Consider the following 115,343-nt stretch of genomic DNA (forward strand, 5'->3'; position numbering starts at 1 on the left):
GAGCAAAAAAAATATTTCCTACCCCAGTTGATGTTGGCCGCCGAAAGTATGAGAGATGGCTTTACGCTGGTAAAAACCCGTCTGAGCGGTGAAGCGGAAGAACATAAAGGGCTTATCGTTCTAGCCACGGTGGAAGGTGATATCCATGACATTGGTAAGAACATAGTAGCCATTTTACTGGAGAATTACGGCTTTAAGGTGTTGGATATGGGGAAAGATGTCAAGGCGGAAACGATATTGGATTTGGCCGAAAAGGAGAAAGCCGATATTGTTGCTTTAAGCGCCTTGATGACAACGACCATGCCACGAATGCAGGAGGTGATCCAGGGCGTAAAAGCCCGTGGAATGCCATGCAAAATAATGGTTGGAGGAGCCGTCTTGAATCAGGAATATGCAGATCATATCGGGGCCGATGCTTATTCTGAAGATGCGCGCCAGGCAGTTTTAACGGCCCAAAGGTTAATAGGGGGGAGATAAAATGACAGTGGAAAAAACTTATGAAGAAATAAACGCTCGAATAAAGCGAGGCGAGGCGGTAGTAGTGACCGCGGAGGAAGTTATCGATTATGTGGCGGAGAACGGCTATGAAAAGGCCGTGCAGGAAATTGATGTGGTAACCACCGGCACCTTTGGCCCCATGTGTTCATCCGGTGCTTTTCTTAATTTTGGTCATTCCCGGCCCCGGATAAAGATGAAAAAGGTTTGGTTAAACGGGGTAGAGGCTTATGGCGGCCTGGCAGCAGTGGATGCTTATATCGGCGCTGCCCAATTGCCGGATTTCGATCCGGAAAACAAAGTTTTCCCGGGAAGATTTACCTATGGTGGGGGGCATGTAATCCATGACCTGGTGGCAGGCAAGGAAATCCGCCTGGAGGCTATAGCCTATGGAACCGATTGTTACCCCAATAAAAAAGTAGATACCATAATTACCATCGATGATCTTAATGAGGCCTATATTTTTAACCCGCGCAATGCTTACCAGAATTACAACTGCGCGGTGAACCTGGGAGATAGAATCCTATATACCTATATGGGTATTCTTAAACCGCGGCTGGGCAATGCCAGCTATTCTACTTCCGGGCAATTAAGCCCTTTGCTTAACGACCCTTATTATAAGACCATTGGCATTGGAACCAGGATATTCCTGGGAGGGGGAACGGGCTATGTGGCCTGGAACGGAACCCAGCACCACCCCAATGTACTAAGAGGCGAAAACGGCGTGCCTCAGGTGCCGGCAGGTACTCTGGCCGTAATCGGGGATCTCAAGCAGATGACTCCCGACTGGCTGGTAGGCTTGAGTTTTATTGGCTATGGAGCAACCATGGCGGTGGGAATCGGTATTCCTATTCCAATCTTGAACGAAGAGATACTGCGCTATACCCTGGTCAAGGATGAAGATATATTTTGTCCCATAGTGGATTACAACGAAGGATATCCTTACTCCAAACCCATTGATCTGGGCTTCGCCAATTTTAAGGAATTGAAGAGTGGCCGGATAAAGATTAATGACAAAGAAGTAATTACTACTCCCCAGTCCAGTTATCCCCGGGCGCGGAAGATTGCTACCATACTAAAAGAATGGATACAAAGAGGAGAATTTGAATTGAGCAGGCCAGTTGCCATGCTTCCCTCGGCAGATGCGAACATTGAGTTTAAATCGATTCCTGAGCGCAGTCCCAGTGAAATCTTTTTAAATGGCAGGAACAGGAGGGGTTAAGATGAAAAACAGGGTAGTTTGTTATTTTTCCGCCATTCAGACGGAACAGCCGGTAGTCTACCGTCTTATAAAGAATTATGACTTGATAATTAATATATTGAAGGCGGATATCAACCCGCAGAAAGAGGGCTACCTGGTGGTTGAGATGGAAGGTGAAAAAGACAAATATGAGGGGGGCATAGCTTTCCTTAAGAATCTCGGAATAATCGTTGAGCCCCTCAGCGAAACGGTGCTCTGGCAGGAAGATATCTGCATACAATGCGGGGCCTGTGCTTCATTCTGCCCTACTGAATCGCTTTCCATCGATAGGGATAGCATGCTGGTCTCCTTTGAAAACTCCAAATGCGTAGTTTGCGGTATGTGCTTGGATTGCTGTCCCACCCGGGCAATAAAACTCCATTTTGAAGTCAAGGAGGCTGTTTAAAGCGGCTGATGAATAATGCAGCAAATAATGGTTATGGAGAACGCTATTATCGGGTTCTGCATGCGGCCAACGACCTCAAGTATTTCTCTGTAAAAATAAAGGAATCTGATCTGGCTATTGCTGTAGACCGGAAAAGCTACAGCGATAGCCTGCTGTCATTATGCCAACAAGAATTACATGGCGTAAGAAGGCAGTTGGAAGATTATATTAAGCGGCATCCTGAGTTTATGACCTCTTTTGTTCCCCTCCCGCTTATGCTTGGAGCACCGGAAATTGCCTGTCGTATGGCTGCCGCCGCCGAAAAGGCAGGAGTTGGTCCCATGGCCGCAGTTGCCGGTGCCATAGCCCAGAGCCTGGGGCAGGCTTTGGAGAATCAGGTTGAGGAAGTGATGGTGGAAAACGGAGGAGACATATATCTGCGCTCCAAGAGTGACCGGATCATAGCCATATTTGCCGGCAATTCCCCGTTCACTTACAAGATTGGCATTCGCGTGGAGCCTGGGGAAAGCCCCCTGGGGATTTGCACCTCTTCCGCTACGGTCGGCCCCAGTATTAGCCTGGGAAGAGCTGATGCTGCGGTGATTAAGGCTTATCCTGCTGAACTGGCCGATGCGGTTGCCACCCAGGCCGGGAATCTGGTGCAAAGCAAGGATGACCTGATAAAAGCGATTGATTATGCCAAAGCTATTCAAGGGGTAAGTGGAATATTGCTAATACAGGGCGACAGCATGGCCGCCTGGGGAAAGATTGAGATAATTCCGCTAAAAGGGAGGCAGAAAAATGAAGGTAGTAAATAATGTACTGGAACTAATCGGAGAGACTCCGGTAATCAAATTGAACCGAATGCATGGGGCTGATCAGGCCGAGGTTTATGTCAAGCTGGAAGGATTCAACCCCGGGGGAAGCATAAAAGACCGGCCTGGTCTTTATATGATTGAAAAGGCTGAAGCCCGGGGCCTATTAAAAAAGGACTCAATCATATTGGAAGCCACCAGCGGTAATACCGGCATTGGACTGGCCATGGCCGCCTCCATCAAAGGATACCGTATTTTGATTGTCATGCCGGAGAACATGAGTGAAGAGAGAAAAAAGATTTTAAGGGCTTACGGTGCAGAACTCCTGCTAACCCCAGCTGCAGAAGGCATGCCCGGAGCAGTGCGGCGTGCCCGGGAACTGGCCGCTAGTGAATCCAGCTATTTTTTGGTTCAACAATTTGAAAACCAGGATAATGCAGAAAGTCATGAAATGACAACGGCTCAAGAAATTTTGCGGCAGATGGAGCATAAACTGGATATCCTTATTTGTGGAGTAGGGAGCGGGGGAACCCTGAGTGGAACCGGCAAAGTCTTAAAATCGTCATTACCCGGCATAAAAATCGTTGCGGTTGAGCCGGCACAATCAGCAGTTTTAAGCGGAAAATCGGCTGGTGTTCACAAAATTCAAGGAATTGGGGCAGGATTTATTCCACCCGTGTTGAATATTGAAATGGTTGACCAGATAATTCCCGTTAGTGATGAAGATGCCATCGAAACCTGTCGGCAGATAGCAAAAAAGGAAGCTTTGTTACTGGGAATATCATCAGGTGCAGCAATATTTGCCGCTTTGAACCTGGCCCGGGATATGGACCCGAGCCAAAAAATTCTGGCTATTGCACCCGATGGAGCAGAGAAATATATGTCAACCGAATTGTTTGACTAGAGGAGGAGTTGGGGAGAATGAATCCCGAAGCCGTAGTGAATTATTTAGTAGAATGGTCTCGACAGAAAGTGAGGGATGCAGGTGCCCTGGGACTTGTTTTAGGGGTGAGCGGTGGAGTTGATTCGGCAGTTGCGGCTATTATTGCCAAGAAAGCATTCCCCGAGAATTGTATGACTTTGTTGTTACCCTGTGAAAGCGATGTTGTTGATCGTATGGATAGTCAAGCTTTAGTGGAAAAGTTTAATATCCCTTATAGAATTATCGATTTGGATAATGCTTATCATTTGCTATCCACCCAGTTTGAATCCTATCTAAAGTTTGAAGGCTTAAAGGGCAAACTGCTGCGGGGTAATATAAAGTCGCGGCTCAGAATGATGGCTCTTTATTATTCGGCTCAGGCCAGAAACTACCTGGTTTTGGGTACCAGTAACAAAAGTGAACTTTACGTAGGCTATTCAACCAAGTACGGAGATGCTGGGGTTGACCTCCAGTTGTTAGGGGATTTACTAAAAAGGGAAGTATACGAACTGGCACAGTTTTTGGATGTTCCAGAAAGCATAATTAATAAACCGCCCTCTGGTGGCTTATGGTCAGGACAGACGGATGAAGGGGAAATGGGCTTAACCTACGAAGAACTGGATAATTATCTGGCAAGCGGTGAAGGAAGCCTTGAAGTTATTAATAAAATCGAGGGCATGATGGCTGGCAGCCTGCATAAGCGTAATATGCCCCCGGTGGCTATTATCTTTCCTGAATTAAGAGATTAGGAATTAGTCGTCGGATATCAGACGTCAGACATCAGAAGGGAAAGTTAGCCATCAATCGTCATTCGTCAGACATCAGCTGGTGCCCCTTGGGACATGGGGGGTAGTTCAAAAGAGCAGGAGGAATTAAGATTTGAGTCCTCGCAAGCGTCAAGTAGCTATTCGTATGCTAATTTTCCTGGCGGTATTTTCCTACATCGGATACATCGCCAGTCAGCGATTGCCTTCCTTTGATTTTTGGGTCATAATGGGCTTCTTTGCCCTTTTTTTTACCTGGACGATAATTGAAACCATTATATACCGGGAACCACAGACCCGGGTAGTGGAAGACGATGATCAAAGGTCCTATCTTTACCTGCAGCTTTCTTCCATGCTGGTTTTATTCGTTGCTTTGCTAGATTTTCTGGAGTTTAAATGTACCAGAGTTACTTTATTGGAACCGGGAATAACGATATTGGGCTTTATCTTTTTTATAATATATATAACAGTCCGCTACCAGGCCATTATCCATTTGGGTTCGTATTATAATCCCCGGGTAGCACTCTATGAAGAACATAGTCTGGTTAAAGAGGGACCTTACCGAAAAATCAGGCATCCCTTTTACCTAAGCGCCTTGCTTAGTGTTTTATCCCTCTCTTGCATCTTCAATTCCGGAGCGGCTCTTTTATTAACTGTGCTTGCAGTTATTCCGGCCATAGTCTATCGTATTAATATAGAGGAAGAATTCCTCCTGGAGCATTTTGGTGAAGAATATAAGCAATATATGGAACAAAGCAGTAGGATAATTCCAGGAATATGGTAAATAAACAGATGTCCCCTTTGTTTAAGCAATCGAGAAGCTTATCAAGCACAGACCTTAAGAAGGGGGATTAGACCAATAGGGGGGAAAAGATAATGGCAGGACACTCCAAATGGGCTAATATCAAGCATAAAAAAGCCCGCTCGGATGAAAAAAGAGGAAAAGAGTTTACCAAGATAGCTAAAGAGATTACTATCGCAGTGCGTAGTGGTGGTAGCGGAGATCCTGAGGCCAATTCCAAATTGAAGCTGGCTATACAAAAAGCCAAGGCTATAAATATGCCTAATGAGAACATCAATCGCGCGGTTAAGAAAGGTACCGGAGAAATTGACAGCGAGACCATCGAAGAAATAATATATGAAGGCTATGCCCCCGGGGGAATAGCGGTAATGTTAGAAATTGCTACCGATAATCGCAACCGAACTGCTTCGGAAATCAGGCATCTTTTTTCCAAAAACAACGGGAATCTTGGTGAGAGTGGTTGTGTAGCCTGGATGTTCAAACGAGTAGGCTTAATTAGCATAAAAAAGGATAAGCTGAACCTGGATGAAGAAGAATTTATGCTAATGGTATTGGAGGCAGGTGCCGAGGACGTCAGGGAGGAAGATGAGGAATATGAAGTCTTGACTTTACCGGAAAGCTTTATGCAGGTAAAGGAAGCGATGGAAGAGGAAAATCTTCCCATAGAAGAGGCCGATATAGTAATGCTGCCGGAAAATACGGTTGATATCACTGATGTTGATATGGCGGGAAAAATCATCAAACTCATTGAGCTTTTGGAAGATCACGATGATGTACAAAATGTCTACACCAATATGTCTATTCCTGATGAAATAATTACCGCACTCTAGGTGTCAAGGGGGTCCTTTTGACACCCTCCCCGTCCCTTACTCTTTACTTTTCTTACTACCCTGCATGGCCGGGAGCCACAAGCACCGATGAAAGGTGAGTTAGCTTGTATAATAAACTGGGGTATGAAATAACCCCATTCCTCTCCCGATGCCTGACGACCCAACTTTTCTTACTATAACGAGTGAAATGTGTCCCCCGCTAAGCGGTCAGGTTCCTATTAAGAAAACAGGCAGCGGGCTCTAATCCCCTGCCTCGTTGCAGCGCTGTCTTGAAACTGCTCCGCAGTTTCTTCCGATGCTTAAATTTAGATAAAAGTCTACTAAAGCGGGAAACTTCCCGCTTTAGTTTTGTATAAAAAAGAGAAAAAATGGAAAACATAAGCTGCAGAGGTGATGGCAATGAAAAGAACTTTTACCGGAATCACTCTGCTGGGTATATTAATAATGGTTTTTCTGAGCGGTTATTTTATTGGCAGTCATAAAGTATTGGAAGTCAGGCAGAAACCAGTGCTGGGAATTGATGATAAAAGCAAGATTGAGGAGCAGCGGATAAATGAGAAAAGCCAGATAGTAATGGAGAAGGAATACAAGCGTTGCCAGCATGTGGTAATATCCGATTTTGAACCCAAAGAGCAGTTGCTGGGTAAGAGTTATTCGGAAATAAGCCGTATTTATTCACCACAAAATGGTTTTACAGTTAGTCTGCAAGACGACACCCTCTGTATTCATCAGATAATTGATGATTGGTGTCCGCTGGATAAGGAGAAATATCGGCTTAAGGAATACCAGGGTAAACTTGCCGTTTATCAGGGACCGGATGAAGATAATGAAGTGCTATTGAGAGTGACATCTATTAGCATGGAGACTTTGCCTGCAGAGATTCAAAGCGCAATAAGGGAAGGCAAGTATGAGTTTAATAATGAAGAACTGCTTAATGACGCCCTGGAAAACCTGGACGAGTATTAGTGTGCTGAAACCGCTCCGCAGTTTTAAATAAAGACTCTACTGCAAAAACCCTTCTTGTTGCATAAGGGTTGTATAAATATACAAAGCGAGCGTTGGTGAAGCGTGGATGCAGCACCCTGCGGGTACTCCTGGTGTTCCACCCTGCGGGTGTCACTATTAAGGTTGCCGACCAGGATGGGAGATTAGCGCGGTACCCCTTGAGCCGCGAGACAAGCCGCAGGTGTTTGCGAAGCGCCCTGTCGGGCACAACTGATGCTCCCTGCGGTCGCTATTAAGGACGCTGGAGCGGTATATTTATGCAAGACAATGCATATCTATAGCTTTTTGCAGTGACATCAAATAAGAATTAGTAAATGAAGTTAGGAGTAGGGTCCTTATACCCATGGGGGGTTAATTTAAAATCAGGTTTTAATTTTCTTGGAAGATAGGACAGTGAAAAGAGTCCTATCTTCTTTTTTATTTGAAAGAAAATTGAGGAGTAAGGGGAAGGTGTCAAAAGGACCGTCCCCTTGACACCCAGAGTTTATTCATGGAACTCAGGCTGATTTTAGAGTATTATAGTATTTAGTTTGTTGCTTTATGCAACAGTATCAAAAAGTCTGGAATGCAAAATAGCTGACGACTTTACAATATTTCGTTAGAGAGCTTAACATGGCAAAAGGCAAGGTGAAGCAATGAAGGTTCTGGGAATTGACCCCGGTACGGCCACGACAGGTTACGGACTCATTCGCTCGGAAGCGGGACGAGTTATGGCAATTACATATGGCACAATAGTTACCCCCGCTCAGCTGGAGATGCCTTTAAGGCTCAACCAGATTTATGAGGAACTACAAGATTTATTAATGGAATATAAACCTGATGCGGTAGCAGTGGAGGAAATATTCTATCACCGTAATTCCAAAACAGTTATTACTGTAGCTCAGAGCCGGGGAGTAATCCTGATGACGGCGGCGAATGCCGGTATGCCAGTCGCGGAATATACTCCTCTGCAGGTCAAGCAAGCGGTGGTGGGCTACGGTAAGGCGGAAAAGAAGCAGGTGCAACTTATGGTGCAAAAGATTTTGGGCCTGCAGCAATTGCCCCGACCGGATGATGCTGCTGATGCTCTAGCTGTTGCTATTTGTCATCTGCATTCCTATCGTTTGTCTTTTCTGACGGGGAGTTCAGCGACAAAGGCCGGAGAAAAAAGATAGCACTCTACGGCTGGTCAAAACCAGCCGATGAATCAAGTTTGAATTGACTAAAAAAAGCGTTGAAATAGAACTACAGGCGATCATGCCATTGCTAACAGTATTATCGTATCAACGATCCCACACTGCCTGCTACAGCTCATTTGTTGAAATGGAGGCCATATATGATTGCATTTCTTAAGGGTGCTGTTTCTGAACGGCGACCGGACAGTATAATAATTGATGTTAATGGGGTAGGTTATGAGGTGAATATTCACTCCCGGCTTTTCCCCCGTTTACCGCAAAGAGGCGAGCCCATACTTATCCACACCTTCCTGCAGGTACTGGAAAACGAGTTCAAACTATTTGGTTTTCTCGATCAGGACGAACTCAGGCTCTTTAAGACCTTACTCTCGGTTTCCGGGATAGGAAGCAAGGGAGCCCTGGCGGTGCTGTCAACTATGGAACCACTGGTCTTTTACCGGGCTATAGCCAGTCAGGATGAAAAGACCCTGCTTCGTATACCGGGTGTGGGTAAAAAGACCGCTCAGAGGATGATTTTCGAGCTGCAGGATAAAGTCCCGGAATTAAAGCTGGTTGAGGTGGAAAAGGAGCAGCGACCGCTGTTGGATGAGCTTATGGAAGCCCTGGAAATACTGGGGTACAGCCGCAGCGAAGTCCTGCCTGTCATTATGGATTTGAACAGGAATAAGCAATTAGGAACCAGTGTAGAGGAAAATATCAAGCTGGTTTTGAAGGCTAAGGCGCAGGAAATGAGACGCTAAAAAGGGGGGAGTATGCTGGAAGAGAGACTTATTTCTTCTCATCTACTGGACGAAGATGACAACAACGAAAATTCAATACGGCCCGGGCGCTTATCCGAATATATTGGACAGGAAAAGGTAAAGGAAAATGTAGAGGTATTTATCACAGCCGCGCGGGAGCGGAAGGAAAGCCTGGATCATGTCCTTCTCAGTGGTCCTCCGGGTCTGGGCAAGACCACTCTGGCCAGCATAATAGCCAACGAAATCGGCAAGCCCATCCGCAAGACCTCGGGACCAGCCATTGAGAGACCGGGAGACCTGGCGGCTATTCTTACCAATCTGGAACCGGGTGAAGTTTTGTTTATTGATGAAATTCATCGGCTGAACCGTAATGTGGAAGAGATAATGTACCCGGCCATGGAAGATTTCGTCATAGATATAATTATTGGCAAAGGCCCGGCAGCCCGCACTCTTCGCCTGGACCTGCCGCCATTTACCTTGATTGGAGCCACTACCCGTCCCGGGCTTTTAAGCTCGCCTTTGCGCGACCGTTTTGGCATAAACTGCCGGTTGGATTTCTATACACCGCTTGAACTTGGCGAGATAATCCTGCGGGCAGCCCGAATTCTGGAGATTAGTCTGGATAAGGAGGGAGCCGCGGAAATAGCCGGGCGTTCCCGGGGAACGCCGCGGGTGGCCAATCGTTTGTTGCGGAGGGTAAGAGACTACGCTCTGGTCAAAGGTAATGGAAATATTGATTTTTCTCTGGCCAAATGGGCCTTGGAGATGCTGGAAATAGATGAATGTGGATTGGATGTAATGGATAGAATGATTTTGGAAGCAATTATCATAAAGTTCAGCGGGGGACCGGTTGGCTTGGATACCCTGGCGGCTTCAGTTTCGGAAGAATCGGATACCATTAGCGATGTTTATGAACCCTATCTCTTAAAGTTAGGATTTATCCAGAAGACTCCCCGGGGGAGGATGGCTACCGAGCACGCCTACCATCACCTGGGCTATCCGCTGAAAGGGAATTTGCAGGGAAAAGGGCTGTTTTCGGATGAATAGGCGGTCTGCTTATTGGGGGTAAAGGCATGAGCAAAGTATTGTTGCATATTTGTTGTGGGCCTTGTGCCAGCTATCCCGTTCCGCGTTTGCGGGAGGAAGGCTTCGAGCTGATGGGCTATTTCTACAACCCCAACATCCATCCCTTTACGGAATACCAGAAAAGAAAAGAAGCCCTGGAGGATTATGCCCGGCAGGTTGAATTAAAGGTTATTTTCGAGCCTGATTACAAGCCGGTAGACTATTTTCAGAATATTACCTACCGGGAAAGCCGCCGCTGTTTATTGTGTTATCAAATGAGATTGGAACAGGCGGCCCAAATTGCCCGCAAAGGGAAATTCGATTATTTCACCACCACCTTGCTGGTGAGCAAGTACCAGAAACATGAATTAATCCGGGAAATAGGGGAAGCTATAGGGGAGAAGTATGAGCTGCCTTTCTTGTACCGGGATTTTAGAGAGGGTTTCCGTCAGACGGGGATTATAGCGCGGGAAATGGGTCTGTACCGCCAGCAATATTGCGGTTGCCTGTACAGTGAAATGGAGCGTTACCAGTCTTCCCGCAAGAAAGCTTGATAAAAGGTGAAAGTTAGATGGAAAATATGGCCCGCCTGGTATTGACCTTGATAATAAATATTTGGAGTCACAGATAAATGCTACATGACAAAAATGATGATATTTACCGGCTATCCACCTATCACTATGATTTACCCCCGGAGCTTATTGCCCAGTATCCGGCGGAATACCGGGACAGTTCCCGCTTGCTGGTTCTGGACCGAAAGAGCGGAGATTTAAAAGACCGGGTCTTTAAGGATATAGGCCAGTACCTGAAAAAGGGTGATGCTCTGGTATTGAATGAAACCCGGGTTATACCGGCGCGTTTTTTTGCTTATAAAGAAAGCGGGGCCAGGGTGGAAATACTACTTCTAAAGAAGCTTGGTGATGATTGGGAAGCTTTGGTAAAGCCGGCCCGGCGGTTGAAAGTCGGCAGCCGGGTTTTTCTTTCCCCGGATCAACCGCTGCTCATTGAAATAGTAGAAGAGTTAGAATTTGCCGGTGGACGCCGGGTCCGCTTTCTAAATGGTATTAATGAGGATACCTTGTTGCAGGAACAGGGGCATATCCCTCTGCCCCCCTATATCAACCGCCCTGATGAAGAACTGGACCGGGAAAGGTACCAGACGGTTTATGCCAGTAAAAGCGGTTCCGTGGCCGCACCTACAGCGGGCCTGCACTTTACCCCCGATTTGTTAAAAGATATTGCTCTTCAGGGGATTAATATTGTGCGGATAGTCTTACATGTGGGGATGGGAACTTTCCGACCGGTGAAGAACAAAGATATTCGCCAGCATACTATGCATCTTGAGTATTTCGAGGTAGCAGAAGAGGCGGCGGCCTTGCTTAACTTAACCCGGGAAAGCGGAGGACAAATAGTGGCGGTGGGAACAACGGTGGTAAGAACTCTGGAAAGCGTTTATAATGAAGATTGTGGTTTTGTGGCCGGGAAAGGTGAAACGAATAAGTATATTTTTCCGGGATACCAATTCCGGGCCATTGATAAATTGTTGACCAACTTTCATCTCCCCGCTTCTTCCTTGTTGATGCTGGTAGCGGCCTTTGCGGGAACTGAAAGCACATTGGCGGCTTACCGCCACGCGGTGGAGAATCGTTACCGTTTTTTTTCCTACGGAGATGCCATGCTGGTGATATAACGAGGTATTGAGGCTGAACTGGATGTTTAAATTTGAACTGCTGCAAGAGGATAAGACATCTGCGGCCCGGTTGGGCCGCTTAAGCACTGCTCATACTACTGTGGATACCCCAATATTTATGCCGGTGGGTACCCAGGCAACGGTCAAAACCCTCACCCCCGAGGATTTATATGAAATCGGAGCCGGTATTATTTTGGCCAATGCCTATCACCTGTACCTGCGTCCCGGTTGTGAACTGATACAACAGGCCGGCGGCCTGCATCGCTTCATGAACTGGAAGAAAGGTATTTTGACCGACAGTGGGGGATTTCAAGTCTTTAGCCTGAGCAAATTGCGTGATATTAACGATGATGGAGTCTGGTTTCATTCCCATATCGATGGTTCGCGCCATTTCCTCACTCCCGAAAAGGTAATGGAGATTGAAGCAAAACTCGGGGCGGATATAGCCATGTGCTTTGATGAGTGTGCTCCCTACCCTTGTAGCTATGAGGAAGCGGAAAAGGCGGTGAAGAGGACCAGTCTCTGGGCCGGGAGGTGTAAAAAGGCTCATAATAATGATAAGCAGGTGTTATTTGGGATTATACAAGGCAGTGTTTATCCCGAATTAAGGGAGAGGAGTGTGGGAGAGCTGGTTGCTCTGGATTTCCCCGGCTATGCAATAGGTGGTCTGAGTGTCGGCGAACCCAAGGAAATGCTCTATGCTACCCTGGAAGTAACCACCCGGATCTTGCCCCGGGAAAAGCCCCGTTACCTTATGGGAGTGGGTGCTCCCGAGGATTTGCTGGAAGGGGTCAGGCTAGGAGTGGATATGTTTGATTGTGTTTTACCGACCCGGCTGGCCCGGCATGGAACAGCCTATACTGCCGGGGGTAAGATAACAGTACGCAACGCTCTTTATGCGGCGGATTTCTCTCCCCTTGATGCGGGCTGTAGTTGTTATGTATGCCAAAATTATAGCCGGGCCTATATCAGGCATTTGATTAAGGCTGAGGAAATATTGGCTCAGCGATTGATTAGCTATCACAATCTATTTTTCCTGTTCCAATTAATGGCCGGTATTAGAGCGGCCTTAGCAAAAGGAGAATTCCCCAGCTTTTACCGGGAGTTTTTCCATAATTATATCAGCGTTTAGAAGGATTTAAGCATTGAGCGGCGAATATTATTAAAGTTTTACTAAATTTAAGGAGTGATAATTTGGCTGCACAGGGAAGTTCGGAATGGATGACAATAGCTATTTACTTTGGTTTGTTCCTGGCCATATTCTACTTTTTCCTCATCTTGCCCCGGAAAAAGCAGGAGAAGAAACATAAGATAATGGTAGAAGAATTGAAAAAAGGTGACCGGGTGGTTACCATAGGCGGCATTAGAGGAGAAATTGGCCGAGTCAAAGAGGACACAATTATGCTTAAAGTCGCTGATAATATGGAAATAGAAATGGTCAAAAAAGCGGTGGCTTACAAGGTTGAGGAGTAGTTTAATGGTAACTCTTAAAGATGTCAGATCCAGCCCCATAATCAACACTTTTATTCAAAAAGGTAATGAGCATTTGGGCGTGATGGGATACACCGACCATGGCCAGCTGCACCTTTCTCTGGTATCGGCTTTGAGCAAGGATATCATGATAAAGCTGGGCTACGATGAACGCCTGGCCGAACTGGCCGGGATTGCCGGCTATATGCATGATATAGGTAATGTAATTAACCGTATCGGCCACAGCCAGAGTGGGGCCTTGATGGCGATGGAGATACTCCGGCGGATGGGTATGGTGCCAGAGGAAGCAGCTATAATTACTGCGGCCATAGGCAATCACGATGAAGGCAGCGGTCATCCGGTAAACGAAGTGGCGGCGGCCTTGATACTGGCGGATAAATCCCACGTTCATCGCAACCGGGTCAGGAATCCGGATGTAGCTACTTTTGATATACATGACCGGGTTAATTATGCCGTGGAGCGCTCTACTTTGAATATTGATGAAAACGAGAAGGTTATTACTATGGAACTCGTAATTGACACCAGTATTTGCCCGGTAATGGAATACTTTGAGATTTTTATGAGCCGTATGCTTTTGTGCCGCCGGGCGGCCGGTTTTTTAGGTTGTGAATTTGAACTGGTGATAAACGGGGTGCAATTACTATAATTAAGGAGTTCTGAAAGGAGGATTTTTGAAGTTGCAAAAGAATTTCAGCGTTGCAGTAATTCTAGCTATTATTGTAGCCCTTGGTGCTTTGACCTATTTTGCTTACCATCCCATTTTGAAAAACTTGAATCTTGGATTGGATCTAAGGGGTGGGCTGCATGTGGTTCTGGAGGCCCAGGAAAAAGAGGGGCAGAAGATAAGCGCCGATACTATAAACAAGGCCGTAGGTATACTTAGAAACCGGGTGGACAAGCTCGGGGTCAGTGAACCGCTGATTTATCCCCAGGGTGAACGCCGGGTGGTGGTGGAACTGGCCGGGATAGATGATCCGGAAGAAGCGGTAAATATAATTAAAAACACGGCCCAGCTTGAGTTCTGGGATGAAAGCGGCAAGGTGCTGGTAACCGGAAAACACCTGAAGGAAGCGCAGGCCAGAGCCAGCGGTGAAGGCCAGGGTTTTGAAGTTGCCATTGACTTTGATAGAGAAGGGGCCAAGCTTTTTGCTGATGCTACCACCGCCAATGTCAATAAACCGCTGATGATAGTTATTGATGGCAAGGTCATCAGTGCTCCTACTGTATCCGGCCCGATAACCGATGGAAGTGCCAGGATAACTGGTAACTTTACCGCCAAGGAAGCAGAGAACCTGGCAGTATTACTGCGTTCCGGTGCTTTACCGGTTTCATTTAAGATACTGGAGAAGAGGACAGTTGGTCCTACCCTGGGAAGTGATTCCTTGAGTAAGAGTGTGAAAGCTGGAATCGCCGGTCTTATTGCTATTCTGATTTTTATGCTGGGGTATTATCGTTTGCCCGGGTTTATAGCCGATATTTCCATAGTTCTTTATTCGATTCTGGTTTTAGGTACTATGACCCTGTTTGGTGCTGTATTAACCTTGCCAGGGATAGCGGCCTTCGTATTATCTATCGGTATGGCGGTTGATGCCAATATCATTATTTACGAGAGAATCAAGGAAGAATTGCGCTGGGGCAAGACCCTGAAGGCTGCCATTGAAGCTGGATTTAATCGCGCCTTCTGGACCATATTCGATGCCAACCTGACCACCTTGATTGCCGCTTTCGTCCTGCTCTATTTCGGCAGCGGGCCAATCAAGGGGTTTGCCGTAACTCTTTCCATAGGTATTATTGCCAGTATGCTGGTAGTACTTACCTTTACCCGCTATTTGCTGGTATTATCCGCTGATTTGTCCAAGAATCATAAACTATATGGGGTATAAAAAGGAGGTGTAAAGAGTGCAGTTTATACAGAACAGAAAGTATTCTTTTATTTTTTCCACCATACTTATCATCCTGGGACTGATTTCCATATTCGTACAGGGGTTCAAACTGGGCATTGATTTCGAAGGAGGCTCTCTTTTACGCTTCAAGATGGATGCGGCGGTTTCTTCGGCTGAGGTTCGCTCAACTATTGAGGAGTTTAAGTTTATTGATCAGGCCTCTATTCAAAAAAGCGGCAATGAATTCCTAATCCGTACCCGGGAATTGAATCAGGAACAGACGGAGCAGATTAATAAAGCATTTGCGGCCAAATTTAAAAATGTGGAGTACCTTAGTGCCGAAAGCGTTGGAGCTACCATGGGCAGTGAATTGACCAGAAACGCCGTTCTCTCGGTACTAATAGCTATGCTATTGATGCTGGTATACATCAGTTTTCGCTTTGAGTGGACTTTTGGAGTTGCGGCTGTAGTGGCTTTATTCCATAATGTCTTGATAGTCCTGGGGATATTCTCCATCTTTCAATGGGAGCTTGATGGAGCATTTATTGCAGCCATACTTACCATAGTAGGTTATTCCATAAATGATACCATAGTTATATTTGACCGGATTAGAGAGAATCTGCGGCTAAAAACGAGGGATGACCTGACTACTTTGCTTAACAAGAGTATTATGCAGACTATGAACCGCTCGGTAAATACGGTTCTTACCGTATTATTTCCCCTGGTAACCTTATACCTTTTTGGCGGTTCAACTATTAAGATTTTTGTTTTAACTATGTTGATTGGCTTTGTTGTTGGAGCCTATTCATCCATATTTATTGCCAGTCCTTTATACTATGATATAAAGCAGAGGGCATAGGACGGAAGATGGAATGGTAGTGTTCCTTTACCCTGCATCCTGCACCCTGTCGGGTACTCCTGGTGCTCCACCCTTCGGGTGTCGCTATTAAGGTTGCACTCATGAGGGATTAGTTCAGCTTTCCTAAAGACTGTAATGAGGGACTTTAACCAGGTCTTAAAGGGATTTCATTAATGAAGTCCCTTTTTTACTCAGTGAAAATATCTGTGCGGACTGGGTCGTTGTAAAAGAAGCGGAAAGGGGACCGTATATGCGCGCGTATTTGTTTATTGCCCTGTTTATCGCTCTTATAACCGGAGTATTTATTTTCCAAAATACCGCTGTGGTGAAAGTACATTTTTTAAACTGGGTTTCACCGGAAATTTCCCTGGCCCTGGTTATATTACTGACTTTGTGTAGTGGGGCTTTGCTCACTTTTCTCCTGGATAGTGTACGCTATTTTCAGATTGCCAGTAAAATTAGGGAACTTACCGTCAGCAATAAGAAATTGCAGATGGAGATTGACAGATTAAAACTTCAGCAAAAAGATGAGGAGGGGAAAAAGGAGATGTAATGGCTGACAGCAGGGAATAGATAAAAAATACTTGTATAATGTATTCTTACCGCTTGCTGTTGACGCTCCCCAGGGTTGGATGATAAGATGACCACAATTTATTTGTGTTTGGAGAGGTGTGAAGGAGTTGTATTTGACGGGAACCATGAAGATAAATAGCCAGGGTCATTTGGAAATCGGCGGGATGGATACAGTGGATCTGGCCCGCGAATTTGGCACCCCCCTGTGGATCATAGATGAGGAGGGATTCCGGCGAAATTGCCGGAATATAAAGGACGCTTTCTCGCTCTATGGTGATTCCCAGGTGCTATATGCCAGTAAGACCCTTGCTACCATGGCCATTTATAGGATAGTGGAGCAAGAGGGCCTGGGCCTGGATGTGGTTTCCGGAGGCGAACTTTATACGGCGTTAAAAGCCGGTTTTCCCATGGAAAAAGTCTATTTCCACGGCAACAACAAGAGCCGGGAAGAATTGCGCATGGCTATCCGTGTCGGGGTAGCCCGGATAGTAGTGGATAACTTTTATGAATTGGAACTTTTAAACCAGCTTTGTACTGAGGAGAACTGTCAACAGGAGATACTCTTGCGGGTTACTCCCGGAGTTGAGGCCCATACCCATGAATATATCCAAACCGGGCAGATTGACTCCAAGTTTGGTTTTACTCTTACTGATGGGCAGGCGCTGGAAGGGGTCAAGAAGGCCTTATCCATGCCTGGAATTAAGCTGGTTGGCCTGCATTGTCATATTGGTTCACAGATATTTGCCATGCAATCCTTTCGATATACCAGTTCCGCAATGATGGATTTTTGGGCGGAAATAAAGAGAAGAAGTGGATGCCAGTTGGAGGAACTGAATTTGGGAGGGGGTTTGGGTATTTACTATGTTGCTGGAGATGAACCCCGTAAAGCGGAAGAATGGGCCAAGGCGGTTATGCCGGTAGTCCAGGAAAAAGCCCGGCAGCATGGACTAAAAGTACCCCGTATTATTGTTGAACCCGGGAGAGCTATTGCTGGCCCGGCTGGATTGACCCTTTATACGCTCGGCTCATGCAAAGAAGTTAAAGGTATACGCAAATATGTGGCCGTAGATGGGGGGATGACCGATAATCCCCGCCCGGCTCTTTATGCGGCCAAATACCAGGCCCTGCTGGCCAATAAAGCGGAAGAAAAACCCGTAGAAACGGTATCTATCGCCGGTAAATGCTGTGAATCAGGGGATATGCTAATTTGGGATATAAAGCTGCCCCGGGTGGAGGCAGGAGATATCCTGGCGGTTCTGGCTACCGGGGCCTACAACTATAGCATGTCCAGCAACTATAATCGCCTGCCCCGACCAGCTATGGTGCTGGTCAAGCAGGGTCAGGCGGAGTTGATTATAAAACGAGAAGACTATGAGGATTTACTGCGTAACGACCTTATCCCGGAAAGGCTTAAAGGAGCCTGCCAGGGGGACGTTTCGTTTGTCTTGTGAGCAACGACCTTATTCGTCCCCATGATACATATATTAATATCCATTAGCTTGTATAAATATGATTCCACTGCAAAAAGTAATAATTATGCATTAGCTTGCATAAATATTCCGCTCGCAGTCTATGCATGGGCAACACCAACGGCTTGTCTCGCGGCTCAAGGGGTACCGCGCCAATCTCCCGTCCATGGGAGGCAACCTTAATAGTGACACCCGTAGGGTGGAACACTAGGCGTACCCGAAGGGTGAGGCGCTCTCGCGACATCCTGTCGCTCGCCCCCTTTCGCCTGCTCGTCTTCGCCGGTGCAACCTTAATAGTGACATCCGAAGGATGGAACATCAGGAGTACCCGAAGGGTGAAGCATCCATGCTTCGCCAACGCTCGCTTTGCATATTTATGCAACCCCATGCAACAAAAAGGGTTTTTTGCAGTAGAGTCAATCCTTCTGCATCAAAAGGGGTTTTTGCAGTGAGTCATCCTTCCGTCATCCGCCTTCCGCCTTCTGTCATCTGCTCATACTATTTCTTGCTCCTGAAGGCTGTCTGGATTTCTTCCTGGGAGTTTTCGAAGACACCCGGCTGGGAAAAGAATATGCACTGATCCTGGTACATCCGTATCCAATCATTCCAACGCTGGGTATAATCCGCCGTTTCCACCCATTCCGGCTTGTCGCGGGAAGCGGCCTGCACCAGAGCTTTTACCGAGTTCATGACCAGCTCGCCCAGATGAACACAGCCTTCTTTCTCCATAATATTCTCTGTAACTATGCGGTTAAATCCGGGACCTACAGTGCTTCCTACAATACGGTCGATACTTTTTAACCCCTGTGGACAGATGGGAAAAGGAGTACTCTCAGCCCAGGCTTCAGCCTCAATAATTTTAAAGCTGTCAAAATCAAAAACCAGACGGCAATGAATATTATGCAGATCATCTTTCCATTGCCCCTTAACTTCAAAGCCGGTATTAAAAACCGCTTCAACGCTATACTTCTCTATTTTCTCATACACTTTCCCAGTAACCCCCTGCCGAAAAAAATGCTTGCCCATAATTATAGGAAAGTTGCGGATTAAAAACAATAGTTTTTCTGCTTCTGAGCGCATAACTCTGCAAGCTTATCCAGGTATGATATAATGCAGTTATCTTAAGCAGAGGAGTACTATTGTGGAAATAATAACATCACATAATGCCCTGGATTTTGATGGCCTGGCGGCCATGGTGGCTGCGGGTAAGCTTTATCCGGGCGCAGTAAAGGTATTTTCCGGAACACTTTCAAAAAACATACGGCAGTTTATGGCCCTGTACAAAGACCTTTTTTCTATAAAGTATCCCAAGGAAATAGATTTAAAACAGGTTAAAAGGATGATAGTGGTGGATACTGCCAGTGCTAATCGATTGGGCCATTTGAAAGAACTGGCTTCGCAGGAAGGTATAGATTTTTATGTCTATGACCACCACCCACCATCGCTTGATGATTTGCCAGCCAGTATTAGTGAAGTGGAGCAAGTGGGCGCTGTCACTACCCTTCTGGTAGAAAAGATTGCGGAGCGCAGTATTAAGCTGAGTGCCTTTGATGCCACTATTTTGGCTCTGGGTATCTACGAAGATACCGGTAGTCTTTTGTTCAACTCCACCACTCCCAGAGATATATCCGCAGCAGCTTATCTCTTAAGCCGGGGAGCAAATCTGTCGGTGGTGGCCAATTTTATGGATCAGCCGTTTTCCGGCGAACAAAGGGAGTTGTTGCATGTCTTGCTCAATTCCTCCCAGCACCATTTAATTAAAAATATTGATGTTGTAATAGCATTATGGGACAGCAACGAATTTATCCCTGGTTTGGATACGGTAACTTACCGCTTGCTCGAAATAGAAAACTGCGATGTAGCCTTTGCTGTGGCTCTAATGCAGGGTAAGGTAAATGTAGTCGGTCGCAGCCGAAGCAATAATGTAAAGGTTAACGAGGTTTTGAGAAAGCTTGGCGGCAGGGGACATGACCGGGCCGCGTCTGCAATTGTTAAGGGAAAAAGCCCGGATGAAGTGCGGGAGATTATCATGGCCGAGTTGGAGAAAGCCGTTCAGCCTGGTCTTTTAGCTCGTGATATAATGTCAACCCCGGTAAAAACTATTCCCCAAAACATAAGTATGGAGGAAGCTGGTCGTATCATGCTGCGCTACGGGCATACGGGAATGCCGGTTGTTGAAGGGGAAAAGATGATTGGTGTAATATCCCGCCGGGATGTGGACAAAGCCAAAATTCACGATCTGGGCCACGCCCCGATTAAAGGTTTTATGAGCAGCGGAGTTCTTTCCGTAGCTCCAGATACCCCGGTGGGTGAAATACAACGGATGATGGTAGAATATGATGTGGGCAGGCTGCCGGTTACTGATAATAATAGATTGATGGGAATAGTATCTCGTACAGACATATTGAGAACTCTGCATGGTGATGATTACCCCGAGGATCATGAAGTCCTCTATTCTTTCACCGGGGAGGAAAACCAGAACTGCCTGGCCATTATGCAGGAACGAATGCCTTCTAGGCTTATTGCTACCCTGCGCCTGGCCGGTGAAATGGCTGAATCTATTGGCAGCCGGGTATACTGTGTGGGAGGTTTTGTTCGTGACTTTTTCCTGCGTGTACCCAATTTTGACGTTGATCTGGTAGTAGAAGGAGATGGGGAAGAACTGGCCAGAAAAATGGCCCGGCATCTGGGGGGAAAAGCAAGAATCCACGAGCGCTTTCGTACGGCGGCACTTATATTGCCGGATGGTACAAAAATAGACATAGCGACTGCCCGAACGGAATACTACGAGTTTCCCGCTGCTCTGCCCAAGGTGGAAAAGGCCTCTATCAGGGAGGATATGTATCGCCGTGATTTTACTATTAACACCCTGGTCATAGCCTTAAATCCGGATAGCTTTGGAGACCTGATCGATTATTTTGGAGGACGAAAAGATCTGGAAAAGGGTCTTATCCGCATTCTATACAATTTGAGTTTTGTGGAAGATCCAACGCGAATAATAAGAGCCATCCGTTTTGAGCAACGTTATAAATTTACCATTGAGGATGATACCCTGCGCTTTGCCAAGGATGCCATAGAGCGGAGACTCCTGGGTAAACTTAGCTATAAGCGGATTATTCAGGAATTGATACTCTTGCTCAGCGAGATAGATCCCCTTCCTGCCCTGGATCGTATTATGGAAATCGGGGTATGGGAGTATATGATTCCGGAAATAGACCTTAATAAAGTAAGCCGGACCATGATTAAGAGAACCCCCATCATTATCACCTGGTGGGAGGAGCGTTATTATGGGAAAAATATTAAGGGTTGGCTGGTTTATTTAATGCTTTTGCTGGCAGGCTTGAATGAAGAACGGGTAATCCAAATCATTAAACGCTACCATTTGGACAATTATGCCCGTAAAGCCATACAGGAGTCGCGGCAAGTACCGCAGATAGTAGAATACCTGCGGGAAAATCGTGAAATTCTCCCAGGTGATATGAATCAAAGGCTAGATGGCTGGAGCCATGAAAGTATGGTTCTCTTGCTCCTATCCATCAAGGATGAACTGCTTTGGGAAAAGCTTGTTAACTACCTCGACCTCAAGGAGCAGGTAAAAGTAGAGATTAACGGCTTTGACCTTAAGAAGATGGGATTAAAAGAAGGGCCTGAATTCCGACTCATCTTTGATGAATTATACCAGAAGAAACTCAATGGAGAAATTAAGAACCGCGAGGAAGAACTCCAGATGGCGGAAAAATGGATAATGGAAGGGAAGTTTAATAATGATCCAGTCGCTGAGTGAAATGTTAATAGCATTACCGGCTATAATGATTGCCTTGACCTTTCATGAGTATGCTCATGGCAAGGTAGCCGATCTTTTGGGTGACAGCACCCCCTATTACCAGGGGAGACTGACCCTTAATCCTTTGCCGCACATTGATTGGATAGGGTTTTTTATGCTTTTCTTATTTCACTTTGGCTGGGCCAAACCGGTGCAGGTAAACCCCTATAATTTTAAAAATGTAAGCCCGAAACAAGGTATGATGCTGGTTTCACTGGCGGGGCCGGGCATGAATATTCTCTTAGCTTTTCTGGGAATGCTGGCTTACAAGTACCTGCTTCCGTTTCAAGAACAGGAATGGGCTATAATGACTATAAATCTAATTCACCCCTTGATTTATATTAACTTGATTCTGGCGGCTTTTAACTTGATACCCTTACCCCCTCTGGACGGCTCCAAGATAGTAGCCGGCTTATTGCCGGATTCCGGGGCGGAAATAGTCTATTCCCTGGAGCCTTATGGGCCATTGATACTCTTGTTGCTTATCATAACCGGAGCTGCAGCTTATATTTTCTTGCCTCTGGCCAGTTTCTTGAATACGCTTTTATATGCCATTGTGTTCTAAGGCTGCTCCGCTAAGCACGGTCAGGAGGAATATATGAATTATGTAGTAGATTTGGAATCCTTTCATGGACCCCTGGACTTGCTTCTTTATCTGCTTGAAGAGCAACAACTGGAAATATATGATATACCTATAGCCACCATAACCGACCAGTACATGGAATACCTGCGGCAAACAGGAGAATTTAACCTGGAGCAGATGGGCGATTTCCTGATAATGGCTACTTATCTCTTGAATCTGAAATCGCGGATGTTGCTGCCCAGCAGAGTGGAATTGAGCGAGGAAGAGGATTCTGATCCCCGGGCGGAGTTGGTGCAGCGCTTGTTGGACTACAAAAAGTATAAAAAGCTGGCTGAGTGTTTACTGTCATATCAAAATGGTGACTTTCCCCGGGTATTCTTTCGTGATAGCGAGGACGAAATCTCAGGGATTGAGGAACTGGTTGGGGATGCAGCTCAATTGTGGCGCTCTTTTCAGGTTCTGCTGAGGGATTTGCCTGAACAGGAAGAGAAATTCAGGCTTCCCCAGGGAGATGTGAATATCAGCGAAAAAATGGAGGAGATAGTGGAACGGCTGGAACAAGGAAAAGCCGGGCTGGTCTTACAAGATCTTTTTCAGGGAGTTATTAGTCTCAGGGAAGCCCTGGCCTTTTTTTTGGCTTTGCTTGAATTAATCCGCTTGCAAAGGGTGGAAGCTATTCAGGAACAAAGCTTTGGGGAAATAAAAATACGCTTACAGGTGGCGGTCTAAATGTTGATGCGGGATCAGATTAAAGCTGCGGTGGAAGCAGTTCTTTTCGTTCGCGCCGGTCGGGTGGGAATGGATGAACTGGTGGAAATACTGGATATCCCTCTGCTAGAATTAAAAGAAATATTACTGGAAATGATTCTGGAGTATAATAATAATATAAGAAGCGGGCTGCAGATAGTTGAGCTTAATGGCGGCTATTTGCTTTGTACGCGCCCGGCCTATTCAGACATACTTGCCCGCATGGAGAAACCGCAAAAAAAGCGTCTATCGGCTGCTGCTCTGGATACCCTGGCCATTGTGGCTTACCGCCAACCGGTAACCCGCTTGGAAATAGAGCAGATACGGGGAGTTAAGAGTGATAGAATAGTCAATACTTTATTGGAAAAAGGTCTGATTCAAGAAGCGGGGCATAAAGCGGTACTGGGGAAACCAATTCTCTATGCTACCACGGAGGAGTTCTTAAAGGTGTTTGGCCTGACCAGCCTCAAAGAATTGCCTGATTTAGAAGAATTGTAACTAATTCAAAAAGATTCTACTGCAAAAAGTTATTAATATCATTGGCTTGTATAAATATACCGCTCCAGCGTCCTTAATAGCGACCGAAGGGAGCATCAGTTGTGCCCGACAGGGCGCTTCGCATGGGCAACACCTACGGCTTGTCTCGCGGCTCAAGGGGTACCGCGCTAATCTCCCATCCTGGTCGGCAACCTTAATAGTGACACCCGCAGGGTGGAACACCAGGAGTACCCGCAGGGTGAAGCGCTCTCGCGACGTCCTGTCGCTCGCCCCCTTTCGCCGCTCGCCTTCGCCGGGTGTTGCATCCATGCTTCGCCAACGCTCGCTTTGTATATTTATGCAACCCTTATGCAAGAAAAGGGGTTTTTGCAGTGGAGTCAAAAAAGGAAAATAGTTAATGGGAAGGTAATGCTACCATACCGGGTTTTCAGTTTTAAAGGAGGATTAGCCGGTGGCGGAAAGGTCTATTGAGGAAGAGATAAAAATTAAGGCCCAACAGGGAAGAAAATTGGCCCGTTATATGAGCAGTACCCAGGATCTGGTGGAAAACCAGATTCGCAAAGCCCAGGAGCGTGGGGAATTCAACAACCTGGAAGGGAGTGGAAAGCCTATTTCTTTGGAGGAGAACCCTTTTGAGCCCCCGGAATTGCGTATGACCTTTAAAATTTTAAAAGATAATGATTTTGCTCCATATTGGATTGAACTGGGTAAAGAAATTGACCATGAAATAGATAAATTCCGGAAGGAAGTAGAATTTTTTAAGCGTTATACTGCCATATTCTATTCCCAGGGACATAGTTCGCCAGCGGAAAAGAGGTTTGATAGCAAGAAAGCCCTTTTCTATGCCGAAAGCCGCTTTACTCTGCAAAGGATTGATAAAAAGATCAGCGATTATAATTTACACTGTCCCTTTTTTCGCATGGGTCGACCCAATATGAAGATAGATGATGAGATATATAAGGTTATTTCCAGTGTAGAGAAGCTTATTGAGGAACTAAAACAAAATCCGAATAAACAGTAATGCATAAGGCCTTCAAGCTGGGGAATAATATGGAAAAACAGGAGACTTGAAGAAATGCTGGCCTTGTACATCTGTTTGTTTTTATTTGCTCTGGGACTGGCCTTGATTTTATTTATATATTTAAAGGTGGAAATAATTATTGAATTGCTACCTGCTGAAAACAAAAGCAATGATAAAAGCAAAAAACTGCTAATTCAATTAAAACCTCTTTTCCGGCCCTTTCGCCCAAGCCTTCACTACCGCTTTGATAGCCAGCTTAAGCCCTCTGTGGAAGATATCTGTAAAAAAGCTGCTCTCTTTATTTCTGACCTGCAACAATATGATGAATCAGGATATTTCTCTCGCATCGGTATATTTGATGTAGTTCTAGCCGGCCATAAAAAACTCCAGATTGAAAAACTGGAATGGAAAACTATCATTGGATTGGAAAATGCTATGGATACTGCTATTTGTACCGGTGGCTTATGGGCCATAAAAGGAAGTTTTATTGGCTTTATCAGCGCGCGCAGTCGTTTGGAGGAAATGAAAATTGAAGTGCAGCCGGATTTTTCGGAAATAAAGCTTGCCAGTCACCTGGACTGCATAGTAAAGATGCGAACAGTACATATTATGATTATAGTTGTCAGACTGCTGCTGCATAGTTTCATTAAGAATGATAGAGCAAAAAGAAAAAGAGCTTCTTTTAAAGGGCGCAGAGTCTTGGCATTTCTTAAATCAATGATGGGGGTATAAGCATGGAATTACAGGACAAAAAGCAGAACCACCCTATTGAAAGCCTTATGCAGACAGCCATGCAGAGTATCAAGGATATGGTGGATGTAAACACGGTGGTTGGAGATCCGGTAGAGACCAATGATGGTACGGTCATCATTCCCATCTCCCAGGTTGCCTGTGGTTTTGCCGCAGGTGGAGGCGAATACGAATTAACCGCTACATCAAAAAATACGGAATTGCCTTTCGCTGGTGGCAGTGGTGCGGGTGTATCAGTGCGGCCCATGGGCTTTTTGGTTGTAAGAATGAATGATGTACGGCTCTTATCGGTTACCGGCAATCACCTGGCGGAACGGGTTATAGACCTGGCTCCTCAGATTATAGATAAAATGGAAGGATTGTTTAAGAAAAAGAATAAATTTTCCGAGATTTAATCAGTTTTAGCAATTGCCCTGGGGACAGTAAGGGCAAGTTCTAATTTATTCAGCAAAATCATACTCTTCAAAAAGACCAGCAGTGTTTGAGGGGATGGTAGATTTGCTGAATATTGTTTGGTTTCTCTTGCTGGCTTCAGGAATCATAGTGGCTGCTCTTAACGGTAATATAGAAGTGGTAAGCGAAGCTGCTATTTCTGCGGCCCAGGGGGCGGTCAAAATATGTATCGACCTGGTGGGTATAATGGCTCTGTGGTTAGGCATTATGAAGATAGCTGAAAAGGGAGGATTGATACAGGCCCTGGCCCGCTTAATGAAACCTTTGATGTTGCGTTTATTTCCCGGCATTCCTCCGGAACACCCGGCTTTGGGGGCTATAATACTGAATTTGAGCGCTAATATTTTGGGTCTGGGCAATGCTGCTACTCCTTTTGGTATGCGGGCTATGCAGGAAATGCAAAAGCTTAATACTGATTCTTCGGAAGCCTCCACGGCTATGTGCACTTTTTTGGCTTTAAACACTTCATGTATAACCCTTATTCCGGCCACAATTATCGGAGTCAGGGTATCTTTGGGATCGACCAATCCTACAGAAATAGTGGGGGCTTGTATTTTTGCTACCAGTATTGCCATGCTTATGGCCGTTAGCCTGGATTATTGGTTCCGTACGCGCAGTCCCTGGGGGGGTAAAGGCTAAGTGCTTTTAAGCATTCTCACCCTGATATCCCAATGGGCCATCCCTTTTCTTCTTTTAGCCGTGCCCCTTTACGGCATGCTTAAAAAAGTTCCCGTTTATGAGAGCTTTGTAGAAGGTGCGGAACAGGGCTTTTATACGGCAGTTAAAATCATACCTTTTTTGGTGGGAATGATGGTGGCTATTTCTGTTTTTCGCGCTTCCGGAGCTATGGACTATCTCAGCCGGGCCGTTGCCCCTTTGACAGCCCTCATTGGCGCTCCTTCTGAAATCCTTCCTTTGGCCGTAATGCGTCCCCTTTCCGGCAGTGCTGTTCTGGGAATGTCTACGGAACTAATGAAAATATATGGTCCGGATTCCCATATTGGACGACTGGCTTCGGTTATGCAGGGAACTACCGATACCACTTTCTTTGTTTTAACGGTATACTTCGGTTCGGTAGGGATTAAGAAATACCGCTATGCTCTCCTGACCGGTCTAACCGCTGATATAAGCGGTTTTCTAGCTTCGGTGTATATATGCAACCTGCTCTTCCGCTAATTTTAAAAAAATTCAAGTCTTCAATCATAATCCTTAAAGCATATTTGCCCTGAGCGAAAAAATACTATAAAATTGTTTTTGGCAAGATTAATCAAAAAATATGGTAATGGGGGAAGTATTTGATGAAAACTGATGTGGAAATAGCCCAAAGCGCAAAAATGCAGCCTATTACGGAGATTGCTGCCAGGATTGGTATCGAGCCAAACGAACTGGAACTTTACGGGCCCTATAAGGCCAAAATTTCTCTGGATATCATGAAGAGAATAGAAGACAAGCCACAGGGGAAACTGGTGCTGGTTACCGCTATCAGCCCCACCCCGGCAGGGGAAGGCAAGACAACAACTACTATTGGCTTGGGACAGGCTCTTAATAAAATTGGGAAGAAAGCTATTGTAGCCCTGCGCGAGCCTTCTTTAGGTCCTGTTTTCGGAATCAAGGGCGGTGCTACCGGGGGTGGTTATGCCCAGGTGGTACCCATGGAAGATATCAATCTTCACTTTACGGGGGATATCCATGCCGTGACTACAGCCCACAACCTGCTGGCAGCCCTGATGGACAACCACTTGCACCAGGGTAATGAATTGGATATTGATTCTCGTCAAATAGTCTGGCGCCGGGTAATGGATTTAAATGAAAGGGTTCTCAGAAATGTTGTACTGGGCCTGGGAGGAAGAATCAACGGAGTTCCACGGGAATCAGGTTTTGACATCTCGGTGGCTTCCGAGGTAATGGCTGCCCTCTGCCTGGCTACCGATCTAATGGATTTGAAAGAACGCTTTGCCAAAATTGTTGTGGCCTATAGTCAGCAGGGGCAAGCTATCACGGCTGGCGATCTGAAGGCAGCAGGTTCCATGGCTCTTTTAATGAAAGACGCTATCAAGCCTAACCTGGTGCAAACCCTGGAAAACACCCCGGCTTTTATTCATGGGGGGCCTTTTGCCAATATCGCCCATGGAGCCAACAGTATAGTGGCTACCCGCCTGGGGGTTAAGCTGGCTGATTATATGGTGACTGAGGCCGGCTTCGGTGCTGACCTGGGAGCTGAAAAATTCTTTAATATTGTCTGCCGTTATGGCCAGCTGGTACCTGATGCTGTGGTACTGGTTGCCAGTATTAGAGCCTTAAAACATCATGGGGGAGTAAAAAAAGACAAACTGGGCGAAGAAAACTTGGAAGCACTGGCCCAGGGTATGGAGAACTTGAAAAAACACCTGGAGAACATCCAAAAATTTGGTGTTCCTGCAGTTGTGGCTCTAAACGAATTTCCCAGCGATACCAGTAAAGAAATTGACTATGTATTCTCACAGTGTGCGGCTATGCAAACCGCAGTGTCAATTTCCCGGGTGTGGGCTCAGGGAGGAGAAGGCGGCATTGACCTGGCCGAAAAATTGGTGTTGGCTACGGAGCAGGGGAGTCAATTCAAGTTCCTTTATGACTTAAACCAGCCCCTTAAGAACAAAATAGATACTATATGCCGGGAGATTTATGGTGCCGGCAGTGTAAAATACTCGGCGGAAGCCAATCGGATGCTGCAAAAATATGAAGAATCAGGTTTTGGGGACCTGCCGGTCTGCATAGCCAAAACCCAATATTCTCTTTCCGATAATGCCCAACTACTGGGAAGACCCACGGGTTTTGAGGTAAATATAAGACAAGTCAAGTTATCGGCGGGGGCAGGATTCGTGGTTGCCCTGGCGGGAGATATTATGACCATGCCGGGTCTCGGCAAAGTACCGGCAGCGGAGAATATTGATATAAAGCCTGACGGGGAGATAGTTGGCTTATTTTAATTCAAGATGCAAAGCAGATGTTATTGCAAAAAGTTATAAATATGCATTAGCGTGCATAAATATACCGCTCAGCTACATTAAAAGCGACCGAAGGGTGTGTAGGGAACGACCCCCGTGTCGTTCCGACTCAGGCTTGGTATATTTATGCAACCTTTATGCAACAAAAAGGGTTTTTGCAGTAGAGTCAAAGCAAGAATGAGCAAATGACACCGGGGAGAAGTCCCTGGTGTCATTTAGCTTTTCTGGTTAATAAGAGAGAAGACTTCAGCCCGGGTTTCAGGCCTGGTCTCAAAAATTCCACGGACGGCAGAGGTTACAGTTGAGGCTCCCGGCTTGCGCACACCTCTCATGGTCATGCACATGTGTTCCGCTTCGATTACTACTGCCACCCCGAAAGGCTTTAAGCTTTCATTTATACAGTCGGCTATTTGGGAAGTGAGTCTTTCCTGCAACTGGGGGCGCAGGGCATAGGCTTCTGCCACCCTGGTCAACTTGCTTATTCCCACCACTTTACCGCCGCGGGGGATGTAGGCTACATGAGCTTTGCCGTAAAAGGGAAGCAAGTGGTGTTCACACATCGAATACAAGGGAATATCCTTTACCAATACCAGTTCATCATGAAATTCCGTAAAGGAAACCTTTAGGAATTCCCTGGGGTTAGAATTCATACCGGCAAATATCTCGCTATACATGCGAGCTACCCTTTTCGGGGTGTTTTGCAAGCCTTCCCGTTCCGGGTCTTCCCCAATTGCTTCCAGTATCATGTGAACAGCTTCTTCAATTTTGGCTTCATCTATTACTTTTTTTTGCATCTCGCTCATCCTCCAAGTTGTCTAAAAAACAATTATCTGCTGATCTGCCCCATTCAAATATAATAACAGATAATCACTAATATTTTTACCGTTTAAACTTCTTCCATGCTGAGGAAATCAAAGTGAAGACTTAAATTAAGAAATACTGATGCTAGAAAAAAGAGCGTTTCCAATTCTTTTTTTGTTAAATCTGTCTTGCTGGGAAAAACTAAAACAAGCTGCACAAAATAATTAGTAAGCTAAAGGAGGCATGGTTGTGGCTAAAAATAAGAAAGAAAGCAGGAAAGACGAAAGTATTTATCCGGATGGGATTGAGCGCTTTCAGGCCCAAAAAGATGAAATGATTGGCGCACCGGTACGGAAGAAGAAAAAACAGGAGAAACAGTAGACTTAATTAAGGATAAAGGCGTCCATTGGGGACGCCTTTATCCTTTATATTAACGATGCAGGGGACCTGTCGGCCATGGTTACTCTCCGGTTAGAAAAGCTTGTCAAAAGAACCATATCCTTAACACATTAAGTAATTATCGGAAAATTGAAAGGATTAAGCACAAAGTTCGTAGAATATAGAGCCAAATATGATTTTCCCAAAGGAGAAGAATAGATTGAGATTGGCCAAATACCTGGCTGAATCTGGGATATCCTCCCGCAGGCAGGCGGAAAAGTTAATTACACAGGGCAAGGTTAAAGTAAACGGTAAAACCATAAGTGAACCGGCTTTTACTGTCAAACCTGGTGACCGGGTTGAATTTGCGGGAAAGATTATTGAGCAGACGGATAAGATATACCTATTATTGCATAAGCCTGCCGGTTATATATCCAGCCTTGCTGATCCGCAGGGAAGGCCCCGGGTTATTGATTTGCTTAGCGCTGTAAATACCCGGGTATTTCCCGTGGGCAGGTTGGATTATGATACTGAAGGCTTGCTGCTGCTAAGCAACGATGGTGAATTCAGCAACCTGATGACCCATCCCCGTTATTTAATTCCCAAAAAATATGAAGCATGGGTACAGGGTTTAGTTAAGCCCGATACTATAAGGCAATTGGAACAAGGGGTGGCTTTGGAGGATGGTATTACCGCTCCCTCGAGGGTAAGGTTGCTAAGCAGCAAGAAAGGACAAAGTTTGCTGGAATTAGAAATTCATGAAGGGAAGAAGAGGCAGATTAAAAGAATGTGTCTGGCAGTTGGACACCGGGTAATAAAACTAAAAAGGACAGCCCTGGCTTTCTTAACTCTGGAAGGAGTGCCCCAGGGTCATTTTCGCTTTTTAACTGCTTCGGAAGTAGAGAGACTGATAATGCTGGCCAGGCAGTCAGGGAAATAAGCCATGAATTCATTGCACTTGGGAAAGTTTGCTGTTTTAAATAATAAGATTGAACAATCATTGCCGCAAGGGATTAATGACTATGCAGTATTGATTTTTGCTGGAGACAATGGCGTAAGCCTGGAGAATTTCAGTTCCTATCCCCCGCTTACTTCTCGGGATATTGTCATAAGCCACCTTAAAGGTGAAAGCCCTACTGCGGCCTTGCTAAATCGCTTAAGAAAGCAAGAAATAATGGTGGATGTGGGTTTGTGCCATAAAGTAAATGACGATAAAATATTGCAGCGGAATATAGCCCGAGGTAGTAATAATTTCCTCTATAATGATGCTTTGGAAAAAGCTCAGGTGGAAAAAGGCATTGAAGTAGGACTATCTGCCTGGGAGGATGTTGCAGCGGAAAAATTTGATATAATAGGGGTAGGTGAAATTGGTATAGGCAATACCCTTTGTGCTGCAGGATTAGCGGCTATAATTACGGGATTAGAATTGGAATACCTGGTAGGCAGCGGTTCTGCCAGTGATAAAGTAATAAATAAAAAAATCGATATTCTTTCTAAAGCGATAAACTTGCGTTCTCTTGACCCCAATGATGTTATTGACTTGCTGGCTCGTTTTGGGGGTCTGGAATTGGCGGCATTAACCGGTTTTATTTTAGCTGCGGTAAAAAACAAGAAGATCATAATGTTGGATGGTTATGTTACCGCAGTGGCCGCACTTTTGGCCAGTCGGATAGATAGTGGAGTGCCCTCTTTTTTGATTGCTCCCAGTACTACCGGGGAACCTGGCCACGGGCCAGTTCTTGAGCAGCTGGGTTTAAAGCCGGTTTTTGATTTTGCTGTAAATTATGGAGAAGGCCTGGTGGCCGCCATTGCCTTGTTTTTGGCGGAAGTTTTATTTCAATAGAAAATTACTTTGATAAGCAGCTAATACGAATGGGGGAGCAGAATTGACCAAACTGCAGATGCGAGTCCGTTTTGATTTTATGGGGAAAAGTAAATCCGGTCGCTTGTTGTGGGGAAGTAAAAACCCGGAACAGTTAGCGGAAGAATTGCGACAGCATAAAGCCTCACTTATTCGCAATATTCCTGTACAGGGAATACATATTGATGATATTGACATGAGCCAGGATGTGTATTCCATATATGATGAAATCACCGGTAAACAGATCTGTTTTGCTCCAGTATTTATCACCTTTACTGCCAGTTCCATGGAAGATGCCATTAGATTCACCATGAAAGAAGAATTCAGGACAGTTGAATTGATTGAACCGGAGGAAATAACCCTTTCCCGATCGGAAATAGAAAAGTTATTATTGAGGATTTCCGAAGAGCTTATAGATTACCGGGATTACATTGAAAAAAGATTGGACAATTGGAAGTAAGCGAGAGGGAGGCTGACAGTTTGAATAAGATTACTTTGGATTCGATAGTGGAAGCCGTTAATGAACTACCGGCCTTGCCTCATATTGTAGTTAAAATAATGCAGCTTTCTGAGGATCCCGATTCAACTGTTCAGGATATAAGTAATGTGTTAAATCAGGATCAGGCTATGACAGCACGGGTTTTAAGGCTGGCTAATTCCGCTTTTTTTGGTTTTCCCCGTAGGATTTCCACGGTTACTGATGCTATTGTATTTCTGGGTTTTAAAACCATCCGCAGTATAGTTTTGGCAGTTTCCGTAAGTAATATTCTTGACCGGGAAATAGAGGGTTATGCTCTGGAGCATGGTGAATTATGGCGGCATTCGCAGTGTTCAGCCATTGCTGCCCGCATGATAGCCAGAAAATGCAAGTTTGGCAGCCTTGACCTGGCTTATACGGCAGCTCTTTTGCATGATATTGGCAAGGTAATCCTAAATGATCACATGAAAGAAGCCTATCATGAGGTGGTGGCCCGGGTGGACGAAAACAACATCTCCTTTATGGAAGCGGAAAATGAGGTTTTTGGATTTAATCATGCCCAGGTTGGAGCCCGCGTTGCTGAAAAATGGAATCTTCCCCCAGAGTTGGTGGAAAGTATTGCTTTGCACCACAGCCCCCAGGATGCGTTATTAAACCAGCGGCTTACTTCTATTGTTCACCTGGCTGATGCTATCTGCGTCAGTATGGGTATAGGAATCGGAATTGATGGGATGCTCTATCCTCTATCGGATGAAGCATTAAAACTTTTGGATTTTGATGAAATCGAGGTAGAAAAAACCATATCCGAGCTGGTGGATGTCTTTGCCGACCAGCAGAGTTTTTAATAGTATCAGGAAATCGAGCTATTACTGTAAGTGGCTGGCCTATATATTACCCGCCCCCTTATTATCTGCTTGCTTTACTACATCGCCTTTTCAATTCTAAAAACTATTTCTAAAATAATCATTTATAATTAAAAAATAAAACAAAAACCTGGAAATAACACTTTATGCTTGATTTTACGGGTATCCTGTATTATTATTACCCAATAAGAATTCGGTTTAAGGGGAAAGTTCTTGGGTAAGATTGCTGTATTCGCAGGTGGGCTCGGCAGCGGTAAAAGTGAATTAGCGATTAATTTCGCTTTAGAGGAAGCAAAAAGAGCTGCGGGGGTAGTACTGGCTGACCTGGACATGGTGAATCCGTTTTTTGCCTCCAGGGAAGTGGGACAAGTTTTAGAAAGAGCGGGAGTTAAACTTTTTGGTCCAGGCGGAGACTTGTCCTTCGGGGATGTGCCCAGTATTCCCGCAGAGATTATTGCCCTTATTCAACAGGAAAATTACTTGTTTATTGATCTTGGAGGGGATGAAGTCGGCTCTCTGGTTATGGGATACCTGAGCCGCTTTATAAAAAGGTGGGAGGAGATGGAAGTTTTTTTGGTCCTGAACCCCTACCGCCCTTTTTCCTCTGAGCTGGCCGGAGTAAGCAAAGTGAAACAGCTGATTGAGCTTGCTGCCCGGGTAAGAATCACCGGAATAATTAGCAATCCCAATCTAGTGGAAGAGACTAATCTGAAAACGATTATTGAGGGGCACAGGCAGGTGCAGGAATTTGCGGATTTTCTGCAACTACCGGTAAAATTCCTTTGCGTTGAGGAAAGGTTCTGGGATCAACTTCTTCCCCGTTATGGCAGTATTCTTAAAAAATTGACATTGCATTTGCGGCCTACCTGGTTGCAGGACACGTAGGGGGAGGAATGTAGTATGGCCAGGGGCAGAGTTATTTTTTTGGCTGAACGCTGTAAAGCCTGTGGGCTTTGTGTAGAGTTTTGCCCCAAAAATATACTGGTTTTTGACGATCATACCATCAATGTTTTGGGTTTTCATCCGGTAATGCTTTTGCAGCCGGATGAATGCACCGGTTGTGGGATTTGCGGCTTAATGTGCCCGGATCTCGTCATTCAGGTAGAAAGGGAGTGATGGTATGAAAAAGGTCTTGATGAAAGGAAATGAAGCACTGGCCGAAGGGGCATTAATTGCCGGTTGCCGTGGATTTTTTGGTTATCCCATCACCCCCTCCAGTGAAATTGCGGAGTATATGGCCAGGAAACTGCCTAAAATTGGAGGAGCTTTTATTCAGGCTGAGAGTGAACTGGCGGCCATTAACATGATTTATGGCGGTTCATCAACCGGCACCCGGGTTATGACGGCTTCATCGGGTCCGGGAATCAGCTTGAAACAAGAGGGCATTTCCTTTATCTCAGAAGCTGAACTACCTTGTTTAATTGTAAATGTTTCCCGGGGAGGCCCGGGCCTGGGTGGTATACAACCTTCCCAGGCGGATTATTTCCAGGCCACTCGCGGCGGAGGGCATGGAGATTATCGTATAATTGTTCTGGCCCCATCCAGCTCCCAGGAAATGATGGATCTGGCTATTTTGGCCTTTGAGTTGGCGGACAAGTATCGTACTCCGGTGATGATAATGGCGGAAGGAACCCTGGGCAACCTTATGGAACCGGTTATTGTACGGGAAGCGGTCACGGAATTTTTGGATAAACCCTGGGCCACTACCGGTTGTGTGGGGAGAAAGCCCAATGTAATCAATACCTTGCACCTGTCCCAGGAGGAATTGGAAGGAAGAAATCGCCATCTGACGGAAAAATATAAAATGATAAGCAAGAATGAAAAGAGAGCCGAGTCTTTTTTATTGGATGATGCGGAAATAGTGGTTGTAGCTTTTGGGCTTTTAGCACGGATAATTAAGAAATCGGTAATGGAAGCCAGAAAGAAGGGAGTCAAGGCAGGCTTGATCAGACCGGTAACGCTCTGGCCTTTCCCGGATGAGCATATACAGGCTGTTTCCAGGACAGCGCGGACTATTTTGTCGGTGGAGATTAATATGGGACAGATGGTAGAAGATATCCGCCTGGCGGCGGGGGGGAAAATCCCGGTTGAGTTTTACGGGCGCATAGGGTTCACTCCCAATCCGGAAGAGATTACCCGGCAGCTGCTGTTTATTGCGGAAAGGGAGGGATTGTTGTGAAAACCGTTTTTAAAAAACCGGAAAGCCTGACCGATGCCAAGTTTCATTATTGTCCGGGATGCTCCCATGGTATTATTCATCGTTTAATCGCTGAATGCCTGGATGAGTTGAAAATAAGAGAACAAACCATTGGGATTTGCCCGGTTGGTTGTTCGGTTCTGGCCTATGAATATTTCAATTGTGATATGCTGGAGGCAGCCCATGGGAGAGCGCCGGCTATTGCTACAGCTATGAAACGGCTTTTGCCTGACCGTTATTTGTTTACCTATCAGGGGGATGGTGACCTGGCTTCAATCGGCATGGGGGAAATCGTTCATGCTTCATTACGGGGAGAAAAAATCACCGTTATTTTTGTCAATAATACCCTATACGGCATGACTGGTGGACAGATGGCTCCCACTACACTGCTGGGGCAGGTAACCACTACTTCACCCTACGGACGGAGCAAGGATTGGGAAGGTTACCCGGCAAAAATGGCCGAACTTCTGGCTCAGAACGAAGGGTCCGCTTATATATGCCGGACGGCAGTCAATGATCCCCCGAATGTGGTTAAAACCAAAAGGGCGATAAAAAAAGCTTTGCAGACGCAGGCCAGGGGCCTGGGTTTTTCCATGGTCGAAGTGCTTTCCACCTGTCCTACCAACTGGGGGCTTAGCCCGGTGGAGGCTATGAAGTGGGTGGAGGAAAATATGATACCCTATTATCCCCTGGGAGAATTCAAGGTTAAGGAGGAGTAAATTATGGAAAGCGAGAAACAGATTCTCTTTGCCGGTTTTGGCGGGCAGGGGGTTTTATCCATGAGCAAGTTCCTGGCTTATGCAGCCATGGGTGCCGGGAAAAATGTTACCTGGGTTCCCTCTTATGGAGCGGAAATGCGCGGTGGAACCGCTAACTGCCTGGTAACCATAGCCAATGAGGAAATCAGCTCTCCCCTGACGGAGAATCCCTTGATGGCGGTAATTATGAACAAACCATCCCTGGAACGCTTTGAAAACAAGGTTCAGCCTGACGGTACTCTGTTTGTAAATTCCAGCATGGTGGACCGGAAATGCCGGCGGGATGATCTTACTGTTTTGGAAGTGCCGGTTAACCAACTGGCAGAAGAATTGGATAACCTGCGCGGGGCCAATATGATACTACTGGGAGCCTACCTGGAGAAAACCCGGGTGGTGGAAGTGGAAGATGCCCTGGAACATTTTGAACAGATTTTTTCCGGGAAAAGAAAGGAAATTATTCAAAAAAACCGTCAGGCTTTTTTGGCCGGAGTTGAATATGCCCGCAATAACTGGTAGCTAGCAGGGATAATCTTATTACCCGGGGCATAAGATAGAAAAAAATGTCCCGGAAGTGATAGCTTGAAACGATTTGTGGAAAAGGTGGAGAAATTCCTGATACGGGCGATTATCCTGACCGTATTGATAATAGTAGTGGTTCAAGGGGCCATGACTAAAGACACCTGGCGTTTTTATTTGAGCCTGGGGGAGAGATTGGAAGGGCAAACCATAGAATTCCCCGTAAACAATTTACCGGCTGACAGCCGGAAGAATTCTCTGAATCTTAATGGCCAGGCGCTGCAATCACCCCATGCAGAAATAACCCTGCAAGTAGAGAAATTCTCTTCTTTACCCCATGCAATAATCATGGTGAATGGGGAAGAAAGGGCAAAATTTGTCAATGGAGAAGTTGCCCTGCAACTAAATGCTGGTGATGTAGTTGAAATAGACGCCAGTTATTATAATTTCCCCCTTAGCTTCCTAGTTAAAGATTGCTCCCCGAACCTGGCCTATCCCGAAAAAGGAAAAACATTCACCAGCAACCAGAGCATAGCCATGATAGGTAAAATCATAGTAAAATAGTTTTAAAAGGATAAGCGATTTTCGATTACCCCTCTTATCAAGGGGAAAAATTGCTGTATCATTTATGCCCGGGTGGATTAGCAAATTAAAAAAAGGTGGGATGGCCGGTGGAAATAGGAAGCAAGATTGTATCAACCGCAGCTATTAAGATGGCTTTGTCTGCTTCCCGGCAGGAGGAGACCCGCTTAAAAAAAGAACTGCTGGAGAATTGGGAGGTCAAGGCCGTAGCGGTCGATTATGGAGGAGAATTCATAAGTTCGGTGGGCAAGATTGTTGAACGTGCGGTAGTGGCAGCCAAAAGAGAGGGAGTAATCAAAGATGCTCATGCTGATGAAGGAGCCGTTGCGGGTGCCGCCAGGGAAGCCATTGCCCAGATTATGCCCAAGGCTCTGGGCCTGAATGTCGGGGGTAAAATTGGGGTGGCTCGTCATAAAGATCATGTCAGTGTGGCTATTTTTTTGGGAATTGGCCTGTTGCACCTGGACGAAGTGGCTATCGGCTTGGGACACCGGGCCGTATCATGAGTTTAAGGGAAAGGGTTTGATTATGCAGCTGAGAGGCATAAGGGGAGCTACTACAGTAAACGAGGATCGTCCTGAGGAGATATTGCGGGCAACACGGGAATTGCTGCAGCAAATGCAGAAGGAAAATGCTTTTACGGTAGAAGAGGTAGCCAGCGCCTTGTTTACAGTAACCGCTGATATAAGATCCGCATTTCCGGCAGCGGCGGCACGCGCCATAGGTTGGGATAAAGTGCCGCTCCTATGCTTCCAGGAAATTGAGGTGCCGGATTCTTTACCCCGGTGCATAAGGGTACTCTTGCATGTCAACACCGTTAAAAGCCAGCAGGAAATAAAGCATATCTACCTCAAAGCAGCCCGTTCGCTTAGAAGAGACCTGAATCGCTAAGATTCCTTTCATTCACCCATAACCTTGATAATAACCCGTTTTTTGCGCTGCCCATCGAACTAGGCATAGAAGATATCCTGCCAGGAACCGAGATCCGGCTCTCCGTTGGTTACAGGTACAATAACCTGGTGGTGGAGCAGCAGTTAAACTATCCCGTTTCCTGGTGCTTTATAATCCAGCCGGTACAAATCCTTTCGCCGCTGCCGGAGAAGAGGCAGTTCCTGCCGCACTTGTTCCAAACGGGAAAAGTCCAGCCGGGCATGGATGATCTCTTCACCGCTCCCGGCTTCCTGAAGTATATCCCCCCAGGGGTCAACCACCAGGGAATGTCCCCAGGCCTGATAGCTGGCGGATGGGTTCCGGGCCGGAGAGGCGGCAGCAACGAATAGCTGGTTGTCTACCGCCCGGCAGCGCATCAAGAGTTGCCAGTGGGCTGGGCCGGTGGTAGTGTTGAAAGCCGCCGGAATCACCAGCAGCTCCGCTCCTTCCAGGGCCGCAGCCCGGGCCAATTCCGGGAAACGGCAATCATAGCAAATCATCAAAGCGAATAGATGGGATCTGTAGCGGACAATAGTAATATTCTCCCCCGCAGCAAGTGTGTCTGACTCATGAAAGGAAATCCGGCCCGGGATATTGATATCAAAAAGATGGGCTTTGCGATGTCGTCCGATGAGTTCTCCCCGCTCATCAAAAACAAAGCTGCTGTTATATATTTTACCCTGGCTATCCCTTTCGATTATGGTGCCTCCCACAACGCATAAGCCGTGCTTGTGAGCCGCCGCTGCCAAAAAATCCGTACTGGGGCCGGGAAATGATTCGGCATAACGGGGAAAAAGCTCCGCCTGGTAAGGTGAATTAAAAACCTCGGGTAATATCACCATTTCCGCTCCTTCCAAGGCCGCAGCGGCAATCATTTTCTCCGCTTTTTTCAAATTCGCATCCTTATCTTTTCCTGTTTTCATCTGGCAGATGGAAAGGGATAAAGTCTTATCCATCAGAACACCTCCGTTGGCAACTTGAGTAGTTGTGATTGCCCGTGTGCATCAATAATTAAGTTTAAGATAGCGAGTTCCTTGATTCAGAATGCTTAGTCTTAAGATTGCATAAATGATAGCATGTAGGGGTATTTATGGCTACGGCAGATATTTTGCTCTTACTCCATATGGTGCTCTTTTTAAATATTTTAACTCATTCCCAGCATAAATGAGATAAAGAATAGCGTTGTTGATATTCATAAAATGATAAACTATACTTAACCAAATAAAAATTATCAATCCGCTTGATTTTATTAGGATTCTGGAGGATGATTTTAGTGAAGACTGATACTGTTATTAGAAATGAAGGAATGAAGGTTTTAATAAAGCATCTTGGTAAGGTTGATGCTGAAAGGTTTATATCCCTTATATTAAGGGAACCTTTTGATTATACCAAATGGCAAAAGGACCTTTGGAAAGATAAAACGGTAAAAGAGATAAGCGAAGCAGCTATGGAATATAGAAGGACAGATTCTATTTAATTATTCGGCCCCCCTAGTCCTTTCTTCCTTAACAGCTTTTTACCCGCTTTAATCACGGCGCAGAGCTTCTATCGGGTCCAGGTTGGCTGCCTGATTGGCGGGCAGGAGGCCAAATATAATGCCAATGGCGGCGGAGAAGGCAAAAGCCAGTAAGACGGTAGCCCAGGAAACCAGTGGAGGCCATTGAGCCAGGGCGGATATGAGGAAGGCGCCCCCCACCCCCAGAGCCATACCGGTAATGCCTCCCAGCAGGCAGAGAACTATGGCTTCAATCAGAAACTGCAGCAAAATGTCCCGGCGGCGGGCGCCCAGGGCCATACGCAATCCAATTTCCCGGGTTCTTTCCGTTACCGATACCAGCATAATATTCATAACCCCAATTCCCCCTACCAGCAGGGAAAAGCCGGCAATTATTCCAATCACCAGGGTCATTACGCCGGTAACCTTGTTTACCGCCTGGATCTGTTGTTCCATATCCACGCCCTGGTATAGGTTCTCACTGCGGTGTCGTCTTTCCAATATCTTAATGCTGCTCTGCATGGCGGTCTTAACCTCTGCCGGGTTGCGGGTGCCTCCCTCAATATAGGAGATGCCGCCATCAGGGTAAATATCCAGCCAGACTCGGGTGGGGATATAAACAAATTTTATTCCCATGGCAAAAGGGGAACTCTCGGCCTTAAACAGTCCGCAAACCAGCAGAGCCTGATTCCCGACAAGTATTTTTTTCCCCAGGGCGCTGCTCCGGGGGAATAGTTCCCGGGCCAATTCCTCGTCGATTACCGCCACTCTTCTTCCACTTTGACAATCACTGTCGCTAAAAAAACGCCCGGTGCTTATTTCCAGGGGATGCAAGCAGGCATAGCCTGCTTCGGTACCTGAAATCTGAGCGCTTTTAGCCTTGTTGCCCGCTTTAACCTGGGAATAGGTGTCGGCACAGGGTAGCAGGTATTCCAGCTCCGGGACATTGGCCTTTATAATCTCAATATCCTGCATGGTAAATTCTGTGCCGCTGGGAAGCTCATCCCGCCGCCAGTCCAGCCTAATCTGAAACAGGTTGCTGCCGAATTTCTCCATTTCCTTCATGATTGATTGCTGCCCGCCCTGACCCACTGCGACTACGGCAATTACCGCCGTGATACCAATCATTATACCCAAAGTGGTAAGAATAGAACGCAGCAAGTTGGCCCTGATCGAGTCCAGAGCAACCCGTATGCTTTCACTCAGGCTCATATATCCTCACCGCCTTTGGGCAGAGGTGTCTTTTTAAGGTGCTGCGGGCTAAGTATTTCATCGGCGGTTAAGCGGCCGTCGCGAAAATGCAAAACTCGGCGGGCAAAAGCAGCTATCTCTGCTTCATGGGTAACCAGTATGATGGTGGTATTATTCCGGTGCAATGACTGGAAAATATGCATGATTTCCAGGCTGCTTGCACTGTCCAGGTTGCCGGTAGGCTCATCGGCCAGGATGATATCAGGACTGTTTACCAGAGCCCGGGCAATAGCTATGCGTTGGCACTGGCCTCCGGAAAGTTCCGCAGGGCGATGATGGATGCGATCCAGCATCCCCACCTGCTCAATACAATCAAGAGCCCGGGCCTGGCGTTTCTTGTTCTCCACTCCGGCATAAAGCATGGGCAATTCTACATTGCGCAGGGCAGTCATGCGGGGCAGCAGGTTGTAATTCTGGAAGACAAAACCGATTTTGCGGTTGCGAATACTTGCCAACTGGTCGCTGTTCATACTGCTGACTTCAATTCCCCCCAGCCAGTAAGTTCCTGAACTGGGGGTGTCCAGGCATCCCAATACATTCATCAAGGTAGATTTGCCGGAACCGGAAGGACCCATTACGGCGACAAAATCTCCCCCCTCAATATGCAGGCTTACTTCCTGCAGGGCATGAACCGGGTTGGACTGAGGACGATAAATCTTGTTTATCCGCTCCATTTTAATCATGTTTCTCATCCTTTGAGAAGGTGGCAGGCGTAGTTGTCCGCCGTACCTTATCCCCATTCTTAAGCTGTTTCGGCGGGTCTAAAATAAGCAAGTCGCCCGGCTTTAACCCTTTTGTTACCTCCAGCTGCAGCTCGCCTTCCACACCGATAGTTACTGTCTGCAACCGGGCTTTGCCATCATCATAAATCCATACCTGCTTCTTTCCCCGGTTTTCTTGTAAAGCCTCATAGGGAATTACCAGCCGTTTTTTAGCGGTTACGCTGATAATCTCCAAATCCACCGAATAACCAGGTTTCAAGCGTCCGGATTTATCCTCTACGCTGACCCCGACCGCTACTTCCACCTGGCGGGTATTGTTCACTTCTTTTGTCCGGGCCAGGCCGGCTACTTCGCTCACTTTTCCGGCAAATATCTTTTCTGGCAGAGCGGCGGCTTCTATAAGCACTTTTTGACCAGGTTTCACCCGGGCCGCATCGGCTTCACTTACGCCAACTTTAACCTGCAGGCGTTCAGGCTGTCCAATGCTTATAAATATGTCTCCGGCCTTAATCATGTCGCCGGGACGCTTTTCTATATTAAGTATTACTCCATTCATCTCAGCTTTTATTGTGTACCGGGCCAATTCTTCCTCGGCCGCCTGTACGGCGCTTTGTGCCTTGCTCAAATTAGCTTCGGCCGCCTGGCGTTCTGCTGCCCGGGGGCCGTGGCAGAGGATATCGTATCTTTTCTGAGCTTTAAGAAAAGCCGCTTCTTGGACCAGCAACTCCTGGCGGGCTGTCTCCATTTCCTGGGCACTGATAGCTCCCGCAGCGCAGAGAGCTTCTTTTCGCTCCCAAGTTTTCCGTTTATTATCACAGGTTATTTTCGCCTCTTCAAATTCTGCCTGGCCTATAGCCAAATCCTCTGCGGATGGATTTACCAGCTCTTTGTAGCGCAGTTCTTCCGAAGCCAGAGCGGCTAAAGCATCAGCCAGCGACCTTTCTTCCGCCGGGCAATCCAAAACCGCCAGTAGTTGTCCCGCCTTAACCCGTTCTCCGGTTTTTACATATAACTGCTTTAATATCCTGCTTTCCTGGGCAACTGCCTCCTGTTTTTCTTGTAGTTCTATTCTACCGCTGGCATATACTTTTTCTCCTAACACTTTTTCTTCCACTTTGGTGGTATGTACCAGCGTACCGGAATATTTATGATTGCGCCACAGGTTTAAACCGCTTATCAGAGCGACAGCTATTATAATAAGCGCAATTTTGAATATGGTTGTTTGGCAAATTGTTCTAATATTGAAGGCCGGCATTTGCAATTCACCCCTTGCTGTCAAGCATTGCTTTTAATACTAGCCGTATAAGTTGCTTATGGATGCTGCGCCGAAATAGCTGCTGGCCAGGGCATAGATTAGCCAGAGCAGGAAAATATAGCTGCCTACCTTCTTGACTTCGCTTTTCATCAGTATGGCTCCTCCCAGCGCTGCCAGGTACAGGCTCCACAAGATAAAGGGATTAATCTGGGCCGCCAGCAAGGCTGGAAAAGTATAGGTATCGGGAGGGAATAAGAGATAAAGGCTGATGGAAATGCTGCCGAAGTTTTCTGCCGGGGTCGTCAGCCCTAGGGCAAGACCTATCAGGGAAGATAAGAGCAGGGGCAGGTAGGCATAGACAGAGACCGAAAACAGCTTGCGGTACGGTACCTTATCCCCGGCCAAGGCGTTGAACAACTTGAGCAACAGGGCCACTATCAGAGCAAACAAAAGCGGTGTCAGCAAAGCCCCCGCTATACCGCCGATGATTGCAGCGTTAGCTGCCATATCAAGGGCTTCCGGACTGGAAAGAGCCGGGTTGTCCGGCATCTGCTGCATCTTTATGATGCCATATGCTTTATTTTGGAGAGCAGGGGCAGGGTCGCCGCCAAACTGACAAGTGAGATTACAAGCAGAGCCGCGAGCCAGGAATGATTACGTTCCAGCTCGGTAAAAACCCGGCTCGGGCTGGTAAAAATAAGGGAAAATTTCTGCCCCAGGGACAGGGTTCCGCTATCGCTTTCCAATTCCATAATAATCCTCCTCCTATATTTTTGCTTAAACCAACAGTTTTTTCACAGGTAAAACTATATTTGTTGCCCCCTACTTTTCCGACTGCTCCCGCAGTTTGGGCGAATTAAAGAATATTCCGCCTACCTGATGGGCTTCATTATCGTCAAAGATCATGGTTACCAGCACATCCTCGCTCTCATCAGTAAACTTGGCATTATAACGCACTACCAGGTATTTCTGCTCCTTCTGGGAAGTTTTGACCGCATCCTTGAACTTTTTGGAACCGGGGACATAATCGCCTATCTTCCCCCGGATCATTTCATTGCCTTCCTTCATTTTATCCTCGCTGACCACTGTTTTGAATTGACTGTTGGTATTGGCAATATACTCTTCATAATTATCCTCATTGTAGGCCAGCAGCATTTTTTCCGTTATCTCATCGGCATATTCTCTTACTGCTTTGCTGTCCACCTTATTCCCGCAAGCCGCCAAAGAACAAAGCATTATTACGCCCAGCACTAATAAAGCCAGTTTTCTCCAGGCCATTAACCATTCATCCTTCCTTATTCTTTTACTTGCCGTCTTCTCTTATCAAAACCCTTTACTTGATTTAAAACACCACCCCCAGGAAATTGGATTTTAAGCACTGTAAGAATATTAATAAAAGAGCAAAAGCTCCATAAGCGAACCCAGGAGAAAGAAGGCCGCAATTAGCGAGGCTATTAGTATATAGGCTTTTATGTTTCCATAATTCAAACCCCAGGCGATGCCGAAGCGTTTTTCCACAAACAAGGCCGGATCACGGGGATTGAAATAAAGCAGCCCTCCAATCCAGTCTTTATCATCATCCAGGGCCATGTCGATATCCTGGCAATAAGTGACTGACCCCGTATTAAGCCTGCTCCCGCCCTGACCGGTCCATACCGCCATAAAGAGGATATCCAGCAAAACAAGAATTATGAGCAGCGGTTGGACAAATAACAAGACCGGTACATTGACCGGGATAAGCTGCAGTACGAACAGGTTTAACAGGCTAATTACCAGTAAGATAAGAATATTCAAAAAGATAATGTTGGCACCCCAGCGAAAACGGAAAATGCGGTTTCTTTCCCGGGAATCTGCTGGATTAAGTGTACTAATTTGCAGCTTTGACCATCCCACCGCCTGATAGAGCAAAAACATGAATCCCGTAATAAAGATTTGCACCAGAGGAAAAAGGAAGACCAGTCCCCAGGTTTTAAACACCCCTCCATCAATTTCACCTTGAGCATTCCAATGGCTAGGTACCACTATAGGCAGTTCATCATAAGCCAGATAACCCGCCAGCAGGTTAAAGCCGATAATAAACAGCGGTATTATAAACCATGTTTTTGCGGGTAGGGGCCGCTTGCTTTTGTCGCTTCTGAAACTGGTATCCACCATTACTACTTGCTTCCTGTTCAGCATATGAGCTTCGTTGGCCTGCTTAAATTGCATAACCCTCTGGTGGCTCAGGTAGTATAGCCAGGCAGATAAAAGCAAAAAAACTATTAGCCCGCCCAATAATATAGCGTTGTTTGGAAATTTAGCCAGGATTACGCAGAACAAGAGGGTATAAAACCCGCAAAGCGATAAGTAATTTCTTAAATAGGCCTTTTTGAAATCATCCAGTCTTAAATCACCGAGCAGGTTTTCCGGCAAGCGGACGCCGAAAAAAATCTCCCGGCGTACAATCTGAGGCGTGACCAGTTTTATGATAAAAAGGATAAGGATAAATACTATCACTATGGCCCAGATTATCATTTCATAGTTCATCTTTCTGCTCCTTGAGAATAACTGCGATATATCTCGCCTATTTCCAACTGCAGCTCCTCTTCCGTCATGCCCTTGCAAAATGCCTGGGCTATCAGGGGATTAATCTCTTCCCGCAGCCTGAACTTGAAATCATCTTCCGCCATGTTTTCCAGGCTGTTTATTACCGCGCCTTTCCTTCTGTCCATGAGAATAAAGCCATCGTCCTTTAGAAGACTGTACGCTTTATTGACGGTATGCAGGTTGATTCCGATGTCTTGAGCCAGCTGGCGTACGGAGGGCAGTTCTTCCCCTTCTTTCAGCTCGCCCCTGGCAATGCCGGCAATAATCTGCTGCTTCAATTGGATATATATCGGGATATCGGATTGAAAATCAATAGCCAAGAACATTTTATCCTCCTGCTGCTGCCCTAGTATGTCATCTGTTATATAAAATCTATAACAACTATATTATGTTGTCAATATCCTGAGAGCAAAGCTATGCCAAATTTATTGGGCATTGCGCAAGGATAGCTATGGTATTTTAAAACCCGTTCTGAAAGACATTTAGAAATCCCTGGCTTCATACCAGCGCAGGGAGATAATAAGCGACAAGGCCAGCAGGAGCAGCAGCAGGCCAGCCCCTGCCGCCAGCAAGACTGCAGGTTGGGAAACTGCCGCATTAATCAGGAATTGGGCCCATTCGGCCTCGCACCTGTCCATAATAAAGCCTTTAATCCATACCGGAGCAAAGAACAGCAGCATGAAAACTATAACTATGCCTACTCGGGCCGCCTGGTTGCTGAATATCAGGTTCACCGGCATAACAATCGTCAGGGTTAATGCCGCCATCAGCAAAACGATAGCGGCATCCATCCCGCTCATTAGTCGTATGGATAGGGGCAGGGGCAGTAAGTTTATTATGAGTCCCAGGATAGCGGCCACAGCCAGAGCCAGCAAGGTCAGGATCAGGGCAGTCAAATATTTGGAAAGTATTATTTCATGCCGCTTGGCCGGCAAACTGTTCAAGAGTATGTCGGAATTATTTTTGAATTCCGCCATCAGCGCTCCCATGATCAGGATATAGGTAGCACCGTAACCAGCCATAATATATATGAATTTATCAAATGGCGGGGTCATGGAGAAAATAACGATAATGGCCAGCAGGTAGGTCATCGCCCAAATAATCGAACTTTTTAAAACCAGCAGATCCTTCAATAGCAGTTTAAACATGGTGATGCCCCCTTACATAAAAAACCATAATCTCGTCCAGACCCGGCGACTCCAGCAACACCCCATCGCCAAAAAACTGGCGTATACCCCGGGGATCGGCACTTAAACCCTCAAAGCCGTAGTGATTCTTGCGCAAGCCGATAAACATTTTTTCCGCCTCCGGGCTTAGCTGTTCTAAAGCCCCCTTTACCAGCACATGTCCCTGCAGCATTTCGTCCTTACTCTGGCAGAGCACGATTCGACCCTGGTTGATGAAACAGATATAATCCGCCACCCGTTCTAAATCAGTAGTGATATGGGTGGAGAACAGCACGCTTTTGTTTTCTTCTACCAGCAATTGCTGCAGGATATCCATCAATTCGCTGCGGAAAACCGGATCCAGCCCGGAAGTGGGTTCATCCATAAGCAGGAACTCTGCAGCATGGGAGAGGGCTATGGCCAGGCCGAATTTGGTGCGCATACCGCGGGAGAGGTTTTTCAACTTTTTGTGGGGCGGCAGGTCAAAGTCCCGTAAATGTTGTTGAAAGGCTTTTTCATCCCAATCCCGGTAAAAACGGGCTACTATACGGCGGTTGTCCAGCAGGCTCAGATTCTCATAATAATGGCTTTCGTCATATACAAAAGCAATGTGCTGTTTTATTTCCTTTTCATAGTGGCGGTTATCCAGGCCAAATACCCGAATATCCCCGCCATCACGGTGCATCAGGTTCATCAGCAGTTTGATGGTGGTGGTTTTTCCTGCTCCATTGGGACCGATAAAACCCATAATGTATCCGCGGGGTAGAGAGAAGCTGACCTTATCCAGGCGAAAGCTCCCCAGATTTTTGCTGAGTCCTTTAATTTCCAGAACATTTTCCATCTACAAACCCTCCTCGTACAACAACTCCACAATACGCTGCAGCTCCGGCAAGCTGAGTCCCAGACTACGGGCCTCTTGGATTATTGCCAGCAGTTTTTCCTCGACCAGGTTTACCCGTTTTTCCCGCAGCAATTCCGCATTCTGTGGGGCCACAAAAGAGCCTTTGCCGGCCACGGTTTCAATGTATCCGTCCCGCTCCAACTCATCATAGGCCCGCCTGGTGGTAATGACACTGACCTGCAGGTCGCGGGCCAGGCCGCGAATGGATGGCAGGGGTTCCCCGGCCTTCAGTTCTTCCCGCACAATAGCCCCCCGCAATTGCTGGTAAATTTGATGGTAAATCGGTTCCTCCGAGCGATTGGAAATTACGATGTTCAATTATAATCACTCCTGCAGTGCATACTGTATATAGCATACATATACAGTATAATCTTAATATCCTTTTGTCAAGAACAATTTGTATTCTGTTTAATGGACAAGTATTAAATGTTAGGAATTTTCCAAAACTGATTAAGCGTTTTTATCTTCTTTGTTGTACAATATAGCTGGAGATGATGCAATGAAACCGTTTAAACTGGCTTCATGGGACAAAAAAGGAAGCTATACCCATATTAAAATAGATAGTGGAGCAGAACCTTTGCTCATCGGTGAGGGCTATTGTACGATTATTGCCGGACCCTGTGCGGTGGAAAGCGAAGAAGGCTACCTGCAGATTGCCCGCTTTCTCCGGGAGGCAGGGGCTCATGCCTTGCGCGGCGGTTTGTTTAAACCCCGCACCTCACCGTATTCCTTTAAGGGCCTGGGCCGGCAAGGTCTGGAAATAATGCTGGAAGCCCGCCGTATTACGGGGCTGCCCTTGGTAACAGAGATAATGGATATCCGGGATTTGGAGCTTCTTGGTGATAATATTGATATTTTGCAGGTGGGGAGCAGAAACATGCAAAACTATTCCCTGCTGGAAGAACTGGGAAAATTGCATAAGCCCATCCTGCTCAAACGCGGATTGTCTGCAACTATAGAAGAGTGGCTCCTGGCGGCGGAATATGTTTTGGATGGGGGAAACCCCAATGTAATTTTGTGTGAACGGGGAATCAGAACCTTTGAAAGCTATTTGCGCAATACCGTTGACATAGGGGCGGTGGCCCTGCTCAAGGATCTTTCCCATTTGCCCGTGCTGGTGGATCCCAGTCATGCTACCGGGAAATGGAAAATGGTTACGCCCGTGGCCCGCGCGGCCATAGCCGCAGGGGCGGATGGCCTGATGGTAGAAGTGCACCCGGATCCAGACCGGGCTCTTTCCGATGGCAAACAGTCTTTGACCCCGGAAAATTTCCTGAAGATGTATGAACAGGTAAGCCAGATTTCCCGGCTGGTAAAGAATCTTTAAAATTTATTCGAAAGGACGGTTAATAAAGACGCATCACTTATAAATCATGTACTCATAGACTGCTGTATCCTGGTTTTTTACCCCCTGCACAAGTTTCAACCTCCGAGTATTCCATATATGCCTGGTGCTGTCCGGCAGGGATTCTTCCAGACTTTTGCCGGAACAAAGCATCTCATAGATTTCTTTGTTGGCGGCATAAAGCCCGGCGGCGTGCTGCACATGTATGGCATGAATGGCCGTTGCAAGGGAGCCGCCGGAGAAAAAACGCTGTTCACTACCATAAGGATAGGTGAGCTTGCTCAGGAATGTTTCCAGTTCGCCTTCAAACAGCACGTTTTTTCGGGAGCCACGCTTTTGCTCCGCGTCGCCCCTTGATATTCTTGTATATCCAAGTTTTTCAAGCACTTTCAAGGCTCTCTCCTGTGACTCAGGCCGCTCGTTAAATATAGTGTGGCTTGGCATGCTGGTACCTCCTTTAGACTGAAACTCGCACGATAACGGGAGAGCATGATATCATCTACTTGGCGTTCCGCTCCTGAACCAATCTCAACCATTTTGCCGACGTCGGCAAAATGGTCTTCTACAGTGTAACCACTATTCATACATGCTGATTTCGCACGTTCAATTGCTTCATGAAAACGGCGCCATTGGGCGTACTCTAAAACACCTTGTAACTCCCGCGCGAACCAAAACTCCTGCCCAAATTCATTGATATGCTTGATGCTTTCAAATGTCTGGTCGCTGTATTTTACAATACCGCTCATAAGCCCAGCTCCTTCAAATACTCATCCATTTTCTTTTCGGCCTCTGCAATTTCTGTTTTCAGTCGGGCGATGTTTGCGTTCACCTGATCAATATCCATAAGAGGCTCTTCCTCAAAGGTATCAACATAGCGCGGAATATTAAGGTTGTAGTCATTTTCTTTTATCTCATCCAAAGACGCGACATGGGCAAACTTTGGAGCATCCTGCCGGTTTTTATAAGCTGTCACAATATCCTGTGCTTTTCGGTCAGCTCATTTTGGTTGCTGCCTTTTACATAGCGGAAGTTGCCGTCCTCATCTTTCTTACTTGCATCAATAAACAGAACATCACTATTTTTGCGGTTCTTTTTGAACACTAAAATACATGCCGGAATGCTTGTGCCATAGAATATGTTTTCGGGTAGTCCAATTACCGCGTCTAGCAGGTTTTCTTCGATTACTCTTTTTCTAATCAAACCTTCCGATGCGCCCCGGAATAACACGCCATACGGAGCAATCGCCGCAATTCTGCCGCCTACAGCAAGACTGTGAATCATATGGAGCAAAAATGCCCAGTCGCCTTTGCTGGCAGGAGGTGCCGTTGCTTAGTGACCATATTTTTGCCGGATTACCAGAGGCGATGAGAAGTAGTGAAGATTTGATTCTTTTTTACTTATTTTTTAGGCTTGTTTAACGAAATATTAATACTTGCCCCTTAAACTTCAAGTAAGGGAAAAATTGAAAAATTGCTAAGTGTATCGGGGGTAAAGAGATTGCAATAAAACACTGGTTTTAAGAATAATTTTTATAAAATAATGTTTAAACCTGCCAAAAAAGCCCTGGTGGACAGGACTACCAAATTGCCTACCTTAATATCTGTTTTTCCCGAACTCGACCGCCTAATGACCAACATAGCGGTGGGGATGCTATATATAGACATAGCCGGTTTTAAAGAGATAGAGACCATTTATGGGCGTGGAATCTGTTCGAAAATACTATATAACTCTGCACTGCTACTGCAGAAAATACAGATTGATTTCTACGGGCAACGTAATATACTTGCAGCCTGCAGCATAGGCGGGGATGATTTTGCGGTATTTATTGAATCACCACATACCATGGATGCTTTTGAGGAAGCATACCTGATTTTAAAAAAGCAACTCGAAGATGGTATTAACGCAGCCAACCAGTCTTTAGGACTCAATCAGCCATTGCATTTGCACATGGGATATGTTGATCTTCAGCAAATTCCTGATTATCATATCGAATCTCTGGTTTATAAGGCTATTAAAGAAGCTACATATATGGCCAAACAATATGATCAAGCCTGTGAGCATGCCAGCTGGCATTCATTGAAAAAAATGCTGGAGCAGCGTTCGATTGAAGTTCTCTATCAACCCATAGTTTCCTTAAAAAGCGGTGATATTTTGGGATTCGAAGCCCTATCCCGAGGTCCGGGAGAAACCGCGTTGGAATCACCGACCATAATGTTTAAGGATGCCGAGCGTTTTCGCTGCCTTTTGGAACTTGAAACCCTTTGCCATGATAAAGCGGTTTATAATGCCGCAAATCATTTGGGGCAGCGCTATCTATTCATAAATACAAGCCCGGCCATATTAAGCACCGGTAATTATCATAAGGGACTAAGCAAGGGATTGCGCAGATTATATGGCATAAACTTTAGCAATGTGGTCTTAGAACTTACCGAACGCAATGGGATCGAGGATTACCAGCAATTCCGGGAGGTCTTGCTCTATTACCGCCGGCTGGGATTTATGATAGCTATTGACGATGCCGGCGCAGGATACTCGAGTCTGCAGGCCATTGCCGAGCTGCAGCCGGAGTTCGTCAAAATTGACATGTCTCTGGTTCAGGGAGTTGATAGGAATCCCACCAAAAAAGCCTTGCTGGAGACATTTGTTGATTTTTCCTATAAAATCGGAGCTCGTATAATTGGTGAAGGCATAGAAACGGAAGAAGAACTGGTAACCCTGGCTGCTATGGGTTGTGATTATGGCCAGGGTTTTTTATTGGCCCGGCCCGGCAGCTTGAAGCAGGAAATCCAGCCGCATATAAGGGAAAAAATATTGCTCAGCAGCAGAAATGGACACCAGTTTCAGAGTGAGCCCTCCAAAATTGCTGATATAGCCATGTTTAACAATTGTATTGCTCCGGATATGCCGGTTGAAGAAGTAATAGAAATCTTTAATAACAACAAGAGCATAAACGGTATAGTAATTTGCCAGGAGGACATTCCGAAGGGACTGATTATGCGAGACCGCCTCTTTGCCCGCCTGGGCAGCCGCTATGGTTATGATCTCTTTATCAGGCGCTCAGTGGAAGATCTTATGGATCGCCGTCCCCTGATCCTGCCATGGTTTACTGCTCTGGAAGAAGCCGCCCGTCAGGTTGCGGAACGTTTGGATCAGGGTATTACCGATTATATTGTAGTGACCCGAGAACAGCGCTATTTCGGGGTAGTATCAACCGCTAAAATGCTGGATACCATGGCCAAGCTGCAAATTGTTCAGGCCAAAGATGCTAATCCGCTTACGGGGCTGCCGGGAAACCGTTGCATAACCAGAACAATTTCGGATGCATTAAGATCAAGCAGAGACATTAGTGTTTTGTACTTTGACCTGGACAATTTTAAAGCATTTAACGACTACTATGGTTTTGCCCAGGGTGACCGGGCTTTGACAATGCTCAGCCAGTTGCTGGTGGAAACACTTAAGAGCTGGGGCAATAGTGATGATCTGGTTGGACATATCGGAGGCGATGATTTTGTGATTATAACCACCGGCGACAAAGCTGATTTAATTGCCGCCAATGTAATTGCCAGATTTGAGGAGCAGATTATTGAGCTCTATGATAAGTCTTCGCTGGAACAGGGTTATATTGTTGCCGCTGACCGGAGGGGGCAAATAAAGCATTATCCCATTATGAGTTTATCCGTAGCCGGGGTGAGAAACCATGCCAATCATAGCTATGCCAATCATTTGCAGCTTGGTGAAGCCGCTGCCGAATTAAAGAAAATCGCCAAAGCGCAACAAGGAAGTGCTTACATAAGCGACCAGCATATCTGTGATTAATAATGAGGCGAAAGTCTGAAGGAAATCTTTTCATTACGTTTTGTGCCTTGAGTAAAGGGAACGGACTGATTATAAATATGTCTCCCGCCTCGTTGCAGCAGTGTGTTGAAACTGCTCCGCAGTTTCTTCTGATGCTTAAACTTAAATTATTTTACGATAGCGTTAAATAGATTTAAGGAAATCAAGGTGGTAAATTTACACTTCAATGGTATAAATAAACTAGTGATATTAATTAATGAAAGGAAGGATTGTGTTGCGAAAAATTAGGAAAATGGTGGTGCTGGTTCTGGCTTTGTCGATGTTGCTGAGCGTGTCTATACCGGCAATGGGAGCAGATGCTATTGCTGTCAAAGTTGATGGCAAGAAGATTGAACTGGATGTCGCACCGGTGATCGAAAAGAGCAGGACACTGATTCCGATTCGGGCAGTTGTCGAGGAACTGGGAGGCAATGTAATTTTTAATGCATCTACCCAGGCCATCAGCATTAATACTGCTGACCAGGAGGTTAAGCTGACCCTTAATTCCAAGCAGGCTTTAGTCAACGGCGCGAGCCAGGAACTGGAAGTGCCGGCCAAGGCCGTTGACGGCCGAACCCTGGTACCTCTGCGTTTTGTGGGTGAAGCTCTGGGTGCTGATGTTGCCTACGATGCAGCAAGTAAAACCGTTAATGTAAAATATTTCAGCAATATGAGCGGAACTCTTAAGATCGGCGGATCAACTACAATTCAACCTTTGGCGCAAGCCGCTGCCGATAAGCTAATGGCTGGCAATCAAGGCCTTTCCATTACTATAGCAGGTGGAGGTTCCGGTGAAGGGATTAAAGGAGTCCATGCCGGTACTTTCAATATCGGCAATGTTTCACGCGATCTGGAGGCGGCTGATAATGTCAGTTATCCCGGCCTGATTAGCCACCGCATAGGAACCGATGGAATTGCCGTTATCGTTAATCCCAAAAACACAGTGGAGAATCTGACCAAACAACAGGTTATAGATATATTTACCGGTAAGATTAAGAATTGGAAGGAACTTGGCGGTAAGGATGCTGCTATATTTGTTCAAACCCGGGAAGCAGGCTCAGGAACTTTGACCGCTTTTGAAGAACTGGCTTTACTTAAGAAGTCTAAAGTGCTGGCAACCGCCACACCTCATACCTCCACCGGACTAATCAAAGAAGCCGTGGCCCGGAATGAAAATGCGATTGGTTTTATCTCTCTGGGTTATATGGACAATAGCGTGAAAGCACCTAAGGTTGAAGGAGTTAGTGCTCTAAAGTCCAAGGCTTTATCCAAAGAATGGCCTTATGTGCGCAGTTTAGTGATTGTAAGCAAGGGAACCCCCAGTGGTTTAACGGCCAAATATGTCAACTATCTGCTCAGTCCGATGGGACAGCAAATCGTGTCTCAGGATTATCTGCCGCTCAAGGTCGTGGATTAATCTAATAGTAGGGTTTGATGCAAATCGCTCCTTGGGCATAACGATGTGCTTATCAGGCCTCAATCATGAAATATATTTGTGTACAACGAACTCCTGAAAAGGAAAAAGAACTGCGGTGCTTTCGGGTTTGTTAAGCCGGAAGTACCGCTGGTGCATAGGCAATCTAAGCAAGCGCGGGGTGGTGAATAGATTTGCAATCATTTGAAACCAGCAGTCCGGAAGAAAAGCTTTTTGCAGTCAGAATAGAGACTAAAAATCGTTTAAACCTCATAAGTGTAAGGGATAGCATTAGTGAAAAGCTGGTTTTTTTATTAACTACGGCCAGTGCCATAGTAATAGTCTTCATATTTATTTTCATAGTTAAGGAAGCTGCTGCTGTATTACAGGTGAATTCCATTAATTTTGTGACCACGAGCGGTTTTGACCAGCAAATCATCAATGCCTACAATGCGCCTGCGGATAAACCAATCTGGCAATTCGGCGCCCTCGGTCTGCTGCTGGGCACCTTGACCACTACTCTGGGGGCGCTGTTATTGGCGGTTCCTATGGGTATGAGCACCGCCATAGTAATTACTGAATTAGCCCCTGTAAGGCTCAGATATATACTGCGAATAGTAATAAGGCTTCTAGCTTCCATACCTTCAGTTATTTACGGACTCATCGGGCTTATGGTGGTAGTGCCTTTTATTCAGGAACTGCTCATAAGCTCCGAACTGCAGATACGCTACATTGACCGCTTTCAGCTGGCCGGCAACAGCATGCTGGCCGGCATTGTAGTTCTGAGTATAATGATAGTTCCTATTATTACGGCTTTGGCAGTAGATGCCATTAATGCCGTACCCCATCATTATAAAGAAGCTGCCTTGGCTCTTGGAATTTCTCACTGGGGAACTATCCTCAGGGTAATACTGCCGGCTGCCAAATCCGGCATCCTGGCCGGTATCATACTATCGGTGGGAAGGGCTGTAGGTGAGGCGATAGCGCTTTCCATGGTCAGCGGCGGTATTGGCAATATACCTCAACCCGGTGATGGGATGGTGTTTTTCCTCACGCCGGTACTTACGCTGGCTTCGGCTATCGTAAATAAATCGGAAATAATGTCTGTGCCTACTATAGAGGCGGCACTTTTTGCCTGCGGGCTGGTATTGCTGGTCACCTGTGTCGGTTTGAGCCTGTGTGCCCGTCTGGTTGAATATCTGGTTAAAAGGGGGGAAGGGCGTGCTTGATTATCAAAAGCTGCGGGATGGAACCGGGCATGTCCTGGCCTGGCTTTTTTCCAGTCTGTCCATAGTTGCCTGTCTTAGTATTATTTTTTACCTTTTTATCAGAGGATTTGCGCAAATCAATCCTGATTTTATTCTTACTCCGCCCAATCCCACTTTAAATCAGGATATGAGCGGCGGTATAAGCACTCCCATCGCGGGTACCTTCTTGCTCACCTTAACCGGGATTTTGCTCGCTGCCCCCTGGGCATTGGCAACTGCCATATACCTGGCGGAATATGGCGGCAGTCAGGCCATGGTGCAGATATTCCGTCTGGCTATCGATGTGCTGGCAGGGGTTCCCACCATAGTAATAGCTATTTTTGGTCTGGCAATTTTTAGTCTTCCCCAATTGGGTTTTCTCAGTTCGATGGTGGAGGGAGTGGATGGGGTGGAGCGTTCTTTCGGCCGCTCGTTTCTAGTGGCGGGAATTACTATGGCTATTATGATACTGCCTTTTGTAATCAAGATCTGTGAAGAAGCCCTGAAAGCGGTACCCAATTATTACCGGGAAGCAGCTTTGTCTATGGGGGCCAGTAAATGGCAGAGCATTGTAACAGTAGTTCTGCCTTCAGCCCGTCAGGGTATACTGACCGGAATAATTCTCGGCATGGGAAGAATTATTGGAGATACCGCGATAGTATGGCTGACTCTGGGTGGAACCATACGTATGACCGGTATACAGCCCTGGTGGTATCCGGTCCACTGGTGGAGCACCCTCTGCAATACTGGTTCTACGCTGACCTCATATATTTATTTTGCCTCGCCCGCCGGCGAGGGCAATATGCCGGACAAAGCCTTTGGAGCCGCCTTGGTGTTAATTATCTTGATTATTGTGTTAAATATTTTTACCGATCTGCTGGAACGTTTCGGTGCTAATAAAATCAAGGGGAATTAGGTGTGGAAAAGGAAAGCTTTATTGACGGGGTGCTTGTTCATAGCCAGTCGTCCACCACTTTTAGTCTGGATAGTTCAATTATATCAATCCAGGATCTAAATGCCTGGTATGGTCAAACTCAGGCCCTTAAACAGGTTAATTTGAAAATTTACAAAAACCAGATTACCGCATTTATTGGTCCTTCTGGCTGTGGTAAAACCACATTATTGCGCTGTCTTAATCGTATGAATGATTTAATTCCGGGATTCGACTTGAAAGGCTCCATAGAGTTGCAGGGAGAAAACATATATGCTCCCGGTTATAGCGTAAACAAGCTGCGCAAGCAGGTGGGCATGGTTTTTCAGCAGGCCAATCCTTTCCCCCAGACCGTACTAAATAATCTAAAATTGCCGCTGGAAGAGAATTTTAGAAAATTGGGCAAAGCTCAGCTTAAACAAATAGCTATAGACAAGCTGAAAGACACGGGCTTGCTTGAAGAGGTTAAAGACCGTTTGCAGCAATCAGCCCTTAAACTATCCGGTGGGCAACAGCAGAGGCTATGCGTGGCCCGCGCTCTGGCGATAGACCCGGAAATACTGCTTCTTGATGAACCCTGTTCCGCACTGGATCCCATTTCGACATCAAAGATTGAAGCCTTGCTGATACGACTCAAGGAGCGATATAGCATTGTTATTGTAACTCATAACCTGCAACAGGCGGCTCGAATTGCTGACTACGTTGTATTTTTTTACCAGGGCGAAATCGTCGAGCAAGGCCTGCCGCAAGAGATTTTCATAACTCCCAGGATGAAGCTTACTTCGCAATATTTGCAGGGGATGTTCTGATTTTCTAAGCCGTAGGGGGACGAAATGCCGGGCTACCACCGCATAATTTAAAGACCGGTACTAAGAAAGTATTCCTGGGCATTGAACAAGGTTTTACCACGGCGGTTAACCCGAATATAATTACCATCGGGCAGCAACAGGCGAGCTTTTCAGTGTCTTTCAGGTAGGCCTGAAGTATATCCAGGATGCGCAAGCGCAGGCTGTTTTCCTCTATGGGAAAGATTATTTCCACGCGGCGGTCCAGGTTGCGCATAAGCCGGTTTTTCCCGTTGCTGCAAAACTCCGATCTGGCTGTAATCAGGCAGGTAGGGGTGCTGTTGCAGCTGGCCCGCAGCCTGGACCGATCCATGAGCGGCATTATTAATGATTTAAAAGTTGATATACGTGGTGATGATGTAATCATAAAACTATCAGTACAGATAATGCGGAGTTGGAGATTTATGATACCCTGCAGCATTTTGATGAGTTTAAGAAAATATTCAATAAGAATCTTTTTATTATGTAAGGGAAGCAGGGTAAGCGCTTTTAGTGTGTTTGAACCTTATACCGCGCATATATCCCGAGGACAGAGGAAAGAAGGGAATTACAGAAGGTAAAGTGTGCGGTTACTGCGCCTGTAATACCGGCTTAATTTGTTGCCTATGCCAGCTTAGATATTCGTCAATTTTACGGGAAGAAGAATTAAGAATTTGGCTGTTGCGGATACCTGCATCCAACGCCAGATCCATTGCTTTGGCATTTTCTCCGACATTGTAGCAAATGTGGGCATCACTGTTGATGCTTACCAGAGCATTATGCTTCTTGGCGGCCTTGGCAAATTGGCTGCACAGAGACTGGCTTCCAGGTCTCACTACAAAAGAACTGTTGTTCAGTTCAATTGCCTTGTTGTATTGCTTGGCGGCCAGTACTACCTGTTCAACATCTATAGGAAATCGGGGATTTCCGGGATGAACGATAATATGCACATAGGGATTTTTAATCGCCGCAACCATAGCCTGAGTATTTTCCTCAACGCCTCTGCCGCTATAACCGGTTTCATCATGGAACCCGGCCAAAACGATGTCCAGGTAATCAGACATCACTATTTCCGGCATATCAACATTACCCTCCAGATCAAGGATATTGGCCTCTACGCCGCGCAGCACCTCGACCCCCTGCATCACCCGGGGCAGCGAAATCAAATTGGTAAAGTAGTACCAGTGGGGAGCACCAGGCATTTTAAGGCCATGGTCGGTAATCGCGATCATTTTCAAGCCTTTCTCGCTGGCTATATCCGCGATTTCTTTAATGGTACTGTAACCGTGGCCGCTCGCGGTCGTATGAATGTGTAAATCAGCTTCCAGTTTCATTATTTTCACCTCCTTTTGACTATATTTTAAACCCCTTTTCTTAAATTGATTTAATCTTAAGGTAAACTCTTCGTTAAAATGTCTTAACACTTTGCTACATAGATATCGAACCTGGGCCGACATTATGAGCATGTTCGATTTTCTGCAGCAAACTGCGAAGAGGCCCGCATTCCTTCTGTCGGCTGGTATGAGGAAACTGCTGTGACCTTTTTGGATGATGGTAAGTTCCTTAAAGGATTATCAAAAGGGGGAGGTAGGTTTCCGTCCGGAAAGGTTTCTGTTCTTTCAGGATTTCGGGAGGGGAATTCTTCCTTGGTGTGGTCTATGGTTTTGGTTCCACATATGGTGGCACACAACCCGCATGGAACAAGTCCCCTAGTCAATATTCATATTTAAACATCAGAAGACCTCCTTAATATGATTCTGGTTAAAAAACCTTTAATAATTTTTTGATGTATTACATAATAATAAGACCATTTCAAACCGATGGTATCATATGTATAGTATTTAATTGACCAAAACTCTTGTCAAGCATACCTCATATACAATTGATGACTGGTCCCCCTCCGATATAATCCCAAATAATTTACAAAACTACAGGTCCGTTTTTACCTTGGGGTAATAAAGCTAAAACGTTTATAGCGGATAATTTAGATGGTGCAAAAACTGATCTCAAACAAGCGGGAGGAGAGTAGATGAAATATCTCAAATTCTTAAGCTATCTTATCCGCCATAAATGGTTTGTATTCCTGGAATGCTTACGTTTAGGAGTCCCATGGCGCGGCATCACCCACGACCTGAGTAAATTCCTGCCTGGAGAGTTCATAGCTTATGCAAACTGCTTCTATGCAAACCAACATTGTTCTGAACAAATGGAAGCTCCCAACTCTAAAGAATCCTACATGCTGGCCTGGCTGGTTCATCAAAAGCGTAACCGTCACCACTGGCAGTGGTGGATTCTGTATGGGGAAGAGAACGAGCCGTACGCTACAGCTATGCCTGATCAATATATTAAAGAAATGGTAGCCGACTGGTGGGGGGCAGGCCGGGCGCAGGGCAAGCCGGACATTATAGCCTGGTACCAGGCCAACCGGAACAAAATGGTCTTGCACCGGGCAACCCGAAGGAGAGTGGAGTATTTGCTGTTGCATTATAGAATTACTGGTGTTGGGTATGAGCAGGGTAGTGCCGGTATAGTCAATGGCTTGTTAATAAATGCTATGGAAAACCACTCTTTATCTTTATAGGCCTGCCTGTCTTGAATTCTAAAAGTAAAAAGCTGGTTGTATGGACGAAGATTTTAACGGCTTTGGATAAAAGCCGCTTTAAAAAGCAGAAGGGTAATTCTGCTTGCTCTCCCCGACCTTTTTGAGGGCAGGTCTGTTGCAAATACCCGGATAGGGCATAATGCCTTCATCCTTTATCCAGCTTTAGGAATATTATAGAGCACTATTGTAAAAAAGCATCCTATGCGTATGTAAAAGATTAAAATCTTCTCACTTTCGCCTGTGATGTTTACTGACTGTATTTAGCTTGAGTTTTCCTCCCAAAATCTGTTTTTCACTCTCTTATCCTAATTCTTACTAATCTCCATCTCGAGGCCATTACTGTTTATTAAACCCGTGTTTTTACATATATTTACCTAATGTTTATAGCCGGTAAACATTAAAAAAATATTGCTGACTTAGAATTGAGTTTATGAAAAATGCCAATTCTCAGCAATAGGAGGAACTATGAACAAGCTTTCAATACGGAAACAAATCATTATTACTTTTGGATGTATCATATTCTTTACGGTCGGGCTTTTGACGGTGGTTGCCTGGAACCTTCAAAAAGAGCAGTTTTTGTTCATGGCTGAAGCTCAATTGCAGGATGCGGCTGGGAATATAGTAGAGAAGATATCTGTAATGCAGGCATTACTTGACTCGCGTCAATTCGACAGCAAGCTTGGCTATTATTTGGGAAATCAAAGATCCAGCTTCTTGCAAAGAGGTTATCACCTCAGTCAATATATGGTAAGCAAGCAGGGGACAGCAGTAAAAGCATATGGTGATTTAAAAACAATGCCTCTTACGCAAAATGAAATAAATAATATGTTGCAAAAAGAGCGGGGTATTTTGCATGTAAAAGTAGTTGAACAAATGTACACAGTAGCTTATGACTACTCTCTAGAAAGGCAATCGCTTATAGTGCTGATCATACCGGAGCTTGATTACTTGAAGCCGGTATGCAGAATACGGAACATAACTGTAGGCATAGGGCTTTTATCCTTGTTTGTTTCCTATCTGGCCGCAATGTTTATAATCATTGGCATAACCAGGCCTATTGATAGAATAGTGGAGCAGGTGCAAAGAGTTGAAAAAGGCCATCTGGATTTATCTTTGCCCAAATCTGGCACTGCTCCCGAACTATTAGTTCTAGCAGCGACTATTAATCGTATGCTTCAGTCTATACGCTATTTTCTGACCAAGGTTAAAGAAATGGTTGCCCGACTCAACTGTTCAAGCAATGAATTGGCTGAGCAGGCTGGTCAGATAAAAGATGATTCAGGCAATATTGCTGCCGAGATTACCTTAATTAGTGAAGAAGTTAACGAACAAATGGCCGCCGTAGTCAGGACTCGCTGTGTTAGTCAACAATTAACAGGATTGGTGGAAAACGTGCTAACTGCCAACAATGCTTCGCTGGCAGTTAGTCAGGATATAATCCATTATTCAGGACGAGGACTGGAAGCAATTAATCAGGTGAAAAGCGAAACAAAAAGAGCTTGTGAGGCAACCATTAACACCCGGTTTACTTTTGATGATCTTAACCGCCAATTTACCCAGATACACACAGTTAATCGTTCTTTAGAGGATATTGCCAGACAGACCAAACTGCTGTCATTCAATGCTACTATTGAAGCTGCCCGTGCAGGGGAGAAGGGCAGGAGCTTCAATGTGGTTGCCGAGGAAATCAGCAAATTGTCACAAATGTCCCAGGATTTTTCACAACAGACTGCAGTTTTGGTAACGAACGTTATAAAGGAGTTCAACCATTTGAAATCAACGCTTGATCAGATGTATCTGGCTGTTACCCAAAGCGCTGATTCAGTTCAGAATGCCGGTGATGTATTTGATGCGATACAAGAGCAGGTCTATAAAAACAATGATGTAATCGGGGAGGTATCACAAGCAACCGATGCTATGTTAAAGCTGATTGAGAACGTGGTCAAAGAAATAGATATAATATACAATGATTCACATACAATCGTAAACAGCATTCCGGAAATCCTGCAATCCTCTTATAATCAGGCGGAGAACACCAGCCGCATGCTTGAACATTCATCACATTTGAAAGAGCTGGCGGTTGAGCTTCATCAAGTAACCAACTTCCTTCGGAGTGAGCTGTAATTGCAAAGTGACTGGTGTGAACTGGAAGATAAAATATGCATCTACCTTTTTATCAACTTGGGGATTCTGAACCTTTAATTATTAACACTTTTTTTAGCCGATTGGTCAGGATATGCTTTCATGAGCAATAGTCACGGATTCAGATATCTCTCTAATATCTTCACTCAGCTTAACAACCATTTTTAGCAAGGGACAGGGGAAGGGACAGTGGGACAGGTCCCTTGTCCCACTTAGAAAGCGATTTCATAAACATTTTTAGCTTTTTGACAATTTCCAGCAAATCTTTAACAGATGTCAATTCATCAGGGTTAAGCACCCCGCCTTACCTTTGAGCCGGAAGCGAAATCAGGATAAACATGTTGTAATCAGCCCCAGCGTCTCCGCCGGTACCATAGGTAATACCGATATTCTGGAAGATAATTCGCATTTTACAGTTATTATTTTCTACATCCAGGGTCAAATCTTCAGCATCCAGGGATTCCTTGGGAAGGTTACTGATACCGGTAATGGAAACAGCAAAATCATATAAACCGGTGGATATCAGTTTGTCGCCCGCGTCATTCTGAACTGATACCCGGGCTTCCTTTGCTGACACGGGGTCAAGTATTAGTTTATATGAGAATCCGTGCACCTCAAAGTTATAAGTCATGATTTCTTTAGGATCCATTCCTCTGTAAGTACCAGCCTGGAGCAGAACATCATAGCCCTCAATGTTAATTGGTTTTTGCATATCTAAATGGGCGAAGAAGTTGTTCTGGTCGACCCCTAGATATTTGTAAGCGGGCTCAAAACCCAGGGTCTTCTCCATATCTCTATTGGTTTGAAAATCAGCCGGAAGCCAGGCAACCTCTTTAAGATAGCCTCGCCTTTCCAGGTAGTTTAAGATACTGGTGGTCTCCAGTCGTAAGGTCATATCGGCATCGCTCTTAGGGTTAATCTTTCCATTCACTAATACGCCCTCTGTCTGCAGGTAGTTTTCCAACCGGGTTATCTGGCTGTTACGTGATACTGTGAAAGCATCTGCCGGCGGAAGAATCGAAAGTATAGCAAAACCCGCTGCCAGGAGGGCAATGAGTCCATTTTTCTTGACCGGTGTAAAGGATAGCAGCATAGCAATTACAATAGAAAAGATACCAAACAAAGCAATATAGTAGCGGGATTCCGTGACACCATAAGCACTTAGTCGTATATATACGGAAATAAGCTGCATAACTACAATTGGGATTAATGCCTTAGGGAAGATACGCTGATAAAGGACAGCAAAGCGGTTTTCCAGCCCGCTGGCCAGAATATAGATGATGAGTCCGGCAGCAGAATAAGCCAAAATCATTGGTCCCAGCTGACCGGAGGGCCAGTTCATGGTAACCCCGATTTTGACGAAGTAAGCCAGCAAAACCAGCGTATACCCAGCAACCAATGGAACAGCTATATAGGAAATCAGTATCTCCAGAAAATGAGGGCACTGGCTCGCCTCCTGGGCATAAGTCTGATCCAATTCCGTTTCCGAATTGAAACGGGGCAGGAGCGATAGATAATAAGTGGTTGCGAAAAGAATCCAAACGATGGCCATCATATAGCCATAAGCATCACTGTTGACCTTAAAGAGCAGGATATCGATAGCCCCAATAATCGATGCCAGGCCGGCCGCAAGCACTCCAGCATAGAGAATCGATGTTAAGGCCGATTTAAAGTGAATCAAGGCCACGCTGTTAAAATCAAACTTACCCTGGTAAGATGGCAACCAAATGAAAGCACAAAACATGGAGATTACCGCCACCGATGTCCGGGCGCCTACCCCATAATCTATGGCCGGTGCCGGGGAAATGATAAAATAATAGCCCAGGGTAAGGAGGGCGGATAATGCATATAGCGCCCAACGCAGCCTGGCCAGGCGTGGAAAACGTTCACAGGCAAACTGGGCGGTAACCCCTATGAAAGAACCCAGCAGAAAGACAAACATCAGCTTTTGGACGATTAAATCGGGGCTTTTATGCAGAGAAATCATGTAACAGGTCAAGGTGGTACAACAAATCAAAAAGAATACGGTTAACGGAAAACGTAAAACTGCTTTGGATAGTCCCTGAATAAGCTTGAGGATGGCTTTGCTAAAACGTTTCATGTTATCTCCGCCTTCCAATTTTAAAATACATTTCAATATTACTATATTCGTTGCTTTTTTTTGAATGGCAAAGATAGACAGTGACAAATTTATTCAGACAAATGCTATTGTCTTAATTCATACCCACCCCGCCAAATATGAATAAAATAATATGAAAAATAAGTTTTATCTAATAGATACTCGCACCAACAGGTAAGCGTCCTAATTTACATACCAAAATTCGAAGGGCATAACAACCCGGTATTTACCCTTAGTATTCATAGCATATGTCAGATAATAGCCGTGCTCCCACTCATTCGTTTTAACACCCGGCCAGATGAAATAGCGGGAACACGGGCCTCCTCGATACTATTTGACCGACCTTAGATCGGGGTTTATACTTCCCTTAAGGCTCCTAGTTAAATAGATCGCAAATTTCCCGAGTTGACAATCCGGTTATATGAATTTACTGTCAACTGGTAATAGATAAGATAGATAAGCGTATAAACAGCTATTGTTATGATTGTTGATATAACCAGATTTGTAACCAGTAAATTAGCTAAAGCCATCAGTGCTACCCAGCTATGTGCTATTCCAACCATTAATGGAAAAAGGAATACATAAAGAAGCTGCTTGCGAATAGAAGCGTGTATTTCATTTCTGCTAACTCCTATATTGCGCAAGATCTGATAGTTAAGTTCTTCTTTTTGGGCTTCATTCAACTGCCGGAAGTAGATGATACTGCCGGTGGCGAGCAGGATCACCAGGCCCAGGAAACCACCGATGAACATAAGCATACCTCGTTGCTCCATATTCAACATGTATTCTGAGTAGTATGAATTCCAAGTATATGCAGGAAGGATTCTCCCAAGTTCAGCAGTTAATGCCTGGCTATCTTTTTGATTGTCCACGATTAACGCTCGCAAGGAATTTGGTTTTTCAGCTTTTGAGAGTTGCTCATAAGCTTCATCTTTTAGCACCAGGCTGGTCCAGGTATTACTATTATTCGTTAACTTGTAAGGCCGACGGTCTACGATAAGGAATTCCGGTTTGCTTTTATCATCCAACTCCAATAATACCGTTTTATCTACGAAATCTCCCCTGAAATCATAGTCGGAATGCACAATAACAGCGCCTTCCTGCTTAGACATATTTACTTTATCCCAGCCTTTTATTTGGGCTAGTTTATTATAGTTGCTCTCTGAGATCAAAGCGAAATGAGTATCGAGACCGGGTAAGCTTCCCCGGGCCGAGATAAATTCAATTTCAACCGAATGAAGCAACTGGTTTTGCGGATATTGGAGCAGGGTCTGATTTACTTTTTGGTCCCGATCAGCATTGCTCCAGTAAACATAACTAAAAGGATTATGGTAGTTTACTGCATTATTAATATCATAATAGATGCCATAACTCATCCCCACAGCAGTCACAGTGGTAGCGCTTAATACGGCGATGGTAGCCAGGAGGGTAGCATTGCTTTTTATCCGGTACAAGAGATTAGAAACACTGATTAAGTTCATGCCCCGATAATATTGGGAAGTATTTTTCTTGGATAGTCTGATCACAAATACCATAAAGGAGTGGAACAAGCCATAGCTTCCTATGATTACCAGCGCTAAGACCATTGGTGCATACAGGAGAAAGTTCTCAGTTAAATGAAATGCCAAGCTATAGCCCGCAACGATTAATGCCATAGAAACCAGAGCAAGAACCAGCGATGCTTTTGGTTCGGTTTCCCCGCTCTGTCCAGCACGGAATAAATCCACCAGTTTGAAACGGTATATCAGGCTGTAAGCGTGGAGAGAAATGACAACAAAAATAATTAAAAAGACCGTAACTGTATTAAATATAGCTTGTGGGGATATGGCGAAATATACCTGTACAAAATGTCCCATAAGTCTGAAGAAAAGCATGACAAAGAGTTTTGAAAATATACTCCCCACTATAATGCCTACACCAAGTGCTGCAATACCCATTAGTTAGGTTTTCATAGAAAAGCATCCGGGCTACTTGCCGTTTTTGCAGCCCCAATAAAGAATAAAGCCCTATCTCCTTCTTTCTTTTCCGAGTAAAAAAGGAATTGGAATAACCCATAAAGATAGTTGAAAAGACGGCAACGCTTATTGTACCCAACTTCAACATATACCGGGTGGTTTCTCCTACTGTTTGGGCTACCTGTTCATTGTATTGAATGGAGGTGAAAACGTAGAAAACCACAATGCTGAAAACCATGGAAACAAAGTAGAGGAAATAGTTTTGAAAGTTTTTCTTTATACTCTTAGCGGTGATACTAAATAAAATCACGCTTACCACCTCCCATAACGGCGAGAACATCGAGTATTTTCTGGAAGAATTCTCTGCGTGAGCCTCCTCTTACCAGCTCAGTAAATAAGCGGCCATCTTTTATAAAAAGAATCCGCTTACAGTAACTGGCGGCAAAGGCATCATGGGTTACCAGCATGATGCTGGCACCATTTGTTTCATTTAAATCGCTTAAGCACTGCAGCAGTTCGGCAGATGCTTTGGAATCCAGTGCCCCGGTGGGTTCATCCGCCAGGATCAGGCTGGGTCTATGGATGATCGCCCGTGCTGCCGCTGTGCGCTGTTTTTGCCCCCCAGAAACCTCATAGGGGTACTGTTGCCTTATTCCTGTTTTGTGCTTATCTTATGGCGACCTATCTGCTCAGGAAGGGATACTATATGCAAATAATCAGGGCTATTCATACGGAAAAGGAAGCTCTATATAGTTTGCCTGCAGCGCAGAACTATGAACATAAGCTGTTTAAAAAGCTTCTGTTCAAAATCTATGACGAGCAAAACAGCAGACTTGAAAAAATCCATGCAGAGAAAAAGGAGAACTTCGAATTTATATCCTCCTGGATACATGAAATTAAAACCCCCATTGCTGTTAGCAAACTATTACTTGAAAATAATAGTTGTAAAGATGAGGGGGGATTGTTAAACAGTCTAGAGGAAGAAATCGAGCTGATTGAGCGTTTGGTAGAACAGGTGCTTTATTATTCGAAGATAGATGATTTTTCTCGGGATTACTTTGTTCAAGAATTAGAACTTAATAGAGTGCTTAGGGAGAGTATTAAAAAACATGCCAAGATCTTTATTGCTAAGAATATAAGAATTGAGATGGAGAACCTGGACATCACGGTTACTACCGATAAAAAGTGGCTGCTCTTTATTCTTGACCAGATTATTTCAAACTCTTTGAAATATACTCCTCCAGGAGGGCTCATCAAGGTTTACACTGAAAAAGATGAGCGGGAGAAAAGGCTAATTATCATGGATAACGGTATTGGTATACGACCTGAGGATATAGACCGGGTATTTGAACGAGGTTTTACCGGGTATAATGGCAGAGAGTTCAATAAATCAACTGGTATGGGTCTGTATTTGGCAAGAAGACTAGCGCGCAAGCTGGGACATGACATGTCCATAGATTCTGTTTACGGGGAATATACCCGGGTAATGATTCATTTCCTTAAACTGAGTAAAGGGGGCGGAAGACTGTCTTAAATAGAAAACCAGGAAATCGGCGTAAATCAATTTGAGCAAATATTGATTAGGGAGGGACGATAAATGGTTGAAATCATCAGAACACCAGAAACAAAACTCATCCAGAGATTGGCCGAGATGGAGACTCAGGCTTTTGAAGGAGGGGGATTGAACGAATGGACTTTTGTTCCTTTTATTCGCCATGGATTGGTTTTCTGCATCAGATTGCAGGGCGAAGTTGTCGGGGTAGCGGAATACATGAGAGACTGGGAGCAACCTTCCATAGCATACTTAATCGGAATATCAATTGATGAATCTCATCGTGGCAAAAACCTGGGGACTACCTTGTTGCGCGACAGTATGGAAGAACTGAAGCGTTATAATATAACTAATATCGAACTTACCGTTAGTCCTGAAAACCATTCTGCGGTAGCGGTGTACCAGCGTAAGCTCGGATTTGAGGTAATCGAGCATCGAAAGAACGAGTACGGGGACGGTAAAGATCGCCTAGCTATGAGTATTATCCTTTAATAAATGATATGCATTGGGCGGACAGGTCCCTTGTTCAATTAATCAGAGAATTCAAAGCTTAAAAAATATAAATACTATTTGACCCCGACCTAAGGTCGGGGTTTATACTTCCCTTAAGGTGGGATGAAGCTTGGAGAAACAACTTAAAATAGGGGAATTTGCAAAACTGACCGGAGCGACTGTAAAAACGGTACTCCACTATCACAAGATGGGCCTGCTGGCTGAAGCGAAACGCTCACCAGGCGGATATCGTTTGTATGGGGTGGCTGAATTGAATCGTATGCGATCCATCAAACGCCTCAAATACCTGGGTTTGAGCCTGGAGCAGATCAGGGGAATATTGGGTGAACCGGGCGGCCATAAGTCTTTCCGCTCGGTTTTGCTCGCTATGCAAACCGAGCTGTTGAATCAAATCCAGACCTTGACCGAGCGAGTGGAAAAAATCCAGATCTTGTTGCAGGAAGAACAGGAAAATTTACTGGAATGCACCAATGAATCGCCATCTTTCAAAATGGTTGTTGCCATACTGGGAGAAGAAGCCCGAGAACAATACCTGGATATTTGCCCGGAAATATACGAGCAAGAACGGAAGCTATATGAGATTATAGATGATTTGCAGTGGGGTGTGGATTATGAGGATATTCTACGCGAAGTAGCTGAGTATTTCAGAGATAATCCCGATAAGTACTATGATTCCTTGGTTTTTGGTACTAAAATATCTGCGATAGCTGAGCTCTTACCTGATTCGCCGGCAGTCAAGGAACTGGCGAGTGAGTATGCCGAATTTATAAAGAGCCTTCCTTTTTATCAAAAACTCATGAGCCATGAATCAGCTTTGCAAAAATCCCTGAACTCCTTGTGGCGGGATATGTTTGCAGAAGTATATTCCCCTGCTCAGATAAAATTTGTAGAAATACTGGGGGAGTATTTAGAGTCCGGTAAAAGCAGCGGACAAAACCGCGATTAGCCGTAATACCTGATAAGGAGGAGTTCTATGTGCAGAAAAGCAGTGCAGTTAAACAGACTTCGGCGCTATACTCTGCCAATACTAATGATAGTCGTGGTTGGCGGTATTATTGCACATAATACCGGTGCAGTCTCCAAGGATAATCTGTGGTATGGTCTTTTGCTGCCAGCCGTTTTGGAATTACTGTTTATAGTCATATGCCTCATAAATATCAGTAAAATTGTCCGCCGCTACCGGAGATTAAAAAGCGAAGGCTGGGAGGTGCTTGATGCCTGGCAGAATGCCCTGGAAATCATAGTCTCGCCCCGGATAGCCCGCATGCTTATTCTTGAACCCCGTCTTTACCACACTCTTTATTTATCTATAAAAGGGAAAGCCGTTGCGAATGGCGAACCGGGTTTTGGCACCTGCAGAGATTCATACGCCTTTTTTGTCAAAGTATTTATTTTTCTATGTTTATTGGAAATCATTGTAGTTACGATTCTACTCCCTCATCGTTGGATGGTTTGGAAAATGCTGCATTTGTTATTGGGATTGTGGGCTATCATGTTCCTCTGGGCTGACTATCGTGCTATGGACATTTATAATCATAGTCTCAGCTTAACCGGAATGAATTTACGGCTTGGTTTGCGCTGCAATTGGCAAATATGTTGGGACGACATTGCCAGGGTGCAAAGAATTTCCCTGACTGCTCCGAACGGCACTATGAGTCCGGGTATGGTTAAATCCCATCCGGGTTTGTTTTACCTGGGACTTGGCAGTATTTGCAATGTGGAGTTGATTTTGAAAGGGCCGCGATGCTTTCAGGGAATGATTAATGAGATTCCGGGGGTGGCGCGAATTATGCTTTCTCTGGAAAAACCGGACGATTTTACAGATCAAATCCTATCAATAAAGCCGGAATTATATGCTACCGAAAAAGATAAATCTGATAAATGAACCTTTCACGTTATGTCTTACCCGGAAGTTCTCCCTTCCGAAGCAGAAAAAGCTCGGACAGTAATACGGGTCAGCGGAAAATAAGTAAAAACCGGGCGACTCAAATGAGCAACATGGATATATTGTTTGCCTTCTTGTTGCTGGCAGCCATTTTGTTTTGTTCCTTTTCATTGCCCGGCTTATGTTCAATATATGCGCAAACTGTAGTCAAGAGCAAAGCAACGACCTGAAATTCTGCACATCCTGTGGCACCTTATTAAAAAGCTGTTGCCCTGAATGTGGCAATGAACTAAAAGAAGAGTGGGAATACTGCGGAAGTTGCGGCCATAAAATGGGGTCATAAAGCTCTTTGGCGGAGATTATGGGTTTAAGGGTTAGGGTAATTGAGGTGAAAATCGGGTTAAGCAGGGTGAGGATAGAGTAGAGAGGAAAAAATGTAGAATTAGATAATTTCTTTTAATGCTGAAAAGGAAAGCGTAATCAGCTAGAATAAATAACAGGGTTAATTGCTTAATGAGGGCAGTGATTATATGAGTAATGATGGTTTGAATTTGCAGCGCTTGCTGCTATACCGGCAGATCTTGAAAGACGAGACTATCCGAAAAGCTCAAGAACTGGTGCTTATGATGGATACGCCTAGTCAAAAACTTCGCTCAGTAGAGAAATGCTATTTTGCTATGCTGCAATCCTTGATTAAAGCTGCTGAAAGAAACAAGTGGAACGGGGATTTATGGAAAAACCATGTGCTGGAATTGATTTTGGATGATGAAAATATCTTCAGCCTGGCCTGTGAGAAAAACGGGGAGAAAATCAGTGCTGGCCTATATCAATCAGCCTTGCATGATATTGCTGTTCTAAAAGAGCTGTTTAATTTCAACCTGCCGGAGATAGCTGAGAAATTGGGAATGAACACTTCAGTTTTTTCCTTTAACTTTCAAAGTGATGGTTCAGAAGACCATTTCCATACCCCGTATATCTTCAAATTCCATCAACTCAAGGAACTTTTCACTCAGGACGAATCACCCCGGGCGCTACTGTCCTCACTGGCTGAATTTTATCATGTTGCCGGTTGTGGAACTATGAGAAAGTTTCATGCCTTCTCCTGGAATAAAGGTCTTCAAGGCATAGAAAACCCTGATCCGGTTATGTTGGAAGATTTGGTTGGATATGAATACCAAAAGAAAATCCTGCTGGGCAATACGGAAGCATTTATAAGCGGAAAGAAAGCCAATAATATCCTGCTCTACGGAGAAAGGGGAACCGGGAAATCATCCTCGGTAAAAGCTTTGCTTAACCAATTCGGAGACCGGGGATTGCGCATGATTGAACTGGGCAAAAGACAGTTGCTGGAATTGCCTGACATTATTAAGACCGTAAGTAAGCGGGGCTTGAATTTTATTATTTTTATTGATGATCTTTCCTTTGAGGAATTCGAAATCGATTATAAGGAAATTAAAGCTAGCATTGACGGGAGTTTACAGGCCAGTCCCGATAACATGATTCTCTATGTAACCTCCAACCGCCGGCATTTGATCAAGGAAAACTGGAGCGACCGCAAGCCCTCAGGAGAGGAAGTCCACATATCAGACACTTACCAGGAAAAGCTCTCTTTTGCCGACCGTTTTGGCATTATGATATCCTACCAGTCCCCTGGGCAGGAGGAATACTTGCAAATTATTAATGAACTGGCCAGAAGGAATAAGGTGGCTATGCCTCCCAAAGAACTGGAAAAGCTTGCTCTCCAGTGGGAAAGGAAGTATCATGGCTGTTCAGGAAGAACTGCACAGCAGTTTATCACCCATATTATGGCCTCAAACCGCCCTAACGCTGAAACCTGGTATAGTTAAGGATGTTGCCAAACGTCTGAGTCAAACATGTCAGAATCGAAAAGAGCCGGTATTCTTTTTATAAAATCGTGTATCCTGATTAGGTGAATAGTCCGAATCAACGGGATAGCGTTTATCCTTATGACATCTCAATTGGTCATTTATAACAGTTCTTGATTTTCCTGATAATATGCGGCACCCTTAACAGAACACGGGTTCCGTTAAGGGATGGTGGCCTATGATGCCTGCCTGCAAGAATAACGATTGATACTATAGTCATATTGTGATATTATATGACTATAGTATGTCACAATATGATTTTTAGAAAGTTATTGGAATGAGGTGATACCATGGAAGCAGCAATCAGACCATCGGCAGATTTAAGAAATCATTATAGTGAAATCTCCAAGCAGTGCAAAGAATCAAGAAATGCTGTTATTATTACTGTAAATGGACGAGGTGATACAGCAGTTCTTGGTCTACAGGATTACTATCAGATGAAATCGGAACTGGAACTACTTAGAACACTTGCAGAGGCGGAAGATGATGTTAAAAATGGGAGATTGGCACCAATGCAGGATTCGTTCGATGATCTTCGTGCATCTTTACTGGAAAGGAAGAATGGATGAAGTACAAAATATTACGAACGGATAAAGCGGAGGAACAGCTCCGTGAAATCATTTTTTATATTGCCGAAGATTCTGGTGATATTGATATTGCACTTGGATATTTAGACAAGATTGAAACAGCAATTAATCGTCTTCAGGAGTTTCCAGAGTCGGGAAGTGTTCCTCGATATTCGATTCTGAAAAAGCAAGGGTATAGAGTGGTGATTGTTGAAAGGCATCTTGTTTTTTATAAGATAAATGATGCAGATAAGTTAGTAATTATATATGCCATTGTAGATGGAAGAAGAGAATATCGTAATTTGATATAATAGTTGAACCGGAGCATTAGTCAATATATTTGTCTCGAGGAATATTAAAGAACAGATGTGATTTCTGTTAAAGTTGTGAATACGCAATGGAAACGGATACCTGAGCAGGGAGGGATAATGGAATAGTTCCCACGTCCTGATTTGTCAGGAAGCAAGGGGACGTTCTTTTTGCTTCCTAAGGTCAAGGGGGCGGTTCTCTTGAAATCATTTCTGCTAGAGTTATAAGATGAGAGTAGTTTTTATCTACATCTTGTCAAATACGATAGAATCCCCATTGTTTCCAGGTCCAATTACTATATTCTTTTCCTATAATTATAGGCCTACCGGCACAATAGCTACTGTAAAAGCCTTCCTCGACGGCTAAAAAAGTTTTACCGGAAGGGTCTTTCTCGACGGTAAAACTCTTAATTGGCCGGTCCAGAGCAGATGAACACCAGCGGGGTATTAATTTATTGCCAATCAGTCGATGCACAAATAAATGACAGCTATAGTTATTTTCCTCTTGCTCATACCATAACGGCTTATGGCGGTCAAAGCTGCCCCGTTTCCACAGCACCATAATCAGCTCCGGGGTTCCATCTCCGGTTGCATCATCCAGAGCAAAAGATTGAACATTCCATTCCGGTGGGGAACTCCAGTCGATACCACCTGGCTGAGTAACAGTCAGTTTCCCCCGGGTGAGATGATAACTTTCCATAATGCCATCATGATTCAGGTCGTAAGTTGCATGTTGTTCCGGTTTGTTTGCCAAGAAAAGGAAAGCTAAAAGCAGTAGCATGAATACTACTGCTTTTATAGCAACAATTTGTTTCCGCATAACTAGCTTCATCTAATTAAAAATCTGGAGTAAATCTACAGAAGCCGTGCCCTTTATGCGATAATTAGCGGTCCATTCCGGAAGGGCCGGGGCTTTATCGTTATATATCATCTCTTGCCACTTCTGGTCAGTTAACCGGTCTGCTGCATTCCAGGGGAATTCATAGTAGGAGTATACCCCACCTTTGGCTATCCGCAAAGTACCGGCAACCGGTACTACCGCATAAATATTATCTACATAACCGGTACCAACCTCCAGAACCTCGGCCGGAGGGTTGGTAGCCACATCGGCAATCAGCATAGCGGGGAAGTCGGAAATTTGCGAGCGGCTTTCCAGGCCATCGCCTCGGTAAACCTCATACCAGAAATGTTCCAGCTGTCCGCCAAAAGTACGAATCAGTTCGTATTCTTCCTCAGTCAGGGCTTTATTAGCCAATTCTTTTTCGGAAATAACCTTCAGTTGCAAAACCAGTTCATTAAGTTGATCCATGTTTTGGCTGTCCTTTTGATCTATTAAACCACGCATTTTCAAACCGTCACGGGTCATGGCGGTTAGGGAAGCCAGGCGGGCATACAGGTGAGGATTGGGCTCAACATAACCCCGGTCATCAATTTCCTCCATGCCACCGCCGCCCATTTCGGCATAATTTTGTTTGGTATACAGGATAGTATCATGCTTTAACTCGGCCCAGCTGCCTAAAAAAGTTGCCAGTTCTTTATGATTCCAGGCCTCATTAAGCATGAAAGAAGGATAACCATCGGATTTATCTACGGTAAGCGGCAGCAAAGTATATAACCATGACCAGTACAGGTTTTGGTGCCACTCATCATTAAGTCCGGCAATATATTTTTGCATTTTTGCCATATTGGTGCTGTATTTTTTAAACTCAAAAGCACCTTGTTTTTTCAATATAGTTTCGGCGGTGTCCGAGCCCATGGCGGCCGGAACATCAAGACCACTGGGCAACATACGCCGTTCACCCGCCGGGTTTTCTGTCACCTCGCGATAAATTAAATGCTGGAAAATTTCAGCATCCAGAGTATATCTTTGTCCCATAAAGCGAAATCCTAAGACTTCCTTATCCCGATCCGGCTGGATAGTAGCATCAAAAATAGGAATCGAATTTATAACCGGCGGTTGCAAATCCTTGGCTAATTGGCGAAACTTATCAAAACTCTGGCTATCCTCGGCTATCTTCTTGGGAGTTAGATTCTTGCCATAAGCCTGTTCCAGCAGTTCAATATACTGGTGGTAACCAATATCATCGCTCTTGCCCACCATAAAATCGGTAGTTGTATAGATTTTTTCCCACTCCCGGGCACCAATACCGTTATGTAAAGCCAGGGTCATGAGAATAGCCGAACGAGTCTCATCAGCATCTTTTAAACGGAAGGTAATACGTCCGTACCACATCATACTTTGGAAATACTCTTTCAAATCATCCGTTTTAGCATAATGACCACGGGGAATATACTGGGTATAATCTTCTTTTAAACCTTCTATCAGATCCGGTTTGGTTCCCATGGCCATAACCGGTGACAGTTTAGTAGAATCATGCTTTTTAATAAAACTGATTTCCTGTTCGGCCTCGGTCTTAACTGCAGCTGGAATCCTGGTATCAGGATTTAACAGTTTACTGCCTACGGCAAAAAAAGCTAAATTGCGGCGAGCCGCATTTTCCCAGTCACTGCCCTTTAAATCCTTATAATCCGTTTCCGCCCGCTGTAATAGACTGGCATTCAATTTCTTTAATTCCGGTATCAAGGCTTGCTGTTCAACATTTTGCAACAAATGAGAATAAAAGAGATGATAATTATGAACTACTGCATCCGTGGTAATGAAATTAGGTACATTGTCATAACGGTTAATCTCATAGGTCATAAAAAACTCATGGCCCATAGCGGGAAGCACTACAAAACCATTTTTGATTAATGATTCCCGGGCATTATCCGAAAAATCAAAGCGTTCAGCATTAATCACATTGGATAAATCAGGTGCGACCTTATAAGGCTTAACTATAGCTGTATCTTGCACTGAAATTTCCTTATAAGGTGCAAACTCCTGGGCCAAAGCAATTGCACCAGGATTAGCATCCTTGTCATCCTTGTCTCCAGTTGATGACCCAGCATGGCATCCGGCCATCATTAACAATGCTGCAACTAATAACCCACACCATAATTGCGGCCCCAACCTCCTGTGATTCATTAATATTACCCCCATCCTCTGATACTCTTTCAATCTAATACGCCCAACCCGTCATATAGCTTTCATACTTGCTAGAAAAGCCTATATCTCTAATCATTTTCGCAATATCCACAGATAATATCTCCTTCCTCAAAAATAATAAAAAGATGTTTTCCCTGCGTGGAATAAATTATTTTGGAGACAGGGACAAAATAGAAAAAGCCTCCTGCGGGAATTTATTGGTTTATAACTAGAATATCAAGTAATATTATAGTATGATATTACTTATTTTGGGTGATATAGCATTAAAGAGGAACATTTGTATTACATAAAGCGTTGGATGAAATTGCTGGGAGCAAGAAGTACTGTCTGAAATTGAGGAAATAATGATTTTATGCCCATATATATCTTGCACGGTTTAGCATAATTATGATAAAATCACACTAAATTTAAATGGGAGGTGTTATCTTTATGCTACAAATTAGACCGGTATCCGATTTACGAAATAATTTTGCAGACATTTCCAAAATCGTCCACGAAACTGCACAACCGGTATTTTTAACTAAAAACGGGTATGGCGATATGGTTGTTATGAGTTTTGAAGCCTATGAAAAACTTCAATTTGAAAGTGAAATATATTTTAAACTCAAGGAGGCTGAGATGCAAGCCAGGCTAACCAACCAGCGATTCTCCCATAAAGAAGTCTTCAACCGTTTGAGGCAAACCCTAATGGAAAAGGCAGATAACGAAAATGTATGAGATCACCTATCTGCCGATTGCTGAACAGGACATTGCCGAAATTATTATATACATTTCTAATCAATTGAAAGCGCCGAAAGCTGCGATAGAGTTGCTGGATGCGTTCGACCATTCGATTTTTCTATTACAGGAGTTTCCTTATGCCCACAAAATATACAGGTTGACAAAACCGTTAGAAGAAGAATACCGTTTGCTGCCGGTAAAGAATTATGCGGTATTTTATGTTGTACGAGAGCAGGATAAGAGTGTAGAAGTCCATCGTGTGGTTTATGCAAAGATGGATTTAAGCCAGATTTTAAAGTAAGGCGGTTTTGCCTTTTCCGCCAGGTGACCGAAGAGGATGTAAGAAAAGAATATGAGAAGTCAGGTGGATAATGCCGTAGTTTGTTTAAACTGTGCAGTAATGTAGAAATGTAGGGAACGACCCCTGTGTCGTTCCGAATCAATGATGGTGATTTTATGAATTTACCGCAACGCATTAAGTATTTTTATGCGGATTATATCCGTTGCAGAAGCCCCGGCTATCATCAAAAAGAGCTCCTTAGTCAAACAATCCCGGCTGCCGTACTGGGCTTTTTTCCAGACTTGCGGGTTGGGGAGGGGAGGGGGAAATCGGGCTGGCTTGCACCTTTATGGCTTCACTATGCCACCGGGCCAGCTTTCTTAAGGCATCAAGCTGTTCCCGTTGTCCGGCTTTAGCCTTGCGTAGTGCACGCCTAAGGGTGATATAGGATTGTTCAATATCCGCTTCATTAACAGGAAAAGGAAAGCCGTCTTTTCCTCCATGGGCAAAAGAATAGCGTACCGGATCGCTAAAACTGGGCCGGGCTCCATAGGCGACTTCGGCAACCAGACAAAGTGCCCGCAGGGTGCCGGCACCTACTCCGGATACATTAAGCAGGGTTTCAAAATCCTGCGGGTGTTTGTCATAAGCGGCATACAAGGCTTTGTTAAGATAGCCTGTTCGAGGTATAGGATGGCAGGTCGGTAAAGTCAGGGAAGATTCCTGCAAGCGTTTTATCTCCGCCAGGAGCCGATCGGGGTTTTCCTGTACCAAATGAGTGCTAATCTCGCGAATATTTTCATTTTCGTTGGCCACCAGATTTAAGGTATCTGTCGTAAAGTCACAGCAAATAGCGGCCTGGGGCTCTGTTGTAAACGATTCCACAGCATCGCCCAGCCAATGGTAACGACGCGCTTGCCGTAAGTCTTCATTCATTCCCTGCTGAATAACCGCCCAGTGACCATCTTTGGTAAAGAAAAAGCAATGATGATAAATATCGTAGCCATCCTGTACTGCCGCACTATCTACCTTGGCCGACATTTTGCTGGCATAAACCAGATCTTCGGCTGAACAGCTCAACCCGTGGCGATCAGCATGATTCATAATTTCTAAAGGGGTTTGACGGGCGGTACGCCCTTTTCCTCCGGCTACAAAGAGACCGGCCTGAGGACCTATCTCTACCAGGCCTTCTTTTAAGGCACCGCAGACCGTGGTAGTTACCCCGGAAGAATGCCAGTCAAAACCTACTACACAGCCCAGGGCCTGAAACCAGTATGGATGGGAAAGCCGGCGCAGGACTTCATCGGGCCCGTCGTCTTGTAAAATCACTTCGACGATAGCTCTGCTCAAGGCTTTCATGTGGGTAAAAAGCCAGGCAGGACACTTGCCCCCGTGCAGGGGGAGGTTGGCAGTACCGGTTCGCATGATCATAGTCCTTTCGTTCAGGATAGAAATAGTATAACAGAAAAAAGAACAAAAGTTCTATTATTCTTGTTGATATGGTGAAAAATGTATTAATGATTTTCGCAATTCAAGCAAAATTCTCGATTTTGTACAATTATATTGCAAAAGCATTTTGCCAAAACAGTTTAAGGGGTGGAATTTCCATTTCACTCTCGCACGGAAAATCGGCACATTGAAAACAGAAATCAACCCCTTTTTCTCGGTGACAGCTTTTGGCCTTGCAGTTTACCGGACAACGGCTATTGAGTCCCCGGCAGCCTTCACATGATGCTCCGGCCAAAGAGTTCAATATTTTTCAAACTGCTCATATCCGGCAAATTCATAATCGGTCCTGGCCCGAATCGGGGCCAGTCTGCGATAGTTTCCCAGCCGTGACAGCAAATCCCGGCTTAAGCGTGCTATCTCTCCGTCCCTGTATCCCGCACAACGACTGCAGTCCAGCCCACACGGAGCCAGCTTAAGTAAAACCTGTTCGTATTGCATTGGCAAACCTCCTTTTATAAACGACAGAACTTATAAACCATGGTAAAATTATACTTGCGCAGATGGAACTCATGCAGCGACTTTAAGGGCTTTGCTATGGAACCAGTGGATATTTTTGGTGCAAAAACCTGGTAAACAGTCAGATACTTATTTCAGCTAATATTAACAAATGAGAGGAGACATTAATATGCCCTTAGTAAAAATCGAAATATTGCAGGGGAAAAACCGCGAGTACAAAAAAGCTCTTATGGACGGAGTACACAACGCGCTGGTTGAAGCACTGAAGATTCCGGATTATGATCATAATCAGCGCTTATACGAACTGGATGCTGAAAACTTTGAGTATATCGATACCCGAACGGAGTGCAATACAATTATAGAGATTGCCATGTTCGCGGGCCGTAGCCGGGCCGCCAAAGTAGACCTCTATTCAGCTATCTGTCGTAATCTGGAAACCAACCCTGGCATACCGGCTACTGATATTACTATTGTTTTAAATGAAATTCCCCTGCACAACTGGGGCATAAGAGGCGGAAAGCCCGCTGATGAAGTAGACCTGGGCTTTACAGTGAAGATTTAATATGATTGCTGTTTTCTGGTGGCAAGAATCCAGGTATTAGTTTCTCGAAAACCTAAAGATTTGTATAACTCTGCAAGAAAATCATCATCCGATTTATAAAACAAATAAGGTTTTATGTGGCTCTATGTAAGATTTCTGCAAAGGTTTGATACACAATCCTTTGCATACCTGCTGACAGAAGCCGAAGATAGGCGTAGAAGAAGCCCGCGATTGAGGAACCTGGTACGTTGCGGGAGGGATTTTTAGCAACAACGCAGAACGTGCATTTTAGACCCAATCACCGGCTGCGGGCATCCTGGGCGATGATACGACCAACTAGCTTTTCATAAAAATGTCAGCTACCCCTTAACCGTCCCGGAGAATCCAGGGAATCAAAAAACTTATACCATCCCCGGCTCTTGCAGGTATATAGTGGTTCTATTAAATTTGACTCGGCTTTACTAGATCAAATGTTAATGGATGACCAGGAATATTCTCTTCAAAGTTCAGTATTTCCATCAATGATCACCGACATTTTCTTGATGCGGTGGTTACTATAATCAGGAGATACCCAATAATTATTAATCTTACTCTCAATAGCAGTATGAAGAGTAATTCAAACGGAGATTTCCCATCAGGAACTACATTTTCCATATCTTTGTTTTAATGATTTGCTATAATTGACTATATATTTGCTTTTCCGGGAGGGCAATCCATGGCAGAGCTTACTAATATTCTACACTGTGATTTGGATGCCTTTTTTGCTTCGGTTGAACAATTGGATAACCCCTCATTGCGGGGTAAACCAGTTGTAGTAGGAGGAAGTATACATTCCCGTGGAGTAGTATCTACTTGCTCCTATGAAGCCAGAAATTTTGGTGGCTTACGCATTATTACTGAAAGTGAAGCATTAGAGCTATTAAGACCGTTGCCGGTATCTCGAATATGGGGGATAGGGCAAAAGACAGAGCGGCGCCTGGACAAACTGGGTATAAAAACTATTGGCGATATTCAAGACTTGCCGCCGGAATGGTTGGAAGACAAAATCGGCTCAGCCGGTCGCTTGTTCTGGGAACTGGCTCATGGAATTGATAAGAGGGCAGTGGAACCGGAATATGAAAGAAAGTCTCTGGGCCGGGAAGAAACCTTCCCTGAGGATATAAACGATACCGCCTACCTGGAAAAACTAATCGCACAATTCGCGGCTGAGTTATGCAGGAAATTGCGCCAGGAAGCGCTTTTTGCTGCCACCATCACCATTAAGCTAAGATATAGTAATTTTAAAGCCATCACCCGCAGCAAGACCATAAACCCCTGCAATTCGGATATTATCGTAACCCAAATTGCCAGTGAATTATTACATCATTCCTATAACAACAAACACCCCCTGCGCCTTTTCGGCTTATCCCTGGGGCAGCTGTCGTCCGTTACAAGTTTGGAGCAGGGGATTCTGTTCGAGCCCCAATTAAACGCTGATTATAAAAACATTGACCGGCTCATGGATGAGATAAGGGATCGTTTTGGCCCTGGAGCCATAAAGCGGGCCAACCTGTTGCCCCATAAGGATATTGAGTAATCTCTAGTAGTCCCTTTTAAGATGAATCAGCTATTAATATGTCTATAATAATGTTAGAGGTGGGGAGCAGACTATGAACCGGATAATTATAACTTCCCACTCTGCAAGAAATCCCGAATATTCATATGTTTAATACCTAAACAGCATTCTCACAGGCCTTAATATAGTTATATACCGTTTCCGGAGCTGCTTGAATTTAAAATGCTAGCTGTTTCACTATTAAATAAAAAAGAATCAGCCATATTGAAAAAATTATAATTCCAGCATATATGCCCTTTATAGTTATATGGTATAAACCGTTCTGTTTTTCTTTATATTCTAAGAAAACCTCATCCGGTATGAGTTTTATTGCCAAAGCAATACCCGCAGGGATAAGAATCAAATCATCAAGATAGCCCAATACAGGTATAAAATCGGGTATCAAATCTATGGGGCTAAAAGCATATGAAATCACAATAAAAATTAATGCTTTCGCATACCAGGGGGTGCGTTTATCTTTGAATGCCAAAAACAAAACACCTAAGTTGGTTTTTATTTCTTCAGCGTGGGATTTTAAAGATTGAGTGTTCACTGGCAGTCCCCTTTAAGATGAATTAGTTATTAATATTAAATATTAACTGTTTTAGTGCGCAGTTCAAACCCCTATGCTCTGGCTCTGAAAATTAAGTCAGCACAACCAAACAACACCAGAGGAGGAATGCTTTTCATGTTAGTGAGTCAGGCTCATAGAAAAAACTGCACCAGGAACCGGTTGTATTGCCAGAGGCGCGGTGTTAGGGATGTTGACCCCGGCAATACTAAAAAAAATATTTTGAGACGCGATATTGTTCAAAGCCAGGTTGGGGTCGATTAACCATTAGTGAAGGTCACGTTCAAGGGTAGTATAAGATAGTTCAATATCCGCTTCGTTAACAGGAAAAGGAAAACCGTCTTTGCCTCCGTGAGCAAAAGAATAGGTACCGGATCGCTAAAACTGTGCCGGGCTCCATAGGCGACTTTCTTTGGTAAAGAAAAAGCAATGATGATAAATATCGTAGCTATCCTGTACTGCAGCACTATCTACCTTGGCCGAGATTTTGCTGGCACAGACCAAATCTTCGGCTGAGCAGCTTAGTCCATAGAGATCAGCATGATTCATAATTTCTACAGGGGTCTGACGGGCGGTACGTCCTTTTCCTCCGGCTACAAAAAGACCGGTTTGAGGTGGCAAGAATCCAGGTATTAGTCTCCCGAAAACCTAAAGATTTGTAAAACTCTGCAAGAAAATCATCATCCGATTTATAAAACAAATAAGGTTTTATATGGTTAGATGTAAGATCTCTGCAAAGGTTTGATACACAATCCTTTGCATATCCATGGTTTCTATATCCGGGAATGGTGTAAACTGAACCAATCATTGCCGCATCGTTGGTTTGAGTGGTTGTCAAAGCACAGGATACTATTTCATGATCCTTATAAATAAAGTAAGCCTTACCCCAGGATAAGATTGCCGGTAGCCTACTCGCGGCGTCTATTAGCATATCATTGTTGCTGTAAAACTTTATAAGGTCTTTCAAGTTTGATTCCGCAGCTTTTTGACTGACGGTTGCTGGATTATTAGAAACAATCGCGGGGGTATACTCACAAAAGGAGTATATATGTTTATCCCGTTCCGGTCCTTTACTTATTCTCAAGAGATGTTCAACCAAATCTTTTCGGCCCACAACATGAACGCTATGAATAATCGGCAATTGGTCAGCTATGGCATTTACATAGTTAATATCCGACGAAGAAATACAGCAATGGATGGGAGTTAATAAAAGGGCCAATACTATTTTACTTTTGTATTTTGCAATTAGGACTTCCACGCTGGAATTATGAAATATTTCATTTAAATAGGTAAAGAAATACAGGTTGTTGGTATAGTCAAGCCTGAGAAAAGAGCTTAGTTCTGCAGAATCATCACATTTGGTTATAATCATTTTCAAAAACCCCAAACATCAGATTATCTGTGCTAAAGATTAATAGAGAAAGTTTCTACACATACATTCTCGATAACAAAATGACCACTGGTAAAGTTATGATTGGATGAATCAGCCTGAAGTCTAATCCCGAAGTTCTCTTTGGCTGTAAATGTGATTTTTCCTCCAGATAATTCAAGACTGGTGTTACAGTCTCCGATGCGCAAGCCTGGGAACACTTTTTTCAGAAAATAGTACCTGGTAGAGTACCTGCAGATATATGACCTTTCACGGTATACTGATAATGAGATAAAAGGTGAAGCCAGCTTAGAATATATTGTTTACTGCATTTAGAGATATATTTGCAAAGGATAGTAAGGGCCTGCAGGATTCTGTCTTTAGAACGGTAGGCTATCTTAGTCCAGTCCAATACCTTGAACAGTGGCAGAAAGGCCAATTAAGATCGGCATACCATCCAGTTGCCACCGGGACGGCAAGAAATTAGTTACATACGGGATCGCTTTCAGAACGCTTAAAACTATATATTCGCTGATTATCGCAAGATAACATTAGCCCATGCCCATTGCCCGGAACCACTCATTACTTCTTTACAAGGAGCAGGTCCAATTCAACCACGCGGACATCAGTATGATTATATTGGATCTGTTGATAAAAGCGTAAAACTTAGAATCTGTTGCTGACAATTCTGCATTTTTTTAATAGCCTGTTGCTGATTTGTGGCCTGGACTTAGTTCCGGGTTTTATAATCTTGCCCAGGATTCTATATCCACCATAATTTAAAACGTGATTTACTGCCCTTATTGCTCCTCTGCTTTCGGCTACGATAAAATTTAATGGCCATGGAGTGCTACAAGCAGTTACTATTACCGCTGGTTTTCCCTTTTGGCGCGGATAAGGCATGCCATTTCTTTTTTCACCCATCATTACCGGTACGTTCCGGTCAAATAAAAGTTTGAGCTGAGCACTCATGTTTCCCCAATGTGTTGGCGTGCCAATTATAAGGCCGTCAGCCTCATTTATTTTACGTCCAACTATATGCGCATCATCTTGCGGTAAGATACATTCTTGGTCTTGCCGACACTTCATACAGGCAATACAAGGTTCAATTTTTAATTCATATACATTAATCCATTCCACCTCATATTTATTAGGAATTCCATCAATAACGCTTTTAAGAAGATTAGCAACTGTTCCATTTTTGCGTGGACTACCGTTTAAAACCAATATGCGCATATTAACCCTCCTGCGAAGATAGTCCAGCTATTCCTGCGAACTACCATAATAAGTTAATTATATGTGATTTAGCTGACTGTTGCAGACTATTCTTGTTAATTTCTTTATATTGACCCGTATCCCATGCTTTAATAGTCGAGTTTAAAATATATTTTTTCAGAAAACAAAAAAGAGAGATGGCCTTTTCTCTCTTTTTTGCATGAAACCAATACTATAATCGCAGCCGACATTTAAGCTCGACATAGCCTATGTAACACAGCGATGCACATATAGCTACAAAAAGCTCTGTTTTTAGGGATGCAATCCAAGATTGCAAATAAAACTTTATTTAACCATGTCATAAGCCCACTTTCAGGTTCGGATGGAATCTCAAAACCGCATAAATCAATCAACTCTTTTACATCGTTTTGCCTGGACAACGGCATGTTATCGATTACCACAGGTTTAAGCGATAACTCTTTACCGGATATATCTCGAATAACAAATTGATAAATTTCTTCATTATATGAACCAGGTCCGAAATACCCCGAGCTCCAAAACAATTTCTAGTTTTACTTATACCGATAATATTTGAAAGGATATGGTTCAAAGAAACATATTGCTATCTATCGGCTTACATTTCCTGTTTCGATCACCGCTTTCACGTATACAAACTGCTGTTTACGGCATATACTATGGATAAAGAAATCTTGATAATTCAAGAATTGAAAGGAGTGATATTGATGAACCTGGCAAAGGTATCTGCCAACGGTCAGGTCACTGTTCCCATCGAAATTCGACGTAAACTTAACCTTAAGGAAGGAGATAAAATACTCTTTATTGAGCGTGAAAACGGTGAAATTGTAATTAACAATGCGTCTGCCACGGCCATTCTAAAAGCTCAAAAGGCATTTGCGGGAGTGGCTGAAAAAGCCGGTATCCAGGATGAAGACCAGGTGCAGATTCTTATTGATGAAGTACGCTACGGAAAGGATTCCAAGTAATGAAGATACTGGTCGATACAAACATTCTCATATCCGCAATACTCTGGCCTAATTCAAAGCCCGCTGCCGCTTTGCTCCACGTTGCGCGGTTTCATGAATTGGTGTTATGCGACCGTAATATCTTTGAACTGCGGGATGTGCTGAGACGTAAGGCACCGCAGGCTTTGGCCGATGTTGGTGTTTTCCTGGCCGAGCTTGCTTATGTTTTAGTGCCTGCACCTGAATATCCGCAGAAACTGATAAGCGATCCAAAGGATCAGCCGATTCTCAATGCCGCCATCGTTGCGGATGTTGACATCATTATCAGCGGGGATAAGCATTTCTTGATGCTTGATATGGAGCGCCCGCGTACAATGACTGCCGCGCAGTATTTGGAATGGATTGTATCGGGAGGATAGATTCAGTTTTTACGTACATTTATTACTTCGGGTTTTTGCTTTCATACATGGGATACATCCAGGATGAGTTTCAAAAACATATGGGGAGTTTATTCCAACCATATGCAATCACGGGAGCAGTAAATCCCCGGTATTTATCAATATCCTGGGCGATGATACGGCCGCCCAGTTTTTCATAAAAACGGCGGCTGGGGTTTTCCGCCAGAGCCCAGACCATCATGGTATTCCAGTTTCTCTGCCGAAAAACCTGACTGACCCTGTATACCAGGCAACACCCGATTCCCCGACTCTGAAAAGCTGGTGCTATGTGCAGGTTGTAGATTTCACCCATATACCTTAAGTCTTGACGGTGGTTTTTTCCTGCCATGATAAAAGCCATCATTTCACCGCTTTTGTTCTCCGCGACTAATGCCACTGCCTGATTCTCCTCCCAACGGGCAAAGAAGTTTTCAATCTCCGATTGTTTTTGGGAACAGGAGAGTTCCTCCATCAACTGGCGGGGAAGAAATTTTCCATAACTATCGCGCCAGGTGGCGACATTAATCCTGGCCATAGCTGGGGCATCGCTTGGTTGGGCTTCTCTTATCACAATCTGCTCCATGGGTAAGGGCACGATTTTATTATCATCTGTTAAGCGGCTGTTTAAAGCCTTTTCCATATAAAAGTAATCCAGCCTTTCATTATCGCTCACCTAAATAAATGCTTCTTCCCTGATCCGGTAACCGAGATGCTGATAGAATGCCTGTGAAGGTATGTTTATCACTGCTTTGACTTTTGTTTAACAACTACATCCGCATCCATTGCCGGGGATCTCCATTTTGAGGCACTCGGCTTTTACATCTCCGATAGCATTGAGAACATCACATAGGTTTTCCACTCGTTTTTCGTCGCCGCAAAGTTCCAGGAAAATAAAACCCGCAGCATTCTCGTCCTTGCTCAGTTCGTGGTTGATTCCCAACCTGGTTCTGATGATATCCCCATTGTCGGTCAAAATCTGCTGCACCTTTACTGCGCTTTCCATTCTTTTACCGATAAGAATAACGATCGCATCCATTTCCATTCCCCCTTTAAATTAGTATTCCTGCCATATAATATATGCTATTTCCATATATAACACCATCATTTTCCATCCCTTCCCGGTGGGGAATGATTTGCTATAATATACCTATATATTAACTTTTTCGGGGGTGGGGGGGCAGTCCATGGCGGAACCTACTAATATCCTGCATTGTGATCTTGATGCCTTTTTTGCTTCGGTTGAACAATTGGATAACCCCTCGCTGCGGGGTAAACCAGTGGTAGTAGGAGGAAGCATACATTCCCGGGGAGTAGCTTCCACTTGCTCCTATGAAGCCAGAAAGTTCGGCATCCGGTCGGCTATGCCCACTGCTCAGGCCTACCGTCTTTGCCCCCAGGCAGTCTTTCTTCCGGTAAATATGCCGCGCTATCTGGAAATGTCAAAACAGGTATTTTCCATCCTCAGCCGGTACTCTCCTATTATGGAGGTTATTTCCATTGACGAAGCCTTCCTGGATATCAGCGGCTGTTCCGGCCTGTACGGCAGCCAGGAAAAAATCGGCTGCTTGATTAAGGAGCAGGTCTATTCCGAACTGGGGCTTACCATTTCAGTAGGCATTTCCTATAACAAATTCCTGGCCAAACTGGCATCAGATATGGACAAACCGGATGGCTTACGCATTATTACAGAAAGTGAAGCATTGGAACTATTAAGACCGTTGCCGGTATCGCGAATATGGGGGATAGGGCAGAAGACTGAGCAGAGGCTGGTCAGACTGGGGATAAAAACTATTGGCGATATTCAAGACCTGCCGCCGGAATGGCTGGAAGACAAAATCGGCTCAGCCGGTCGCTTGTTCTGGGAACTAGCTCATGGAATTGACAAGAGGGTAGTGGAGCCGGAACATGAAAGGAAGTCTCTGGGTCGGGAAGAAACCTTCCCCGAGGACATTAACGATACCGTCTATCTGGAAAAACTAATCGCTCAATTTGCCGCCGAGTTGTGCAGGAAATTGCGACAGGAGGAGCTTTTAGCCGGCAGTGTCACCATTAAGCTAAGATACAGTAATTTTAAAACCATCACCCGCAGCAAGACCATAACTCCCTGCGATTCCGATATAATCGTAACCCAAATTGCCGGTGAATTATTACATCATTTCTACAACAACAAACGACCCCTGCGCCTTTTCGGCTTATCTCTGGGGCATTTATCGCCAGCGGCAAGTTTGGAGCAGGGGAGTCTGTTTGAGCCCCAATTAAACGCTGATTATAAAAGCATTGACCGGCTCATGGATGAAATAAGGGATCGCTTTGGCCCTGGAGCCATAAAGCGGGCCAACTTGTTGCCCCATAAGGATATTGAGTGATCTCTGGCAGTCCCCTTCAGAGCGTTGGAACCAGTAATATATATGTTTGCATCAAAATCAACCGATAAGGAATTAACACAGGTTTCCCACTGTATGACTTCTTGAATTTCATCCAGGAATAAATACGCTTTCCCCGAAATCTCTGATAATTTCCAGCTTAAATCCTGATACAGCGCATCACCGGTTTTTATAATGCTGTTAAATATATGGTATGTTATTATACTCACACCATTCGATGGCAATTTCTTTAAATGTTTCTTCGCGAAATTTATCCCACTGTTGTTGAATCCCCAATCTTTGAACCTTATCCTTAAAACGCCTGAATGCTCCCCTGCCTCTAATTGCATATAATAGTTCGTTCATTATTTTTTCATTATCCAAAGAAAAACAAAAGTTCTCCATAATGTTATACTCATTAATGTCATATTTATCAGGAAGTTCAACATATTTATCCCAATTAACAATAATATCTAAAGCTTCCATAATGTTTTGCTTTTGCCAATCCGGATATTGAGAAAAATCATCACCTTCATCTGATTCTTCAGCTATAGATAAACCCTCGTTACTGACAGTAACAATTATATTAGTTTCTTTGTTCAAATACGTATGGTATTCATCCATTTGCATATCCATTTCATCAATCAGTTCCGATATTTTGACCGGCATATAATCATCACCTTTCGTTATTTTCCAACGGATTTACTTCAGTTAAACTCGGAGTTGCTTTGACCCCGGAGTCCATAAACCGGGTCAACTGCAAAAGCCTGACATACTTTTTACCGCAAGTAATTGGCTAATTGTCTCCCTAATTCCATGGATATAGCTTGATGGCTGGTAGAAGGTGCCGGGCTCATATCATAAGGAACTCGATTATTTCCCATCTTTCTTCATCTGGCCACTGCAGGTAGCCGGCATAAGTGTTTTTTATCCGGTTCAAGGGAGGTTGGGAAGATTTTCATTCCCGGCTTTGCACAATTTGCAGGTGCCCTATTGCTGGAGTGTAACCAATTCCAAACTTTATAATTTCTATTACAGTTAACTTCATAAAATGAAGGCAAGTTGCTGAATACCCATTTACTGGTTCTCACAGGAATTTATTGGTTGGGAAGAGAATTGCAAGTAATATTGTACATTATATTCCTAATCAGGGGTTGCACAACAGAAAATGAGGAGATATTTCCATGATCACTTTTAAATCAGGATATAAATACAGAATAAAAAAGACCAAAACCAACTTGACAGATTAAGTCCAGAGCATGTTATATTGGTATAAAATGGGTAAGAGGGGTCTAGGCAGTACGGATAAGAAATATTCACAGGGGATGATATCATGGGGTATTATATTGATTTCAACAAAATTACTTTAGAAGAATTTCAAAGGATGTTGGAGTCCACATATCTGCTTCCCAGTCAGCAGATAATTGCAGAGGATATAAGTGAGAGGTTTCAGGTTTTGCAATCGCTTGGAATAAACAATATGCAGCAGTTGCAGCAGACACTGAAAAACAAGGATGCAGTTAACCGCTTTTCCGAGAAGACTTCACTGCCCGTTGATTATTTAACTGTTCTCCGGCGCATGGTCAACAGTTATCACCCGCAGCCCAGGATTATAAAGGATTATACTGTTTTAAGCATAGAAATCACAGATAAGCTGGAGCGTATGGGTATTAAAACGACGCCCCAGCTTTATGATAAAGTAGCGGCTAAAGCCGATAGGAATGTGTTGAAAAAAGAACTGGATATTAATGATGAGGAAGCGCTGCTGTTAGCCAGGCTGGCTGATATTTCCAGGATAAGATATGTTAATCCGGCTTTTGCCAGCTTGCTGTTGAACTCTGCTTACGATACCGTTATCAAAATAAGGAATGCGGATTACCGGGAGATGTATGAACAATTGGTGAAGTTGAATAAAGATCGGAGATATTATAAAGGAAGGATAAATCTGAAGGATATGGAATTCCTGATCAATGATACCGATTATATTCCGCTGGATATAGAATATGAGTATGATATTATGAGGATCATTAAAGACAACAAAATTAATTTAATGGCAATGCAGGAATCCATTAGGAAGCCGGCACTCTATGGAAAAAGTACCGCTAAATTTTGGGATGACGAGTATATATCCGAGCAAATGCTGAAACTGCATTTAGACCCTGAAGTAGAATCGGCCAGTAAAACTGAAGAGACGATTGCGGCTGAAACCAGTTTCATAATCAATTGGACGGGTATGGATGAAGAGAAAGCCGTACTTGACCTGGGCTGCGGGCCCGGACTTTATGTTAAGAAATTTGCGGAAACGGGAGCAAAGGTTAAAGGTATTGATCTTTCCCAGCGATCAATCGATTATGCCAACCGATATATTAAAGCCGGGCATGAAAATATTTATTTTACCAGAATGAACTATCTCGATATTGATTATGCGGAGTCCTTTGATATAGCCACGCTCATTTTTTATGATTTCTGTGCGCTGAACAGCACGGAACAAAACCGGCTGCTGGACAAAATTCACCGCTCGCTAAAAAGCAACGGAGTATTTATATTTGATGTAGTTACGGTAAACAGGGAATCTTCTGAATCAACTAGCATTTCTATATGGGAGAGCGGTTTTTGGAGTCCTGACCCCTATGTTGAAATAATGAATACTTTTATATATGAAAAACCCAGAACAGAGGGAACACAATATACGATTATCGCTGAAGACGGCTCAATTAAAATCATCAGACTCTATCACCGACTGTTTGAAATGGCGGAAATTCAGAAATTACTTAACGATCATCATTTTAAAGTTGAAAATATTTACAATAATTTAAAAGGTGAGTCTCTTACCGAGAATTCAGAAACATATGGAATTATTGCCCGCAAAGCAAAGAAGCTTTAGAGTCCGGTACAGGAATGCTCAGCTTACAGGTAATTCAGGAGTTCTGTAATGTCGCTTTAAACTAATTACCAGCGTTTCTTTCGCTGTGCTCTACCATTGCACAGTTAAGATGCACATGCTCACATGCATTCAAAATTCCCCCCCCGAATGGCTGGAAGAAAAAATCGGCTCAGCCGGTCGCTTGTTCTGGGAACAGGTTGTTATTACGAAGAACGGCGAATGAAGATAGGTAGTTCATTCCAACCATATGCAATCACGGGAGCAGTAAACCCCCGGTATTTATCAATATCCTGGGTGATGATACGGCCGCCCAGTTTTTCATAAAAACGGCGGCTGGGGTTTTCCGCCAGAGCCCAGACCATCATGGTATTCCAGTTTCTCTGCAACGAGGCGGGGGAATTAGAACCCGCCGCCTGTTTTGTTAATAGGAACCGACCGCTTAAAGAAGCACCCTGCGGGCACCACTGATGTTCGCTTCGCTCACCATTATGGATGCGGGGGACATATTTCACCTCGTTATAATAGTAAAAAGATGCCCATGATAATATACCCGGCTCCCAGACATTTCCATGCCGTAATAGGCTCACCCAAAAAAAGCGCAGCACAAATCATCGTGACCAGGGGTGAGGCTGCCATAATCATAGACACAATAGAAACATTTCCGCCTTTGATCGCTGCGAAATATGCCAGATCTCCAATTACGGTAGCTAGTATCGCTTCCACCGCGATTAGAATTGATTGATGTAAAGTTATTTGTCTAAATTGAGTAATTCCACCGCTTACTCCCATCCAGGAGCTGACCAGGACCACAGCAATAATTGTCCTTAGAACTAAGCCAGTTGCCGGATTAACATTCTGTAAACCTAGTTTCGCGAATATGGGCGCAATTCCCCAACATAGCATTCCTACCAAGGCCAACCAAATTACCATTGATTTACGACCTTTCATTGTAAAAACCCATATTGCTTTCTCCCAAAAGAAAAATCGGTTTAAGCAAGCTTACTATTCATTGTAGTAGAATTCACAAGCCTGATTAGACTCTGTCATTACCAAAAAACCAAGCTGGAATTTCCTTTTGGGTTTACCAATGGTTCCGCGCAAATCCCTGTTTATACTTCATTTAATAACATTCGCTAGTTTATGCATTTTGATAATAGAACAAAATACTCATATGAATATTAAATAACAGAAAAGTGAGGATTAATATTGTATATTCGATATATCAGGATTGGATTGATTTCTTTACTTATTTTATTATTAGGAACAATAAATCATGCTATATATACTGACAATTTGTCTGACCGTCCCGGAATAAATTTGGATTTTCTGCCTTATGCTACATCAAAGGAGAGAATTATTTATTCAACCCCATCTGCTTCAAGCTCAGTAACTTTACTTCCCTGGGAAAATGACCCGGACTTTCAAGCAGCTGTAGCAGAGAATGAAGCCATGATACAATTAGCCAACTACTGTACAGTATTACAGGACCCTTTGCCGGGGGAAGAGACCAACGTTCACATTGCTGCCCGCTTATTGAAAGGAACAGTTGTAAAATCCGGTCAAATATTTTCTCAAAATGAGAAAATTGGGCCCTACAGTCAGGATAAAGGATTTCAACATGGACCCGTTTATATTGGCTATCAGTTAAAAACTACGGTTGGCGGGGGTGTATGCAAAATTGCTTCAACCCTGTATAATGTTACAATTTTGTCGAATTTGCCGGTTATTGAACGATACGCCCACAGCATGCCGGTTCCCTATGTGCCGCTCGGGCAAGATGCAACGGTTTGTTATGGAGTTAAGGATTTTAAATTTTTGAACAATACCCCTTATCCCATTTTAATCTGGGCAGAGAGTATCGAGAACCGGCTTTATATTGCTTTCTATGGGCAGACAACTCCTCCTAGAGTTAAATGGCACCACGAAATAGTAAAAGAAATCAAAACTTACAATATTTACAGGAAAAACTATGCCGTTGAGGCTGGAAAAGAAAAAGTAATTTTGCAAGGGATGGATGGTGCGATAGTACGGTCATGGCTGACCATAGAAGATCCCCAGCAGGGTAAAATAATCACCAAAAAGCTGGGCAAAGATTATTACAATCCCATGCCTTCGATTGTTGAAAAAGGTATGAAGAAAGCTACTTCTATTCCACTTCATTAATTTAGTCATAATACTTTATTCTTGTTTTGCTTAACCATCACCATATGCACACTGTAATACTTTTATTCATACAATGCATCATGCAATGCACCATGGCAAATTGTCTTGGGCTTAGCTGCCAGCATTTGTACAATGAATAAAGGGGTATTAACAAGGTTATGGACCAAGAAAGGACACCTTTACTGGATGCTTTAAAAAGCTATGTTGAAGAAAATGTAATCCCTTTCCATGTTCCGGGTCACAAGCAAGGTCGGGGAAATCCAGAATTACGTAAATACATTGGTTCAAATGTACTTAAAATGGATGTTAACGGGATGAAAGAGTTGGATTACATTGGCAACCCCTCTGGAGTGATTGCTGAAGCCCAGCATCTTTGCGCTGAGGCTTTTGGAGCAGAACAAGCATACTTTCTTGTGAATGGTACCTCTTCCGGGGTTCAGACTATGATCATGAGCGCATGCAATCCCGGCAATGAAATAATTATTCCGCGAAATGCTCATAAATCAACGATCGGAGCAATCATCCTGAGCGGGGCGATCCCGGTTTATGTGCAACCACAGGTCAATAAAATGCTGGGAATTGCCACCGGTGTCAGTGCAGAAAGCATTCAAAAGGCGATTGAGGAGCATCCTCAGGCCAAGTCCGTATTCATCATTAATCCATCTTATTATGGAATCCATTCAGATTTAAAAAGCATTGTGGAGATTTCCCATCAGGCTAATATGACTGTACTTGCCGATGAGGCCCATGGGGCGCATTTATATTTTCACCCGGAATTTTCTTTAAACGCTATAGAGGCAGGAGCCGATATGAGTGCAGTAAGTATGCATAAGACAGGGGGTTCCATGACCCAGTCATCCGTGCTGCTGCACCAGGGGGACAGAATTTCGGTGGACCGGGTCAAACAAGTACTGCAGTTGAGCTACACTTCCAGCGCTTCCTATATCCTGATGTTATCTATCGATATTGCCCGAAAACAACTAGCCACCAGAGGGCAGCTTCTTTTAAACAAAACCCTGGCCTTGGCCAGACAGGTACGCCAGGAGTTAAATGACATCGAGGGTATCTACGCTTTTGGTAAGGAACTGGTAGGTTCTCCGGGATGTGCTGATTTTGATGAAACCAAATTAGGTATTCATGTTAGAAAACTTGGATTAACTGGTTACCAGATTGAAAGAATTCTCCGAGAGCGCTATAAAATACAAATCGAGTTTTCAGACATCTACAATGCTTTAGCTATTTTAAGCCTGGGTGATCGGAGAGAGAATTTGCGGAAACTAGTAGCTGCATTCAGGGAAATCGCTGGCGAGAGAGAAAGTAAAGATGCATCTAAATGGTTCAATATTCCATTTTGCCCGGAAATGATCGTTACTCCTCGTGATGCTTTTTATAGCCCCAAAAGAATTGTTCCCCTGGAATTATCAAGGGGTGAAATATCTGGTGAAATGATTATGGCCTACCCGCCGGGAATCCCGGTAATCTGCATGGGGGAGAGAATAACCCAGGAGATCATCGAATATATTCAATTGTTGCGGGTTGAAGGGTGTGAACTCCAGGGAGCTACCGATGCAGGCATCAATCACATAAAAGTCCTGGGGTCAGCTTTGCCTCAAGCGTCTGTATCAAAATCCGTATCCCAACCCAGGTCAGCTTATCAAGAAATTCCTGTGTATTTATCTCCCTAGCTATGGATAATAATTAAGGTGGCACTAGATTGATGCGGGAAATGGATGGTGAATAAATATGCTCGGGAAGCATTCCTTCAAGTTTTTACTTGTCACATGCGGCTGAACTATTGGATTATGGTTTCAATCGATATACCAAGAAGATATTATTGCCCCAGGGTGCGATTTGTGGCATAGTCCAGGTAAAGAACGGAAGTAAGGATTATGTTCAAGTAAAAACGGCTGAAGCCGTATGCTCTGTTGTTTTGAAAGGACAAGAGAAGAACTTGAATAGTGAGAAAAAACTGGAGTCGGCTGTTAAAGCTCCGGTTAAGCAGGGCCAAAAATTAGGTGAAGTCTTAGTTTACAACAATCAAGGCTTGCTTAGAAAAGTGAACCTGCTTGCTTCCCAGGATGTTCCGGCAACTAATCCTTCGATTATATCGAAGGATTCTTTAACTGCTTACGGATTTCCGGCCCTTTTAGCAATTATCGCCATTATTCTATATCTTGCTCATATAAGCCGCACTCAATATAAAATAGGAATCATAAAGAAAAAGCAAGATGGCAAATATCATAACCGTCGATAGGTATCCGTTGTTTTATGAAGGTTATCTAGTATCGCATTCCATAACAGCAGGGTGCTGGTTTAAGTTGTTAAGGCTTCTTTGTTACCGGCATCATTTTAGCCTCGCCATCTACCACGATTTCACCCCGCTGGTTGGTGCAATAGGTGCGCAGCCAGACCCGGTTTCTGGCCTCATCTTTTTTGGTCACCTCAACGGTCGCGGTTATTGTATCACCAATATAAACCGGTTTCTTAAAATCGCACTCCAAACCCACGGTAATGCTGCCTGGCCCGGGGAGTTGAGTCCCCAGTACATTGGAAATAAACCCGATAGATAATATACCATGGGCAATTGTCTTGCCGAAAGAGGTTTCACTGGCAAATTCATTGTCGATGTGAGCCGGGTTAAAGTCGCCAGTAACGCCTGCGAAGGAATAGACATCATATCCAGTTACAGTTTTAGTAAAGTCCGCTGAATCACCAACATTGATTTCATCGATCGTTTTACCTAGCATGTTCCTTTGCCCCCTTATTATGTTTCCATACCGCTTAACCATAACTCGCAGAAACTGCCTTTAGAATCATATGTAGTTAGGCAGGCTTCTTTCTAGTTGGCATCATGATCGCTTCGCCATCGACTACAATCTCATCCCTTTGATTGGTGCAATAGGTATGAAGCCATACCCGGTTCTTAGCTTCGTCCTTTTTGGTTACCTTAACGGTTGCGGTTATTGTATCACCGATGAAAACCGGTTTCTTGAAATCACATTCCTGGTGAATATAGATACTACCTGGCCCGGGGAGTTGAGTCCCCAGTACATTAGATATAAAGCCGATTGATAATATACCATGGGCAATTATCCTACCGAAAGAAGTCTCACTCGCATATACTGCGTTTATATGGGCCGGATTGAAGTCACCGGTGATTCCGGCGAAGGAATATACATCATATTCTGTCACACTTTTATTGAACGAGGCTGTATCACCGACATTGATTTCCTGAACAGTTTTCCCGAGCATGATCCTCCTCCTTTCATGTTGCTGATAGACGACAAATATTGATAAAAATCAACTTATGTTTCCTTCCTCAAGTATATCGCTTTTTAATACGACAAGGCTAATGAAATATATAATTGTTTAAGAGATACTCCCTCTTTCATGCGTAGTAATAGATAAAAGGGGGTGGTAATTTGGAATATTCACAGTTGGAGCTGGTTCGAGGAATAAAAAACAAGGATTCCGGTGCTTATGAATACATGATAAGCAAATATAGCAAGCCGGTTTACTACCTTGCGCACAGCATTCTGTCAGCATTACACAGCAAAGAAGACATAGAGGAATGCGTTGCCGACGTTTTTCTTGATGCCTGGATCAAAATTGCCGAATTCAACGAAGAACAGGCCAGCTTCAAGACTTGGCTGCTTATTCTGACCAAGTACAAGGCATTTTCCTATAAACGCAAGAGGCGTAGGCATCTAGACAATATCGTGGATATTGCGGATATAGAGGCAAGGGACAATATCAATCTGGAAAAGCAGGTCATCCTGAGACAGGAACAGGAACAGGTAATGGATATCATTAACAACTTTGCGGAAACTGACCGGGAGATATTCTTCAGGAGATTCTTACTGGGTGAAAAAATCAATGATCTTGCCAGAGCTTTCAATCTGTCCAGGGCAGCCGTAGACAACCGGCTCTTACGGGGAAGAAAGGCCATAAAGGAGGGTTTGAAAAAAGGAGGGTTTGAAATATGAATGAAGACAGAATTATCCTGATGTTGAGCCGGCTCGATGATGACCGGTGGGAAAAAGAGATAGATAAGCTTATGGAAGGAGTTGATTTCAATATGGAATCGATAAAAAGAAAGGCAGTTCAAAAACTTGCCCAACATAATACCAGCATAATAAAAAAATCCAGTTTAAGAAAACGCCTGGCTTACGCAGCGGCGGTATGTGCCTGTTTTGTTTGCCTCAATGTGGTATATGCCGATGAAATATCGGAGACGATAAAATCTTTTTTCAACAAGACTCCGGTGTATTCAACCATGGTTGACGGCAAGGCCTATTATCTTCCCCAGAGCTTGAAACTGGATGACAAAACAACGGTTAACAGCTTTATGGTATCCGCCGACCGAATGGAGATGGAATTGACCTCGGATCTGAGCCCGGAACTTCTGTGTAGTATGAAAATTGTGCCTAAAAATGACCCGGACACCGAGTATACTATAGGGGAATATTCCGAAGATGGAGAAAAAAAATATTGTCTCGGACTGATAAACGCCAAAGAAAAGAACTACAAGTTCAAACCAGCCAAAGAGTTTAACCTGCTGGTCGGCGGCCAAACATATGCCATCACCCTGGAGGAGGCCAGGAGCTTGGACGGAACACAAAAGCTGACGGAAAGCGGACCAAGTTCAAATAAGATTGATTTGGTAACAGTTGGGGCAAACAGCATTGAGAAAGACGGCCAGCGAGCGGTTCAATTGATTGCTTCTTTTAAAGACCAGGATATGAAGCTTAGTGCCTTTGGTGAGCGGCTTGATAAAATATCCAAGCTTACAGTAGAGGATCTGGGTAAGGATGGCATAGTGAGTTCCGGCACCGCGCCAAAGCTGGCAGACATTTATGCAACGGATGAAAAGGGCAACAAGTATAAACTGGAAAAGCCCCAGGGTGCCAGAACGATGCCCTTAACTACTTTCGTAACCGGAGCACCCAAAGATAGCAGTCTTACGGTCAATCTGCCAGCCCTTCAGGCATGTTATAAAAAAAAGGTCGGCAGTTTTAACATCAACATCCCCAAAGACGGCAAAGAAAGTCTTAACCGCGAAGTTGATTTATTTGCTCAGAAGGCAGTAGTCAAGAGTGTAACACGGATTTCCCCAACCTCGGCAAAACTGGTAATGCAACTAAATACAGGAGACCAAAAATTCGTTAAGATCAGATCCTTTTGTATTCATAGCAAGGATATTAGGAAGATTGAGTCAGAATTTAGCGGTGATAGAGCTATTATGACGCTTGAGTTCAATAAGGATGTAAATGTGGCTGATCTGGAAATCTCCTGGCCGGAGTTCGAAATGAACGGCAACTGGACCATTAACCTGAAATAAACGGCAATTAGGAGTGAATCAGTTGTCAGGTTTGGTCTTTAATCTAAGCACGTATTAATCTGGCTACCAAAATTAGGTCTGAACGCTAAAAGCAGGTTCTCACGCTAATGAGAACCTGCTTTGTAATATTTTGAAGGTTATTGTTAAGAAACACGGTTTAGCAAGAGAAGGTAGCGGCAACTGGTGTTTTCCTCTGTTGGAGGCAACCATAATCATTAGTGGAATTTAATTAACGGAATAACAATAAAGTGTTGTCTGGAATGCTTATTTATGGTGGTCCCCAGTATAGCGTTCCTGGTTGAATGGTAGTATAGTATTATATGTTTGGTTTAATTGTCTGATATCGATGATAATCGAAAGAAGGATATATTTTGACTGAAGAACGCATATTCAACCGGAGTTCGGCTACCCTCTTTTTTTCCATCTTTATGGTGGGTATAGGATTCAGCATTATTATGCCCATATTGCCATACTACGCTGAATCTATGGGAGCCAGTGCCTTCCAATTGGGTTTGTTGATGACTGTTTATGCCCTGTGCCAGTTCATTTTTGCACCCTTCTGGGGAAGCTATTCCGACCGGGTAGGACGAAAACCGGTGTTATTAGTGGGGATGTTTGGTTTTACTCTTACCTTTTATATTTTTGCCCTGGCTAATTCCTTATGGGTTCTATTCGTGGCCCGGATCGCCGGCGGAGCTTTATCCTGTGCAACTGTACCAACAGCTATGGCAGTGATGGGGGATACCAGCAGCCCGGAAAAAAGAGGGGCCGGTATGGGGATGGTAGGGGCTTCCATGGGGATGGGTATGATATTCGGCCCGGCTATAGGGAGCGGTCTGGCCCATATATCGCTGGCTGCTCCTTTTGTGGTGGCGGGTTCTTTGTCGCTTTTAATCTGCTTTTGCATACTCTTTCTGGTTAAAGAGTCTTTACCTGTGGAAGACCGGGTTTCTGAAGCGCAAAAAATTGACCGCGCCCCCCTCCTGAAGGGTTTAAAAAGCCCCCTGGCTTTTTTATTTACTGCCATGTTCCTGGCTAGCATGGCGGAAGCCACCAATATGGGTACCTTTGCGTTATTTGCGGAAGGCAAGCTGGGTTTTGGGCCCACCAGTATGGGGTTGATATTTAGCTGTGCCGGACTGGCTTCGGTACTGGTTCAGGGATTCGTGGTAGGAAGGTCTATAAATAAATGGGGGGAAGAAAAGACCAGCGGTGCCGGTATTATTCTTATGGCTGCGAGTTTTGCTCTTTTTCTGCAAGCCAAAAGCCTGCTGGAATTGATTATCTATATGGGAATATTTTCCGCGGGAACCGGTTTGATCCGTCCTTCCATTTCTGCCGCCACCTCCAAAAGGACCACGGGTTCGCAGGGAACAGCCATGGGTGTTCTACAAGGTTATGATAGTCTGGGGCGGGTTATCGGTCCTTCCCTGGGGGGATACTTGCTGGATATGAATCTTAGCTATGCCTATATCTCCGCAATCTTCTTTTCCGGACTGGCTTTCATAACCCTGCTTTTTAATCGCAGCAGAGGGGAAAATAAGGAACATGAATTTTCTTAAATCTTTCTATCTAAAACGAGGCCTGTCTCAAGCTACTTGAAAATCTTGGCTTCCACAATATTAGCCTCATCGTTGGCCTGATGGAGTTGGTATATGGCAGGACCTTCCACAATCTCACCTTTATATGAAAATCTTGAGCCATGACAGGGGCAATCCCAGGTCTTTTCAGCATTATTCCAAAGCAGCTCACATCCTAAATGGGTACAAGTAGTATCAACCATGTGCAGCTTATCGTTTTCATCCCTATAAATCCCCACGCGATCGCCTTCAAAATTAATAGTTTGTGCTTCGCCTTTATCTAGTTCACTGCACCCCGGTAAACCTTCCAGTTTTCCAGCTACAAGATCTTTGGCCACAGTGGCATTTTGAATGATGAAGCTTTTAACACTGGAAAGATTGAGGAAAAACCTGGAGGGGCTATAAACTCTGGCCCAGGGGTTATCTCCTTCGCTTATCAAGTCCTTTAGAATCATAGACGCTGCTGTACCATTGGACATACCCCACTTTCCAAACCCTGTGGCAACATAAAGGTTGGGGTTTTGAGGGGTTAGCTGCCCAACATAGGGGACACCGTCAATAGTCATACAATCCTGGGTAGACCACCTATAGAGCACATTCTGAACATTAAAGTTTTCCTGGGCAAAATTGAACAGGTTTTGATAATGGACATTAGTATCTTCGCCATGCCCTGTTCTGTGGTGTTCACCAGCAAAAAGGACGATTTCTCTATTTTTAAAAGGTTGAGAACGAAGCGATCGTCCCGGGCCCTCGGCGCTTATAAACATCCCTTCCGGAAATTGTTCCTCAATTTGGGCGGCAACAATATATGACTTTTCCGGATAGATTTTCGTAAAGAACAGACCCCCTCCATCAAAAAACGGAAAGTGAGAAGCAATAATTACCTTTTCTGCAGTGACTTTATTTCCCTTTCGGGTCACGACCACCGGTCTATCGTTATGATCAATATCCACAGCTTCAGTGTTCTCGTAAATAAGTCCGCCTTCACTAGTGAATTTTTGGGCCAGGGCTTTTAGATATTTGAGGGGATGAAATTGGGCTTGCTCATCAAAACGCATAGCAGCTTTTACGGCAAAAGGTAAAGGAAGACTGTCGAGATAACTGGCTTTGATTCCCAGACTTAAAGCCACCTGCGTTTCTTCCTCCAGCTCGCTGATGTATTCATCAGAACATGTATATACAAAAGCAGGACACCATTTAAAATCACAATCGATTCCATTCATGCTTATGGTTTCGGCGATATGCTGAATAGCACTTTGATTGGCCTCTGCGTACTGTCGGGCTGAATCCTCACCCATTTGCTGCTTAATATTTGAATAGATAATTCCATGCTGGGAAGTTATCTTGGCTGTGGTGTGTCCGGTGGTGCCGTTAAGGATTCTATCTGCCTCAATTACAGCCGTCTTTAAACCGGCCTGGTTCAAAAGATAGGCACTGCTGATGCCTACTATTCCACCGCCGATAATAGCTACATCGACATTTATATCTTCGTTTAGCATGGGATAATTAGTTTCTTCGGTAGATGCAATCCAGTAGGGATTCGTATTATCTGGAAATTCTAATTTTGCTGCCATTATCATCACTCCAATTTCTTTAACTCCTTATAGTTTTTGCTCCCTCAAGCAAAATATACAGGCAGTCCGAGAGAATATCCCAACATTAATATATAACGAAGTAAATATATACACGTTTTTTTAAGCGGACAGGTTCCTATTAACAAAACAGGCATCTGGTTATAATTCCCAACCTCGTTGCAGTACTGTGTTGAAACTGCTCTGCAATTTCCATCTGAAGCTTAAATGAAAAGTCTGTAAATTGCGGCAAATAATCCGGGGAATCATATCTCGCGTCCTGGGCAAAATTAAATGGAAAAGAGCGTATCAGGAGGAAATGTGTTTAAACTCTTAAAAAATGGGCATTGTTTTGCCCCGGATGACATGGGGATTAAAGACATATTGCTTGCTTATGACAAAATATGTGACATAAAAGATAAGATATTACCCGCCGATCTATGGGATGTAGAAGTAATAGATTGCCAAGATTGCTTGGTATGTCCGGGTATTATCGATCAGCATGTTCATATTACCGGCGGGGGAGGGGAGCAAGGCCCCATTAGCCGAATACCGGAAATTATGTTTAGTAAGATAGTTGAAGCCGGGGTAACTACGGTAGTTGGAGTTTTAGGTTTTGACAGCATTACCAGAAGTATTGCCGGACTTTTAGCCAAAGCTCGGGGATTAGAGGCCGAGGGCATTACCACATATATTTATACCGGAAGTTATGGTAGTCCTACTGAGACTTTAACCGGACGCGTGCTTACTGATATCGCCTTACTTGACAAGGTTATTGGGGTTGGAGAAATTGCCATTGCGGATTATAGATCCAACCATCCTTCCTTGCAAGATTTGCGGACTTTGGCTTCGGAAGCGAATGCAGGAGGTATGTTAGGTGCCAAGGCGGGTGTTTTGCATCTGCATGTAGGAGATGGTGAAGAAGGGCTGCAATCTCTCTTCCGATTGGTAGAGGAATCTGATTTCCCTATCAATATGTTTGTTCCTACTCATATTAATAGAAATGCCACACTCTTTGATCAGGGTATAGAATTTTTAAAGAAGGGTGGCCAAATCGATTTAACTGCCGGTGAGACAAAAGGCTATAGTGTAGCTGAAGCTCTCGCGATGTTAGTTGCCCAAGGGATTAACCTGGAAAAGGTTACAGTTTCATCCGATGGAAATGGCAGCGCTTCCAATGAAAGCGGAATCAGCAATATAGATCAATTATTCTATGATATCCGGGCGTGCATATTGGAAAATAACCTGCAATTATCAATGGTTATCAAGACAGTCACCTTGAATCCGGCCCGAATATTGAAACTCTATCCCCAAAAGGGGTGTCTTTTGCCGGGCAGCGATGCGGATATTCTCATTTTAAGGGAAAATGATCTTAGTATTTACCGTTTACTAGCCCGGGGACAGGTAGTTGTTGAGGATCAGAAGGCTGTTAAAAAGGGTAAATACGAAAACTGATGTCACTGCAAAAAGTTATAAATATGCATTAGCTTGCATAAATATACCGCTCGCAGTCTTCGCATGGGCAACACCTGCGGCTTGTCTCGTGGCTCAAGGGGTGCCGCGCTGATCTCCCATCCTGGTCAGTAGCGCTCTCGCGACGTCCTGTCGCTCGCCCCCTTTCGCCTGCTCGCCTTCGCCGGGTGTTGCATCCATGCTTCGCCAACGCTCGCTTTGTATATTTATGCAACCCTCATGCAACAAAAGGGGTTTTTGCAGTAGAGTCAAAACTAGATATGTTAAATAGCATATCATTAGGGGGATTTTAAATTGGGTCATTATAAAAAAGGTGAACTGGTAATTATCGGTGGTGCCGAAGATAAATATGGTGACAGCCGTATTTTAGAAGAGGTTGCAAGAATCATCGGTGGAGAGGATGCCAGGGTGGGCATCATGACTACAGCAACTCAACATCCCGAAGAGGTGGGGGAAGAGTATCGTAATGTCTTTTTGCGATTGGGGGTTAGGGAGACCGACATTATAAGCATTAATTCCCGTGAAGAAGCTAATCTGGATGATAATGTAAGAAGAATTAGAGATGTAAGCGGATTCTTTTTTACCGGTGGGGATCAACTTAGAATAACCAGCATTCTTGGAGGCACCAAAGTATATGAAGCGTTGTTGCATTCATTTTATCATGGAACGCCTGTAATTGGAACCAGCGCAGGTGCTTCGGTAATGTGCAGCACCATGATTGTTGAAGGCAACAGTAATGATGCGGCCAGGAAATGCACATTGAAGATGGCTCCCGGTTTGAGACTATTGGAAGGAGTAATTATTGATCAACATTTTGATCAACGGGGAAGGCTGGGCCGATTGCTATGCGGCATAGCTGAGAATCCTGGAATTTTAGGTATCGGTATTGATGAAGATACGGCCATCAGAGTTTATCCGGAAGAATATTTTGAGGTTCTCGGGAATAACGCAGTAACAGTTATTGACGGCAGATCTATAAAATACACCAATGTTTCCGAACTCGAGCCAGATCAAATATTGACCATAACCAATGCCAGCCTTCATGTTTTATCTAAAGGTTATGGCTTTGATTTTAAAAGACGGGAATTAATAAGCATTAATTAATTATTGTTATCATAGGGGGATATATACCAATGGAAGTGGTTAGTATGCGCAATTATAGCGGCAGGAATATATACAGCCATAAATCTGTTGTTAAGATGATAGTAGAATTAGGTGATTGGGCAGAAATCACAACCAATGAGATTGCCGGTTTTAATGATAGATTATTAAGCTGTTTCCCGGGTTTAGGCAGCCACCACTGCTCGCCCGGTTATGAAGGTGGATTTGTGCAGAGACTTAAAAAGGGTACCCTGGTATCTCATGTTACCGAGCACCTGGCTCTTGAGCTGCAATGCATCCTGGGCTATGATGTCTATTTCGGCAAAACCCGGCTGATAAAGGAGCCTGACAGATACTGTATTATATATGAGTATATAAATGAGAGTTGTGCCATGGAGGTAGGCAATGCCGCCGCGGAAATAGTATTAGCCTTGGCTCGAAACGAAGCTATTGCTATTGATAAAGTATTAAAGCGCTTGCAGCAAATTTCCTTTGACTCCAAGCTGGGCCCCAGTACTCAAGCTATTTATGATGAAGCGAGGCGGCGTCATATACCGGTTAGACAGCTGGGCGGGGACAGTTTATTGCAGCTTGGCTATGGCAAACAGATGCGTTTTATTGAGGCCTCCCTGCCTGGTAGTACAAGTAGTATCGCAGTCGATTTGGCTAAGAATAAGCAAATGGTTAAGGATTTATTAAAAGAAAATAATATTCCAGTGCCTTGTGGGGGAATTGTAGATTCAGAGGACGGGGCCGTGGTTTTGGCGGAACAAATAGGCTATCCCATCGTGGTAAAGCCCTGGGATGCCAACCAGGGAAAAGGAGTTACCACTAACATCAAAGATGAAAACATGTTGCGGAAGGCTTATCGCCTGGCAAATTCCTTTGCTAAACGTATTATAGTTGAGAAATATATCCGGGGAAAAGATTATCGCATTTTAGTTGTGGGTAATAAGGTCGCAGCGGTGGCAGAACGAAGACCTCCATATGTAATAGGTGATGGACTTCATTCTATTTCTGAATTGCTTGAAGAGGAAAATAAGAATCCCAACAGGGGGATAGGCCATGAGAAAGCTTTAACTAGAATTCATTTGGATTCAGTAGCCAAAGAGTTCCTGGCCCGGTCTGAATTAAATGAAAACAGCATCCCTAAAATCGGAGAACTAGTTTATCTTAGAGAGAATGGAAACCTTAGTACAGGGGGTAGTGCCCGCGATTGTACCCGGGATATTCACCCGGTAAATAAGGAATTGGCCATTAAGGCAGCTAAAATAATAGGACTGAATGTAGCCGGGATTGATATGGTTGCGGAAAATATCTCTGAGCCATTAACACTGCAGAATGGAGCAATAATTGAAGTAAACGCCGCGCCAGGTCTCAGAATGCATCTATATCCAAGCAAAGGTGAGGGCAGAAATGTAGCTGCCGATATTCTTGATCAAATGTATCCCGCCGGAAGCATGTCTTCGATTCCCGTAATATCAATAACAGGTACCAATGGTAAGACTACCGTTGCCAGGCTGATTCGGCATGTTTTATCACTTGCTGGCCAAAAGGTAGGCATGACCTGCTCTAGCGGCACTTATATAGGAAAAGAATGTATCGCGGAAGGTGATAATACTGGACCGCTTAGTGCCCACTCCATACTTTATAATAGAGATGTTGAGGTTGCAGTATTGGAAACGGCCAGAGGCGGAATTATTCGGAGAGGTTTAGGATATGACCTGGCCGATGTTGGTGTCATTACAAATATTAGTGGAGATCATTTGGGAATGGATGATATTAATACTTTGGAGGATATGGCTTTTGTCAAATCTTTAGTCGTTGAGGCAATAAAACCGGATGGTTATGCGGTTTTAAACGCAGATGACGGGATGACTGAGCATATTGTCCGCAAAGCAAGCTGTAATCTAGTGTTATTTTCCTTAAATAGGGATAATATACTGGTTGAATATCACATAAAGCAGGATGGTATGGCCGTAGTAATTGAAGAGGATCTTATTGTCATATATCAAAACAAAATTAGAGATGAAATCGTGAGCATTAATGAAATACCCATAACTTTTAATGGAAAAGCTATCTGTAATATTGAAAATTCATTGGCGGCGGTGGCCAGTCTTTCTGCTTTTGGCCTGGCAAAGAATGTGATCAGGTTGGGGTTAATGTCTTTTACACCCGATCCAACTGCCAATGAGGGCAGGTTCAATCTTTTTGATATGGGGAGTTTCCGCGTACTGCTTGATTATGGACATAACTGCAGTGCTTATCAATCTGTGATGCAGTTCATTAATAATATGAATGCTGCAAGACTGGTCGGTATCATAGGTGTTCCCGGAGACCGGCTTGATAAAACAATTTTTGATATAGGCCAAATATCCGGGCAAGCATTTTCCAAAATTTATATTAAAGAGGATGAGGATCTTAGGGGAAGATCAGCTGGTGAGGTGGCTGGCATTTTATATAATGGAGCTGTTAGTGGTGGGGCTGATAGGAAGAACATGGAGATTGTTCTATCGGAAACAGAAGCTTTAAAGGCCGCTATTAACAATGCACTTACAGGAGACCTGATTGTAATGTTCTACGAGAAATTTGATAAAGCTTATGAATTGGTGGAGTCATTTATTAAGGGACAAACCCAGCCAATACCTTTGCTTCCTGATACGGATACCTGCTTTATTTACCAATCCATTTACTAAATTTCGCTGCTGACCAGGACGGGAGATTAGCGCGGTACCCCTTGAGCCGCGAGACAAGCCGCAGGTGTTGCCCATGCGAAGATTGCGAACGGTATGCATATTAATAACTTTTGCAGTAGAATCATTATATGATTAACCCTGTTGATTAACCCTGTTTTTTAAACCGCTAATATTGAGGAAAATTTCTTATTGCCTTGGAACTACCGGCGTGGTATTCTTGAGATGTAGTACGGTAGATCAACAAAAAAATGGTAGTATGGTAGGATGGTGGGAAATATTGGCAATGGGCAATTATGCCATTGGTGATTCCTTCACTGATGGCTTTTTCTGCTTTCTCACCCTTCGCCTAAGAGGGAGGAATTGTATTGATTATTGTAATGGAAAGAAATGCAGCACCGGAACAACTTCAAGTGGTGAAAGAGAGGCTGCAGGACAAGGGTTTTAAAGTTCATCTATCTCAGGGGGTGGAAAGAACCATAATCGGTGCCATTGGGGATAAAACTCCAGCACTTATGGAACTGTTTGAAACCATGCCCGGGGTGGAAAAAGTGGTGCCAGTAATGCAGCCTTTCAAGATGGCTTCGCGGGAATTTCAAATGGAACAGAGTATAATAAAGGTGGGAAATACTGAAATCGGCAGTGGACAAGTACAGATTATAGCTGGTCCTTGTGCGGTGGAAAGCCGGGAAAAATTCCTGGAAATAGCTAAATTAGTAAAGGAATCAGGAGCGACCATGCTGCGGGGAGGAGCATTTAAACCCCGAACTTCACCCTATTCCTTTCAGGGTTTGGAAAAGGAAGGTTTGGAAATACTGGCTGAAGCCCGCCAAATAACAGGATTGCCGGTGGTTACAGAGATAATGGATACCCGTTTAATAGAAATGGTTGCCGGATTTGCTGATATCCTGCAAGTGGGTGCCAGGAATATGCAAAACTTCTTTTTGCTGCGGGAACTGGGCAAGATTAATAAGCCAGTGTTGTTGAAAAGGGGGGCTTCCGCTACTATTGAAGAATGGATAATGGCAGCCGAATACATCATATCCAGCGGTAATAATCAGGTGATTATGTGTGAGCGGGGAATTCGGACTTTTGAAAACTACACGCGCAATACCCTTGACCTTAGTGCCGTACCGCTTATCAAGCAGCTAACCCATCTACCGGTTATGGTTGATCCCAGCCACGGAACCGGCAAGTGGAAACTGGTGGAGCCGATGGCCATGGCGGCGGTGGCGGCAGGATGTGATGCCATAATGGTTGAAGTTCACCAAAATCCCAGTGAAGCCCTTTCCGATGGGCCACAGTCATTAACGCCGGAGCGTTTCGGGAAGATGGTAAGAAAAATCAGAACTATAGCATCAAGCCTGGGAGATAATAATTATTAAGGCAGGGGATATCTAGGATGCAAGCCGATGTTTTAATAGTGGGTGTAGGACTTATCGGAGGTTCTTTAGGATTAGCCCTCAAGGACTCACCTTTGGTTAACCGTATACTGGGATCTGACCGGGATACCGCCAGCCTGGATAAGGCGCTGGAAATGGGAGTTATTGACCAGGCTGTTTCCCTGGAAGAAGGGGCCAGGCAGGCCCGGCTTGTTTTTCTCTGTACCCCCTTGAGGTTTTATCCGGAAATAATTAATAGCATAAAACCCCATCTTAAGCCGGGGAGCATTGTTAGTGATGTGGGCAGTACCAAGGAGGAGGTTTGCCGCCTGCTGGCGGCTTTACCGGAAGGAATCTGGGCTATAGGGGGCCATCCTATGGCTGGTGCGGAAACCAGGGGGGTGCAAGGGGCCGATCGCTATTTATTTGAAAACGCTGTTTATGCCCTAACCCCTCTACCGGATGTCCCGTCTCCTGTACTCGATTTCATGGTGGAATTGCTGCAAAATACCGGAGCCAGAATCCGGTTTATGGAAGCCACCTTGCATGACCAACTGGTGGCTACGGTAAGTCACATTCCCCACCTTACGGCTGCAGCCCTGGTATCTTTGACCGGGGGCCGGAATGAAAAACTGATGATGGCAGCCGGGGGATTCAGAGACACAACTCGTATAGCATCTTCCAACCCGGAACTCTGGGAGGATATTCTTTTTTCCAACCGGGAACAAATTGTGCCTCAACTTGAGCAACTCATTTCTTCTTTAACGATAATCAAAGAGGCACTGGCGGGTGGCGACCACGATAATATACTTGGACTATTACATGAGGCCAAGGCTATAAGGGATAAAATACCTCGAGTTCGGCGGGGCCTGATCCCGGAATTTTGCGATATCATCTGTATTGTACCTGACCGGCCTGGTATTATCGGTTCCCTGGGCCAGATTCTGGGCTGTGAAGGGGTAAATATTGTAGACATTGAAATATTGCGGGTGCGAGAAGGTGATGGAGGTACCATCCGCCTGGGGGTTCCCCGGCTGGAGGACGCCGAAAGGGCAGTAATAGCTCTGCAAAAGCAGGAAATTAAAGCCTGGACAAGGTGAAGCAGTGGGATACTCCTCACTTTTGTAACTAATTAACTTTGGTTCTACTGCAAAAACCCCTTTTTGTTGCATAAGGTTGCATAAATATGCAAAGCGAGCGTTGGCGAAGCATGGATGCTTCACCCTTCGGGTACGCCTGGTGTTCCACCCTGAGGGTGTCACTATTAAGGTTGCCTCCCATGGACGGGAGATTAGCGCGGTACCCCTTGAGCCGCGAGACAAGCCGTAGGTGTTGCCCATGCGTAGCGCCCTGTCGGGCACAACTGATGCTCCCTTCGGTCGCTATTAAGGACGCTGGAGCGGAATATTTATGCAAGCAAATGCATAATTATTACTTTTTGCAGCGGAATCAACTTTGCATTGGGAGGATATAATGCGCAGGATAAATAGTGCTTCGAAACCATTAAAGGGAGAAGTATCAGTTGATGCGGACAAGTCCATATCTCACCGGGCGGTGATTTTTTCCGCTCTGGCTCAGGGGAAGAGTGTTATTAAAAACTTCTTGCCGGCCAGCGATACCCTTTCATCCTGTTCCTGCCTTGGGCAATTAGGGATAAAGATTGCAGCCAGGGATTCCGAGATGCAGGTTTATGGGCGCGGCTTAACCGGCTTTAGCGAGCCGCATACAGTGCTGGATTGTGGTAATTCCGGCACTACCATGCGGCTAATGGCTGGTTTATTATCTGGACAGCTCTTTCTCTCGATTCTTAATGGAGATGAGTCTTTGAACCAGCGGCCAATGAAACGGATTATAGAACCTCTGGGCTTCATGGGAGCTAGAATTCAGGCGCGAGAAAACGGCAATTATCCCCCACTGGTAATTATAGGGAACAGACTTTCCGGCCTGAGATACCAGCTTCCAGTGGCCAGTGCTCAAGTAAAGTCGGCCCTAATGCTGGCGGCTTTAAATGCTGATTCCGAAACCTTGCTGAGCGAACCGCAAAAATCACGGGATCATAGCGAGCGGATGCTTACAGCCATGGGAGCAGATATTGCTGTTAACGGCCTGGAAATAAGGCTGAAACCAGGCAAAGAACTTCAAGCTACGGAGTTCCTGGTTCCCGGAGATATTTCATCGGCGGCTTTTTTCATGGTGGCTGCTAGCATAATACCAGGCTCAGAATTACTCATTCGCCATGTGGGGGTAAACCCCAGCCGGGCAGGAATAATTGAGATTTTAAAGGAGATGGGAGCTCGAATCAAGCTGGAAAATGAGCGGATTATAAGCGGAGAACCCGTTGCCGATCTTATTGTTTCACATTCTCGATTGCAAGCGGTTAACCTTGATGCCGCCATTATACCTCGGCTTATAGATGAAATTCCTATCCTGGCTGTAGCTATGGCCCTGGCGGAGGGAGAGTCCACTGTCAAGGGGGCTGCGGAATTAAGGGTTAAGGAAACGGATCGTATTGCGGCCATTTCTAGTGAACTGGCCAAAATGGGTGTGGACATCAGGGAACAGCCGGATGGTTTTGTAATCAAGGGTAAACCGGATTCTCTGCAGGGGGCCCGGGTGAATAGCCAGGGGGATCATCGTATAGCCATGAGCCTGGCGGTTGCGGCATTGGCGTCCAAGAGGGAAAGCGTGATTGAGGATTCAGAGGTGGTGAATATTTCCTTTCCCCGCTTTTGGGATTTGCTTAATACTGTAACTTCCTAAAATAAGTGAACCCTCACTCCTTACTTTTCTTACTAGGGAAACACTTATTCATGCAAATATACTTCCCCTGCACAGGGGCTTATGCTAGAATATAGGGTAAGATTTTTGGGTGGTTTGATGATGAAGATTGCTATTGACGGACCGGCCGGTGCGGGAAAAAGTACTGTGGCCAAGACCTTGTCTCAATTAATGTCATATATATATATTGATACTGGAGCTATGTACCGGAGTCTTACCTGGAAAGCACTGCAAACGGGGACAAATCTTGATGACGAAAAAGCCCTCTATGAGCTCGCCACCAATACCAATATCCATTTCCAAAAAGATGATTCTCAACAAAAGGTATTCTGTGATAGCTTTGATATAAGCGAGGAAATACGTTCACCTCAAGTTAGTTCGTATGTGTCCAAGCTGGCATCCTATCCCTTAATTAGGAAATTAATGGTACAACGACAGCAGGAAATGGCCTGTAACCATTCAGTAGTAATGGATGGAAGGGATATCGGGGAGTGTGTATTACCGGATGCTGATTATAAGTTTTTTTTAACGGCCAGTATTGCGGAAAGGGCCCGCCGTCGTTTAGAAGAAATGAAATCTCAAGGTTACGAACAGCAACTCGAAGCAATAATAGATGGGATTAGAAAACGGGATGATGACGATGCCCGGCGGGAAGTTGGGGCTCTTAAAGTATTACCGGATTCTATTGTAATAGATACCAGTAATATGACAATTGAACAAGTTATAGAGAAGATTCTATCCATTATCCGGGAGGATTAGGATGCTATATTCGTTTCTCAGGGCTATTTTTCGGGTTCTTTTTTTTCTATTCGGTTTGAAATCAGAAGGATTACACAATATAGCGGAAAAAGGTCCTTTAATACTGGCGGCCAACCATGTTAGTTACTGGGATGCTATAGTGGTAGCCACCGCAATAAAACGGCCGATAAATTTTATGGGCAAAGCTGAATTATTTGATTATCCTTTGCTGGGATATTTTATAAAAAGACTAAATGCATTTCCCGTCAGAAGAGGCACCGCTGACAGAAATGCTATAAAAAAGGCCCTTTTGCTTTTGGAAGAGGGAAAAATCCTGGGTATATTCCCTGAAGGGATGAGAAACTTAAAGGGGGAAGACTTGAAGGCCCAGGCGGGAGTAGCTATGATAGCCCTTAAATCCGGAGTTCCAGTAGTACCTGTAGCCTGTATAGGCACTAATAGGATTCTGCCCCTGGGATGGTTTCGCCCTCTAGTGGTTAGGTTAGGCGATCCTATTGGCCTTGAAGAGTATCAGGGGCAAAAAGTTAATTCAGCAGCTTTGGAAAAGCTAAGTGGTGAGATTATGACTAAAATAAATCTTCTTTTAGAAAAATAAAGAAGGATTTAGCTATATTATTACTGAATAGTAATAATGTCTGTGAGGGAAATAAATTGTATGTACTACTTGCTCGAAATGCAGGATTTTGTGCGGGGGTAAGAAAAGCAGTAAAAATTGCGGAGGAAGCTGCAAGAGAACCTGGTAAGTGGTTTAGCTTAGGACCGCTGGTTCATAATGACGAAGTAGTAAATTACTTCCGCCAAAAAGGCATTGAGACGGTGGATACACTGGAAAGAATTGGGGAACAACCGACCGGGATAATAATCCGCTCCCACGGAACTTCCCCTGAATTGATAAAACAAGCCTGGGAACTCGGCTTGGAGGTTAGGGATGCTACCTGTGTTCTGGTAAAAAAGATTCATGAAATAGTAACCCGGTTAAGAGGTGAAGATTATGATATAGTTGTTTTTGGGGACGCCAAGCACCCTGAAGTCAAAGGAATATTGGGGTGGTGTGGCCAGAGAGCTAGTGTAGTGGCCAGTGCTGATGAAGTCGGTGATTTGCCTGTTATGCAAAAAGTAGCACTGCTTTCCCAAACCACCAAGGATGAAAAGGAATTTCAAAAGGTAGCGGGAGCTTTAAGTAATAAATGCCGGGAACTAAAGGTTTTCAATACTATATGCTCAGCCACCAGGAGCCGACAGGAAGCGGCCAGAGAATTATGCCGGAAAGTAGATTTAATGCTGGTAATCGGCGACCTAAAGAGTTCAAACACCCGCACTCTAAGTAAGGAGTGTCAAAACACCGGAGTCAGGACTTTTCAAATACAAAAGGCTTCTGAAATCAAACCGGAATGGTTGGATGGGGTATCAAAGATCGGAATTACCGCAGGAGCTTCGACTCCGGACTGGATAATTAAGGAGGTATTGGATAGGATGACGTTGTATGAGGAAGAAAAGATGCTTGATGAGAAGCAGGAAACAAGCATGGAGACTATGCAGGAAACAAGCGTGGAGACTATGCAGGAAACAAGCCTGGAGTCTCTGGAGCCTGAAGTCAAGGAAGAAACGCCCGCCAATGAAGAGTCATTTGCCAAGCTGGAAGCCGAAATGGCCGATTTTACTACTCCCAATAAAGGAGATGTAATAAAGGGCAAGGTAATTCAGGTGCTGGATGATGAAGTAATGGTGGATGTGGGTGGCAAATCTGAAGGAATTATCCCCCTTCGGGAGATGTCCTTGCAAGATATAGATTCCGCCAAGGAACTGGTTGAAGTTGGTGACGAGATAGAAGTAATGGTATTAAAATGGGATGATGATGGTACCATTCTGCTTTCCAAAAAGAAAGTTGATGCCAAAATACTTCTGGATGAGTTAGAGGAAAGCTTTAAAGAAGGAAAAGTAATTACAGGTACGGTTACAGGAAGCGTTAAAGGTGGTTTATTGGTTGATGTTGGAATCGTAGCCTTTTTACCCGCTTCTCATGTTGAAGATGGCTATGTTAAAAATTTGGATGAATACATTAACCGGGAACTGTCTTTTAAAATAATTGAATTCAATCGTAACAAGAGAAGAGGTTCGCAGGTAGTGCTTTCCCGTAAAGAACTGGTAGCTGAAGAAAAAGCCAAACAGAAAAAACAGTTCTGGGAGGAGATCGAAGAAGGACAGGTTCGCAAAGGCAGGATAAAACGGCTGGTAGATTACGGTGCTTTTATTGACCTGGGTGGTTATGAGGGCCTATTACATGTTTCCGAGATTGCACATACCAGAATTGATCAACCTTCCGATGTTTTACAGGAAGGAGAAGAAATAGATGTTTACATCCTGGCTCTGGATAGAGAGAAGGAGAGAGTATCCCTGAGCCGCAAGAAATTACTTAAGAGCCCCTGGGAGATAGTGATGGAAAAATTCCAGGAAGGGGATATTATTGAAGGTACAGTAGTACGGATTGCTCCATTCGGAGCTTTTGTTGAAATCGAAGCCGGGGTTGATGGTCTGGTTCACATCTCCCAACTGGCCAACCATCGTGTGGAGAAACCTGAAGATGTGGTTCAAGTTAATGAGAAGATTAAAATAAAAATACTTAGCATTGACCCCGAAGAAAAGAGAATAGGACTTTCCCTGAAGGAAGCCCTGAATGAGATGGAAAATCAGGAAGTACAAAATTATATGGAAAAACAAGAAGAGAACGAATAAGTATTTTAGGAGTGAAAAGAAATGCCAATTTTTGACTTTGAATGTCAAGATTGTGGTAAATCTTTTGACAAGATGCTTTCCTACATTGACAAAGATAAGGTTCGTTGCCCGGAATGCGACTCCTCCAATATAAAACAGCTACTTTCTTCTTTTAATACCACACGGGGGGGTACGAAGGCGAATAAGCTGCCAAGCCCCGATAGCTGTGGAGGATGCAGTAACAGTGGGTGTCCAATGAGGTTTTAGGCTGCCGCTGGCAGCCTTTCTTATTTCTAGAGCTGCTTTTTGTTCCCTTTTATAGAGGATAATAATATGAAATCAAGCGGTATTATTTTGGCCGGAGGCAAGAGTTCGCGTATGAAATTTAACAAGGCTTTTGCCCGAATAACTTCGCAAACGGCCATTGAAATTATAATTAATAAGTTTCAGGCTTTTTTTAGTGAAACCATTATAATTAGCAATAACCCGGAGGAGTATCTGTACCTGGGCCTGCCAGTATTTACCGATGTCTATCCCCGACAGGGACCGGTAAGTGGTATTCATTCAGCATTGTATCATGCCAGTAATGAAACCATATTTTTGTTGGGATGTGATATGCCTTTTATTGAAATGCAGGTGGTTGAATATATGTTGCAAAAGCTGGGGGAATATGACAGCGTCGTTCCGTGCATTGACTCCCAAATACAACCAACATCGGCTGTCTACCATCGCAAATGCTTGCCCCTGTTTACCTCTTGCCTGGAAAATCAAAGGCTGAAGTTAACCCGTATCTTTTATGAAGAAATTAATGCTCTGCTTATTCAGGAGAAGGAAATAGTACAGTTCGGCAACCCCCGCGAGATATTTTTCAATGTTAATGACCCCGGGGCGCTTAAT

Annotated in this window: 123 protein-coding genes and 4 pseudogenes (2 of these 127 cut by a window edge); 86 read left to right on the forward strand and 41 right to left on the reverse strand. The window is 44.5% G+C overall.

What is annotated here, in order from left to right; genetic code table 11:
* From AWB54_RS03415 to lysA, 21 genes are all read left to right on the forward strand, one after another.
* Positions 1 to 477 carry the 3' end of a homocysteine S-methyltransferase family protein gene (locus AWB54_RS03415; RefSeq protein WP_061213219.1) on the forward strand. Its footprint begins 2,043 nt before the window's first position, so only the last 477 of its 2,520 coding nucleotides appear in the window; its start codon lies beyond the left edge, outside the window; it ends in the stop codon at positions 475 to 477.
* A 1-nt stretch (position 478) separates the two neighbouring features.
* Positions 479 to 1,717: a homocysteine biosynthesis protein gene (locus AWB54_RS03420; protein WP_061213220.1), complete on the forward strand. Its 1,239-nt coding sequence runs from the start codon at positions 479 to 481 to the stop codon at positions 1,715 to 1,717.
* A 1-nt stretch (position 1,718) separates the two neighbouring features.
* Positions 1,719 to 2,141, forward strand: coding sequence for an NIL domain-containing protein (locus tag AWB54_RS03425; RefSeq protein ID WP_061213221.1), 423 nt, complete (start codon positions 1,719 to 1,721; stop codon positions 2,139 to 2,141).
* An 8-nt stretch (positions 2,142 to 2,149) separates the two neighbouring features.
* On the forward strand, positions 2,150 to 2,938 hold the full coding sequence (locus AWB54_RS03430) for a UPF0280 family protein (RefSeq protein WP_061213222.1): 789 nt from the start codon (positions 2,150 to 2,152) through the stop codon (positions 2,936 to 2,938).
* On the forward strand, positions 2,922 to 3,839 hold the full coding sequence (cysK, locus tag AWB54_RS03435; protein ID WP_061213223.1) for a cysteine synthase A: 918 nt from the start codon (positions 2,922 to 2,924) through the stop codon (positions 3,837 to 3,839). Before AWB54_RS03430 ends, cysK begins: the two co-directional genes overlap by 17 nt.
* A 17-nt stretch (positions 3,840 to 3,856) precedes the next feature.
* Positions 3,857 to 4,606, forward strand: a complete 750-nt coding sequence (gene nadE, locus AWB54_RS03440; protein ID WP_061213224.1) for an NAD(+) synthase — start codon at positions 3,857 to 3,859, stop codon at positions 4,604 to 4,606.
* A gap of 130 nt (positions 4,607 to 4,736) precedes the next feature.
* The gene (locus AWB54_RS03445) at positions 4,737 to 5,405 is read left to right on the forward strand and encodes a methyltransferase family protein (RefSeq protein ID WP_061213225.1); all 669 of its coding nucleotides are present in this window, start codon (positions 4,737 to 4,739) and stop codon (positions 5,403 to 5,405) included.
* Positions 5,406 to 5,497: 92 nt separating this feature from the next.
* Positions 5,498 to 6,253, forward strand: a complete 756-nt coding sequence (locus tag AWB54_RS03450) for a YebC/PmpR family DNA-binding transcriptional regulator (protein ID WP_061213226.1) — start codon at positions 5,498 to 5,500, stop codon at positions 6,251 to 6,253.
* A 399-nt stretch (positions 6,254 to 6,652) separates the two neighbouring features.
* Entirely contained in the window at positions 6,653 to 7,219 is a 567-nt protein-coding gene (locus AWB54_RS03455) for a BofC C-terminal domain-containing protein (protein ID WP_061213227.1), read from the forward strand.
* 674 nt (positions 7,220 to 7,893) lie between these two features.
* The gene (gene ruvC / locus AWB54_RS03460; protein WP_061213228.1) at positions 7,894 to 8,412 is read left to right on the forward strand and encodes a crossover junction endodeoxyribonuclease RuvC; all 519 of its coding nucleotides are present in this window, start codon (positions 7,894 to 7,896) and stop codon (positions 8,410 to 8,412) included.
* Between the two features lie 161 nt (positions 8,413 to 8,573).
* Positions 8,574 to 9,173, forward strand: a complete 600-nt coding sequence (gene ruvA / locus AWB54_RS03465; RefSeq protein WP_061213229.1) for a Holliday junction branch migration protein RuvA — start codon at positions 8,574 to 8,576, stop codon at positions 9,171 to 9,173.
* A gap of 12 nt (positions 9,174 to 9,185) precedes the next feature.
* Positions 9,186 to 10,220 carry a Holliday junction branch migration DNA helicase RuvB gene (gene ruvB, locus AWB54_RS03470; RefSeq protein WP_174520054.1) on the forward strand — a complete coding sequence of 345 codons (1,035 nt, stop codon included), beginning with the start codon at positions 9,186 to 9,188 and terminating at the stop codon, positions 10,218 to 10,220.
* Positions 10,221 to 10,246: 26 nt separating this feature from the next.
* Positions 10,247 to 10,792, forward strand: a complete 546-nt coding sequence (locus AWB54_RS03475) for an epoxyqueuosine reductase QueH (protein ID WP_061213230.1) — start codon at positions 10,247 to 10,249, stop codon at positions 10,790 to 10,792.
* Between the two features lie 77 nt (positions 10,793 to 10,869).
* Positions 10,870 to 11,928 (forward strand): tRNA preQ1(34) S-adenosylmethionine ribosyltransferase-isomerase QueA, encoded by a 1,059-nt coding sequence (gene queA, locus AWB54_RS03480; protein ID WP_061213231.1) that lies wholly within the window; start codon positions 10,870 to 10,872, stop codon positions 11,926 to 11,928.
* 22 nt (positions 11,929 to 11,950) lie between these two features.
* Positions 11,951 to 13,060: a tRNA guanosine(34) transglycosylase Tgt gene (gene tgt, locus AWB54_RS03485; RefSeq protein WP_061213232.1), complete on the forward strand. Its 1,110-nt coding sequence runs from the start codon at positions 11,951 to 11,953 to the stop codon at positions 13,058 to 13,060.
* A 62-nt stretch (positions 13,061 to 13,122) separates the two neighbouring features.
* Positions 13,123 to 13,401, forward strand: coding sequence for a preprotein translocase subunit YajC (gene yajC / locus AWB54_RS03490; protein WP_235811079.1), 279 nt, complete (start codon positions 13,123 to 13,125; stop codon positions 13,399 to 13,401).
* Positions 13,402 to 13,405: 4 nt separating this feature from the next.
* Complete coding sequence (locus tag AWB54_RS03495) at positions 13,406 to 14,065, forward strand: HD domain-containing protein (RefSeq protein ID WP_061213233.1); 660 nt, start codon at positions 13,406 to 13,408, stop codon at positions 14,063 to 14,065.
* A gap of 25 nt (positions 14,066 to 14,090) precedes the next feature.
* Positions 14,091 to 15,302 carry a protein translocase subunit SecD gene (secD, locus tag AWB54_RS03500; protein WP_061213234.1) on the forward strand — a complete coding sequence of 404 codons (1,212 nt, stop codon included), beginning with the start codon at positions 14,091 to 14,093 and terminating at the stop codon, positions 15,300 to 15,302.
* Between the two features lie 16 nt (positions 15,303 to 15,318).
* Complete coding sequence (secF, locus tag AWB54_RS03505; RefSeq protein WP_061213235.1) at positions 15,319 to 16,161, forward strand: protein translocase subunit SecF; 843 nt, start codon at positions 15,319 to 15,321, stop codon at positions 16,159 to 16,161.
* A gap of 250 nt (positions 16,162 to 16,411) precedes the next feature.
* Complete coding sequence (locus tag AWB54_RS03510; RefSeq protein WP_061213236.1) at positions 16,412 to 16,714, forward strand: LapA family protein; 303 nt, start codon at positions 16,412 to 16,414, stop codon at positions 16,712 to 16,714.
* Between the two features lie 127 nt (positions 16,715 to 16,841).
* A complete protein-coding gene (gene lysA, locus AWB54_RS03515; protein ID WP_061213237.1) occupies positions 16,842 to 18,185 on the forward strand; it encodes a diaminopimelate decarboxylase in 1,344 nt (447 codons plus the stop codon).
* A 516-nt stretch (positions 18,186 to 18,701) separates the two neighbouring features.
* Here the strand turns inward: lysA and AWB54_RS03525 are convergent.
* On the reverse strand, positions 18,702 to 19,190 hold the full coding sequence (locus AWB54_RS03525) for a DUF2889 domain-containing protein (protein WP_160328899.1): 489 nt from the start codon (positions 19,188 to 19,190) through the stop codon (positions 18,702 to 18,704).
* Between the two features lie 154 nt (positions 19,191 to 19,344).
* On the opposite strand from AWB54_RS03525, the gene AWB54_RS03530 reads away from it, so the two are divergent.
* From AWB54_RS03530 to AWB54_RS03575, 10 genes are all read left to right on the forward strand, one after another.
* Positions 19,345 to 21,987, forward strand: a complete 2,643-nt coding sequence (locus AWB54_RS03530; protein WP_061213240.1) for a CBS domain-containing protein — start codon at positions 19,345 to 19,347, stop codon at positions 21,985 to 21,987.
* Complete coding sequence (locus tag AWB54_RS03535) at positions 21,968 to 22,591, forward strand: site-2 protease family protein (RefSeq protein WP_061213241.1); 624 nt, start codon at positions 21,968 to 21,970, stop codon at positions 22,589 to 22,591. Before AWB54_RS03530 ends, AWB54_RS03535 begins: the two co-directional genes overlap by 20 nt.
* 33 nt (positions 22,592 to 22,624) lie before the next feature.
* Positions 22,625 to 23,338: a segregation and condensation protein A gene (locus tag AWB54_RS03540; protein WP_061213242.1), complete on the forward strand. Its 714-nt coding sequence runs from the start codon at positions 22,625 to 22,627 to the stop codon at positions 23,336 to 23,338.
* Positions 23,339 to 23,854: an SMC-Scp complex subunit ScpB gene (gene scpB / locus AWB54_RS03545; protein WP_061213243.1), complete on the forward strand. Its 516-nt coding sequence runs from the start codon at positions 23,339 to 23,341 to the stop codon at positions 23,852 to 23,854.
* A gap of 451 nt (positions 23,855 to 24,305) precedes the next feature.
* Positions 24,306 to 24,875 carry a DnaJ family domain-containing protein gene (locus tag AWB54_RS03550; protein ID WP_061213244.1) on the forward strand — a complete coding sequence of 190 codons (570 nt, stop codon included), beginning with the start codon at positions 24,306 to 24,308 and terminating at the stop codon, positions 24,873 to 24,875.
* A 54-nt stretch (positions 24,876 to 24,929) separates the two neighbouring features.
* Positions 24,930 to 25,607, forward strand: a complete 678-nt coding sequence (locus tag AWB54_RS03555) for a DUF2953 domain-containing protein (RefSeq protein ID WP_061213245.1) — start codon at positions 24,930 to 24,932, stop codon at positions 25,605 to 25,607.
* A gap of 2 nt (positions 25,608 to 25,609) precedes the next feature.
* Entirely contained in the window at positions 25,610 to 26,020 is a 411-nt protein-coding gene (gene ytfJ, locus AWB54_RS03560; protein ID WP_011640820.1) for a GerW family sporulation protein, read from the forward strand.
* Between the two features lie 103 nt (positions 26,021 to 26,123).
* Positions 26,124 to 26,717 (forward strand): nucleoside recognition domain-containing protein, encoded by a 594-nt coding sequence (locus tag AWB54_RS03565; protein WP_061213246.1) that lies wholly within the window; start codon positions 26,124 to 26,126, stop codon positions 26,715 to 26,717.
* The gene (locus tag AWB54_RS03570) at positions 26,718 to 27,254 is read left to right on the forward strand and encodes a spore maturation protein (RefSeq protein WP_061213247.1); all 537 of its coding nucleotides are present in this window, start codon (positions 26,718 to 26,720) and stop codon (positions 27,252 to 27,254) included. It begins immediately after the preceding gene.
* Positions 27,255 to 27,376: 122 nt separating this feature from the next.
* A complete protein-coding gene (locus tag AWB54_RS03575) occupies positions 27,377 to 29,044 on the forward strand; it encodes a formate--tetrahydrofolate ligase (RefSeq protein WP_061213248.1) in 1,668 nt (555 codons plus the stop codon).
* A 233-nt stretch (positions 29,045 to 29,277) separates the two neighbouring features.
* Here the strand turns inward: AWB54_RS03575 and folE are convergent, their stop codons facing one another.
* The gene (gene folE, locus AWB54_RS03580) at positions 29,278 to 29,856 is read right to left on the reverse strand and encodes a GTP cyclohydrolase I FolE (protein WP_061213249.1); all 579 of its coding nucleotides are present in this window, start codon (positions 29,854 to 29,856) and stop codon (positions 29,278 to 29,280) included.
* Between the two features lie 256 nt (positions 29,857 to 30,112).
* On the opposite strand from folE, the gene AWB54_RS16480 reads away from it, so the two are divergent.
* From AWB54_RS16480 to aroH, 13 genes are all read left to right on the forward strand, one after another.
* Complete coding sequence (locus tag AWB54_RS16480; protein ID WP_268873631.1) at positions 30,113 to 30,244, forward strand: hypothetical protein; 132 nt, start codon at positions 30,113 to 30,115, stop codon at positions 30,242 to 30,244.
* Positions 30,245 to 30,461: 217 nt separating this feature from the next.
* A complete protein-coding gene (locus AWB54_RS03585; RefSeq protein WP_304650839.1) occupies positions 30,462 to 31,181 on the forward strand; it encodes a pseudouridine synthase in 720 nt (239 codons plus the stop codon).
* A 3-nt stretch (positions 31,182 to 31,184) separates the two neighbouring features.
* On the forward strand, positions 31,185 to 32,084 hold the full coding sequence (locus tag AWB54_RS03590) for a nicotinate-nucleotide--dimethylbenzimidazole phosphoribosyltransferase (RefSeq protein ID WP_061213251.1): 900 nt from the start codon (positions 31,185 to 31,187) through the stop codon (positions 32,082 to 32,084).
* A gap of 43 nt (positions 32,085 to 32,127) precedes the next feature.
* Positions 32,128 to 32,562, forward strand: coding sequence for a hypothetical protein (locus tag AWB54_RS03595; RefSeq protein ID WP_061213252.1), 435 nt, complete (start codon positions 32,128 to 32,130; stop codon positions 32,560 to 32,562).
* A 20-nt stretch (positions 32,563 to 32,582) separates the two neighbouring features.
* A complete protein-coding gene (locus tag AWB54_RS03600; protein ID WP_061213253.1) occupies positions 32,583 to 33,425 on the forward strand; it encodes an HDOD domain-containing protein in 843 nt (280 codons plus the stop codon).
* A 231-nt stretch (positions 33,426 to 33,656) separates the two neighbouring features.
* Complete coding sequence (locus AWB54_RS03605; protein ID WP_061213254.1) at positions 33,657 to 34,328, forward strand: hypothetical protein; 672 nt, start codon at positions 33,657 to 33,659, stop codon at positions 34,326 to 34,328.
* A 15-nt stretch (positions 34,329 to 34,343) separates the two neighbouring features.
* On the forward strand, positions 34,344 to 34,559 hold the full coding sequence (locus tag AWB54_RS03610) for a 4Fe-4S binding protein (protein ID WP_061213255.1): 216 nt from the start codon (positions 34,344 to 34,346) through the stop codon (positions 34,557 to 34,559).
* Positions 34,560 to 34,563: 4 nt separating this feature from the next.
* On the forward strand, positions 34,564 to 35,622 hold the full coding sequence (locus AWB54_RS03615) for a 3-methyl-2-oxobutanoate dehydrogenase subunit VorB (protein ID WP_061213256.1): 1,059 nt from the start codon (positions 34,564 to 34,566) through the stop codon (positions 35,620 to 35,622).
* The gene (locus tag AWB54_RS03620; protein WP_082735992.1) at positions 35,619 to 36,359 is read left to right on the forward strand and encodes a thiamine pyrophosphate-dependent enzyme; all 741 of its coding nucleotides are present in this window, start codon (positions 35,619 to 35,621) and stop codon (positions 36,357 to 36,359) included. Before AWB54_RS03615 ends, AWB54_RS03620 begins: the two co-directional genes overlap by 4 nt.
* A gap of 3 nt (positions 36,360 to 36,362) precedes the next feature.
* Positions 36,363 to 36,914 (forward strand): 2-oxoacid:acceptor oxidoreductase family protein, encoded by a 552-nt coding sequence (locus AWB54_RS03625; RefSeq protein WP_061213258.1) that lies wholly within the window; start codon positions 36,363 to 36,365, stop codon positions 36,912 to 36,914.
* Positions 36,915 to 36,977: 63 nt separating this feature from the next.
* Complete coding sequence (locus tag AWB54_RS03630; protein WP_061213259.1) at positions 36,978 to 37,478, forward strand: hypothetical protein; 501 nt, start codon at positions 36,978 to 36,980, stop codon at positions 37,476 to 37,478.
* A 107-nt stretch (positions 37,479 to 37,585) separates the two neighbouring features.
* The gene (locus AWB54_RS03635; RefSeq protein ID WP_153014647.1) at positions 37,586 to 38,002 is read left to right on the forward strand and encodes a HutP family protein; all 417 of its coding nucleotides are present in this window, start codon (positions 37,586 to 37,588) and stop codon (positions 38,000 to 38,002) included.
* 22 nt (positions 38,003 to 38,024) lie between these two features.
* A complete protein-coding gene (gene aroH, locus AWB54_RS03640; RefSeq protein ID WP_061213261.1) occupies positions 38,025 to 38,387 on the forward strand; it encodes a chorismate mutase in 363 nt (120 codons plus the stop codon).
* A gap of 143 nt (positions 38,388 to 38,530) precedes the next feature.
* On the opposite strand, the gene AWB54_RS03645 is transcribed toward aroH, so the two are convergent.
* Entirely contained in the window at positions 38,531 to 39,382 is an 852-nt protein-coding gene (locus tag AWB54_RS03645; RefSeq protein ID WP_061213262.1) for a carbon-nitrogen hydrolase family protein, read from the reverse strand.
* A gap of 308 nt (positions 39,383 to 39,690) precedes the next feature.
* On the opposite strand from AWB54_RS03645, the gene AWB54_RS03650 reads away from it, so the two are divergent.
* A complete protein-coding gene (locus AWB54_RS03650) occupies positions 39,691 to 39,903 on the forward strand; it encodes a hypothetical protein (protein ID WP_174520055.1) in 213 nt (70 codons plus the stop codon).
* Between the two features lie 48 nt (positions 39,904 to 39,951).
* Here AWB54_RS03650 and AWB54_RS03655 read toward each other — a convergent pair whose 3' ends face one another.
* The 11 genes from AWB54_RS03655 to AWB54_RS03705 all read right to left on the reverse strand — a co-directional run bounded on the left by AWB54_RS03655 (position 39,952) and on the right by AWB54_RS03705 (position 48,120).
* A complete protein-coding gene (locus tag AWB54_RS03655) occupies positions 39,952 to 41,133 on the reverse strand; it encodes an ABC transporter permease (RefSeq protein ID WP_061213264.1) in 1,182 nt (393 codons plus the stop codon).
* On the reverse strand, positions 41,130 to 41,855 hold the full coding sequence (locus AWB54_RS03660; protein ID WP_061213265.1) for an ABC transporter ATP-binding protein: 726 nt from the start codon (positions 41,853 to 41,855) through the stop codon (positions 41,130 to 41,132). Before AWB54_RS03660 ends, AWB54_RS03655 begins: the two co-directional genes overlap by 4 nt.
* Positions 41,848 to 43,149, reverse strand: a complete 1,302-nt coding sequence (locus AWB54_RS03665) for an efflux RND transporter periplasmic adaptor subunit (RefSeq protein ID WP_061213266.1) — start codon at positions 43,147 to 43,149, stop codon at positions 41,848 to 41,850. Before AWB54_RS03665 ends, AWB54_RS03660 begins: the two co-directional genes overlap by 8 nt.
* 39 nt (positions 43,150 to 43,188) lie before the next feature.
* Entirely contained in the window at positions 43,189 to 43,698 is a 510-nt protein-coding gene (locus AWB54_RS03670) for a YIP1 family protein (RefSeq protein WP_160328900.1), read from the reverse strand.
* A gap of 11 nt (positions 43,699 to 43,709) precedes the next feature.
* Positions 43,710 to 43,901: a hypothetical protein gene (locus AWB54_RS03675; RefSeq protein ID WP_061213268.1), complete on the reverse strand. Its 192-nt coding sequence runs from the start codon at positions 43,899 to 43,901 to the stop codon at positions 43,710 to 43,712.
* Positions 43,902 to 43,971: 70 nt separating this feature from the next.
* The gene (locus tag AWB54_RS03680; protein ID WP_061213269.1) at positions 43,972 to 44,427 is read right to left on the reverse strand and encodes a DUF3887 domain-containing protein; all 456 of its coding nucleotides are present in this window, start codon (positions 44,425 to 44,427) and stop codon (positions 43,972 to 43,974) included.
* A gap of 111 nt (positions 44,428 to 44,538) precedes the next feature.
* Positions 44,539 to 45,675, reverse strand: coding sequence for a DUF1648 domain-containing protein (locus AWB54_RS03685; protein WP_061213270.1), 1,137 nt, complete (start codon positions 45,673 to 45,675; stop codon positions 44,539 to 44,541).
* Positions 45,672 to 46,061 carry a GntR family transcriptional regulator gene (locus tag AWB54_RS03690; RefSeq protein WP_061213271.1) on the reverse strand — a complete coding sequence of 130 codons (390 nt, stop codon included), beginning with the start codon at positions 46,059 to 46,061 and terminating at the stop codon, positions 45,672 to 45,674. The genes AWB54_RS03685 and AWB54_RS03690 overlap by 4 nt, the downstream gene beginning before the upstream one ends.
* A gap of 156 nt (positions 46,062 to 46,217) precedes the next feature.
* The gene (locus AWB54_RS03695) at positions 46,218 to 46,883 is read right to left on the reverse strand and encodes an ABC-2 transporter permease (protein ID WP_061213272.1); all 666 of its coding nucleotides are present in this window, start codon (positions 46,881 to 46,883) and stop codon (positions 46,218 to 46,220) included.
* The gene (locus tag AWB54_RS03700) at positions 46,876 to 47,742 is read right to left on the reverse strand and encodes an ABC transporter ATP-binding protein (protein WP_061213273.1); all 867 of its coding nucleotides are present in this window, start codon (positions 47,740 to 47,742) and stop codon (positions 46,876 to 46,878) included. Before AWB54_RS03700 ends, AWB54_RS03695 begins: the two co-directional genes overlap by 8 nt.
* Positions 47,743 to 48,120, reverse strand: a complete 378-nt coding sequence (locus tag AWB54_RS03705; protein ID WP_061213274.1) for a GntR family transcriptional regulator — start codon at positions 48,118 to 48,120, stop codon at positions 47,743 to 47,745.
* A gap of 181 nt (positions 48,121 to 48,301) precedes the next feature.
* Between AWB54_RS03705 and aroF (AWB54_RS03710) the strand changes: the two genes are divergently transcribed.
* Positions 48,302 to 49,129, forward strand: coding sequence for a 3-deoxy-7-phosphoheptulonate synthase (gene aroF / locus AWB54_RS03710; RefSeq protein WP_061213275.1), 828 nt, complete (start codon positions 48,302 to 48,304; stop codon positions 49,127 to 49,129).
* 33 nt (positions 49,130 to 49,162) lie between these two features.
* Here the strand turns inward: aroF (AWB54_RS03710) and AWB54_RS03715 are convergent, their stop codons facing one another.
* The 3 genes and pseudogenes from AWB54_RS03715 to AWB54_RS03725 form a co-directional block, all read right to left on the reverse strand.
* The gene (locus AWB54_RS03715) at positions 49,163 to 49,534 is read right to left on the reverse strand and encodes a hypothetical protein (protein ID WP_153014648.1); all 372 of its coding nucleotides are present in this window, start codon (positions 49,532 to 49,534) and stop codon (positions 49,163 to 49,165) included.
* Between the two features lie 2 nt (positions 49,535 to 49,536).
* Positions 49,537 to 49,893, reverse strand: coding sequence for a BRO family protein (locus AWB54_RS03720; RefSeq protein ID WP_061213277.1), 357 nt, complete (start codon positions 49,891 to 49,893; stop codon positions 49,537 to 49,539).
* Positions 49,890 to 50,428, reverse strand: a pseudogene (locus AWB54_RS03725) (N-6 DNA methylase). The gene AWB54_RS03720 and the pseudogene AWB54_RS03725 overlap by 4 nt, the downstream one beginning before the upstream one ends.
* A gap of 258 nt (positions 50,429 to 50,686) precedes the next feature.
* Here AWB54_RS03725 and AWB54_RS03730 point away from each other — a divergent pair.
* The 5 genes from AWB54_RS03730 to pstB all read left to right on the forward strand — a co-directional run bounded on the left by AWB54_RS03730 (position 50,687) and on the right by pstB (position 57,382).
* Positions 50,687 to 52,963, forward strand: a complete 2,277-nt coding sequence (locus AWB54_RS03730; RefSeq protein WP_061213278.1) for an EAL domain-containing protein — start codon at positions 50,687 to 50,689, stop codon at positions 52,961 to 52,963.
* A gap of 253 nt (positions 52,964 to 53,216) precedes the next feature.
* Positions 53,217 to 54,398: a substrate-binding domain-containing protein gene (locus AWB54_RS03735; protein WP_061213279.1), complete on the forward strand. Its 1,182-nt coding sequence runs from the start codon at positions 53,217 to 53,219 to the stop codon at positions 54,396 to 54,398.
* A gap of 191 nt (positions 54,399 to 54,589) precedes the next feature.
* Positions 54,590 to 55,624 (forward strand): phosphate ABC transporter permease subunit PstC, encoded by a 1,035-nt coding sequence (pstC, locus tag AWB54_RS03740; RefSeq protein ID WP_061213280.1) that lies wholly within the window; start codon positions 54,590 to 54,592, stop codon positions 55,622 to 55,624.
* Positions 55,617 to 56,558: a phosphate ABC transporter permease PstA gene (gene pstA / locus AWB54_RS03745; protein WP_061213281.1), complete on the forward strand. Its 942-nt coding sequence runs from the start codon at positions 55,617 to 55,619 to the stop codon at positions 56,556 to 56,558. The genes pstC and pstA overlap by 8 nt, the downstream gene beginning before the upstream one ends.
* A 65-nt stretch (positions 56,559 to 56,623) precedes the next feature.
* On the forward strand, positions 56,624 to 57,382 hold the full coding sequence (pstB, locus tag AWB54_RS03750; RefSeq protein WP_061213408.1) for a phosphate ABC transporter ATP-binding protein PstB: 759 nt from the start codon (positions 56,624 to 56,626) through the stop codon (positions 57,380 to 57,382).
* 4 nt (positions 57,383 to 57,386) lie between these two features.
* Here the strand turns inward: pstB and AWB54_RS15600 are convergent, their stop codons facing one another.
* Together AWB54_RS15600 and AWB54_RS03765 are read right to left on the reverse strand one after the other, a co-directional pair.
* Positions 57,387 to 57,731: a hypothetical protein gene (locus AWB54_RS15600; RefSeq protein ID WP_160328902.1), complete on the reverse strand. Its 345-nt coding sequence runs from the start codon at positions 57,729 to 57,731 to the stop codon at positions 57,387 to 57,389.
* A 256-nt stretch (positions 57,732 to 57,987) separates the two neighbouring features.
* Complete coding sequence (locus tag AWB54_RS03765; RefSeq protein ID WP_061213284.1) at positions 57,988 to 58,731, reverse strand: phosphatase; 744 nt, start codon at positions 58,729 to 58,731, stop codon at positions 57,988 to 57,990.
* A 695-nt stretch (positions 58,732 to 59,426) separates the two neighbouring features.
* Between AWB54_RS03765 and AWB54_RS03770 the strand changes: the two genes are divergently transcribed.
* Together AWB54_RS03770 and AWB54_RS03775 are read left to right on the forward strand one after the other, a co-directional pair.
* A complete protein-coding gene (locus AWB54_RS03770) occupies positions 59,427 to 59,978 on the forward strand; it encodes a DUF5662 family protein (RefSeq protein ID WP_061213285.1) in 552 nt (183 codons plus the stop codon).
* Between the two features lie 486 nt (positions 59,979 to 60,464).
* A complete protein-coding gene (locus AWB54_RS03775) occupies positions 60,465 to 62,123 on the forward strand; it encodes a methyl-accepting chemotaxis protein (RefSeq protein WP_061213286.1) in 1,659 nt (552 codons plus the stop codon).
* A 322-nt stretch (positions 62,124 to 62,445) separates the two neighbouring features.
* Here the strand turns inward: AWB54_RS03775 and AWB54_RS03780 are convergent, their stop codons facing one another.
* From AWB54_RS03780 to AWB54_RS03795, 4 genes and pseudogenes are all read right to left on the reverse strand, one after another.
* Positions 62,446 to 64,242, reverse strand: a complete 1,797-nt coding sequence (locus AWB54_RS03780; protein ID WP_061213287.1) for a DUF4153 domain-containing protein — start codon at positions 64,240 to 64,242, stop codon at positions 62,446 to 62,448.
* 398 nt (positions 64,243 to 64,640) lie between these two features.
* A complete protein-coding gene (locus tag AWB54_RS03785) occupies positions 64,641 to 66,197 on the reverse strand; it encodes an ABC transporter permease family protein (protein ID WP_160328903.1) in 1,557 nt (518 codons plus the stop codon).
* Between the two features lie 13 nt (positions 66,198 to 66,210).
* Positions 66,211 to 66,555: pseudogene (locus AWB54_RS16625) on the reverse strand (FtsX-like permease family protein); the annotation flags it as partial.
* Positions 66,512 to 66,868 (reverse strand): annotated as a pseudogene (locus AWB54_RS03795) (ATP-binding cassette domain-containing protein); the annotation flags it as partial. The pseudogenes AWB54_RS03795 and AWB54_RS16625, both read right to left, overlap by 44 nt.
* Positions 66,869 to 66,921: 53 nt before the next feature.
* On the opposite strand from AWB54_RS03795, the gene AWB54_RS03800 reads away from it, so the two are divergent.
* The 8 genes from AWB54_RS03800 to AWB54_RS03830 all read left to right on the forward strand — a co-directional run bounded on the left by AWB54_RS03800 (position 66,922) and on the right by AWB54_RS03830 (position 72,928).
* On the forward strand, positions 66,922 to 67,749 hold the full coding sequence (locus tag AWB54_RS03800; protein ID WP_061213290.1) for a sensor histidine kinase: 828 nt from the start codon (positions 66,922 to 66,924) through the stop codon (positions 67,747 to 67,749).
* Between the two features lie 63 nt (positions 67,750 to 67,812).
* On the forward strand, positions 67,813 to 68,259 hold the full coding sequence (locus tag AWB54_RS03805) for a GNAT family N-acetyltransferase (protein ID WP_061213291.1): 447 nt from the start codon (positions 67,813 to 67,815) through the stop codon (positions 68,257 to 68,259).
* Between the two features lie 130 nt (positions 68,260 to 68,389).
* Complete coding sequence (locus tag AWB54_RS03810; RefSeq protein WP_061213292.1) at positions 68,390 to 69,226, forward strand: MerR family transcriptional regulator; 837 nt, start codon at positions 68,390 to 68,392, stop codon at positions 69,224 to 69,226.
* Between the two features lie 27 nt (positions 69,227 to 69,253).
* Positions 69,254 to 70,165 carry a hypothetical protein gene (locus AWB54_RS03815; RefSeq protein ID WP_061213293.1) on the forward strand — a complete coding sequence of 304 codons (912 nt, stop codon included), beginning with the start codon at positions 69,254 to 69,256 and terminating at the stop codon, positions 70,163 to 70,165.
* A 181-nt stretch (positions 70,166 to 70,346) separates the two neighbouring features.
* Positions 70,347 to 70,508: a zinc-ribbon domain-containing protein gene (locus tag AWB54_RS16630; protein WP_368664460.1), complete on the forward strand. Its 162-nt coding sequence runs from the start codon at positions 70,347 to 70,349 to the stop codon at positions 70,506 to 70,508.
* A 187-nt stretch (positions 70,509 to 70,695) separates the two neighbouring features.
* The gene (locus AWB54_RS03820) at positions 70,696 to 72,012 is read left to right on the forward strand and encodes an ATP-binding protein (RefSeq protein ID WP_061213294.1); all 1,317 of its coding nucleotides are present in this window, start codon (positions 70,696 to 70,698) and stop codon (positions 72,010 to 72,012) included.
* A gap of 329 nt (positions 72,013 to 72,341) precedes the next feature.
* Positions 72,342 to 72,620, forward strand: coding sequence for a type II toxin-antitoxin system Phd/YefM family antitoxin (locus AWB54_RS03825; protein WP_061213295.1), 279 nt, complete (start codon positions 72,342 to 72,344; stop codon positions 72,618 to 72,620).
* On the forward strand, positions 72,617 to 72,928 hold the full coding sequence (locus AWB54_RS03830) for a type II toxin-antitoxin system RelE/ParE family toxin (protein ID WP_061213296.1): 312 nt from the start codon (positions 72,617 to 72,619) through the stop codon (positions 72,926 to 72,928). Before AWB54_RS03825 ends, AWB54_RS03830 begins: the two co-directional genes overlap by 4 nt.
* A 253-nt stretch (positions 72,929 to 73,181) precedes the next feature.
* Here AWB54_RS03830 and AWB54_RS03835 read toward each other — a convergent pair whose 3' ends face one another.
* Entirely contained in the window at positions 73,182 to 73,745 is a 564-nt protein-coding gene (locus tag AWB54_RS03835; protein WP_061213297.1) for a hypothetical protein, read from the reverse strand.
* 12 nt (positions 73,746 to 73,757) lie between these two features.
* The gene (locus tag AWB54_RS03840; protein ID WP_061213298.1) at positions 73,758 to 75,950 is read right to left on the reverse strand and encodes a DUF3160 domain-containing protein; all 2,193 of its coding nucleotides are present in this window, start codon (positions 75,948 to 75,950) and stop codon (positions 73,758 to 73,760) included.
* 450 nt (positions 75,951 to 76,400) lie between these two features.
* Here AWB54_RS03840 and AWB54_RS03845 point away from each other — a divergent pair, with 450 nt between their 5' ends.
* Positions 76,401 to 76,688: a type II toxin-antitoxin system Phd/YefM family antitoxin gene (locus tag AWB54_RS03845; RefSeq protein ID WP_061213299.1), complete on the forward strand. Its 288-nt coding sequence runs from the start codon at positions 76,401 to 76,403 to the stop codon at positions 76,686 to 76,688.
* A complete protein-coding gene (locus tag AWB54_RS03850; RefSeq protein ID WP_061213300.1) occupies positions 76,681 to 76,992 on the forward strand; it encodes a type II toxin-antitoxin system RelE/ParE family toxin in 312 nt (103 codons plus the stop codon). The genes AWB54_RS03845 and AWB54_RS03850 overlap by 8 nt, the downstream gene beginning before the upstream one ends.
* Before the next feature lie 237 nt (positions 76,993 to 77,229).
* Here the strand turns inward: AWB54_RS03850 and AWB54_RS03855 are convergent.
* The 3 genes and pseudogenes from AWB54_RS03855 to AWB54_RS03865 all read right to left on the reverse strand — a co-directional run.
* Positions 77,230 to 78,375, reverse strand: a pseudogene (locus AWB54_RS03855) (DUF763 domain-containing protein); the annotation flags it as partial.
* Positions 78,376 to 78,529: 154 nt separating this feature from the next.
* The gene (locus tag AWB54_RS16635) at positions 78,530 to 78,724 is read right to left on the reverse strand and encodes a DUF3795 domain-containing protein (RefSeq protein ID WP_061213301.1); all 195 of its coding nucleotides are present in this window, start codon (positions 78,722 to 78,724) and stop codon (positions 78,530 to 78,532) included.
* Positions 78,721 to 78,918, reverse strand: a complete 198-nt coding sequence (locus AWB54_RS03865) for a DUF3795 domain-containing protein (protein WP_061213302.1) — start codon at positions 78,916 to 78,918, stop codon at positions 78,721 to 78,723. Before AWB54_RS03865 ends, AWB54_RS16635 begins: the two co-directional genes overlap by 4 nt.
* A 187-nt stretch (positions 78,919 to 79,105) precedes the next feature.
* Between AWB54_RS03865 and AWB54_RS03870 the strand changes: the two genes are divergently transcribed.
* Positions 79,106 to 79,498 (forward strand): tautomerase family protein, encoded by a 393-nt coding sequence (locus AWB54_RS03870; protein WP_061213303.1) that lies wholly within the window; start codon positions 79,106 to 79,108, stop codon positions 79,496 to 79,498.
* Between the two features lie 694 nt (positions 79,499 to 80,192).
* Positions 80,193 to 81,053: a DNA polymerase Y family protein gene (locus tag AWB54_RS03875; protein WP_061213304.1), complete on the forward strand. Its 861-nt coding sequence runs from the start codon at positions 80,193 to 80,195 to the stop codon at positions 81,051 to 81,053.
* Positions 81,054 to 81,249: 196 nt separating this feature from the next.
* Here AWB54_RS03875 and AWB54_RS03880 read toward each other — a convergent pair whose 3' ends face one another.
* From AWB54_RS03880 to AWB54_RS03890, 4 genes are all read right to left on the reverse strand, one after another.
* Entirely contained in the window at positions 81,250 to 81,624 is a 375-nt protein-coding gene (locus AWB54_RS03880) for a YkvA family protein (protein WP_061213305.1), read from the reverse strand.
* A gap of 396 nt (positions 81,625 to 82,020) precedes the next feature.
* On the reverse strand, positions 82,021 to 82,263 hold the full coding sequence (locus AWB54_RS15215) for a DUF763 domain-containing protein (protein WP_235811081.1): 243 nt from the start codon (positions 82,261 to 82,263) through the stop codon (positions 82,021 to 82,023).
* Positions 82,178 to 83,014, reverse strand: coding sequence for a GNAT family N-acetyltransferase (locus tag AWB54_RS03885; RefSeq protein ID WP_061213306.1), 837 nt, complete (start codon positions 83,012 to 83,014; stop codon positions 82,178 to 82,180). Before AWB54_RS03885 ends, AWB54_RS15215 begins: the two co-directional genes overlap by 86 nt.
* Positions 83,015 to 83,677: 663 nt before the next feature.
* Positions 83,678 to 84,247: a flavodoxin family protein gene (locus AWB54_RS03890; protein WP_061213307.1), complete on the reverse strand. Its 570-nt coding sequence runs from the start codon at positions 84,245 to 84,247 to the stop codon at positions 83,678 to 83,680.
* Between the two features lie 722 nt (positions 84,248 to 84,969).
* Here AWB54_RS03890 and AWB54_RS03895 point away from each other — a divergent pair.
* Positions 84,970 to 85,230, forward strand: coding sequence for an AbrB/MazE/SpoVT family DNA-binding domain-containing protein (locus AWB54_RS03895; RefSeq protein WP_061213308.1), 261 nt, complete (start codon positions 84,970 to 84,972; stop codon positions 85,228 to 85,230).
* The gene (locus tag AWB54_RS03900; protein WP_061213309.1) at positions 85,230 to 85,628 is read left to right on the forward strand and encodes a putative toxin-antitoxin system toxin component, PIN family; all 399 of its coding nucleotides are present in this window, start codon (positions 85,230 to 85,232) and stop codon (positions 85,626 to 85,628) included. The genes AWB54_RS03895 and AWB54_RS03900 overlap by 1 nt, the downstream gene beginning before the upstream one ends.
* 70 nt (positions 85,629 to 85,698) lie before the next feature.
* Here the strand turns inward: AWB54_RS03900 and AWB54_RS03905 are convergent, their stop codons facing one another.
* Both AWB54_RS03905 and AWB54_RS03910 read right to left on the reverse strand, forming a co-directional pair.
* Positions 85,699 to 86,319, reverse strand: a complete 621-nt coding sequence (locus AWB54_RS03905) for a GNAT family N-acetyltransferase (protein ID WP_061213310.1) — start codon at positions 86,317 to 86,319, stop codon at positions 85,699 to 85,701.
* Positions 86,320 to 86,406: 87 nt separating this feature from the next.
* Positions 86,407 to 86,682 carry a hypothetical protein gene (locus tag AWB54_RS03910; protein ID WP_061213311.1) on the reverse strand — a complete coding sequence of 92 codons (276 nt, stop codon included), beginning with the start codon at positions 86,680 to 86,682 and terminating at the stop codon, positions 86,407 to 86,409.
* Between the two features lie 148 nt (positions 86,683 to 86,830).
* Between AWB54_RS03910 and dinB the strand changes: the two genes are divergently transcribed.
* Positions 86,831 to 88,012 carry a DNA polymerase IV gene (gene dinB, locus AWB54_RS03915; protein ID WP_061213312.1) on the forward strand — a complete coding sequence of 394 codons (1,182 nt, stop codon included), beginning with the start codon at positions 86,831 to 86,833 and terminating at the stop codon, positions 88,010 to 88,012.
* On the opposite strand, the gene AWB54_RS15220 is transcribed toward dinB, so the two are convergent.
* Both AWB54_RS15220 and AWB54_RS03920 read right to left on the reverse strand, forming a co-directional pair.
* Complete coding sequence (locus AWB54_RS15220; protein WP_235811082.1) at positions 87,913 to 88,239, reverse strand: AAA family ATPase; 327 nt, start codon at positions 88,237 to 88,239, stop codon at positions 87,913 to 87,915. The two genes, dinB and AWB54_RS15220, sit on opposite strands and share 100 nt — an antisense overlap.
* Complete coding sequence (locus AWB54_RS03920; protein WP_061213313.1) at positions 88,211 to 88,678, reverse strand: UPF0158 family protein; 468 nt, start codon at positions 88,676 to 88,678, stop codon at positions 88,211 to 88,213. The genes AWB54_RS15220 and AWB54_RS03920 overlap by 29 nt, the downstream gene beginning before the upstream one ends.
* Before the next feature lie 664 nt (positions 88,679 to 89,342).
* Here AWB54_RS03920 and AWB54_RS03925 point away from each other — a divergent pair.
* Positions 89,343 to 90,893: a DUF4332 domain-containing protein gene (locus tag AWB54_RS03925; protein ID WP_061213314.1), complete on the forward strand. Its 1,551-nt coding sequence runs from the start codon at positions 89,343 to 89,345 to the stop codon at positions 90,891 to 90,893.
* A 203-nt stretch (positions 90,894 to 91,096) separates the two neighbouring features.
* On the opposite strand, the gene AWB54_RS15865 is transcribed toward AWB54_RS03925, so the two are convergent.
* Both AWB54_RS15865 and AWB54_RS03930 read right to left on the reverse strand, forming a co-directional pair.
* Positions 91,097 to 91,258, reverse strand: coding sequence for a GNAT family protein (locus AWB54_RS15865; protein WP_160328904.1), 162 nt, complete (start codon positions 91,256 to 91,258; stop codon positions 91,097 to 91,099).
* 151 nt (positions 91,259 to 91,409) lie between these two features.
* A complete protein-coding gene (locus tag AWB54_RS03930; RefSeq protein WP_174520056.1) occupies positions 91,410 to 91,841 on the reverse strand; it encodes an EamA family transporter in 432 nt (143 codons plus the stop codon).
* 258 nt (positions 91,842 to 92,099) lie between these two features.
* On the opposite strand from AWB54_RS03930, the gene AWB54_RS03935 reads away from it, so the two are divergent.
* The 3 genes from AWB54_RS03935 to AWB54_RS03945 all read left to right on the forward strand — a co-directional run bounded on the left by AWB54_RS03935 (position 92,100) and on the right by AWB54_RS03945 (position 95,310).
* Positions 92,100 to 93,056: a VanW family protein gene (locus AWB54_RS03935; RefSeq protein WP_061213315.1), complete on the forward strand. Its 957-nt coding sequence runs from the start codon at positions 92,100 to 92,102 to the stop codon at positions 93,054 to 93,056.
* A gap of 158 nt (positions 93,057 to 93,214) precedes the next feature.
* Positions 93,215 to 94,741: an aminotransferase class I/II-fold pyridoxal phosphate-dependent enzyme gene (locus AWB54_RS03940; RefSeq protein ID WP_061213316.1), complete on the forward strand. Its 1,527-nt coding sequence runs from the start codon at positions 93,215 to 93,217 to the stop codon at positions 94,739 to 94,741.
* A gap of 110 nt (positions 94,742 to 94,851) precedes the next feature.
* On the forward strand, positions 94,852 to 95,310 hold the full coding sequence (locus tag AWB54_RS03945) for a hypothetical protein (protein ID WP_160328905.1): 459 nt from the start codon (positions 94,852 to 94,854) through the stop codon (positions 95,308 to 95,310).
* Between the two features lie 67 nt (positions 95,311 to 95,377).
* Here the strand turns inward: AWB54_RS03945 and AWB54_RS03950 are convergent, their stop codons facing one another.
* Both AWB54_RS03950 and AWB54_RS03955 read right to left on the reverse strand, forming a co-directional pair.
* Positions 95,378 to 95,803 (reverse strand): MaoC family dehydratase, encoded by a 426-nt coding sequence (locus AWB54_RS03950; protein ID WP_061213318.1) that lies wholly within the window; start codon positions 95,801 to 95,803, stop codon positions 95,378 to 95,380.
* Positions 95,804 to 95,879: 76 nt separating this feature from the next.
* Entirely contained in the window at positions 95,880 to 96,308 is a 429-nt protein-coding gene (locus AWB54_RS03955) for a MaoC family dehydratase (protein WP_061213319.1), read from the reverse strand.
* Between the two features lie 170 nt (positions 96,309 to 96,478).
* On the opposite strand from AWB54_RS03955, the gene AWB54_RS03960 reads away from it, so the two are divergent.
* From AWB54_RS03960 to AWB54_RS03970, 3 genes are all read left to right on the forward strand, one after another.
* Positions 96,479 to 97,042, forward strand: coding sequence for a sigma-70 family RNA polymerase sigma factor (locus AWB54_RS03960; RefSeq protein ID WP_061213320.1), 564 nt, complete (start codon positions 96,479 to 96,481; stop codon positions 97,040 to 97,042).
* Complete coding sequence (locus tag AWB54_RS03965) at positions 97,039 to 98,397, forward strand: hypothetical protein (RefSeq protein WP_061213321.1); 1,359 nt, start codon at positions 97,039 to 97,041, stop codon at positions 98,395 to 98,397. Before AWB54_RS03960 ends, AWB54_RS03965 begins: the two co-directional genes overlap by 4 nt.
* 371 nt (positions 98,398 to 98,768) lie before the next feature.
* Positions 98,769 to 99,959 carry an MFS transporter gene (locus AWB54_RS03970; RefSeq protein WP_061213322.1) on the forward strand — a complete coding sequence of 397 codons (1,191 nt, stop codon included), beginning with the start codon at positions 98,769 to 98,771 and terminating at the stop codon, positions 99,957 to 99,959.
* Between the two features lie 32 nt (positions 99,960 to 99,991).
* On the opposite strand, the gene AWB54_RS03975 is transcribed toward AWB54_RS03970, so the two are convergent.
* Positions 99,992 to 101,557, reverse strand: a complete 1,566-nt coding sequence (locus tag AWB54_RS03975; RefSeq protein WP_082736004.1) for an FAD-dependent oxidoreductase — start codon at positions 101,555 to 101,557, stop codon at positions 99,992 to 99,994.
* Positions 101,558 to 101,869: 312 nt separating this feature from the next.
* Between AWB54_RS03975 and iadA the strand changes: the two genes are divergently transcribed.
* The 11 genes from iadA to mobA all read left to right on the forward strand — a co-directional run.
* Positions 101,870 to 103,003 carry a beta-aspartyl-peptidase gene (gene iadA / locus AWB54_RS03980; protein ID WP_153014652.1) on the forward strand — a complete coding sequence of 378 codons (1,134 nt, stop codon included), beginning with the start codon at positions 101,870 to 101,872 and terminating at the stop codon, positions 103,001 to 103,003.
* A 312-nt stretch (positions 103,004 to 103,315) separates the two neighbouring features.
* Complete coding sequence (locus AWB54_RS03985; protein ID WP_061213325.1) at positions 103,316 to 104,125, forward strand: cyanophycinase; 810 nt, start codon at positions 103,316 to 103,318, stop codon at positions 104,123 to 104,125.
* Positions 104,126 to 104,154: 29 nt separating this feature from the next.
* Positions 104,155 to 106,818 (forward strand): cyanophycin synthetase, encoded by a 2,664-nt coding sequence (cphA, locus tag AWB54_RS03990; protein ID WP_061213326.1) that lies wholly within the window; start codon positions 104,155 to 104,157, stop codon positions 106,816 to 106,818.
* Positions 106,819 to 107,183: 365 nt separating this feature from the next.
* The gene (aroF, locus tag AWB54_RS03995; protein WP_061213327.1) at positions 107,184 to 108,200 is read left to right on the forward strand and encodes a 3-deoxy-7-phosphoheptulonate synthase; all 1,017 of its coding nucleotides are present in this window, start codon (positions 107,184 to 107,186) and stop codon (positions 108,198 to 108,200) included.
* Between the two features lie 17 nt (positions 108,201 to 108,217).
* Complete coding sequence (locus AWB54_RS04000) at positions 108,218 to 109,297, forward strand: prephenate dehydrogenase (protein ID WP_061213328.1); 1,080 nt, start codon at positions 108,218 to 108,220, stop codon at positions 109,295 to 109,297.
* A 373-nt stretch (positions 109,298 to 109,670) separates the two neighbouring features.
* Positions 109,671 to 110,957, forward strand: a complete 1,287-nt coding sequence (gene aroA / locus AWB54_RS04005; protein WP_061213329.1) for a 3-phosphoshikimate 1-carboxyvinyltransferase — start codon at positions 109,671 to 109,673, stop codon at positions 110,955 to 110,957.
* A gap of 81 nt (positions 110,958 to 111,038) precedes the next feature.
* Positions 111,039 to 111,734 carry a (d)CMP kinase gene (gene cmk, locus AWB54_RS04010; RefSeq protein ID WP_235811083.1) on the forward strand — a complete coding sequence of 232 codons (696 nt, stop codon included), beginning with the start codon at positions 111,039 to 111,041 and terminating at the stop codon, positions 111,732 to 111,734.
* Position 111,735: 1 nt separating this feature from the next.
* Positions 111,736 to 112,329 (forward strand): lysophospholipid acyltransferase family protein, encoded by a 594-nt coding sequence (locus tag AWB54_RS04015; RefSeq protein ID WP_061213331.1) that lies wholly within the window; start codon positions 111,736 to 111,738, stop codon positions 112,327 to 112,329.
* Positions 112,330 to 112,385: 56 nt separating this feature from the next.
* Positions 112,386 to 114,467: a bifunctional 4-hydroxy-3-methylbut-2-enyl diphosphate reductase/30S ribosomal protein S1 gene (locus AWB54_RS04020; RefSeq protein WP_061213332.1), complete on the forward strand. Its 2,082-nt coding sequence runs from the start codon at positions 112,386 to 112,388 to the stop codon at positions 114,465 to 114,467.
* Positions 114,468 to 114,488: 21 nt separating this feature from the next.
* Complete coding sequence (locus AWB54_RS16640) at positions 114,489 to 114,713, forward strand: FmdB family zinc ribbon protein (RefSeq protein ID WP_082736005.1); 225 nt, start codon at positions 114,489 to 114,491, stop codon at positions 114,711 to 114,713.
* 66 nt (positions 114,714 to 114,779) lie between these two features.
* Positions 114,780 to 115,343, forward strand: partial view of a molybdenum cofactor guanylyltransferase gene (gene mobA, locus AWB54_RS04025; protein WP_061213333.1) — the 5' portion only. It continues 66 nt past the right edge of the window; only the first 564 of its 630 coding nucleotides appear in the window; it begins with the start codon at positions 114,780 to 114,782; its stop codon lies off the right edge, out of view.

It is taken from the genome of Syntrophomonas wolfei subsp. methylbutyratica, from assembly GCF_001570625.1.
Taxonomy (GTDB): Bacteria; Bacillota; Syntrophomonadia; order Syntrophomonadales; family Syntrophomonadaceae; genus Syntrophomonas; species Syntrophomonas methylbutyratica.

Bases quoted from the DNA above. Each gene is read 5' to 3' on its own strand.
- AWB54_RS03650 (WP_174520055.1), top strand. From the start codon at position 39,691: ATGATTTTAGTGAAGACTGATACTGTTATTAGAAATGAAGGAATGAAG.
- AWB54_RS03720 (WP_061213277.1), bottom strand. From the start codon at position 49,893: ATGAGCGGTATTGTAAAATACAGCGACCAGACATTTGAAAGCATCAAG.
- cysK (WP_061213223.1), top strand. From the start codon at position 2,922: ATGAAGGTAGTAAATAATGTACTGGAACTAATCGGAGAGACTCCGGTA.
- AWB54_RS03575 (WP_061213248.1), top strand. From the start codon at position 27,377: ATGAAAACTGATGTGGAAATAGCCCAAAGCGCAAAAATGCAGCCTATT.
- AWB54_RS16640 (WP_082736005.1), top strand. From the start codon at position 114,489: ATGCCAATTTTTGACTTTGAATGTCAAGATTGTGGTAAATCTTTTGAC.
- ruvA (WP_061213229.1), top strand. From the start codon at position 8,574: ATGATTGCATTTCTTAAGGGTGCTGTTTCTGAACGGCGACCGGACAGT.
- AWB54_RS03625 (WP_061213258.1), top strand. From the start codon at position 36,363: ATGGAAAGCGAGAAACAGATTCTCTTTGCCGGTTTTGGCGGGCAGGGG.
- AWB54_RS03555 (WP_061213245.1), top strand. From the start codon at position 24,930: ATGCTGGCCTTGTACATCTGTTTGTTTTTATTTGCTCTGGGACTGGCC.
- aroH (WP_061213261.1), top strand. From the start codon at position 38,025: ATGCAGCTGAGAGGCATAAGGGGAGCTACTACAGTAAACGAGGATCGT.
- AWB54_RS03890 (WP_061213307.1), bottom strand. From the start codon at position 84,247: ATGCGCATATTGGTTTTAAACGGTAGTCCACGCAAAAATGGAACAGTT.
- AWB54_RS03775 (WP_061213286.1), top strand. From the start codon at position 60,465: ATGAACAAGCTTTCAATACGGAAACAAATCATTATTACTTTTGGATGT.
- AWB54_RS03910 (WP_061213311.1), bottom strand. From the start codon at position 86,682: ATGGATGCGATCGTTATTCTTATCGGTAAAAGAATGGAAAGCGCAGTA.
- AWB54_RS03950 (WP_061213318.1), bottom strand. From the start codon at position 95,803: ATGCTAGGTAAAACGATCGATGAAATCAATGTTGGTGATTCAGCGGAC.
- ruvB (WP_174520054.1), top strand. From the start codon at position 9,186: ATGCTGGAAGAGAGACTTATTTCTTCTCATCTACTGGACGAAGATGAC.
- AWB54_RS03730 (WP_061213278.1), top strand. From the start codon at position 50,687: ATGTTTAAACCTGCCAAAAAAGCCCTGGTGGACAGGACTACCAAATTG.
- AWB54_RS03675 (WP_061213268.1), bottom strand. From the start codon at position 43,901: ATGGAATTGGAAAGCGATAGCGGAACCCTGTCCCTGGGGCAGAAATTT.
- nadE (WP_061213224.1), top strand. From the start codon at position 3,857: ATGAATCCCGAAGCCGTAGTGAATTATTTAGTAGAATGGTCTCGACAG.
- AWB54_RS03835 (WP_061213297.1), bottom strand. From the start codon at position 73,745: ATGCGGAAACAAATTGTTGCTATAAAAGCAGTAGTATTCATGCTACTG.
- AWB54_RS03940 (WP_061213316.1), top strand. From the start codon at position 93,215: ATGGACCAAGAAAGGACACCTTTACTGGATGCTTTAAAAAGCTATGTT.
- AWB54_RS03770 (WP_061213285.1), top strand. From the start codon at position 59,427: ATGAAATATCTCAAATTCTTAAGCTATCTTATCCGCCATAAATGGTTT.
- AWB54_RS03845 (WP_061213299.1), top strand. From the start codon at position 76,401: ATGCTACAAATTAGACCGGTATCCGATTTACGAAATAATTTTGCAGAC.
- AWB54_RS15865 (WP_160328904.1), bottom strand. From the start codon at position 91,258: ATGATGGTCTGGGCTCTGGCGGAAAACCCCAGCCGCCGTTTTTATGAA.
- AWB54_RS03865 (WP_061213302.1), bottom strand. From the start codon at position 78,918: ATGCAATACGAACAGGTTTTACTTAAGCTGGCTCCGTGTGGGCTGGAC.
- AWB54_RS03430 (WP_061213222.1), top strand. From the start codon at position 2,150: ATGAATAATGCAGCAAATAATGGTTATGGAGAACGCTATTATCGGGTT.
- AWB54_RS03540 (WP_061213242.1), top strand. From the start codon at position 22,625: ATGAATTATGTAGTAGATTTGGAATCCTTTCATGGACCCCTGGACTTG.
- AWB54_RS03975 (WP_082736004.1), bottom strand. From the start codon at position 101,557: ATGATAATGGCAGCAAAATTAGAATTTCCAGATAATACGAATCCCTAC.
- AWB54_RS03665 (WP_061213266.1), bottom strand. From the start codon at position 43,149: ATGCCGGCCTTCAATATTAGAACAATTTGCCAAACAACCATATTCAAA.
- AWB54_RS03780 (WP_061213287.1), bottom strand. From the start codon at position 64,242: ATGAAACGTTTTAGCAAAGCCATCCTCAAGCTTATTCAGGGACTATCC.
- AWB54_RS03895 (WP_061213308.1), top strand. From the start codon at position 84,970: ATGAACCTGGCAAAGGTATCTGCCAACGGTCAGGTCACTGTTCCCATC.
- AWB54_RS03660 (WP_061213265.1), bottom strand. From the start codon at position 41,855: ATGATTAAAATGGAGCGGATAAACAAGATTTATCGTCCTCAGTCCAAC.
- AWB54_RS03685 (WP_061213270.1), bottom strand. From the start codon at position 45,675: ATGAACTATGAAATGATAATCTGGGCCATAGTGATAGTATTTATCCTT.
- cmk (WP_235811083.1), top strand. From the start codon at position 111,039: ATGCTAGAATATAGGGTAAGATTTTTGGGTGGTTTGATGATGAAGATT.
- AWB54_RS03900 (WP_061213309.1), top strand. From the start codon at position 85,230: ATGAAGATACTGGTCGATACAAACATTCTCATATCCGCAATACTCTGG.
- AWB54_RS04000 (WP_061213328.1), top strand. From the start codon at position 108,218: ATGCAAGCCGATGTTTTAATAGTGGGTGTAGGACTTATCGGAGGTTCT.
- AWB54_RS03785 (WP_160328903.1), bottom strand. From the start codon at position 66,197: ATGGGTATTGCAGCACTTGGTGTAGGCATTATAGTGGGGAGTATATTT.
- AWB54_RS03645 (WP_061213262.1), bottom strand. From the start codon at position 39,382: ATGGATAAGACTTTATCCCTTTCCATCTGCCAGATGAAAACAGGAAAA.
- AWB54_RS03765 (WP_061213284.1), bottom strand. From the start codon at position 58,731: ATGAAACTGGAAGCTGATTTACACATTCATACGACCGCGAGCGGCCAC.
- AWB54_RS03830 (WP_061213296.1), top strand. From the start codon at position 72,617: ATGAAGTACAAAATATTACGAACGGATAAAGCGGAGGAACAGCTCCGT.
- AWB54_RS03885 (WP_061213306.1), bottom strand. From the start codon at position 83,014: ATGATTATAACCAAATGTGATGATTCTGCAGAACTAAGCTCTTTTCTC.
- AWB54_RS04015 (WP_061213331.1), top strand. From the start codon at position 111,736: ATGCTATATTCGTTTCTCAGGGCTATTTTTCGGGTTCTTTTTTTTCTA.
- AWB54_RS03420 (WP_061213220.1), top strand. From the start codon at position 479: ATGACAGTGGAAAAAACTTATGAAGAAATAAACGCTCGAATAAAGCGA.
- AWB54_RS03805 (WP_061213291.1), top strand. From the start codon at position 67,813: ATGGTTGAAATCATCAGAACACCAGAAACAAAACTCATCCAGAGATTG.
- cphA (WP_061213326.1), top strand. From the start codon at position 104,155: ATGGAAGTGGTTAGTATGCGCAATTATAGCGGCAGGAATATATACAGC.
- AWB54_RS03680 (WP_061213269.1), bottom strand. From the start codon at position 44,427: ATGGCCTGGAGAAAACTGGCTTTATTAGTGCTGGGCGTAATAATGCTT.
- AWB54_RS03965 (WP_061213321.1), top strand. From the start codon at position 97,039: ATGAATGAAGACAGAATTATCCTGATGTTGAGCCGGCTCGATGATGAC.
- aroF (WP_061213275.1), top strand. From the start codon at position 48,302: ATGAAACCGTTTAAACTGGCTTCATGGGACAAAAAAGGAAGCTATACC.
- AWB54_RS15600 (WP_160328902.1), bottom strand. From the start codon at position 57,731: ATGGATCGGTCCAGGCTGCGGGCCAGCTGCAACAGCACCCCTACCTGC.
- AWB54_RS03930 (WP_174520056.1), bottom strand. From the start codon at position 91,841: ATGAAAGGTCGTAAATCAATGGTAATTTGGTTGGCCTTGGTAGGAATG.
- AWB54_RS03920 (WP_061213313.1), bottom strand. From the start codon at position 88,678: ATGCCGGTCAAAATATCGGAACTGATTGATGAAATGGATATGCAAATG.
- AWB54_RS03615 (WP_061213256.1), top strand. From the start codon at position 34,564: ATGAAAAAGGTCTTGATGAAAGGAAATGAAGCACTGGCCGAAGGGGCA.
- AWB54_RS03455 (WP_061213227.1), top strand. From the start codon at position 6,653: ATGAAAAGAACTTTTACCGGAATCACTCTGCTGGGTATATTAATAATG.
- AWB54_RS03510 (WP_061213236.1), top strand. From the start codon at position 16,412: ATGCGCGCGTATTTGTTTATTGCCCTGTTTATCGCTCTTATAACCGGA.
- AWB54_RS03450 (WP_061213226.1), top strand. From the start codon at position 5,498: ATGGCAGGACACTCCAAATGGGCTAATATCAAGCATAAAAAAGCCCGC.
- AWB54_RS03800 (WP_061213290.1), top strand. From the start codon at position 66,922: ATGCAAATAATCAGGGCTATTCATACGGAAAAGGAAGCTCTATATAGT.
- AWB54_RS03670 (WP_160328900.1), bottom strand. From the start codon at position 43,698: ATGCCGGACAACCCGGCTCTTTCCAGTCCGGAAGCCCTTGATATGGCA.
- AWB54_RS03820 (WP_061213294.1), top strand. From the start codon at position 70,696: ATGAGTAATGATGGTTTGAATTTGCAGCGCTTGCTGCTATACCGGCAG.
- aroA (WP_061213329.1), top strand. From the start codon at position 109,671: ATGCGCAGGATAAATAGTGCTTCGAAACCATTAAAGGGAGAAGTATCA.
- AWB54_RS03955 (WP_061213319.1), bottom strand. From the start codon at position 96,308: ATGCTCGGGAAAACTGTTCAGGAAATCAATGTCGGTGATACAGCCTCG.
- ruvC (WP_061213228.1), top strand. From the start codon at position 7,894: ATGAAGGTTCTGGGAATTGACCCCGGTACGGCCACGACAGGTTACGGA.
- AWB54_RS03825 (WP_061213295.1), top strand. From the start codon at position 72,342: ATGGAAGCAGCAATCAGACCATCGGCAGATTTAAGAAATCATTATAGT.
- AWB54_RS03655 (WP_061213264.1), bottom strand. From the start codon at position 41,133: ATGAGCCTGAGTGAAAGCATACGGGTTGCTCTGGACTCGATCAGGGCC.
- AWB54_RS03700 (WP_061213273.1), bottom strand. From the start codon at position 47,742: ATGGAAAATGTTCTGGAAATTAAAGGACTCAGCAAAAATCTGGGGAGC.
- AWB54_RS03695 (WP_061213272.1), bottom strand. From the start codon at position 46,883: ATGTTTAAACTGCTATTGAAGGATCTGCTGGTTTTAAAAAGTTCGATT.
- folE (WP_061213249.1), bottom strand. From the start codon at position 29,856: ATGCAAAAAAAAGTAATAGATGAAGCCAAAATTGAAGAAGCTGTTCAC.
- scpB (WP_061213243.1), top strand. From the start codon at position 23,339: ATGTTGATGCGGGATCAGATTAAAGCTGCGGTGGAAGCAGTTCTTTTC.
- AWB54_RS16630 (WP_368664460.1), top strand. From the start codon at position 70,347: ATGTTCAATATATGCGCAAACTGTAGTCAAGAGCAAAGCAACGACCTG.
- tgt (WP_061213232.1), top strand. From the start codon at position 11,951: ATGTTTAAATTTGAACTGCTGCAAGAGGATAAGACATCTGCGGCCCGG.
- AWB54_RS03840 (WP_061213298.1), bottom strand. From the start codon at position 75,950: ATGAATCACAGGAGGTTGGGGCCGCAATTATGGTGTGGGTTATTAGTT.
- AWB54_RS03850 (WP_061213300.1), top strand. From the start codon at position 76,681: ATGTATGAGATCACCTATCTGCCGATTGCTGAACAGGACATTGCCGAA.
- AWB54_RS03590 (WP_061213251.1), top strand. From the start codon at position 31,185: ATGAATTCATTGCACTTGGGAAAGTTTGCTGTTTTAAATAATAAGATT.
- AWB54_RS03925 (WP_061213314.1), top strand. From the start codon at position 89,343: ATGGGGTATTATATTGATTTCAACAAAATTACTTTAGAAGAATTTCAA.
- AWB54_RS03815 (WP_061213293.1), top strand. From the start codon at position 69,254: ATGTGCAGAAAAGCAGTGCAGTTAAACAGACTTCGGCGCTATACTCTG.
- AWB54_RS03475 (WP_061213230.1), top strand. From the start codon at position 10,247: ATGAGCAAAGTATTGTTGCATATTTGTTGTGGGCCTTGTGCCAGCTAT.
- AWB54_RS03495 (WP_061213233.1), top strand. From the start codon at position 13,406: ATGGTAACTCTTAAAGATGTCAGATCCAGCCCCATAATCAACACTTTT.
- AWB54_RS03610 (WP_061213255.1), top strand. From the start codon at position 34,344: ATGGCCAGGGGCAGAGTTATTTTTTTGGCTGAACGCTGTAAAGCCTGT.
- AWB54_RS03535 (WP_061213241.1), top strand. From the start codon at position 21,968: ATGATCCAGTCGCTGAGTGAAATGTTAATAGCATTACCGGCTATAATG.
- ytfJ (WP_011640820.1), top strand. From the start codon at position 25,610: ATGGAATTACAGGACAAAAAGCAGAACCACCCTATTGAAAGCCTTATG.
- queA (WP_061213231.1), top strand. From the start codon at position 10,870: ATGCTACATGACAAAAATGATGATATTTACCGGCTATCCACCTATCAC.
- dinB (WP_061213312.1), top strand. From the start codon at position 86,831: ATGGCGGAACCTACTAATATCCTGCATTGTGATCTTGATGCCTTTTTT.
- AWB54_RS03690 (WP_061213271.1), bottom strand. From the start codon at position 46,061: ATGTTCTTGGCTATTGATTTTCAATCCGATATCCCGATATATATCCAA.
- AWB54_RS03875 (WP_061213304.1), top strand. From the start codon at position 80,193: ATGGCAGAGCTTACTAATATTCTACACTGTGATTTGGATGCCTTTTTT.
- AWB54_RS03870 (WP_061213303.1), top strand. From the start codon at position 79,106: ATGCCCTTAGTAAAAATCGAAATATTGCAGGGGAAAAACCGCGAGTAC.
- AWB54_RS03425 (WP_061213221.1), top strand. From the start codon at position 1,719: ATGAAAAACAGGGTAGTTTGTTATTTTTCCGCCATTCAGACGGAACAG.